This window comes from Clostridium sp. HMP27 (assembly GCF_000765165.1).
Classification (GTDB): domain Bacteria; phylum Bacillota; class Clostridia; order Clostridiales; family Clostridiaceae; genus Clostridium_AK.
The window spans coordinates 1-115,343 of record NZ_JMFY01000022.1; the positions used below are offsets into that span (position 1 = coordinate 1).

A 115,343-nucleotide genomic window follows, 5' to 3' on the forward strand; every position below is an offset into this window, starting at 1 on the left:
GGGGTTTTTCAACAATCTGAAAAATCCAAACTTGTATTTACAAGTTTGGATTTTTTTAAAATCAGCACATAACTCCTGGTCACTAGCCACACTGGTTACTCATGTTCCTAGCACATTTAGACTAATTTTCTAATACCTTGGAGAGAGCTTTAAGGCTTTCAGCGGCCTTCTCTCTTGGCCTTACTTCAACTATATAAACTATAGGTTTATCTTTCATAAGGTTAAAGTGCCAGTTAAAATCAATAAGACCTGTACCTGGAACTTGATGATCGCTTTTGCCATTATTATCATGAATATGGCAAGTACGGATTTTATCTATATTTTTAATGAAGAATTGAATTTCCTCATACTTATTTTCAAGGGAATGACCTATATCCCAAGTTAGGTATAAGTTATCACTGTCTAAAAGTTCTTGAACAGTTTCTTGAACAACCTTCTTTGGGAATCTACCAGAGTTTTCTACGCAGATTTTAATTTTGTCTTCAGCAAAATCTATAATTTCTTTTAAGTTACTTTTTAAGATCTTTTTATATTCATTTTCATAAGACTCTTCCATGTAACTTTTTCTATCTATTAGAGTAAAGCATACAGAAGGTCCTACGTGTAAAGTTAAATTCTTTGCTCCAATATCTATTCCAAATTGAATTATGGTCTTAAATCGACTTATTACTGCCTGTGTTATATCTTCTTGAAGCTGAAGCAGTGAAATATCCTCAGGAGCGTGTAATGTTAAAACTATACCTTTGTGTGAAGTATAATTTTTAATGTTAAGTCTGTCCTCTTTAGAATAATTTTCAGGAAAGAACATTGGAACATTCATGTTTATTTCTACTGCATTAAAGCCACTTGAAATTGCAAAATCAATGGTATCATATATGCTTTTTTCTCCTAAGCAAGCTGCGTAACCTATAGGGTTCAACAAGTTATATCACCTCTCTAAAAAATATGAAGGAGCTTTGTTTATTCAAAACTCCAACAAAATTATTAACTAATATTATAGATTTATGTTTTTGGCCCATATTATATCAGGAATGTTTTCAAGTTCCGTTAAGGCATCTTTAGCTATTCTTTCATCTATTGTAAGTATCATAAGGGCCTTGTCGCCTTTAAGCTTTCTTCCTACCTGCATAGTAGCTACATTTATATCTTGATCTCCAATAAAGGTTCCAACTTGGCCGATTACTCCTGGTACATCCTTATTTTGTATAAACAACATATGTTCTGTAGGTTTTACATCTACTTCATAACCAGCAATTTCAACTAACTTGCCCTCTCCCTTAGTTGAAATTGTACCTGCAAGGGTAAAAGTGAATCCTCTATTGCTTCTAATTTCTACAGTAATTAAATTTGAATATCCATCATAAGCTTCAGATGTATTATTAACATTAACTGCAATTCCACTATCATTAGCTTTTACTCTTGAATTTATATAGTTAACCTTATCCTTCATAACAGGCTCTAAAAGTCCCTTTAAAAAGGCTATAGTTACAATTTCAGTATCTTGAACTCCTATTTCTCCACGATAGTTTATTTCCACTAGTTCAATAGGAGCTTTATGAAGCTGATAGTATATTTTACCTAGGTTTTCCATTAAATCTATATAAGGAGTTATTTCCTTTAACTCATCTCTGTGTATAACAGGAAGATTTACTGCGTTAGGAACAATTCCGCCCTTAAGTCCGTTGATAACCTGCTCAGCTATAGTCATTCCAACATTTTGCTGTGCTTCTACAGTAGTTGCTCCAATATGAGGAGTTACAACTACATTATCAAATTGATAAAGAGGAGAACTGTATCTAGGTTCTTTGTCATGTACATCTAACCCAACACTTGCAATTTTGCCGCTTTCAAGTCCCATAAGAAGTGCCTTTTCATCCATGAGCTTTCCTCTAGCTGCATTTACAAGTCTAACTCCATCCTTCATTATTCCTAGTTCTCTTTCGCCAATCATACCAATAGTTTCTTCTGTACGTGGAGTATGTATTGTTACATAGTCAGATTGCATTAAAAGCTCATCTAAGGTTTCCATTCTTGTTGCATTATATCTTTTAAATCTTTCCTCAGAAATATAAGGATCATATGCAACTATATTCATGCCAAATGCATGCATACGAGTAGCAACTAAAGCTCCAATTCTTCCAAGACCTATTATACCAAGAGTTTTGCTATATAGCTCATTTCCCATAAAGCTATCTCTGTCCCAATTGCCTTCTTTTAAAAACTTATCAGCACTGCATACATTTCTGCTTTGAGCAAGTAAAAGTGCTATAGCAAGTTCACAAGCTGAGATACTATTACTATCTGGAGTGTTTGCTACAATTATTCCGCGTTTTGTAGCTTCTGGTATGTCTATATTATCAACTCCATTACCAGCTCTTCCTACAATTTTAAGGTTAATAGCTTTATCCATAAGTTCGCTATCAACTTTAGTATCACTTCTTATCATAAGAGCATGATAATTTCCAATTATATTTAAAAGATCCTCTCTTTCAATGCCGATCTTTATATCTAATTGAAAATCTTTCTCTTTCTTTAAAAGCTCAAGCCCCATTGGATCAATATTATCTACAACTAGTATCTTTTTAATGTCGTTCATTTAAATTGCCCCCTCTTCTTATATAATATTAAATAAATAATCAATAAATTCAAATGAAAGTATATTTTTAAAATTATATTATATACATTGGTAAAACACAAGTCTTTGTACTAAATAAAATTTATTAAATAAGTTAAGTTTTTTTAATTATAATAAAATAAGTTAAGCTTATATAGATTTCATAACTCAACTGATATAAAATAAAGTTATTAGTAAAAGGAGGTAAATTATGAGAGATTTTAAAAAATATCAACTAAGTTTTTGTTTGTTTATAATATTAATTGCTTTAATCTTTGGGAAAAGTACTGTACTGGCAGAGGAAAAAATAGTCATTTCTAATTGGAATGTAAATTCTAATGTGATGGAAGATGGTTCCCTAAACATGAATGAATATATTACATTTAAGTTTAATGATAAATTTAATGGCGTATATAGAAGTATAGTACTTACAGGAACAGAAGGAATAAGTAACTTGAAAATATATGAAAAAACTCCTTATAAGGATATAGAGTATAAAAAAGTTGATAAGGCATCTAAAGGAGATAAGGGTGTATATACTGTTGACATTAAGAAAGATACAGCTGAAATAAAGATATTTTCTCCTTCGAAGTCTAAGGAACAAAAAACTTTTAATTTAGTTTATATGATGTCAAAGGCTTCTACTAGATATAATGACACAGCAGAACTTTATTATAGTTTTTTGGGCAAAGAAAATGAGACTTCTATAGAAAACTTTAATGTTAACATAGGATTTTTATATAATTTTGATAAGGATAAGGTTAAGATATTTGCACATGGCCCTTTAAACGGGACTGTAAAGTTTATAAATAACAATACAGTAAATTTAAATGTTAAAGATGTGCCTAAAAAAACCTTGGTAAGTGGAAGGATTTTATTTCCAAAAGAGTTTTTAGATAAGAATTTATATCCTAAGGCTAAAAGTGAAGATAGCTTCAAGAAAATTTTACAAGAAGAATTAAAGTCTGCAGAAAATATAAAAAAGAAACTAGAAAGAAAAAGTACTTTTAAAAATACCTTTAATAATATATCAATAATACTTTCAATATCTATATTAGCTGTTTTAGCCTATATATTTAACAAATTAAAGAGAAATAAAGTAAATCTATCAGATGAATATAATATTCGTCCTAAAATTTCTACTCCAGGCATGCTTAGTATATTTTACTATAACACTTTAGACTTTAAAAGCATACTTGCAACTCTCTTAGATTTAAATAAAAAGGGGTATATAGAAGTTAATGAAATAGGAGAAGTAGATAAAGAGACAGTAGATGAAGAGACAAAGGATTATTTAATGCAAAGAATAAAAGAAAATACTGAGGAATTAGAAGAACATGAAACTTTTTTTATGAATTGGATATTTGGGGAAGTATCAGATAATAACTGCATAACCACAAAAAAGTTAAAAGAATATGCAGAGGAACATAAAAAAGAGTTTGCAGAACGATTGGAAAAATGGGAAAATATAGTAAAGGGTGAATTTGATGAAAATAACTATATAGATAAAAGAGGGAAAAAATATGGAATGCCATTAATGATTACTTCATTTATATTCTTAGGAGTAAGCATAGCTGCATTAGTAAATGAATCTATGATTGGAGTGCTTTTAATGATAATTTCAATTATTAGTTTAATAACGGGGATAACCTTATTTTATCGCAAAAGTGACATCGGATACGAAGAATATACTAAATGGCAGCGATTGTTTAAAAGAGTTAAGAAAAGGGATGAAGCAGGAGATATATATTTGTTTGAAAACTATTTACCTTATTTCATAGTAATGGGTTTAAATCATAAACATGTGGAAAACTTCAAAATTAGAACTGGAGGAACTTCATATAATACAGGATTTTTTGCATGGTATTATTTAGCTAACAGCACCTCAGGAAATAGCTTTAACAGCTCTTTAAACTCAGCACTTCAAAGCACAGTACCATCAACTGGAGCAGGAGGAGGATTTTCATCAGGAGGAGGCGGTGCTTCAGGAGGTGGAGGAGCTGGAGGGTTTTAAAAGATAGGTGTTTAATATTGAAGATTATAGAAAAAATTTATTTTATAACTAATATAAATTATTTTCATAAAAATATTAAATTTGGGGAGTTACTTTAAATGAAGAAAGTAAAAAAAGCAAAGGACACCTGGGGAAAATTAAGAAATGGATTCATGATAATAAATCTTATGTATTTTATGTGGCTTATAGGAAAAGGGAGATTTAAAGAGTTTTATATGATATGGAATATAATACTTTGCTGGATACCCTTTGAATTATCTTTATTTTTTCTTAGGAATAACTCAAGGAAAAAAGGGTCATCTAAGTTTTTACTGATTTCGTGTGCAGTACTTTGGGTATTATTTTTGCCTAATTGCTTTTATATAATTACAGACTTTATTCATATAAGTGGGAATTCCTATATGGTTATAAATCCTAACTATAAGCCCTATACAACAGCCAATGAAAGCATGTACTTTTTTAGTGATAATATAACAATATGGTATGATTTTTTATCTATATCATTAGGAGTTTTTATAGGACTAAGCCTCGGTGTATTATCTCTTTATATAATTCAAAATCTTATTGAGAAAAAATATAACAAAGTATTTTCCTGGATAACCGTTATAGCTATAAGTTTTACAAGCGGATATGCCATATATTTAGGAAGATTCTTAAGATGGAATAGTTGGGATTTAATATTAAATCCTATAAATATAATAAACATGTTTATTCATCACATAAATACTAAATCCTTAAAATTTGCAATGATTTTTGGTACATTAAACTTTGTAGTATATATTTTGGTTTATATACTTATAAGCGTTTCTAAATATATTTCTAATGAAAGTTAATATTTTTTTAAATTTTATGCACATTTTTAAAGTTAGTGAATACAATTAAACAGGTGGAAAAAAACTACCTGTTTTTTTAGTTGTTTTTTAATAAAATCAAAAAATATTATATTATAAGGAGGAAAAATTTTACATGCGTCGAATACATTATATGGAAAAGGACGCAAGAAAATTTATGGCACAAAGGGGATATGGAGAATGAGAGCAAATATTGAGATGAGTTTTAACAACGAACTAACAGTACCAATTGATTACAACTATATTTTGCACGAAATGATATTAAATTGTATGGGTAAAGAGGGATATGAAACTTTAATTCATGATAAGAGGTATGAGTATAAAAATAGGAGTTATAAGCTTTTTACCTTTTCAAAGCTTTTTGGAAAGTTTGAGATGGACAAAGAAAATAGCACTATAACATATTTTGATAGAGCAAATTTTACGGTATCTAGTCCAGATTATACATTTTTAAACTATCTTATAAATAGAGTTTTAAAAAATCCAAATTTTAAAATAGGATGGAATGATATAAAAATAAAGAAAATAGAAAACTCTCATGCTCAGCTTGGAAGTTCTGAAGTGATATATACAAAATCACCTATAGTTGCATATAAAACATTAGAGAATGACAAAAGAAGGAAAACTTTATACTATAGTCCATTTGAAGATGAATTTCAAGAAATATTAAAAGAAAATCTGGTGAATAAATATAAAGCAATTTATGGATGTAAGCCTGAGCGTAATGATTTTAAAATAAATGTATTAGATACTAAAAAACCTAAGTCTAGTTCTATTAATTATCAAGGTCACATAATAAAGGGATGGAATGGAGAATTTTTATTAGAAGGTTCTCAAGAACTCTTACAAATTGCTTACGACACAGGATTAGGATTGAAAAATTCACAAGGCTTCGGATGTATAGAAGTAAAGGAAATAATAGGTTAATAATAGAATAAAAAGTTTATGATTTAAGGTCTTACATTTTTAATTAGATGTATGACCTTAATATTTTTGGTTAATTCACCACTGTATCACGAACAATAAAATATAAAATAAATAAAATATCTAGAATAATACGAATGATTGTGTAAAAAAATAATAAAATGTATTGAAAAAAAGTTTATTAAGTGTTACTATAAATACAAGATAATTAAATATTTATTACCCATATAATCTCGATAATAAGGTTCGAGAGTTTCTACTAGAAGACCGTAAATTTTCAGGCTATGGGTAAGTCCAGATTTTTAACTGCATTTTATGTAGTGTATTTGGCATCTTTAAAAATCTATCTTGGGCTTACCTAAAGGCTTGGGGTGGATTATTTTTTTAAATAAAAATAAGGAGAAGTCAAATATGAAAAATAATGTTATAAGACTTTATGTAGAGAAAAAGCCTGGTTTTGATGTTGAGGCAAAACATTTGTTAAGTGATTTAAGAGATAATCTCGGAATCACTGGAGTTAGAGAATTAAGACTTGTAAATAGATATGATATAGATGGTATTTTAAAAAGTACGTATGAAAAAGCAAAGGATTTAATATTCTCAGAGAAAACTGTTGATAAAATTTATGAGGAAGAATTACCAGTTAAAGAAAGCAATAAGATTTTTGCAATGGAATATTTGCCTGGGCAATATGATCAAAGATCAGATTCAGCTTGTCAATGTATACAAATCTTAACGGAGGGGGAAGTAGCAGAAGTAGCTTCAGCAAAAGTCATAGTATTAGATGGAGAAATAAGTGAAGAAGACTTTATTAAGATAAAAAGCTATTGTATAAACCCTGTAGATTCTAGAGAATCCTCCCTTGAAAAACCAAAGGAGATCTACAATGAAACTAAAAATCCAGAGGATGTAATAATTTTAGAAGGTTTTATAGATTATGACGAAGAACAATTAACTGCATTTTTAAATAAGTTAAATTTAGCTATGAGCTTTGAAGATTTATGTTTTTGTAGGGATTACTTTAAAGAAACTGAAAAAAGAAATCCAACATTAACTGAACTTAAAGTTATTGATACTTATTGGTCAGATCACTGCAGACATACAACTTTTATGACATCTATAGAAGATATACAGATAGAAAAGGGAATCTTTAATGAACCTATTCTAAAATCTTATCAGGACTACTTAAAAGCTAGAGAATATGTTTATGAAGATAATAAGAGAGATGTGTGTCTTATGGATATAGCTGTTATAGCTATGAAAGAGCTTAGAAAAAAAGGCCTTTTAGAGGATTTAGATGTATCAGATGAAATCAATGCTTGCAGCATAGAAATTGATGTGGATGTGAATGGTAATGATGAAAAGTGGTTGTTGATGTTTAAAAATGAGACACACAATCACCCTACTGAAATAGAACCTTTTGGTGGAGCAGCTACTTGTCTTGGAGGAGCTATAAGAGATCCACTATCTGGAAGAGCATATGTTTATCAAGCTATGAGAGTCACAGGAAGTGGGGATCCTAGAACGAAGGTTTCTGACACTCTTTCAGGAAAAATTCCTCAAAGAAAGATAACAATAGGTGCAGCTCAAGGTTACAGCTCTTATGGAAATCAAATTGGACTTGCTACGGGACAAGTTTCTGAATTATACGATGAAGGCTTTATAGCTAAAAGAATGGAAGTAGGGGCAGTAATAGCTGCTGCACCAAAGGAAAATGTAGTAAGAGAAGAACCTAAGCGCGGGGACATAGTAGTTTTAATTGGTGGAAGAACAGGAAGAGATGGCTTAGGTGGTGCGACAGGTTCTTCAAAGGAGCATGATGAAGAATCAATTTTGAATTGCGGTGCTGAGGTACAAAAGGGAAATGCAGTAACTGAGAGAAAAATACAAAGATTATTTAGAAATCCTGAAGTAAGTAAGATGATTAAAAGATGTAATGACTTTGGAGCTGGGGGAGTTTCAGTAGCTATAGGAGAGCTTACAGACGGACTTGATATAAATTTAGATTTAGTTCCTAAAAAGTATGAGGGACTAGATGGAACAGAGCTTGCTATATCAGAATCACAGGAACGTATGGCTGTGGTTGTAGCTAAAGAAAATGTAGAAAAGCTTATAAATTTAGCCCTAGATGAAAATGTTGAAGCTACAGTTGTTGCTGAAGTAACAGATAGCAGAAGACTTAAAATGACATGGAGAGGAAAAGACATTGTAAATATAAGCAGAGACTTCTTAAATACCAATGGAGTTAAGCAAGTTATAAAGGCAGTTATAAAAGCTCCTTCCTTAGATGGAAATTATTTTGAGAAGGCAGAAGAAACTGTAAAAGAATTAAGTATTAAGCAAGCTTGGCTTTCTAATTTGCAGAAGCTTAATGTATGTTCTCAAAAGGGAATGGCCGGAAGATTTGACAGCACTATAGGAACAGGCACAGTTGTTATGCCTTTTGGTGGAAGATATCAGGCAACACCTGCAGAAGGTATGGTAGCAAAAATACCAGTGCTACATGGAGAAACAAGTACAGTTTCAATGATGACCTATGGATATAATCCTGAAATAGGAAAATGGAGCCCATATCATGGAGCTATATACTCGATTGTTGAAGCTGTAACTAAAATGGTATCTATGGGTGGAGATTACTCAAAGATAAGATTATCCCTTCAAGAATATTTTGAAAAGCTTGGTAAGGAATCAGAAAAATGGGGGAAACCTTTAGCAGCACTTTTAGGTGCATTGCATGCACAAAGAGAATTTGCAATACCTGCAATTGGAGGTAAAGACAGTATGTCTGGAACATTTAAGGATTTAAGTGTACCTCCAACAGTAGTAGCGTTTGCAGTTGCAACAAATAAGGCAGAGAATATTGTATCTTCTGAATTTAAAAGAGCAAACAGCAAGGTAGTTCTAGTATCTGCTGTAAGAGATAATGAAGAAATTCCTGACTTTGAAGTTTTAAAGAAAAACTTTAATAAAATAACAGAACTTATAAATGCTAACAGAGTTTTATCAGCCTTCTCAGTAAGGGGCGGCGGAGTAGCAGAAGCTATTAGCAAAATGTGTTTTGGGAACAAAATAGGAATGACTTTTGATAAAGATATAGAAAGAAAAGAATTATTTAGTCCAGATTACGGCTCAATTATTCTAGAATTAAATGAAGTAGATGATTTAAAAGAAACTTTTGGTGAAGTTCAATATAAATTATTAGGATGCACAAATGATAAGGATGTAATTGAAGTTTGCGGTGAAAAAATTAACTTGGAAGAAGCTTATAAGACATATGAAAAGCCACTAGAAGCAGTGTTTCCTACAAAAGCTAAAGATCATAGTCAAGTAGTAGAAAATATAAGCTTTGATAAGAAAAATATAAAGACACCTGTAATCCATACAGCTAAGCCGAGAATATTTATCCCAGCATTTCCAGGTACAAACTGTGAGTATGACTCTCAAAGAGCATTTGAGAGAGCAGGGGGAGCAGTAGATAGCTTTATATTTAGGAATTTATCATCTAAAGCCATTGAAGAATCTATAGATGAAATGGTTAAGAAAATAAATAATTCACAAATTATTATGCTTCCAGGTGGATTTAGTGCAGGAGATGAACCAGATGGTTCAGGAAAGTTCATAGCTACTGTATTTAGAAATGAAAGAATAAAGAATGCAGTTATGGAACTTTTAAATAACAGAGATGGATTAATGCTTGGTATATGTAACGGCTTCCAGGCACTTATCAAACTTGGACTAGCACCTTATGGAGAAATAAGAGATTTAGATGAAACCAGTCCAACACTTACTTACAATAGCATAGGGAGACATATATCTTCTATGGTAAGCACAAAGGTAGTGTCAAAGCTTTCACCATGGCTAAGCAATGTAGAACTTGGTGACATCCACACTATACCAATATCTCATGGAGAAGGAAGATTTGTGTGCAGTGAAGAGGAAATAAAGACATTAATTGAAAATGGACAAATAGCTACTCAATATGTAGGAGATAATCCAAATGGTTCTTTCCATAGTGTAGAAGGTATAACAAGTCCAGATGGAAGAGTATTTGGTAAAATGGCTCACAGCGAAAGAGTTGGGGAATGGTTATACAAAAATATACCAGGAGATAAAGATCAGAAGTTATTTAAAGCAGGAGTGGACTATTTTAAGTAAGAATTAAGGAGGACTTGTAATGAAAGTTGCAATTATATTTGGAAGTAAATCAGATACGGATGTTATGAAGGGAGCAGCAACAGCATTAAAGGAATTTAATATTGATTATAAAGCATTTGTGCTTTCTGCTCATAGAGTACCAGAAAAACTTTTAGAGGTTTTAGAAAAGGCTGAAAAAGATGGCTGCGAGTGTATTATAGCAGGAGCAGGACTTGCTGCTCATTTGCCTGGAGTAATAGCTTCTCATACAACATTACCAGTCATAGGAGTACCAATTAATGCTGCTATTAATGGATTAGACTCCCTTTTATCCATAGTTCAGATGCCAAAATCCATACCAGTAGCTACCGTTGGAATAAATAATAGTTATAATGCTGGAATGCTTGCGGTACAGATGTTATCTCTTAAGTATCCAGATTTAAAAGAAACTTTAATAGAGTATAGAAAAACAATGAAAGAAAAATTTATAAATGAAAATAATGAAGGAGTGGAATTATAATGGAAAAATTAGAAATGATTTATGAAGGAAAAGCAAAAAAGGTATACAGCACAGAAGAAAATGACAAGGTTGTTATATATTATAAAGATGACGCAACAGCTTTTAATGGAGAGAAAAAAGGACAAATCGAAGATAAGGGCGTATTTAACAATACAATAACTTCTACAATTTTTAGTCTTCTTGAAAGTAAGGGAGTTAAGACTCACTTTATAAAAAAATTAAGCGATAGAGAACAGCTTTGCAAAAAGGTACAGATAATACCTCTTGAAGTTATAGTTAGAAATGTAGCAGCAGGAAGTATGGCAAAAAGACTAGGACTTGAAGAAGGTCTTAAGTTAAATACTACAGTTTTCGAGCTTAGCTATAAAAATGATGAATTAGGTGATCCATTAATAAACGATTATCATGCAGTAGCAATTGGAGCTACAACATTTGAAGAACTTCAAGCTATATATGTAATGACTTCAAACATTAATAACATATTAAAAGATTTCTTTATAAAACAAAACGTTAAGCTTATAGACTTTAAGCTTGAATTCGGAAAGACTAAGGATGGAGAAATAGTTCTTGCAGATGAAATCTCTCCAGATACTTGTAGATTCTGGGATGCAGAAACAAATGAAAAGCTTGATAAGGATAGATTTAGAAGAGATTTAGGAAATGTAAAAGAAGCATATACTGAAATGTTAAAAAGAATATGTGGAGAGTAGGGATATGATGATATTTGAAGATGAGGATAAGTTCAAAGAAGAATGTGGAGTATTTGGAATTTTTGCAAATGAAGACCTTGATGTATCCTCTATAACTTACTATGGACTGTATGCTCTCCAACATAGGGGGCAAGAAAGTGCAGGGATAGCTGTTTCAAATGGAAATCAAATACACTGCTACAAGGACATGGGACTTGTAGCAGATGTATTTAATCAAGAGGATTTAAGAAATATGAAGGGATCTATTGCAATAGGTCATGTTAGATATTCAACTACAGGTTCAAGTAATGTAAATAATGCTCAACCTATAGTAAGTAAATACAAGCTTGGAACAATTGCTATAGCTCATAATGGAAATCTAGTTAATGCTGATGTTATAAGAGAGCTATTGGAAGATGGAGGATGTATATTCCAGACATCTATAGATTCTGAAGTTATTTTAAGTCTTATAGCAAGGGGTGCAAAAAGAGGAATAGAAAGAGCTGTAGTGGATGCAATCCAAGCAGTTAAGGGCTCTTATGCTATAGTTCTTTTAACAGAAGATAAGCTAATTGGTGTAAGAGATCCAGCTGGTATAAGACCTCTTTGTATAGGAAAGATAAATGAAAATTATATACTTTGTTCTGAAAGCTGTGCATTAGATGCAGTTGGAGCAGAATTTGTTAGAGATGTAGCCCCTGGCGAAATAGTCATCATTGATAAAGAAGGTTTAAAATCCATAAGTTTTGGAGAAAGAATAAAGCCAGAAACCTGTGCTTTTGAGTATATATATTTTGCAAGACCTGACAGTGTTATAGATGGAATAAATGTGTATACTTCGAGAATAGAAGCAGGAAAGCAGCTTTTTAAAGAGCATCCTGTGGAAGCAGATATAGTTATAGGAGTTCCTGACTCAGGATTACAAGCTGCTATAGGTTATGCTAAAGCATCAGGAATACCTTATGATACAGGATTTATAAAGAATAAGTATGTAGGAAGAACTTTTATTTCTCCTTCCCAAGAACTTAGGGAAAGAGCTGTTGCTGTAAAGTTAAATCCTTTAAAGGTTAATGTGGCAGGAAAGAGAGTAGTACTTATTGATGATTCTATAGTTAGAGGAACTACTAGTAGAAAACTTGTAGATTCCTTGAAAAAGGCAGGGGCCACAGAGGTTCATTTTATAGCTGCTTCACCTGTAGTAAAGTATCCTTGCTATTTTGGAATAGATACACCTTATAGAAATGGATTAATTGGTGCTTGTAAAGAAATTGATAGTATAAGGGAAGAAATTGGTGCAGATAGCTTAGGATATTTAAGTATAGAAGGATTGCTTAAAGCATTGGGAGGAAAAAATAAGTTCTGTTTAGGATGCTTTAATGGAGTTTATCCAGTTGCAGCTCCAATGGAATCAGCAAAAGATCGTTTGGAAAAATAAATAGTCTTGGAGGATAGTAAATGATAACTTACAAGGATTCAGGAGTAAATATTGAAGAAGGTTACAAGTCAGTAAGTCTTATAAAGGAACATGCTAAAAAAACCTTTATTCCAGGGGTTATAAACAATATAGGAAGCTTTGCAGGAATGTTTGAGATAGGAAGTGGATACAAAAATCCTGTGCTTGTTTCAGGAACAGATGGAGTTGGCACAAAGCTTGAGATAGCCTTTAAGACAAAAAAATATGATACTGTAGGTATAGATTGTGTTGCCATGTCTGTTAATGATATTTTATGTCATGGAGCAAAACCTCTTTTCTTTTTAGATTATTTAGCTTGTGGAAAGCTTGAAGCAGAAGTTGCTGAGCAGTTTGTTAAAGGTGTTTCAGAGGGATGTATGGAAGCAGGATGTGCACTAATTGGCGGAGAAACAGCAGAAATGCCTGGCTTTTATAGAGATGGAGAATATGATATTGCAGGCTTTGGAGTAGGAATAGTTGATAAAGATAAAATTGTTGATGGAAGTAATATTAAACCAGGAGATACTCTTATAGGTATAGCATCCTCAGGAATACACAGTAATGGTTATTCTTTAGTTAGAAAACTAATAACAGATTTAAATGAGGACTTTAATGGAAAGAGTATGGGAGAAGTACTTTTAACTCCAACAAAAATATATGTAAAGCCAATTTTAAAACTTTTAGAAAGCTTTGAAATAAAAGGCATGGCTCATATTACTGGGGGAGGATTTTTTGAAAATATTCCTAGAATGTTTAAGGAAGATTTAACTGCAGTAATTGATAAAAATAGCTTTGAAGTTCCAGATATATTCAAACATTTAATGTCATTAGGTGTTAAAGAAGAGCATATGTTTAATACATTTAATATGGGGCTTGGTTTTATTCTTTGTATTAAGGAAGAAGATAAGGATAACATATTAAAGGCGTTAGAAGAACTAGGCGAAAGGGCATATCACATTGGTAATGTGGAGGCTGGAGGTGCAGGAGTTTGCTTAAAATAGCAGTACTAGTATCAGGAAGCGGAAGCAATCTTCAATCCATAATTGATAGCATTGAAGCTGAAGTATTAAAATGTACCATAGAAATGGTTATAAGTGATAGAGAAGGAATTTTTGGAATTGAAAGAGCAAAACAAAACGGTATACAAACTTGTGTACTGGATAAAAAGATATATGGAAAAGAAATTTCAAAAGAGATTCTTAGCTTAACTAAAAATAAAGTAGATTTAATTGTTTTAGCAGGATTTTTATCAATTTTAGATAGTGAATTAATATCTACTTTCAAAAATAAAATTATAAATATTCATCCTTCTCTAATACCATCTTTCTGCGGACCAAGGATGTATGGAATTAAGGTTCATGAAAGGGCAGTAGAATACGGAGTGAAATTTTCAGGATGTACAGTGCACTTTGTAGATGAAGGTACAGATACAGGAGCTATAATCCATCAGAGTGTAGTACCTGTTTATTCAGAAGATACTGCAGAGACACTTCAAAAAAGAATTTTAGTAGAAGAACATAAAGCCCTTCCGGAGGTTATTAGGCTTATAAGTGAAGGAAGAGTTAAGGTGGAAGGCAGGAAGGTAACCATAATTTAAATTTTAGGGGGGCTAAATTTATGTTAAAAAGAGCATTAATAAGCGTTTATGATAAAACCAATTTACTACCACTAGCAGAGTTTTTAATAAATAAAGATGTAGAAATATTATCTACAGGAGGAACCTATAAGTTTTTAAAGGAAAATGGAATAGCTGTTACAGAAGTCTCTGATGTAACAGGTTTTGAAGAAATTCTAGATGGAAGAGTTAAGACTCTTCACCCAATAATACATGCTGGAATACTTGCTATAAGAGATAATAATGAACATATGGAAATTATAAAAAAGAAGGAAATAACTCCTATTGACATGGTGGTGGTTAATCTTTATCCCTTCTTTAATAAAGTAGATGAGAATATATCCTTTGATGAAAAGGTTGAATTTATAGATATTGGCGGCCCTACAATGATAAGAGCAGCAGCTAAAAATTTTAAAGATGTTATTGTGCTTACAAATACAACAGATTATCAGGTAGTTATGGATGAACTTGAAGAAAATAATGAAGTAAAATTTGAAACTAGAAAGAAATTAGCTGGAAAAGTATTTAATCTTATGTCAGCTTATGATGCAGCTATTAGTAATTTCTTATTAGAAGAAGAAAGGTATCCAGAATATTTAACTGTTTCTTATAAAAAAGAAATAGATTTAAGATATGGAGAAAACCCTCATCAAAGCGCATCCTATTATACTCAAACTACAGGCAAGGGTGCTATGAAAAATTTTGTGCAGTTAAATGGAAAGGAGCTTTCCTACAATAACCTAAAGGATATGGATGTTGCTTGGAAAGTTGCTTGTGAATTTGATGAAACTGTATGCTGTGCATTAAAACATAATACTCCATGCGGCGTAGCACTAGGAAACACTGTTAAAGAAGCCTACTTAAAGGCCTATGAATGTGACGATGTGTCCATATTTGGGGGAATAGTTGCCTTCAATAAAAAAGTAGATAAAGAAACTGCAGAGGAGCTTGAAAAGATATTCTTAGAAATAGTTATAGCTCCAGATTTTGATGAAGAAGCTTTAGAGGTTCTTACTAAAAAGAAGAACTTAAGAGTTATAAAGGGAGAAGTTAAATCTGAAAATAAGTTTGAATTTGTATCTGTAGATGGAGGAATACTTGTACAGGAGAGAGATAATGACCTTATAGAAGATATACAATATGTAACAGAAAGTAAACCAAGTACAGATCAAATGACAGATTTAATCTTTGGAATGAAGGTTTGTAAATATGTAAAATCCAATGCTATTGTAGTAGTTAAAGATGGAATGGCAAAGGGAATTGCTGGAGGTCAAACTAATAGAATATGGGCAGCAGCACAAGCATTAGATAGAGCTGGTGATGGAGTAGTAATGGCTTCAGATGCATTCTTCCCATTTGGAGATGTAGTAGAAGAAGCGGCAAAATACAATATAAAAGCAATAATTCAGCCAGGTGGCTCAATAAGAGACAATGAATCTGTGGAAGCGTGTAATAAATATGGAATTTCAATGGTGTTTACAGGAATTAGACACTTTAAACACTAAAAAAGGGTTGGAGGTTAAGTGATATGAAGGTTTTACTAATAGGTTCTGGGGGCAGGGAGCATGCCATAGCTTGGAAGCTTGCGCAAAGCCCTTTGGTACATAAGATATACTGTGCTCCAGGCAATGGAGGAACTGCGTTAGAAAATAAATGTGAAAATATAAATATAACTAAAAATGAAGAACTTTTAAAGTTTTCTAAAGAAAATGATGTTAATATTACTATAGTAGGACCAGAAGCACCGCTAGTTGATGGAATAGTAGATATGTTTAAAGAAGCATCACTTAAAATTTTTGGCCCTTCAAAACATGCTGCAGCTCTTGAGGGAAGTAAAGCCTTTGCAAAGAATTTCATGAAAAAATATAACATTAAAACCGCAGCATATGAGGTTTTTGAAAATGCTTCAGACTCTATAAAGTATTTAGAAAGCTGTTCATACCCAATAGTTATAAAGGCTGATGGCTTAGCAGCAGGAAAAGGCGTTGCTATTTGTCAAAACTTTCAGGAAGCAAATGGATGTATTGAAAGCTTTATGATTGATGACGTATTTAATGGAGCGGGAAGCAAAGTTGTTATAGAAGAGTTCTTAGAAGGCGTAGAGGCTTCCATACTTGCAATAACAGATGGAGAAACCATGATTCCGTTTTTATCAGCAAAGGATCATAAGACTATTTATGAAGATAACAAAGGTCCTAATACAGGTGGTATGGGGGTAATCAGTCCTAATCCTTATTGTACAAATGAAGTTTTAGAAAGCTTTATAGAGAATATAATGAATCCAACTTTAAAAGGATTTTCAGAGGAAAATATGGATTACGTTGGAATTGTATTCTTTGGTATTATGATAACTAAAAAAGGGGTATATCTTCTAGAATACAATGTGAGAATGGGAGATCCAGAAACAGAAGCTGTACTTCCACTAATGGAAAGTGATTTTATGGAATTGATTATGTGTGCTTTAAATAAAAGCCTTAACAATTATAAAATAACATGGAAAGATAAGCATTCGTGTTGTGTAGTTGCAGCTTCAGGAGGATATCCAGGTAAATATGAAACAGGTCTTGAAATAAATGGAGTTAACGATACAGAAGATAAGGTGTTTATTGCTGGAGCAAAATTTGAAGAAAGTGCTCTTTTAACTTCTGGGGGCAGGGTATTATGTGTCACTGCTTTGGGGGATACCTTAGAAGAAGCTAGAAGCAATACCTATAATGAAATTAAAAAAGTTAATTTTGAAGGAATGTATTATAGAAAAGATATAGGAAAAATTTAGAGTGCCACCCACATGGCAAGTGGCAAGTTTAAATGAATAATATATTTTATAAAGCCCAACTAGATAATATTTAGTTGGGTTTTATTTTTGCTTATTTTAAAATAAATGGAATTAATATAAAACTTTTTCCATAAATAATCGTAATAATAAACAGGAGGGAGATAGGTATGAAAAAAATAACAGCTATATGTAGTGCCTTATTATTAAGCTTATCTATGATAGGATGCACAGCCAAGGAGCAGGTTGGATTGAGTTCAGGCGTATCCAAAGACACATCAGACATATCTCAAAAGACAAAAGAAACTGAAAAAGAAGAAAAAAATACTGTTGACAAGTATACAAAACTAATTGGTTTAACTAGGGATGAAATTCTTAAAAAACTAGGTGAAAAGCCAAATCTTGTTGATGAAGGTGGATTGGAATTTCCAAGTGCCGGCATCAGAGTTTGGTTTGGAGAAAATGGAAAAATCGTAAATCAAGTTTTTATGAACAGCAAGGATATTGATTTTAACGGAACAAGGGTTGGAGAAAATGTAGAGAAGTTTAAAAGTATCTTTGGAAAACCAGTATTAGAGGATAAGGAATCGGGATACATTAACTTTGACTATAAAGGATTAGTTTTACATGTGCCGTATGATTCTAAAACACAAAAGGTTATTGCTGTATACTTGGTAAAAGAATGGGAATAATGGACATCAATGTAGCAAGTGACAAGTTTGTATTATATAAAACTTATTGAATATATAAATCGTAATAATAAACAGGAGGGAGATAAGTATGAAAAAATTAATATCTATTATATGCTCTGTTTTATTATTAGGTTTATCCATGATAGGTTGCACAACCAAGCAGAAGATTGGGTTAGGTACAAAAATATCTCAAGAGACTAAAGTAGATGACAAGAAAAATGATTATGATACTAAAACAGAGGAAGCTATTGCTGAAGAAAAGAAAAGAGCCGAATTATATACTGCAGTTATGCAGGCAGCTTTTAAGGAGGAAAATGGCGGGGATAGGTTTGTTGCAGTAAAGCTAGATACATTGAAAGATTTAAGTAACCAAGCAAAAGAGGAATTAATGAAGAAGCTTACTAACCTATCAACTAACGTATATAACTTTGAGGAAATAAAAAATGATAGTTCAAAGTTTAAACTTGATGATAAGGGAAGATTGGTACAGTCTCTAAATGGAACATTATTGTGGGTAGAAGTAGAAGAGTATAATGAAAATAAAGCTATAATTACTGGAGTTTCATGGTTTGGCAATCTAGGGGCTGTTTTCCCAAAGTATGAAGCCACTTTTGAAAATGGACAGTGGAAGCTCAAAAAGATTAGCATGGCTATATCTTAGTAGAAAATGTATAATAAAAAACTACTTTAGTGAATAATACATCCGCTTAAGTAGTTTTTGTATTTATATATATCTATAAAAATAACTCGGGTTCTCTTCTATAAGCATAATCAATTTCTAATTCCTCTTTATGTCTTAGATAATCTTTATCATCATAATATTTTGCATTAGTAGGACACTTCTTAATACAAGCACCACATTTAATGCAAATTCCATTTAATTTAGATACATCGTTATTATCAATAGAACCCATAGGGCATATGCTCGCACAAAGTTTACAATTAATACAATTGCTATTTGTTTTTGGAATAACCTTCCTAATATCCACAGGTATGCCTTCTTTATTTTTAGGCATATAATATTTTTTATAGGGTTTATTTCCATTTACATATATAGATTCAAATTTGTCTTCAGTTATCATTTTTGTATATATTTTATCAGCAAAGTCATTTGCTATGGACATATCTTTTTGATCCGGTCTATCCTTGGCAAGGATTTTAGAAAATGAATGCTCTCCTATGAATGCAGCGGCTCCAATAACCTTAAAATCATTCAACTCAAGGATATCTATTAACTCTATCAAAGCATCATCATAATTTCTATTTCCATAAACAACTATAGCAACTGCTAACGCGGCATTACCTTTGGCAGAATTCAAATATTTTAAGAGTACATTAGGAACCCTTCCGGCATATACTGGAACCCCTACAATCACAACATCATCCTTTGTAAAAGCTACTGATTCTTCTCTAGCTGCTGTTAATGTAAAGTCAATAGTATTTATAGTCAATGTCTTATTAGTATTGTCTAAAATTTTACTTGCAATTCCGCATACTACTTTCTTAGTTGTACCAGTAGCACTAAAATACATTGTATTAATTTTTTTATTCATAATAAATCCCCCCATAATATCCTCATTAGCCTAATTATAGCATAAAGGTGCCATCCACATGGCAAGTAGAAAGTTTGATAATATAAAAAATCTCAGGAGATATTTATGCAGGATTTGCCTGGTAAAGAAATAAATATTTTCAACGATTATATAAAACAAGGTGAATTTAATTATAGATATAATAACATTAAAAAAATGCTAATATTTTTAAGCACCCCCTTAAATAAAAAGGAAAATACGTATAAATGTGTATAATATGGATTATGAGGGATAATTTATGAAAAGGCAAATTATTGCAATGACATTAGCGGCATATTTAACAGGGATATCTGGTACTGTATATGCTAGTGGAGAGGGAATTGTAGGTACAAACCAGGTAACAACTGAAACAGCAAGTGAAACTATGAATGAAGAAACAGCTAAAACAACAACCGAAGTAACACCTGAAACTCCTGCAACAGGAGAGGAAAATGAAGAGAAAAACCAAGAGGAAGTAAAAGTAGATGAAGGGGAAGTTGAAGATTCAGCAGGTGTTTTACCTAATTCACTTTTTTATAGCATTGAACGAGGAATAGAAGAACTTCAGATTGCAATTACACAAAGCGAAGAGAAGCTAGCTGAACTTAAGGCAAAATTTGCTGAGGAAAGAGTTGCAGAAGCAGCTATTATGACAAGCGAAGGAGAAGAAGAACTTGCAAGTAAAGTAACAGATGAATATATTAATATGCTAGCCTCAGCTACAGAACATATAAATAAGGCAATTGAAGCCAAGGATGAAGCAGTAGAAAATCTTGCAGTTCTTAATGAATATTATGAAAAAAGCCAAGAAATATTAAAGACTATGCTTGAAAAGCTTCCAGAGGATACTAGATTAGCTATTGAAAATGAGTTAAAAGAGCAGGATAAAACAATAACTGCTGTTAATAGTTTCTATGCAGCAAAAAAAGCGTTTTTTGCAGCTAAGGAAGAGTTTAAGAAAGCAAAGGCAGAACTTGAAGTTGCAAAGCAGAGCGGTGATGCAGAGGCAATCAAAATTGCTGAAGAAAAGGTAAAGGCAGCAGAAGCTTTAAAAGATGAACTTGAAGGATTAAAAGATGCAGCTGAGGCATCGAAGGAAGAAGTAAAAGAACTTGTTAAGCAAACAGAAAAAGCAATTAGCTCAGCAATTAAAGAAACAGAAAAAGCAAATGAAAAGATAACAAAGGTAGAAGAAAAAGCCTTAGATGCTGAAAAAACAGTACAAGAGAAAGCAGATAAAACAGAACAGAAAGCTATAGAAAAAGCTAAAAAGCAAGAAGCAAAGGTGCAGGCATTAGAGAATAAGACTCAAGAGAAAACTGAAGAAAAAGCTAAGAAGGTAGAAGAAAAGCTAAATGAATCACAAAAGAAGGCGGCTGAAAAAGCTAAAGAAGAATCTAAGAAGGCAGAAGAAAAGCTAAAGGAAGCAGAAGAGAGAGCTAAGGAAGCTGCTAAAAAAGCAGAACAAAAATTAAAAGAATCACAAGAGAAAGAAGCTGAAAAAGCAGTAGAAAAAGTAAAGCAAACAGAGAATACTGAAAAAAATAAATAATAAAAATAGGATGCTGATAGGCATCCTATTTTTATTAAAATATACAATATATAAGTTCAATAATAAATTGCTGTTTTAATTTTAAATAACGTATAAAAAAAATGTTAAGATATACATTATATCATATAAGAGGTGATTAAATGAAAGTAGCTATTATGGGAGCTGGAATGGCTGGGCTTTCTTGTGCTATAACTTTAGAGAAGCATGGAATTACGCCAACTATTTTTGAAAAAAGAAATAAAGCGGGGGATAGATTTATTAATGCGGAATCTATGTTTAGTATTCTCGACAGACCTATTAAAGACAATTTATCTTACATATCAGAGAACTATAATATAAATTTAAAACCTATAGATGAAATTAATAAGTTATCAATACACTCTAAAAATGAGATTGGAAATATTGAAGAGAAAATTGGATATACAAATATAAGAGGCAGACATGAGAATTCCTATGAAAATCAATTAGCGAAGCAGGTAAAATGTAATATTAATTTTAACTCAAACTACGAATATGAAGAACTATGTAAAAATTTCGATTATGTAGTATTAGCTACCGGAGATGGAGAATATGCATCTCATTTAGGTAATTATAGGTGCGATTTAACTTGTACTATAAGAGGAGTAACTGTCGAAGGGGAGTTTATAACAAGTAACCCTCATATATGGTTTAATTATGATATAATACCAAAGGGGTATGCGTGGTTGATACCTTTTTCTGAAAAAGAAGCAAACTTATCTATTGCTTATCCTGATTATCCTGACAATATAAAGTTAAATATAAATGATATGTGGGAGAGATTTTATAGTTTAGCTTGCAAGGATTTTGACCAAAATTTTGAAATAACTGATAAATTTGAGATTACAAGATATATGATGGGAATATGCGATAAGCCAAAAATTGATAATACATATTTCGTTGGAAATTGTTTTGGTACTATTTCTCCAGGTCTTGGATTTGGGCAATTTTCATCAATTTTAACAGGAATATATGCAGCATATGATATTTGCAAAATAGGATCTTATCAAGAACTTACTAAACCTTTATTTGAAAACTATAATAACTCCCTTGTGTTAAGAAAATTTTTAGAAAACTTAACAAATGATCAAATAGATTTTCATATTAAAAATTTAGATAGAAAAATTATAAGTAAATTAGTTGATAAATTATGTGAAACTAATAATAGCAGTATTGATATACTTAAGTTATCAACTCCTGTTATGAAGCTTTGGAATGAATACAAGGAATTTAAAGGACAAAAAATACAATGAGATTTTTCTTAATAACATGTTTTCGCAATATAATATAAAAATAGAAGTTTACTAGCATTTTAGAAATTAAGTAACTTTTATCATAGAATAAATTACTCTTACCCTGGGGAAAATTTTAGTGAAGGGAGAGTGATTTAAATGGGAAAAAGCAAAAATATTAAAGCACAAAATCAGAGTATGATAGATAATAGTAATGACAGCAGAAATGCAAATAATGGATATATGCAAAATGGGAATGCTAGCAAGTATGCTGCACAGCAGGGAACAAGAAACAAGAACTAGATAAAAAAAGAGGATGGAACTAAATGGAACCTATTTCAAGGACATTTTAAGTTTCATCCTCTTTCTTATTATCGTAGTACCACTAATAATAAAAAATACCTATTAAGTGGAGCTTTATATAAAAATTAAATTATATATAATATAAGTAAGGATGTTTAAATATATAGATAAAAATTACCAAATGGTGTTATTAATTCTTCGGAGGAGAAAAATTATGCATGTAGGCGTTATAATGGGTGGAGTTTCTGATGAAAGAGAAATATCAATACTCACAGGAAATGAAATAATAGAAAATCTTGATAAAGAAAAGTATGAGGTGCTTCCTGTACCTATAAATACAGAATACGAACTTATAGACAGAGCAAAATCTTTAGAATTTGCATTTATTGCTCTTCATGGGAAGTTTGGGGAGGATGGTAAAATTCAAGCAATTCTTGAAAGTCTTAAAGTACCATATTCAGGATGTGGAGTTCTAGAAAGTGCATTGTGCATGGATAAAAATATATGTAAAAAAATATTTTTAGGAGAAAATATACCTACACCTAAGTGGATTATGGTAAAACATGAAGATGATATAAATTATGAGAAAGTAGATGAAATGAAATATCCCATAGTGGTTAAACCAAACAGTGGTGGATCAAGTATAGGAATATTTATAGTTAAAAATAAAGAAAACTTAAAAGAAGCTGTAAAAGAAGCCCTAAAGCATGATAAAGAAGTAATGATTGAAGAATATATAAAGGGCGAAGAGATAACTTGTTGTATGCTTGATGGAGAAATATTACCTATATTATCTATAAAGCCTAAGAGAGATGAGTTTTTCGATTACAAATCGAAATATGAGGACGAGGGTGCAGAAGAAATTGTAGTAAATTTACCTGATCATATTGATAAGAAAGTTAAAGATATTTGTAAAAAATGCTGGAAAGGTTTAAACTTAAGAGTATATGCACGTATCGATATAATGATAAAAGGGGAAGAGGTATATGTACTTGAGGTAAACACTCTATCTGGTATGACTAAAAATAGCTTATTTCCTAAAAGTGCTAAGGCAGCAGGTATGAGTTTTAAAAGCCTTTTGGATAAAATAATAGAGTTATCAGGAAAACAATTTTAGCAGATTCATATAATTAAGTTGGTATATAAGGAGCTAATATGTTTAGAAATATAAATTTTAATAGAAAAGAGCCTATATATGAACAGCTTTATAATTATATAAAAAATATGTTAGAGGATGGAATGCTTTCATCCTCTAGTAAACTTCCTTCTACAAGAGAAATAAGCGAAAACCTAAATATAAGCAGAAATACAGTGGTAAGGGCATATGAAATTTTAGAGGCTGAAGGATACATATATACTATAAAAGGTAAGGGAAGCTTTGTAAGTGAAATAAAAAAGATAAAGACTAAAGATTGGAATGTAAGCTGGGAACAAGCTGTGAATTCTTTTGCTAAAAAGGCAGAGGAGTTAGATATTATGAAAAATGAGGCTATTTTTAAAAAAGGTATGATATCTTTTAAAAGTATAGCTCCTGATGAAAGCTTATTTGACATAGAAGAATTTAAAAAGGCTTTTTTAGATAGAATGTCCTTAGAGGGAGAAAAACTTTTAAATTATGGATATGCTCAGGGATACAAGCCTTTAATAAATTATCTTATGGACTATATGAATAAAAAGGGAGTTAGTACAAGAGATAGGGATATACTTATAACTAATGGCTTTACTGAGGGATTTGATATAGTCTTAAGTACCCTAACAAATAAGGGAGACTGTATACTTTGTGAAGATCCTACTCATAATACAGCTATAAAAATAATGAAGCTTCAAGGAATCGATATTCACGGAATAGCTTTAAACAAAGAAGGAATTGACGAAAATAAGCTTAAAGAAGAACTTAATACACATAAGTTTAAGTTTGCTTTTTTCATCCCATCATATCATAATCCTACAGGTATGGTCATGTCTTATAAAAAAAGAGAAAATGTATATAATATACTTAGGGAATATAATGTTCCTATAATTGAGGATGGATTTAATGAAGAATTGCAGCATTCAGGATCTCACATTGCACCTATAGCCAGTATAGGTGGCGAGGGAAACGGAGTAATTTATATAGGAAGTCTATCAAAAATACTTTTTCCAGGTCTCAGAATTGGATGGATATTTGGAGATAAAAGACTTATAGATATCCTTCAAAGTGTTAAAAGAAGCAGAAATATACATACTTCGTTTCTAGATCAAGCACTTTTGTATCAATATATGAAGAATGGAAGCTTTGAAAAGTATTTAAAAAAGGCTAGAAGTATATATAAATCAAAATATAATTTTACAAAAGAACTTATTGAGAAATACATCCCTCATGAATATATATTAGGGGATGGAGGCTTATATGTATATATAAAGCTCAAAGGTATAAGTTCAAGAGAACTTTTGAAAAACTGCTTTAATAGAGACGTAATATTTACTCCAGCAGATATGTTTTATGTAAACAAAGGAGGATATAATGAATTACGACTCAGCTTCTCCAGGGTTTCATTTGACGAGATAGAAAAAGGCATAAAAATAATTGGAGAAGAGGTCAAAAAACTTAAAAATAATGTTGACAAATTAAGTGGAAATTAATATAATTAATATAACATATAAAACTTATTTGTTTAGTAGGAGTTGTTGAAGTGAAGATATCTACAAAAGGAATATATGGGTTAAAAGCAATACTAGATTTAGCTACAAATTCATTTAATGATGTGGTTACGCTAAAAAGTATATCGGAAAGACAGCACATATCTGAAGGGTATTTAGAACAAATTTTTTCTCTCTTAAGAAAAAGAGAATTGGTAAAGGGAAGAAAAGGCTCTCAAGGAGGATATACTTTAGTAAAGGAACCTAAAGAGATTACGGTAGGAGAAATACTAAGGGCGTTAGAAGGGGAACTTTTTCAAGTAGATGTTCCTGAAGAAGAAAAAAACTCTAAGATAGAAAGATGTATAGAAGATAGAGTTTGGGGTAATTTAAGAGAAAATATAAATAAAGTTGTAGACTCTATAACTTTAGAACAACTTGTAGAAGATTATAAGAAATATAATAATGAAGTAACCATGTATTATATATAGAAATTAAAAATTATTTATAAAGTTTAATTTCTATTTTGGTTATAGATAATTTATAAAATAAATATTATTCAGTTGGGATGCGCGGTTTATAGGGAAATTAAGATTTCTGCAAAATATATCCCAACTAAAATTTTAAATAAAAGCATAGTAAACAAATATGTATAATAGAGGAGAGATGTTATATGAAAAAGGTATATAATAATTTAACAGAATTAATAGGAAATACACCACTTGTAAGAGTTGATAAATTTAAGGAAAAATACAATTTAAAGGGGAATATAATTGCAAAGGTAGAATATTTTAACCCAGCAGGAAGTGTAAAGGATAGAATTGCATTTGCAATGCTTGAAGAAGCTGAAAAACAAGGACTTTTAAATAAGGACTCTATAATTATAGAACCAACTAGTGGAAATACTGGTGTAGGGCTTGCTTTTGCAGCTACAGTAAAAGGATATAAATTAATACTAACTATGCCTGATACAATGAGTGTTGAAAGAAGAAATTTACTAAAGGCTTATGGAGCAGAGCTTATATTAACACCTGGAGCAGAAGGTATGAAGGGTGCAATTAAAAAAGCAGAAGAAATAGCAGCTGAAAATAATAATTCTTTTATACCTCAGCAGTTTGAGAATAAAGCAAATCCTAAAATTCATAAACTAACTACAGCAAAAGAAATATGGGAAGATACTGAAGGCCAGGTAGATATATTTATAGCAGGGGTAGGAACTGGCGGAACTATAACTGGAGTTTCCGAATACCTAAAAGAAAAAAATCCAAATGTTAAAATAGTGGCAGTAGAACCAGAAGCTTCAGCAGTACTTTCAGGAGAAAAACCAGGCCCTCATAAAATTCAGGGGATAGGTGCAGGATTTATTCCAAGTATATTAAATACAGAAGTAATTGATGAAATAGTAAGAGTTACAAATGAAGATGCACTTAAAACTACAAAAGAAGCAGCTCATTTAGAAGGAATGCTTGTTGGAATATCTTCTGGAGCGGCACTATATGCAGCAAAGATAATAGCGGAAAGAGAAGAAAACAAAGATAAAAATATAGTTGTACTTCTTCCTGATACAGGAGCAAGATATTTATCCATGGGAATATTTGATTAGTAACCAGTAGTTAGTAACCAGTAGCCAGTAAAATGTAGTTTTGCTTTGCAAAACATCCATAGCTGGGTATTGGTTACTTTTTTACTGGTTATTAGTTTTGGATAGTTCACAAAAAGGTGTAAAATTTAATAATTCCTTATACTAGAACTTAGTGCTTTGTGTTATACTATATTGTTGTACGGAGGTGAATAATTTGGATAAAATATATATGGATTATAGCGCTACAACTTATATAAAACCAGAAGTAGTAGAAGCAATGGAACCTTACATAAAAGAATATTTTGCAAATCCTTCTTCTGCATATTCTCTTTCCAATAGGGCAAAAATGATTATAGATGAAAGCAGAGAAGCGTTAGCAAATTTAATAAATGCTAAGAGTAGTGAAATATATTTTACTTCAGGAGGAACTGAAAGTGACAACTGGGCAATAAAAGGAGTGGCCTTTGCCAATATGAATAAGGGACGCCATATAATCACTTCTTCTATTGAACATCATGCAGTCTTAAATGCCTGTGAGTATTTAAAAAAGTTTGGTTTTGAAATAACTTATCTTCCTGTAGATGAATATGGAATGGTAAATTTACAAGAATTAAAAAGTAGCATAAGAAAAGATACTATTTTAGTTTCAATAATGATTGCAAATAATGAAATAGGAACTATAGAGCCTATAAGTGAAATAGGAAAGGTTTGTAAGGAAAAAAATGTAGTTTTCCACACAGATGCAGTGCAGGCAGTGGGAAATATACATTTAGATGTAGAAAATATGAATATAGATTTATTAAGCTTTGCTTCTCATAAAATATATGGTCCAAAGGGAATTGGTGCATTATATATAAGAAAAGGTACTAAAATAGATAATTTAATTCATGGAGGAGAGCAGGAAAAAGGAAAACGAGGAGGCACAGAAAATTTAGCTTCTATTGTTGGATTTGGAAAGGCTTCGGAAATTGCTTTAAATAATCTAAATGAGCATAGAGAAAGATTAACTTATTTAAGAGATATACTTATAAATGAACTTTTACAAATACCTGGGACTAAGCTAAATGGTGCTAAAGGTGAGAAAAGACTTCCTGGAAGTGTAAATATAACATTTAATGATGCTCAAGCAGAATTAATGCTTATGATGATGGATAGGGAAGGGATTTTTGTATCCTCAGGTAGTGCATGCCAAGCTGGGGCTGTAGAGCCTTCGCATGTACTTAAAGCTATAGGGCTTTCAAATAAAGAAGCCAAGGAAACTATAAGATTTAGTTTAGGATATAAAACTACGAAGGAACATGTAGACAAGGTTATTAATGTGGTTAGGGATTGTGTACAAAAGTTAAGAGGTTGTTAGTTAGTAATATCGAACTCATAAAATGCAGGGAACTATTAGGTGTTAGGATTAAATTTAATAGGAGGTATTAATTAAGTTGAAGAAGAAAGTTTTACTCGGTATGAGCGGAGGAGTGGATAGCTCTGTTGCAGCTTATCTTTTAAAAGAGCAGGGGTATGATGTAATTGGGGTCACAATGCAAATATGGCAGGATGATGAGGAATTCGAGGAAAGAGAGGGAGGATGCTGCTCACTAAGTGCTGTAGCAGATGCTAGAAGAGTTGCACAAGCACTAGATATTCCTTTTCATGTAATGAATTTTAAAGAGGATTTTAAAGAAAAGGTAATAGATTATTTTGTGGATGAATATCTTGTAGGTCGAACTCCAAACCCATGTATAGCATGTAATAAACACATAAAATTTGACTTGTTTCTAAAAAAAGCAATGGCAATGGGAATAGATTATGTAGCTACAGGCCATTATGCAATAATAGGTCAAAATGGCTATAGATATACCCTTAGAAAGTCTGATGACTCAAGAAAGGATCAAACTTATGCACTTTATAATCTTACCCAATTTCAATTAAGCAGAACCCTTATGCCTTGTGGAGAATATACAAAGGATCAAATAAGGGAAATAGCTAAAAAGATAGGTCTTAGAGTACATAATAAAAAGGATAGTGAAGAGATATGCTTTGTATATGATAATGATCATGGCGGATACATAAATAGAAACTATCCTGGAAAAGTTAAAGAAGGAAATTTTGTCGATAAGAGTGGTAAAATACTTGGAAAGCATAAGGGAATAGTGTATTATACAATAGGTCAAAGAAAGGGACTTGGAATAGCGCTAGGTAAACCTATGTATGTTACAGATATAAAGCCTAAAACTAATGAAGTAGTTTTAGGAGACGAAGAAGATATATTTACAAGAGTACTTGTAGCAAAGGATATAAATTTAATTTCCATGGATATTTTAGAAGCTCCAATGGAAGTTGAAGCTAAAATTAGATATTCTGCACAACCTCAAAAGGCATTAATAGAGCCAATTGATGGTGGACATAAAATAAAGGTTACTTTTAAGGAAAATCAAAGAGCTATAACTAAAGGTCAATCTGTAGTGTTTTATGATGGAGACATGGTTCTTGGTGGAGGAGTTATTGAATAACTAATGTTTGATTTAAATGATTAATAATTAATTTAAAATAAAAAAGCTTGCAATGATGCAAGCTTTTTTTAAATATCCATTTTGTTTACATGAACTCCTTCAACGGATGTTAACTCATTTTCTAGCGCTTCTACATCAGATTTTTCAGCAAATATTTGAAGAAGTATAAGTCCCTTTGGAGAACAAGAATCCTCTTCAGTTTCATGTAATCCTATTCGTGTTTTAATTATACAGCCATGCTCAGTTAAAATTTGTTGTACCCTTGGGGCATGTTCATCTCTTCCGTCGATGGTAACAGCCATTATGATAGTTTTTTTCATAAGTGGAAAACTCCTTCCTTGTAAATTTAAATTTGGTTTATGATTTTTCATTATACATACAATAGCATACAAATATTATCTTATCCAAATTTAGGAAAAATATATACTAAACTATAATATTTTTCTAAATAAATCAAAAATAATATAAAATAAGGAGTTATAGTAGAGTAAAATATAAGAATTTTATCTTGCATGTTATTAAAATTATGAATCAATAATGTAAATGTTAATAAAATAAGTGATAGAAAATCATACCATAAGTTCTTATAATTTTATAGTGTTTAGTATAAGTGAATTAATATATTTCAGTAGTCGTTTTCAAAGAAGGTGCTTGTTTTGCAAGCAATTATTCATAAAAAAGTAATTGTAAAATATTCAAACTTTTTACAAGAATGCCGTTGACACCCCTTTTTATAGATGATAAGATAAATAACAATAACCCCAAATAACATTTGGGTAAAAGGTAAATAAATGTAAATAGTTATGATGGGAAAAAGCTATATAAATTTAGTTACAGAGAGCCAATGGTTGCTGAGAATTGGTGCTAATGATATAGGCAATACTCACCCCTGAACATAAAAACTGAAACCTAAGTAAGTTTTTACGGTAACATCCGTTATAATGTAAGAGTTTTATAGGAACTTTCAAAGGCCATAAATACATTTAGTTTGTGGTGAAGTAGAGTGGTACAGCGTTAGTATACGCCTCTATATATCTAAAGGATATATAGAGTTTTTTTTATATACTAATATAAATATTACAAAATGGTTACTAGTTACTGATTACTAGCAACTGAGCACTAAATATACGGGGGGTTTAGATATGAAAACTTTAGATTTTGCAAAAGGAAATTATGAATGGATGGTAGATTTAAGAAGGCATTTTCACAGACATCCAGAGGCATCCTTTGAGGAGTTTAGAACTACTGATAAAATCGAAGAAGAATTAAAGAAAATGGGAATAGAAACTTTAAGGGTAACAAAAACGGGTGTTGTGGGGCTATTAAAAGGAGGAAAAGAAGGAAAGGTTGTAGCTTTACGTGCTGACATAGATGCATTATCTGTAAATGAGCAAACTGGGCTTTCATTTAGCTCAGAAACACCTGGATTAATGCATGCTTGTGGACATGACTGCCATGCTGCAACATTACTTGGAGCAGCAAAAATTTTATCAGGAATGAAAGAAGAACTACAAGGAACAGTGAAATTTATATTTCAGCCTGCAGAAGAAGTAGCGGGTGGGGCAAAGGCTATGATAGAAGGTGGAGTACTAGAAAATCCTAAAGTAGATATGATATTTGGAATGCATATTTGGTCAGATGTACCTACAGGACAAGTAGCACTTCAGCCAGGACCTGTAATGGCATCAGCAGATTGTTTTGATTTAACTATAACAGGAAAGTCAGCACATGGTTCTTCACCATGGCAAGGGGTTGACGCATTAACTTGTGCAACAGCAGTAGTTCAAGGACTACATACTATTGCAACAAAAGTAAATGATGCAAGACAACCTATAGTTATAAATGTAGGAACCTTTCATGCTGGAGAAAGATTTAACGTAGTACCTGGAAAAGCAACAATACAAGGAATGAATAGAGCATTTACTGAACACTCTAGAAAAATGCTTCCTGAATGGATTGAAAAAATGGTTAAAAATACTTGTGAAGCTCATGGTTGTGAGTATGAGTATAAGTATGAATTTATGTGCAGTCCCACTATAAATGAAGAAAAGTCTACAAAGCTTGCTCGAGAATCTGTAGCAAAAGTAGTAGGACAGGAAAACATAATTGCAATAGATAAGGCAATGGGATCAGAAGACTTCTCAGAATATGCACAAAGAGTACCAGGAGCATTTATGTTCTTAGGGGGAAGAAATGAAGAAAAAGGATGTAAGTATTCCCATCATTCAAACTTCTTCAATGTAGATGAAGACGCACTTCCACTTGGAGCTGCAAGTTATGCACAAGTGGCAATAGATTTCTTGAATAAAAATAAGTAATAACAAAACACCTAAAGAATAAAAAAATATTCTTTAGGTGTTTTTCTATAAATAAAGATTGTAAAAGTGTCTATAGATAAATCTTTATAACTTTTAGTTCGTATTGGTAGTAATTTTTACTGGCTAAATTACATCAAAAAAGCTCAGTTGATCACTTTCTGGAAGACCTATTAAACAGCCAAATTTTCTAAGTGAATCTATAGCAGAATTTCCAATCTTAGCACGTTTCTTTAGATCTTCTACAGAGCTAATAGGTTGTTCTTCTTGGAGTGCATTATATATTCCTTCTGCAGCTACCGTTCCCATACCCGATATACTGTTTATAGGAGGTCTTAAGCCATCCTCTTCAACTAGAAATCTAGAGGCATGGGATTTATATAAATCAATAGGAAGGAATTTAATATTTCTTTCGTACATTTCTAAAACTATCTCTAAGTCATCATACATATCCTTATCCTTAGGAGCTGCTTGATTACCCATCATATCAATTTCCTTCATCTTTTCTTTAACTTTCTCTTTTCCAAATATCATAAATTCTGCATCGAAGGCCTTTGCTCTAATGCTAAAGTATGCTGCATAATAGGCCTTAGGTATATGCACTTTAAACCAAGCTATTCTGAAGGCCATCATAACATAAGCTGCAGCATGGGCCTTAGGGAACATATATTTTATTTTCCTGCAGGAATCTATATACCATTCCGGAACATCATGTTCTCTCATCATTGCTTCATACTCAGCCCATTTTTCAGGGTCTTTTAATGCCTTTCCTTTACGAACTAGCTCCATTATTTTAAAGGCAGTATTAGGTGGCAAACCTTTTTTGATTAGATAAACCATTATATCATCTCTAGTACATACAGCCTCACTTATGCTGGTAACTATTTTTGAATCAATTAAATCCTTAGCATTTCCCAGCCACACATCGGTACCATGGGAAAGTCCTGATATACATATTAAGTCCATAAAGGTTTTTGGCATTGTATCTAAAAGCATTCCCCTTACGAATTTGGTGCCAAACTCAGGAACTCCAAAGGTTCCTACCTTAGAATTTATTTGCTGGGGAGTTACTCCCAGAGCTTGTGTAGATGAGAATATAGACATGGTCTCCTTATCATCCATAGGTATCGTCTTAGGATCTACTCCTGTAATATCCTGAAGCATTCTTATAACTGTTGGATCATCATGCCCTAGTATATCAAGCTTCAATAAATTCTGGTCAATGGAGTGATAATCAAAATGTGTTGTAATAATATCTGAGTTCGAATCATCTGCAGGATGCTGTACTGGGCAAAACTCAAATATTTCTCTTCCCTTGGGAACAACTATTATACCCCCAGGATGCTGTCCAGAGGTTCTCTTTATACCTGTACAGCCTCTTGAGATTCTGAGAATTTCTGCCTTATTTACTGTGATACCTTTTTCATCGAAGTACTTTTTTACATATCCAAAAGCTGTTTTTTCTGCTATGGTACCTATAGTTCCTGCTTTAAAGGTTGTGCCTTTCCCAAAGATAACCTCTGTATATCTGTGCGCCTTTCCCTGGTACTCTCCTGAAAAGTTTAAGTCTATATCCGGTTCCTTATCTCCATTGAAACCTAAGAATGTTTCAAAAGGGATATCTATGCCATCCTTAACCAAAGCTTCTCCGCAAACAGGGCAAACTTTATCTGGTAAGTCAAAACCGATTTTATAGCCATAGTCAGCAAAATCTGAATGCTTACAGCTAGGGCACCTGTAATGAGGCGGCAGGGCATTTACTTCAGTTATACCAGTCATATATGCCACAACAGAGGAACCAACAGAGCCCCTAGAGCCTACCAAATAGCCGTCTTCGTTTGACTTCCATACAAGCTTTTGAGCAATTATATACATTACGGAGAATCCATTTTTTATAATGGAATCCAGCTCTCTATCAAGCCTTTGTTGAATAATTTCAGGAAGAGGGTCTCCATAAAGCTCATGAGCCTTACCATAGGTAATATCTTTAATGGTCTGCTCACATCCATCTATGTGTGGTGTGGCCTTTTGTGGTGAAATAGGGCTAATCTGTTCACACATGTCAGATATTATATTGGTGTTTGTAACTACCACCTCATAGGACTTTTTGCTTCCTAAATAGGAAAACTCTTCAAGCATTTCCTCAGTGGTTTTTAAATATAAAGGAGCCTGATTGTCTGCATCCTTAAATCCCTGTCCTGCTTCTAATATACGCCTGTATATCTCATCCTCAGGGTCCATAAAGTGAACATCTCCTGTTGCCACTACAGGTTTATTTAATTTTTCACCAAGAGCAACAATTTTTCTATTGATTTCCTTTAGATATTCTCTATTAGGTACCTGCTCTGTCCTTACTAAATAATCATTATTTTTTAGGGGTTGAATTTCTAAATAATCATATTCCTCTGCAATAGTTTTAATTTCCTCATCTGATTTTCCAAGTAAAATTGCCTGGTAAAGCTCTCCTTCACTGCAGGCACTACCAAGTATTAAACCTTCAGAGTATTTTTTATAAAGACTTCTTAATATACGAGGTTTCTTATAAAAATAATCTAAATGGGAATAGGATACCAGCTTATATAAATTCTTTAATCCTACATAATCCTTTGCCAGTATTATTGCATGATAGGTCTTAAGTTTTTTATATTCTTCCCTTTTAGATTCTTCATCGGAGCCATATATATCTATATCCTGAAGAGTTTCTGCGCCTCTCTTCTTTAGCTTTTCAAGCATTATATTAAAGACCTTAACTGTGGTAGCCACGTCATCTAAGGCTCTATGAGCAACCTCAACCTTTATGCCAAGATTCTTAGCAATTCTCCCTAATTTATAGGTTTTAAAATCAGGAAAGAGCTCTTTTGCTAATGATAAGGTATCTAAGTATGTAAAATCGAAGTTATACCCTAAGACCTTAGCGTTATGCTTTAAGAAGCCTACATCGAATTCAGCATTATGGGCAACCAAAACGCTTCCCTGTATAAACTGTAACATTTTAGGAAATACATTTTCTATGGTATCTGCATCTTTTACCATATCATCGGTTATATTAGTAACCTCAATAACTCTTGCAGGAATAGGTTTTTCGGGATTCACAAAGCAGCTAAATTCCTCTATTACCTTTCCATCTTTAAGTTTCATAATTCCTATCTCAGTAATTTTTTCTGTTACTGGTGAAAAGCCCGTGGTTTCCAAATCCAGCACACAATAGGTGGTATCAATACTCTGTCCCTTAAGGTTTGTTACAGAAGGTTTTTTATCCGGTGCTAAATAGGCCTCTACTCCATATATGACCTTCATATCAGGATTATCTCTACCTAAAAGCTTATGGGCCTCGGGAAAGGATTGAACCACTCCATGATCCGTTATAGCAATAGATTTCATGCCCCAGCTCATTGCTCTTTTAATCAAATCAGTGGCACTGGTCATGGCATCCATCTGACTCATTTGTGTATGCATATGCAGCTCTACTCTCTTTACCTGAGATCTATCCTGTCTCTTAACTTTTCTCATACCTTCTATTTCTATTATAGTATTGGCAATAAGCTCAACTTCTCCAGAAAACTTACTATAGCCTGCATTTCCAGAAAGCCTAACTCTCTTAGCCTTTTTAAGTTTAGATAATACCTCACCGTCTTCGCCAGGCTTAATAAAGGATTTACAAGTCATAGAACTTGAGCCATCATACAAGTCAAAAGAAATTAATGTTTTTCCGCTTTTTAATTCCTTTGCCTCTATATTGGATATTTCCCCTTGTATAGCTATCTTTCCCTCATCTGGTGTAATATCAGTAATTTTTATTATGGTATCCTTAATTTTAGAGCTTCTGCCTAATATCAAGAAAGGATCACCTTTTTTTCCATCAGTTTCGGCTTTTATTTCCTGTTTTTTTTCTAAAACTTCATTAGGTGAGTTAGGGACAACATTACTTAAAGTTGCCTCAACTTGCTTTTGAATAAACAGCATTTCCTTTTCACGTATATCCTCTTGCATCCTTATTAAATCTTCGCTGCTTACTTTATCAATAAAATTTATTTTATATGCTGTACCATATAGGTTTTTAATGGCATTATGGAGTCTTTTATCATAATCCATGGATTTTAAAAAGTCTGATACTGCAAGTTTAAAATTAAAATTTATTGTATCATTATCCACTTCATATTCACTATTATTTATCACTGCCTTTAATGCAGGGTATTTATCTGCGAGTGAAAGTACAATACTTTCTAATTCATCTTTTATGGGTTTTTTTTCTGTTCCATCAACATATGTTACAGTGATTTTAGAATCTTTCAATTCAAATCTTTCTCTTATAAACTTATTTAGGAATTCAAATTCTCTTATCTCAATATATTTATCTGAGCTGATTTTCATCTCTAGGGTTTTAGTATTTTTCTTTAAGACCACTGCTTCTACAAGTGCAGTATTTATGTTACCCCCTGATTCATAATCACTAAAAATTTCATTTATTCTTCTCATGTTAATTCCTAACCTTCTCCCACAAATTTTTAGTATGTTACTATTATATAGGATAGACTTATGATTTGTCATGTAGCGAAAAAAAGTATAGCGATATTCATATCTATGATAGCAATTTTAACATTGGTTTTCTACTAGTTTTAAATGTAAATAATGTACAAAGTTATATATATCTTATTTTGTGTTAAAATATAAACATAGTAAAATCTAATAACGTGATAAATATTAAGTATTAAGCATTAGCTACAAAAGAGGAGGGTATAAGGTGGGGGAAACTAAGTGGACCAAGGAACAAGAAAGTGCTATATACACCAAGGGTTGTAATCTTTTAGTTGCAGCAGCAGCGGGTTCTGGTAAAACTGCGGTACTGGTGGAAAGAATAATAAAGAAAATAACGGATAAAGAAAATCCTATGGATATAGATAAATTATTAGTTGTTACATTCACAAATGCAGCAGCGGCTGAAATGAAGGAAAGAATAGGGGAGGCCATTACAAGGGAACTGGATAAAAATCCAGATTCCAAGGTGCTTCAAAGACAGTTAACGCTTTTAAGTAAGGCTAATATAACTACAATACATTCTTTTTGTTTAAATGTAATAAGAAATAACTTTCATATTTTAGATGTAGACCCGTCCTTTAGAGTTGCAGATGAAACGGAAACAATTTTATTAAAACAGGAAGCCTTAGATGAAATATTTGATGAAAGTTATGAAGAAGATAAGGTAACTTCTGAATTTTTAAGTCTTGTGGAATCTTATGGGGGAAGAGACGATAAAAAGGTTATCGAAATGGTAGAAAACATTTATCATTTTTCTCAAAGTATGCCTTGGCCTGAAAGCTGGCTTGAAGAGGCAATTGAAGTTTTTAATGTAAAAGAAGATTTCAATTTTGAAAACACTACTTGGGCAGAGATCTTAGTAGAAAATATAAAAATAGAGCTTGAGGGATTTAAAAACAGACTAAAAAAGGCAGTAAATATGCTAGAAGAAGATGAACTCTTAAATCCTTATAAAGAAATTATTAACGAAGATTTAAATTTTATAGAAGATCTTATAATGGAAGAAAGTTTTGGAAGTATGGCCGAAAAGATATTTTTATATTCACATTCAGTGCTGCCTCGTAAAAAGCTAGATGAATATTTAAAAGAAATAAAAGAAAAGGCTGTTAAAGTAAGAAATGATGTAAAAGACAAGCTAAAAGGCATAAGGGAGAGTTATTTCCAGGGACATGAGGATATAAAAAGTCAACTTCAAGGTTTATACCCAAGAATGAAAGTTTTGAAGGATTTAGTAATAAACTTTAGTATGAGGTATGCTGAAAAAAAGAGAGAAAAAAATATAATAGATTTCAATGATATAGAACATTTTTGTCTTTATATACTTACACAATTTACAGAAAAAGATGAGATTATTCCTTCATCTATAGCCGTTGAGTATAGAAGGAAATTTGAAGAAGTACTAGTTGATGAATATCAAGATAGTAACTTGGTTCAAGAGGTTATATTAAATTCAGTATCACGCCAGCCTAATATAGAGCTACAAGATTCTAAATTGACTGTGCCAAATTTATTTATGGTAGGCGATGTAAAACAAAGTATCTACCGTTTTAGGCAAGCAAAACCAGAGCTTTTTTTAGAAAAGTATAATACCTATGAAGAAGGCCAAGGAGAAAATAGAAAGATAAAGTTATTTAAAAATTTTAGAAGTAGAGAAAATGTTATACACGGGGTAAATTTTATATTTAAGCAAATAATGTCTAAAAATCTAGGAGAGCTTGACTATACTGATGAGGAAGCTTTAAATCCAGGAGCATATTATCCAGAGCCTGAGGAAGGCATAAATTACGCAGGAGCTGTAGAACTTCACCTTATGGAAAAAAACTCTCTTAAAAATCAAAGTACACTAGAAGGAGAAGATGTAGAAGAAGAAATAGAAGAGGATGCTCCAGATAATATTAAGCTTGAAGCAAATATGGTATGCAAAATAATAAAAAATCTTATGAGCTCAAGTGAAAATCCCTATATGGTATGGGATAAAAATATAAATAGTTATAGAAGACTTCAATATAGAGATATAGTAATACTTATGAGAGCTACTAAAAGCTATGCTCCGACATTTACAGAAGAAATGAATAATACAGGTATACCAGTGTTTGCGGATTCCACCTCAGGATATTTTGAAACAGCAGAGGTAAAAACAATACTTGCTCTTCTTCAAGTTATAGATAATCCAAGGCAAGATATTCCTTTATTAGCGGTTTTGAGAAGTCCTATATTTTCTTTTTCAGCAGAGGAGATAATAGACGTAAGGCTTATAAATAAGGAATTAAGTTTTTATGAAATAATAAACAACATAGTTAGCATGGATGATATAGAAGCAATAGAGGAAAAAGATAACATTAGGGCTTTAAACAAAGACTTTATTAAAAAAATAGAATATTTCCATAAAAAACTTGAAAAATGGAGAGATAGAGTTGTAAATTATCCTCTAGATCAATTTATATGGTCCTTATACACAGAAACTGGTTACTATGGTTATGTAGGAGCAATGCCTGGAGGAATTCAAAGACAAGCAAATTTAAGAGTATTGTTTGAAAGAGCAAAGCAATATGAAAGCACAAGTTATAGAGGATTATTTAATTTTATAAATTTCATGAATAAACTTCGCTACAGCAGTGGAGATATGGGAAGTGCAAAGATAATTGGAGAAAATGAAGACGTAGTAAGAATTATGAGTATTCATAAGAGTAAGGGATTGGAATTTCCTGTGGTAATACTTGCGGGCTCTGGCAAGCAATTTAATCTTCAAGATACTAAAAAAAGTGTACTTTTTCATCATAAGCTTGGATTTGGACCAGAATATGTGGATTTAGAAAAAAGAGTATCCTATGATACTATAATGAAAGAAGTTATAAAAAAGAAAATTAATTTAGAAACACTTTCTGAAGAACTAAGGATTTTATATGTTGCATTTACAAGGGCTAAGGAGAAATTAATCATCACTGGAATGGTTAAGGATTTAGATAAAACTCTTGAAAAATGGTGCGATAAAGCTCAAGAAGAGGGAGAAAAGATACCTACTTATGCAGTAATGGAGGGTAAAAGTTATTTGGATTGGATAGTGCCACCATTAACTCGTCATAGTGATTGCAGGTGTTTATTAGAAAGAATAGGACTTGATATTTCTTCAAGTCATTGGTCTATGGATAATTCTCATTGGAAAATAAATTTATGGAGTAAGGAAGATTTTAAAGAGGAAATAATAGAAAGGGAAGAAAGAGACATATTAAAGGAACTTGAAATTTTTTCAGGAACTGAAGAAATAAGCAAGTTCAAAGCTGAAATAGAACGAAGACTCCAGTTTTTGTATCCTTATAAAGAGGCTTCTATTATACCTGCAAAATTTTCAGTATCAGAAATTAAAAGAAGATTTTCGCCTTTAGATGAGGAAAATTCTCAGGATATGTTTAAATCAGTTATACTTAAAAAACCGCTGTTCCTAGAAAAGATAAAAAAGTTTACGGCAGCGGAAAAGGGAACTTTTATGCACCTTGTAATGCAACATCTAGATATAGCTAATACTGAAGGTATAGAAGATATAAGAAGGCAAATAAATATAATGATAATGGAGGAATTTTTAACTGAGGAGCAGGCGGAATCTATAAATATTTATAAAATACTTAAATTTTTAAAAAGTGATTTAGGACAGAGAATAAAGAAGTCTACCAAAGTAAAAAGAGAACTTCCTTTTTATATAGAAATACCAAGTAGTGAGCTTTATAAAGAACTCCCTTCTAATATATATAAGGATGAAAAGATACTTATACAAGGAGTGATAGATGCATTCTTTGAGGAAGAAGATGAATTAGTACTTTTGGACTATAAGACAGATTATGTAGAAGAAGTAGAAGAATTTAAGAAAAAATATTCTCTTCAGTTAAAATATTATAAAAGAGCTTTGGAGAAAATAACAGAAAAGAAAGTTAAAGAAGTCTATATTTATTCATTTCATAAGGAAGAAAATTATAAATTGTAACAAATGTTACTGGATAATAATTATCAACATGTTATGATATACCTAAGTTAGAAATAAAATATAAACTAGAGGTGAATATTATGAAGAAAAATACTATAAAAGTTTCTATAATAGGTGCAGGTTTTGTGGGTTCTACTACTGCATATGCATTGATGATGGAAGGATTAGCTTCAGAAATAGTAATTGTTGATATAAATAAACAAAAGGCCGTAGGGGAAGTTATGGATTTAGCTCATGGAATTCCCTTTGTAAAACCTGTAGATATACGTGCAGGAGATTATAAGGATACAAAGGATTCAGATATTGTAATTATAACTGCAGGAGCAGGACCAAAGCTAGGAGAAACAAGACTTGATTTGATAGATAAGAATTATAAAATATTTAAATCAATGGTACCTGAAATAGCAAAATATAGTCCTAACTCAATATTACTTGTGGTTTCAAATCCTGTGGATGTACTTACATATGTAACTTATAAGCTTTCGGGATTTCCTGCTGAAAGAGTAATTGGTTCAGGTACTGTACTCGATAGTTCAAGATTTAGATATCTCTTAAGTAAGCATTTTAATGTAGATGTAAGAGATGTCCACTCTTATATATTAGGCGAACATGGTGATTCTGAAATAGCTGCCTGGAGTTTGACTAACATAGCAGGGATAGATGTAGATAACTATTGCAAGTGCATATGCAAAAATTGTGACGGAAACTTTAAGATTGGCATTCTTGATCAAGTAAGAAATGCAGCATATGAAATACTAGATAGAAAAGGATATACTTCTTATGCAGTAGCACTAGCGGTTGTAAGAATAGTAGAAGCAATACTTAGAGATGAAAACTCAATACTTACAGTATCCACCCTACTCAAGGGGGAATATGGCATTGAAGATGTATATATGGGAGTACCTACAGTAGTAGGAGATACTGGTGCGAAAAGAATACTTGAAGTAAACTTAAATGAGGGAGAAAAAAGAAATCTAAAAGAATCTTCATCAGTATTAAAGGAAAGTCTTACTGAAATAAAATTTCAGTAGAGCAAAGGTGATAGGTACTAGGGCTGAGTTACCAGTAAGCTAGTAACCAGTCCCTAGTACCTAAGAATTTTTCGTTTCAAGGAATTCTTGAGCGCTTCTATAGCCTGACCGATAAAGGTTTAGGCTTTTTTCTTTGCTAATATCAAATTCTTTGGAGTCTACATCCTCTATAGGAATTAAAATGGAACGTTTAAGATTTTCCTCCTTTACCCAGTCATCTTCTATGTTTTGACTTCTGATGGTGTCAGCCATATCAAATAAGAGAGAAAGAGGATCGGTTTTACCTAGAGCAGTATAACTTACCTTAGATATTTTGAATTTAAATCCTAATGTAGGATTGGTAGTATTCATATTATCAAATATAGTTATTGGGTAATTACAACAAAGTGAGCCATCTACTATGAAACTTACTCCATCTTTGTGGTTCAGTTCAACAGGTTTAAAATAAAAAGGTATGCTGCAGCTCATTCTAACAGCTTTAGCAATAGGAAAACTGTCTGGATCTATGCCGTATTCGGGCAAATCATCAGGTAAAATCATCATCTTTTTTTTAGTTATATCGGAAGCTATTATTTTTAAAATGTATCCATTTTTACTTTTTAAATCCCCAAATGTAGTTATTCCTTTTTCTTTAAGTAATTTATCAATCCATTCTTCTAAATAATCTCCTGAATATATACCCTTGTCTTTAAAAAAACTTATAGCTTTAGTCACCATAGTTTTTTTTATAAGCGTGTCACTATCTATAAATTTAAGAAAGTTTACATTTATAAGTAAATCTTTTAATTCTTTAGAAGTATAGCCTGAGCAAACTAAAGAGGCTATTAGAGAACCTGCAGAGGTACCCGCGGCATTCTCACATATATGTCCATGTTTTTCTAAACATGACAGTGCACCTACAAAGGCAATAGCTCGAAGTCCTCCTCCTTCAAAAACACCGTTAAACTTCATTTGATCACTTCCTCTTAAAAATGTTATCAATATATTTATATGCTTATTAAATTGTTAAGTTTCAATTATAAATTATTAATCTACAAATTTATTTTAGGATTCTTTGATTTTATTTGGGCAAATTGGTAAAATAGGTTTATGATAACTAGAAATTATAAATTAGGAGCGTGAATATAAATGCAAGAAGTAGTAGAAAGATTTTTAAAATATGTAAAGTTTGATACAAAATCAGATGAAGAATCAGGAGTTACTCCAAGTTCAGAAGGCCAAAAGGTTTTTGCAAAGGAACTTGGAAAAGAGCTTGAAAATTTAGGGTTTACAAATGTAACAGTGGATGAAAATTTTTATGTAATGGCTGAAATTCCTTCAAATATAGATAAAGAGGTTCCAGTAGTAGGATTTATAGCTCACATGGATACAAGTCCAGATATGAGTGGAAAAGATGTAAACCCTAAGTTTGTAGAAAACTATGATGGGGGAGATATAGTTTTAAACAAGGAAAACAATATAGTGCTAATGCCAAGTGAATTTCCAGATCTTAAAAACTATATAGGTAAAACATTAATTACAACTGATGGAACAACGCTTTTAGGAGCAGATGATAAGGCAGGAATTGCGGAAATAGTTACTGCTATGAGATATTTAATAGATAATCCTCAAATTCCACATGGTACTATAAAAGTGGCTTTTACTCCAGATGAGGAAATTGGAGAGGGTGCAAATCATTTTGATGTGGAAAAATTCAATGCACATTTTGCATACACTGTGGATGGAGGAGCTATAGGGGAGTTAGAATATGAAAACTTTAACGCTGCTTCAGCAAAGGTAACTATACAAGGAAGAAATGTTCATCCAGGCACTGCTAAAAATGCCATGATAAATTCTGCCCTTATAGCTGTAGAATTTATGAGAGGTCTTCCTGAAAATGAAGTTCCAGAAAACACAGAAGGATATGAAGGATTTTATCATTTAACTTCTATAAAGGGAGACGTAGAACTTACTGAACTTAGCTATATAATAAGGGATTTTGATAAGGAAAGTTTTGAAAATAGAAAAAATATAATGCAACAAATAGCAAATAAAATAAATGAAAAGTATGGAAAAGAATTAGTATCTTTAAAAGTAAGGGATCAGTATTATAATATGAAGGAAAAAGTTGAGCCTTCCAAATATATAGTAGATATTGCTCATGAAGCCATGATAGAGGCAGGAGTTATTCCAAAGGTGACTCCTATAAGGGGAGGAACTGATGGGGCTAGATTATCCTTTATGGGATTACCTACTCCAAACTTTTTTACAGGCGGACATAACTTTCATGGGAAATATGAATTTATACCTGTAGAATCTATGGAAAAGGCAGTAGAAGTAATACTTAAGGTAGTAGAAAGAACAACTAAACTCTAACATATAATATTTTAATAAAATTATATTTCTAGAAAAACATTAATCCTAGAAGGGTTAATGTTTTTCTTTTTTTATATTATTTGTATTAAGTGTAAAAAATAACAATTATTTTGAAAAAATATGTTGTAATTTGTTGAAAAAGTAAAAAAACAATGTTAATATTAAACTATGAAAGCAAAAGGGAGTTGAAATCATGGAAACTTTAGAAGGCTGGCTTGCCAAGCAGGATATTTATACGGTTTTAATGTTTATAATTTTTATTTTTGCAATAATTATGCTTATAATTAACATATATAAAAGAAAAAAAGCTGAAGAAATGCTTATAAAAACTCAACAGCTTTTAGATGAAGTTAGATTACAGGATGAGATTACAACGGAGTTTTTTACAAATGTATCACATGAACTTAGAACTCCTTTAAATGTAATGCTTAGTAGTATACAACTCATAGAACTTTACATACAAAAGGGAATGATAAAAGAAGAAGGCGTAAGTTTACATAAAAAGATAGATGTAATTAAGCAAAATTCATTAAGACTCTTAAAACTTATAAATAACTTAATAGATATAACGAAAATGAATTCGGGGTTTTATGAATTACAGCTTAAGAATTGTAATATAGTATCTGTAGTAGAAGAAAGTGTATTATCCATGATAGAATATGTGGAAAGTAGAAATATAGAGTGCATTTTCGATACAGAAGTAGAGGAAATGTATATGAATTGTGACCCTGAAAAAATCGAGAGGGTAATGCTTAATTTATTATCTAATGCAGCTAAGTTTACTCCTAAGGATGGGAAAATATATGTAAATGTTTATCAAAGAAAAGATAAAGTTGAAATTAGTGTTAAAGATACGGGGATAGGTATCGCAAAGGATAAACAAAAAATAATATTTGATAGATTTAAGCAAATAGAAGGAGCGGCAAGAGATAGTAAAGATAAAGGCAGCGGTTTAGGGCTTTATTTAGTGAAATCTATGGTAGAACTTCATAATGGAAATATTAAATTAAAAAGCGAAATAGGAAAAGGAAGCGAATTTATAGTAACATTTCCTATAGAAAATATTAATGAAACTCATAGTGAAATTAATAGAGAACCTGATAAAGAAGTGGAGCGCCAGTGGGCAAATTATGAAAAAAATGAATTATCAGGGCTCGAACTTTCAGATTTATTGAGTGGAAATGTCAAATAAGAAAGAACAGGTAACCCCTGTTCTTTCTTATTTGACAATATTTTTGGATGTTTTTAATATTTACAAAATGTTTTGTAATGAACTGTAATACGAAATATCTTGCAAAATAATACAAACGTGATATACTAATATATGTACTAAAACAGGTTAACATAATATTAGGAGGAGGTGACAATGAATGAAAGACGAAAAGATATTTAACTTAACACAAGACGTTATAGACGAATGTTTAGAAGAAAGCATGGAAAAGCCAGAAGAAGAAAACTCTGCTTATAAAAGAAGCGCCTAATAAAATTTTTAGGAAGGGGTAAAAGCCATAGGAGGTTAGTCTCCCATGGTTAAATATATGATAAAATATAATTTATCAAAAAATAAATAAAAAACTTCCAAGCTTAATTACTGCATGGAAGTTTTTTATTTATTTTTTGAAATTAAAAAAGGGATGCCGTAAAGGGCATCCCTGAAAAATCTATGCAAGTATTTACTATCATATTAAATATATTAAGTTAACACCATGAAAAACAACTAAATAGGCATCTTAATATTGCACAAATTATCGCAATAATTATAATCCACCATATAAAGCACCATATCCACCAGCAGCACCACATAAATTTCACCTCCTCTTTAAAAGACCGAGGCTATTATCCAAGGTTATTATATTATATGAAGATACATGCAGCTTTGATACTATAATAGTTGGCTAGAAAAAGAAATATAAGTTTAGTATAATTAGGATAAATAATAGTTTGAGAATTAAATGTGAATATAGATATGGATTAGAATCATAAAAGTACAAATAAAGGGACATTTAAATAATTAAGATTGGAAGGGATAAGATTGCGAATACTTCATACATCAGATTGGCATCTGGGAAAAAGTCTAGAAGGATATAGCCGTTTGGAAGAGCAGGAATTGTTTTTAGAGGACTTTATAGAAGTTGTAGAAAAAAATGAAGTGGATTTAGTAATAATTGCTGGAGACATATATGATAGTTCAAATCCTTCTGCTAGGGCAGAAAATTTATTTTATAAAGCACTTAATAGAATTTCTCAAGGGGGAAAAAGAGGAATTCTTATAATTTCAGGCAATCATGATAATCCGGAAAGGCTTGTTGCTGCAAATCCTTTAGCTAAGGAACAGGGAATTATAATGGTTGGACTTCCTAAAAGTGTAGTACCTGTAGGGAATTATGGGGAAATGGAAGTCATAGACTCCTGTGAGGGATGCATAGAAATTAACATAAAGGATGAAAAAGCAGTTATTATAACCCTTCCTTACCCTAGTGAAAAGAGATTAAATGAGATCATCTCTGATAATCAAGAAGATGAACTTAGAAGAAGGGATTACTCAGAAAAGGTAGGAGAAATCTTAGAAAACTTATCCTGTAAGTTCAGAGATGATACTATAAATATAATAGTTTCTCATCTGTTTATAAGAGGAGGAGAAGGAAGTGACTCTGAAAGGCCTATTGAGCTTGGTGGAACTTTAGCAGTAGACATAAATAAGTTTCCTAAAAATGCTCAATATGCAGCATTAGGACATCTTCATAAACCCCAAAGAGTTAAAGGAAGAGATTATCCTGTATATTACTCAGGTTCTCCTCTTCAATATAGCAAAAGTGAGATAAACTATGCTAAATGTCTTTATATAGTGGATGTAAAACCTAAGAAAGAAGCAAAGATAGAAGCTATTATGATAAATACATACAAGCCAATTGAAATATGGAAGTGCAGCGGAATAGAAGAAGCTATAAAGAAATGTAAGGAAAATTCCTCAAGAGAAGTCTGGGTATACTTAGAAATAACTATGGATACTTTTTTATCTCAAGAAGATATAAAAACCCTCAGAGAGTTAAAGAAGGATATTGTAGAAATAAAACCTAAAATAAAAAGTGAAGTTGAAGAGGAAATTGCATTTGAAAGCTTAAAGGAAAAATCAATGGATGAAATATTTAAGGAGTTTTATATAAACCAAAGAGGGGTAGAGCCTGAGAGTGAAGTTATGGATTTGTTTTTAAGTATAATACAGGGAGATGAAGAAGATGAAGCCTAAAAGACTTAAGATAAGAGGATTAAATAGCTTTATAGAAGAGCAGGATATTTATTTTGATCAGCTTGTGGAAAGAGGGCTTTTTGGAATATTTGGACCCACAGGAAGTGGTAAATCCACAATATTAGATGCTATAACCTTATCTTTGTATGGTTCGATTGCTAGAGGAAGTAATGAGTACATAAACAGCTTTTCAGAAGATATGTATGTATACTATGAGTTTCAGGTGCTGAATGAAGGTCAAAGAAAAACCTACAGCGTGGAGAGAATTATAAAAAGAGAGAAAAAGGATAGGAGTAAATATAAAACTTCATCTTCAAGATTGGTATGTATTAAAGATGATGAAAGGGAAATAGTAGCAGAAGGGGTTAGGAGTGTAGAGGAAAGTATAAAATCCATAATAGGTCTTACATTAGATGATTTTACTCGTTCTGTGGTTCTTCCTCAGGGTAAGTTTAGTGAATTTTTAAAGCTTACTGGAAGAGAAAGACGTGATATGCTTGAGAGAATATTTCTTCTTGAAAGTTATGGAAAAAATCTTTTGGAAAAGATAAAAAAGGTTAGAGTAAAGACATATACAAAGCTTCAGCAGCTTGAGGGTCAACTTAAAAGTTTTGAAGGAATATCAAAGGAAGAATATCTTTATTTAAAGGAAAAAATGGATTTGCTTGATGTGGAAGAAAAAAAGTTAAGTTTGGATAAATCCTCTGCTGAAAATCAGTATGAAAAGTATAAGAGAATTTGGGAACTTCAAAAGGAGCTTAACATATATTTAGAAAAGCTTCAAATTATTAAAGAAAAAGAGGAAGAAATAAACTTAAAAAAATATAAATGGGATAGGGGCATAAGGGCTTCTAAAGTAAAACCATTCCTTGAAAGTGTAATAGATACGGAAGGAAAGATAGAAAAGAATAAAGTTAATATAGAAGGCTTAAGCAAACAACTTAATTTAAAGGAAGTAATTCTAAAGAAATTAGAAAATAAATATAATTATGCACTAGAGGAAAAAAACTCTAAACTGCCGATTTTAATTAAAAAGGAAGCAGACCTTTTAATAGCTAAAGATAGGCGGGAAAAGTTAAATATTATAATAAAAGATAGAGATGCACTGCAATTAGAATGGAAAAAACGAGCAGCTGAAAAGAGTTTAAATGAAGATGAACTAAAAAAGATAAATAAATATATAGAGTTTATAAGATTAAACATTGAAACCTTGGAAAAGGACATAAGTAGCTTAAAAGTTCAAGGTGAATTTAAGGAAAAGGTACAAGAAGGAGCTTTAAAGGAACGAGAACTTAAAGACTTATCAAAAAGACTTCAAGAGGGAGAAAGTAAATTAAATTTAAAAATAGATGAGCTAAGAAACCTTGATAAAGATTATGAGAATTCAAAGAAGAAAGAAGAAGAATTGTTTCAAGCACTAAGCTTACTTCAAAAGGAAAGGCAGAAACTTCAAAGTTTAAATCCTGGAGATGAAAATACTTTATTTTCATTAAAACAAGAAGCATATTTAAAAAGTAAAAGACTTGATGAAGTATTAAAAAATCATGAGAAAAAATGTGAGTTAGAAGAAAAATTAAAGCCTTTTATAGAACAGAAAGTTTTACTAGAAAGCAAATTAAAAAAGGTTACAACAGAGCTTAGTACTAAAGAAAGTGAAGTTAAAAGTGTTAAGAAGGACATAGAGGAATATAAAAAGAAAAACATGGCGTCTATTTTGGCAAATGAAATTGAAGAGGGTGAAGCTTGCCCAGTATGCGGATCTATTCATCATCCATCCTTAGCAGAAAGTGCTTCTTTAGATAAAATAGAAGATTTAACTAAGATGGAAGAGGAACTTAAGGAAACAGCTGACTGTCTGCAAAAGGATAAAATAGAGCTTGAGGGAAAATTACTTGGACTTAAGCTTAAGGAAGATAATATAAATGAGCAGTTAAAAGACTTTATAGATAATTTAAAAGATATAAAAATAGAAGAAATGCAGCAGGAAGTAAATAAGTTTAATGATAAAGTTGAAAGCTTAGATAAAGCCATTAAGGAATATAAAAGCAAAAATGAAAAAGTAGAAAATAAAATAGATGATTTAAAGGAAGAAAAGTTAACTATTGAAAAGTCTATAATTACATTGGAGGAAAAGATTAACTCCTATAAAGTTTCTATAGATGAAATTAAATCTGAAATTAATGGATTGCAGGAAAAGCATATAAGGCTAAAAGAGCAGTGGAGCAATATTATAAAGGAACTAAATGTAGAAAGCTTAATAAAGGAATTAGAAAACATAAATAAAAAAGATAAAGAAAGAGAAAGTAAAGAAGTTTTACTTAAAGAAGAAAGAAATAAATTAGAAAACTTTCAAGCTAAAAAGAGTGAATTAGAAGTTAAGATAAACCAAATTAAAAATGCAATGGATGTTATAACTCAAAGTGGAAAAGAAAAAACAAACTTTATAGAGGATGAAGAAAAGGAAATAAGTAGGCTTTCAGATGGAAGAAATATCGGAGACTATATAAAAGAAATTAGGAATAAAACAGAGCTTATAAATAAAAATGAAAAGGAGCTTAAGGAATCCCTGGGAAAAGAAAAAACTGAAAAACAGCTTATTCAAGAAAGAAAATGGGGAGAAGAGCAGTTAAGAGAAAGTCTTAATGAATCTTTAAGAATCTATCAGTTAAAGTTAAATCAATCTCTTATAGAAAATGAATTTGTAGCACTAGGAGATGCTAAAGATTCTTTAGTGGAAGTTAATGAAATGGAAAGGCTAAAAAATGCCATTGAATCATTTGAGGAAGAGTTTAAAAATACCATAAATAATATACAGAGAGTTAATGAAAGACTAAATGGAGAAAGTATTGAAGAAGAAAAATGGCTTCAAATCATACAAGATAAAGAGGAAAAATCGAAACTTTTAACCTCGAAGATAAAGGAAATAGCAACTTTGGAAAAAGAACTTCAAGACATGGAAAAAGCGCTAAAGAGTGTTGAGGATTTATTAGAAGTTCAAAAGAAAATAAAGCATAAATTAAGTCTTATCCAAGATATAGAAAAGCTAGTGGAAGGGAATAAATTTGTGGAGTTTGTAGCAACGCACCATCTGAAGTATATAGCTTTGGAATCATCCAAGAGACTTAAGGAAATAACAGGAGATAGATATGCACTTCAGCTTGATCCAAATAGCAATTTTGTCATAAGAGATGATAGTAATGGTGGAAGCATAAGAAGCACAGCTACACTTTCAGGGGGGGAGACCTTCGTTACATCACTTGCCCTTGCGCTTGCATTATCTTCTCAGATTCAGTTAAAGGGAAGTACACCGCTTGAGTTTTTCTTCTTAGACGAGGGATTTGGAACTTTGGATAATACTCTTTTAGAAGTGGTTATGACATCTCTTGAAAGATTAAGAAGCAATAAATTAAGTGTAGGGATAATAAGCCATGTGGAAGAGCTTAAAAATAGAGTACCTGTAAAACTTATAGTAGAGCCTCCAGTATCGGGAATCGGTGGAAGTAAGGTAAGAATTGAGTACAGCTAGATTTTCAATGTTGAATTTGGAGTATGGGATTTACATGCAGGAAGTCAGTTCACTACTTTTTAAGATGTAAATCCTATACTATATCCACCATTAAAAACGTGCAATTTTTATAGAGATTAGTGATTGCAACGTAGGACCTAGGATTTAAAAGGAATTATTTTTTTCCGTGAATTTTCTCCATTATATCCTTCAACACTCCATTAAATTTTTTAGATTTAAATTCAGGGAAGGCATTGCGGATTCTTGAAGATCTCTTGATGGCTTTAGATATTATATACTCATATCTAGTTTTTAATTCAGCTATTAAATCCTCTGAGTTAGCATCAATTTGTTTGTTCCTTCTTAGTGATTTTATATGAAAGTTTAAATTTTCAAGCCTCTCTTTTAGTTCTAAGTTTATATTGTGAAGTTCTTTAAATAATGAATGCATATGAATTACCTCTATTAAAGTAGCTGTAAAATCTGCTATAAAATATGCAAGTAATGCAGAAAAAAACCAAGTCCCAATTGGGAAAGGAATCCACCTTATAATAAAGTCTACAGTTGGATGAATTATTTTTAATATAAAAATTGAAAGTAATCCCCAATATATTGAGAATTCCAAACAAATTCTACCCTTTATATTATATTTTCTATTGTTATAATCCCACCAACTACTATGAAATAAGGTTTCTAAAATATATCCGGTAAAGTATTCTAAAAGTGAAGTGAGTATAATAGAAAATATAAATAGCGTAAATACATTATTCATAAAGGGTTTTAGAAATATTATCAAAAATACAGTTCCGAAGCCATAAATAGGACAAAAGGGCCCGTTTAAGAACCCCCTATTTATAAAACAGCCATTTTTAATGGTAGCATATATAGTTTCTAAAACCCAACCTAAAAAAGCATATACAGTGAAGCATAAAAATAGATAATAAATATTATGGTTTATTAAATTTAGCTCATTCATAAATAGCTCCTTGTAGGATTATTTATATATATCTGAGAATTCTATGTTTATTCTTTCAACTAAGTTGTCACCTAAATTATTTTCATACGTGTTAATTTTTTCACTTGTGAGTATTGCAGGAAGTGTGATTATAAATTCACAGCCCTGGCCAAATGTGCTTTTAACATCTATCTTTCCACCGTGAAGCTCAACTAAAGATTTTACTAAGGAAAGGCCTATGCCACTGCCGTCTTTATTTCTTTCTAAAGTTCTATCCACTTGAGAAAATCTTTCAAATATAAGCTCTAACTTATCCTCGGGAATGCCAACTCCAGTATCTTTCACATATAACTTAACTTTATCGCCTAAATCCTTTAAGGTAACCATAATGCAGCCCCCGGGATTAGTGAATTTTAATGCATTGGATATTAAGTTTAATACTATTCTCTCGATTTTTTCAGGATCACAGGATATTATCTTTTCCTCTATATCTGTATCGAATATAAGGTCAATGGATTTATCTTCTACATAACTAGCTATGGATAGTGTTATGTTTTCAACTACACTGACGATATTATAATTGGAGCAAGATAGCTTATAATAACCAGCTTCTAATTTAGTTATATCTATTAAATTATTTATTATTTTAATAAGCCTGAATGAATTTTGCTTTATGCTATTATAATAAATTTCTTTTTTATCATGATGCATTGAAAGTTGCCCGTGCAAATCCATAGTTAAAAGTTGTGTAGCACTCAATATTACATTAATAGGAGTTCTAAGTTCGTGAGATATGTTTGCAAAAAATTCTGTTTTCATTTTATCTATTTCTTGAAGCTTTTTAAGAAGTTTATCTTCTTCCTCTATTTTTTCAGATAGTTCCTTTAAAAGTTCCTTGTCTGTTACATCTTTCACAAGTATCAAAGTCCAATTTTCATTTTTTTTCTGAGATGGACAAAATTCTATTTCAACCTTTCTAAGAATACCTTGGCTATTTGTGAATTTATGACAAAAAGAGTATAGAGGAGTGGAATCATAAGATTCAGAAGGTAAATATTTATTCATAGTTTTATTTTCAACAAACCATTCAATATCTGGAATCTTCTCCAAAAAAGGAAAAGCCTTAAAAAGGCATGAGTCTACTACATCTCTTTTATGCATCCCTGTAATTTTGCTCATGGTCTTGTTCCAAATAATTATATTAAAGTTTTCATCTATGACAGTAATGCCCACATTTGTATGTATTAGAAGTGATTCTAAAAGAGAAGCATTAAATTTATCCATTAAAAAGTTGGATGATACTACTTCTATAACATCATCATTGGAAGGCATGCTTGAATTTAAATATGTCTTATTTTTAGAATTTTGTACCTTCAACATGAATAATTAACTCCCTTCATAAATCTAAATCCGCTAAATATACTTAAGTATTCTATAAAAGTGCAAAAAATCCTTCATTTAAACTTATATAATATCAAAAAACTATGTATTTTTATAAGACATTATTTGCAATGGACTACAATAAGTGCTATATTTTTATTAGTTTGATAATATTAAATGTATTTATAAGTAATATTAGAGGTGAAAGTGTTGAATATATATCTTTTAAGGCATGGAGAAACAGAGCAAAATTCAAAAGGATTTTACTATGGTAACTTAGATGTAGATATTACGGATAAGGGAATAAATCAAATAGAGTATATAAGTAATGAAATTAAAAATATACACTTTGATAAAATATATGTAAGCAATATGAAAAGAGCAATATCTACTGCAAGTATTGTATCAAAAGATAAGGATATACTGTGTATAAAAGATAAAAGATTAAATGAAATGAATCTAGGAGTATTTGAAGGAAAGAGCTATGAGCATATACAAAGGGAATATCCTATAGAATTTCAAAAGTGGTCAGATGATTGGAAGCATTATGCGCCTCCAGATGGCGAAAGCTATGTAGAATTTTATGAAAGAGTAAAAGAATTCTTTCAAGAAATACTGAAGCTCGAAGATAAAAATGTACTTTTAGTAACTCATGGCGGGGTGATAAGATCTATACTTACTTATGTTATGGGAGAAAATTTAGATGTATTCTGGAAATTTGGTTCAAAAAATGGTGATTTAACATTAGTGAAATATGAGTATGAAAATTTATACATAGATTTTATTATTCATGCAGATATATAAAGTTTAGGAGGAAGCTAGTATGGAACAGGGAAAAATAATATTAGTTACAGGTGGAGCAAGAAGTGGGAAAAGCACCTTTGCAGAAAACTTATTAAACGATAAGGATGATGTGCTATACATTGCAACATCAGTTATAACAGATGAAGAAATGCAGGATAGAGTTATAAAGCATAAGGAAAGAAGAAATCCTAAGTGGGACACTTTAGAGGGATACAAAAATCTTGCAGAGAAAATTGAAAACTTTGATAACAAATACATGCTTTTAGATTGTGTGACAGTAATGACTACAAATACATTATTTGATCAGGAACAGGGATTACTTTCTATAGGGCTTGATAATGACTTTGATTTTATATCTATGGAGGATGTGGATAAAATAACTGCACTTTTAAAGGAAGAATTTAAAAAACTAATACAAAAGTCACGAGAGCTGAATAGAACTTTAGTATTAGTTACAAATGAAGTTGGATGGGGTTTAGTTCCAGAGTATAAGCTTGGGAGAATATTTAGAGATACTGCAGGTTTTATAAACCAATACATAGGAAGCTTAAGTGATGAGGTTTATCTTGTATGTTGTGGACAGCCGTTGAAAATTAAATAATAGATAATAGTGAATAAATATTAATTAAATTTATATTGCAGGTGAATGGGATGAAAGAATATATATATGATTTTTTATTGATGGTTCAGTTTTTAACAAGGCTTCCTGTAAAAAGAAGCCTTCCTTGTGAGGCTAAGAATTTTAGAGATGGGGCAGCTATGCTTCCTTTAGTAGGATTATTAGTTGGAGGAATACAGTGGATAGTATACTATGGCTGTATGAGGTTATTTCCTGTAGAGGTAACTACTGTTTTAACTTTAGCAGTAGGGGTACTTATAATGGGATGCCTTCACCAAGACGGATTTGGAGACATATTTGACGGTTTCTTTTCATTTAAAGGTGATAAAGATAAAATAATAGAAATAATGAAGGACAGCCGTATAGGAACCTTTGCTTCCGTAGCGCTTATGTTTGATATTTTGGCAAGGTATGCAGCACTAAATTTTATAATACTTAAGGGATGGCATTTTGTAATAATAATTGCCCCAGTTATCAGTAGATGTACATTAGTATTTTTATTTTTAATAGGTAAAAATGCTAAGAAAAACGGGACAGGTAACTTGTTTATAGGCAATGTAAGTATTTGGCATTTTATAATAAGCTTCATTGTTACTATAGCACTTTCAATAGTGTTTATAGGAGTTGAAAGTACTATTATAGTAATTCCTGTAGCATTTATAGTTACATTACTATTTTTAAAACTTTGTAATAGCAAAATAGGGGGAATTACTGGGGATTGCTTAGGCGCTAATAATGAATTTGTGGAGCTTGCAATTTTAATAGCCTTTACCGCTATTTTAAGAGTATAAAAAGGGACAATATCCAATAAGGATATTGTCCCTTTAGTTTAGGGCTTATTAATATTTTCTTGTAAGAAGTTTTTCTGCAAGTTCTTTTAAAACTATCTTATAAGGATTTTCTGGAAGGCTATTTATTAATTTAAAGGCCTTTTTTGTATATTTATCAGCAAGTTCTATTGATTTATTTACACCATTATATTTATTTACTAACATAAATATATCTCTTATATCTTGATCTGAAAAGAAGTCTTTTTTAAAATAGGGATTAAAGTCTTTTTTATTATTTAATGCAGCATAAATAAGAGGTAATGTAAATATTCCTTGTTTTATATCATTTGCTGCAGATTTTTTTATTGATTCATCTGTTCCGATATAGTCTAAAGTGTCATCTATAATTTGGAAGGCCATTCCAATATTATGTCCTATCTTCCAGAACTTCCTAGAAAGGGCGTCGCTGCAACCACTTTCAGCAGCTCCAATATATAATGATAGTGAAAATAGCTCAGCAGTTTTACCAGAAACTCTGCTTAAGTAGCTTTTTACGGAAAGCTCAGTGTCAAATCTTGAACTCAATTGATCTATTTCGCCTAAGCAAATTCTTGACATAGAATTGCTATCTATTTTTATATTTTTAAGAGATGACATTGATGCTAAAATCTTAAAGCAAATACAAAATAAAAAGTCACCGATATAAACTGCATAATCTGTACCATACTTTGATTGAATTGTTGGTTGACCTCGTCTAATTTTAGAATCATCTACAATATCATCATGAACCAAAGTAGCCATGTGCATCATTTCCATTACAGCAGCTAAGGATGTAGCTTTGTTAGAATCATAGTTACCAAAATGTGAAGAAATAAGCACAAATGCCGGACGCAGCATTTTTCCACCAGAGTGAATTAAATCTTTTATGGAAGTTTCTATCTTTTTATTTTTGCATTTAGTGTTTTTCTCCATAATTGAGATTACAGAAGCCAATTCAGTTTTTATATCTTCATATTGATTCCAGATTTTATCCATATAATCAGTCCTCTACATTAAATATCAACTTATAAATAGTTAGAAGGTAGAGTGAAACTCACTCTACCTATTGTTAGCTTTAGTTATTTATTTTATATATTATTTTATATTATTTTTGTTTATAAACAGGTACTCTTTTTCCAAGCCACCAGTTACCGACTACTTTGTTTATCCATGGAATTACCCAGTAATCTAAGCCGAAGGTTCTACCAGCTCCACCCATTAGTGCAATAGCACCAAAGAAGTACCAAAGTATATCCCACCCAGCCATTGCTGAGAGGATAAAATTAACAACCATGAATGCTGACGCAGCACTTGCTAAGAATGTAAATAATCCAGCAAGTAAGGCAAGTCCAACACCTACTTCAATAAGAACAACCATTCTTTGAAACCAAACAGCCATTTCAGGATTTGGTATCATAACCTTCATAACTGCAGCATAAAAACTTGGCATACTGCTTAATATTGGCGTTGGCATAGCCGCCGCACCACCTTCGGCAGTTGCTGAAGCTCCAGAATTAGCTGCTGTGTATAACCATTCAAAAGGCATTTTTATATTTCCTGACATAATCCAGCTGTCCGTATTTGGGCCATACATTAATGATTTAAATCCTTCTTTTGCCCAAGTATCTTCACCGATGAACTTCTTTAAGCCCTCAAGTAACCAAATGCAACCCATGAACAATCTTAGTGGAACAAGCCATAATCTATTTGCCTTTGAGGAAAGATGTCCTCTCATTATACTTCGCTTATCTTCCATGGAGAAGAATTCATGAACTAAATAATGATAGCAAGCATTAATATTATTTACTCCCCATAGATAATGAAGGTTAACTAAATGTTTCATTACCATTGCAAAGAATCCAGCTAATTTCATACCTGAAAGGTTAGCAACGCAATATCTTCCACCAATTGAAACCATAAAACCATGATATTTTCCATCGTATTTAGTCATTTCTTTCTTTTCTATTGATGCTACTATATTATTAACTACTGTACCACCAGTTTGAAGTGCTGCTTCAACTATTTGAGGATTTACACCGCAGGAACCCCCTTCGTTATAAGCAATATCTCCAACTACAAATACATTTTCTTTGTTGACTGCTTGCAAATATTCATTGGAAACCAGTCTGCCAGCACGGCCGCTTTCTAAGCCATATTCTTTTGATTCTTGATTTGCTTGTATACCACAAGTCCAAATAAGAGTTTGAGTTGGAATTTCTCTTCCATCTTTTAGCTTTATACTATTTGAACCTACTTCAACTATTGGAGAGTTCTTTAAGAGCTCAATTCCATGTTTAGCCATATACTTTTCAGCTTTATCTGCTTGCTGTCTATCAAGCATGTTTAAGATAGTAGACATCGCTTCTACAACTAATAGCTTGACTTCTCTTTCATCAACATTATGCTCTTTAGCTAGTTTAGTCTTCCATTCAAGAAGTTCTCCAGCCATTTCAATTCCAGTAAATCCAGAACCAGCTACTACAAAAGTAAGCATTTCATGCCTTTTCTTTTCGTTTCTTTCCTTTGAAGCTTTTTCAAACATTGATTGAATGTGACTTCTTATTTTTATTGCATCTTCAAATGACCAAAGCGTAAATCCATTTTCCTTTACTCCTGGCACTCCAAAGAATGCAGGTTCTGAACCAGTACCTATTACAAGATAATCATATTCATATTTGCTATAAGTAGTAGTTACAACCTTTTGATCAGTATTTACATTTTCTATATAATCTGTAACTACATTAACCTTTGTCCTACTAAAAATCTTGCTAAGTTCAATTTGAACTGATTCAGGATGAACTCTTCCTCCTGCAACTTCATGAAGTTCTGTCATTAAAGTATGAAAAGGATTTTTATCAATTAATGTTATTTCTACAGAATTATCTTTTTTATACTTTTTTGCCAGTTTTTTTGCTACATGTACACCACTATACCCAGCACCTAAAATCAGTATTTTTGTATTGGTCGACATTTAATCACCTCTTTAATATATTCATAATTAATTACCCTTATAAATAAATTTTATATCTAAATTAAGAATATGTCCACATTCTTAACTATATATATATGATACAATAATATATTATGTAATATCAAGAGTAAATATATGTTCATATGTGAATTTGTGGATGCGTAAATTTGTTTTGATAGTAAATATAAATAGAAATAGTTATAATATTGAAAAATATACTAGCAAAAACTTATATATTTGTGTATAATTTCATTGTAAAGGTTTTAATGGTAGGTTTGTTATTTAACAAACTTCATGAAGTTATTAGCTTAATTATTAAGGGGGAAGAATTGAATGAAGAGAAGATGGTTGTCAGGAGTACTTGCTTTAAGTATCGTATGTACAAGTTTATTTGTGGGATGTCAGAAGAGGGAGGAAACAAAACCTGCTTCATCAAATGAAACAACTCAAGCGGCTTTAAAGGATGGAAAATATAAGGCAGAAGCTTCAGATTTTGATGAAAGAGGATGGAAGCCATTTGTTGAAGTGGAAGTAAAGGGTGGAAAAATTGCTGTAGCTAAATTTGACTATGCTAATAAAGATGGAAAATTAAAGAGTGAAGATGCAGAATATAATAAGAACATGGAAGCTAAGGTTAAGACAGGTCCAGCTAAATACACTAAAGAATTAGCTGCTGCATTAATTGAAAAGCAAGATCCTGCTAAAGTTGATACTATAGCTGGTGCAACTCATTCCGTAGAAAACTTTAAGAAACTTTCCACAGGATTACTTGAAAACGCTAAAAAGGGTGATACTTCAGTATTAAAGGTTACTTTTGAAACTGAAGAAAAAGCAGTGGCTTTAAAGGATGGAAAGTATAAGGCAGAAGCTTCAGATTTTGATGATAAGGGATGGAAACCATTCGTTGAAATAGAAGTAAAAGACGGAAAGATTTCTGTAGCAAAATTTGACTATACTAATAAAGAAGGAAAGTTAAAGAGCGAAGATGCAGAATATAACAAGAATATGGAAGCAAAGGTTAAAATAGGTCCAGCTAAATATACTAAAGATTTAGCTGCTGCATTAGTTGAAAAACAAGATCCTGCTAAAGTTGATACTGTAGCTGGTGCAACTCACTCCGTAGAAAATTTTAAGAAGCTTTCTACAGAATTACTTGAAAATGCAAAAAAAGGTGATACAGCAGTATTAAAAGTTAATTTTGCTAAATAATAAAATGTATGAAATAATTATATATAAAGACCTTAGGTTAAAAACCTAGGGTCTTTTATTTAGAGAATATATAAGGAGGATATTATAAAATGTTTAATATAAAAAAGTTATATTTGACATTAATATCAATTATAGTTACTATAACTACCGTGGCGTGCAGTAGAGAAGGCTCCACTAAATACAGTTCACCCATAAGTAAAACTGATTTTTTTATGGGTACAGTAGTAAAAATTTCATTATACGATAAAAAAGATGAAAGTATAATTACTAAGGCATTTGACAGAATAAAAGAAATTGAGAATGAGGTAAGTATAAATAAACAAGGTACAGAACTTCAGAGGTTAAATAGTTTTGCTGGGAAATCTCCTTTAAAAGTCAAGGATGATACATATATAATAATAAAAAAGGGATTGGAATACTCCAAGTTATCACAGGGAAGCTTTGACATAACTATAGGGCCAATTGTAAAGCTTTGGAGTATTGGACTTCCAGAAGCCAAGGTGCCAACTGAATTAGAAATAAGTGATAAATTAAAACTTGTAGGGTATAAAGATGTTAAAATAAATGAAGATAAGTCTATCTTTTTAAAAAATCCAGGAATGAATATCGATTTAGGTGGCATTGCAAAGGGATATACTGCAGACGAAGTTGTAGATATACTTAAACAAAATGGAGTAAAGAGCGCGATTATAGATTTAGGGGGAAATGTATTTGCATTGGGCAGTAAGATTGACGGACAGCCATGGAAAATAGGTATTCAAAATCCATTTGAAGTAAGAGGGAAAATTATTGGTACCATTGATGTTAAAAATAAATCTATTGTCACATCGGGTATATACGAAAGATTTATAGAAAGAGATGGGAAAAGGTATCATCATATTTTAAGCCCATTTAATGGATATCCATATAATAATGAAATTGCAGGAGTAACTATAGTAAGCGATAAATCAATAGATGGAGATGCACTTTCTACCACAGTATTTTCAAAGGGGCTAAATGGTGGAATGAAGTTTGTTAATGAGACTAAAGGAATAGAAGCTATTTTTGTAACTAAAAACAAAGAAGTATATATAACTAATGGATTAAAGAATAATTTTAAACTTATAAATGAGGAGTTTAAGATGATGAACTAGCTAGGGGGAATGAAGAGTGACATTAAAAGGTTTCTTAGGATTTGTAGAGATTCAAACAAAGGCTGCAAGTGTAATACCATTTACATTAGGTACAATTTATTCTATATATAAATATGATAGTTTTAATTTGAAAAATTTTATAATTATGTTTATGTCATTAATAACCTTTGATATGGCTACCACTGCCATTAATAATTACTGTGACTATAAAAAAGCACATACAAATGAGGAATATGATTATAAAGCAAAAAATGCAATTGAAAAATACAATATAAAACAATCTACAGCAGTATCCATAATATTTACTTTATTAATAATTGCAACTGCAGCTGGAATAACATTAACCCTTAACACAAATGTTATTGTTTTACTTATAGGTATTGTTTCCTTTATAGCGGGCATTTTATATACATTTGGGCCTATTCCAATTTCCGGAATGCCTTTAGGAGAAGTTTTTTCAGGAATATTTATGGGATTTATAATTACATTTTTATCTATATATATTCATATATATAATGAGAATATTGTAACGATAATGTATCAAAATAGTATATTAAACATTAACATAAATATATTTGAAGTGGTTTATATATTTTTAGTTTGTATACCATCTATAAATGGAATTGCAAACATAATGCTTGCTAATAATATTTGTGATGTTGAAGAAGATATCATGAACAAAAGATTTACACTTCCATATTATATAGGGAAAAAATCTGCATTGAAATTATTCAAAGTTTTATATTATATCAGCTATTTAGATATAATAATATTAGTAATATTAAGTATTTTGCCAGTAACTTCTTTATTGACACTCTTTACTTTAATTCCAATAAATAAAAATATAAAATTATTTTATAACCAGCCAGTGAAAAGCAAGACATTTGTTTTAGCAGTTAAAAATTTTGTATTAATAAACTTAACTTATATTGCTTCAATATTAATAATGACTGTAGTTAATTATTTATAGCTTTATTATCTTGACATATAGTATATATAGTAGTAAGATTATATCGTCAATTGAATATTATGTATTCAGGTGCCTATTTAAAATTAGGTGAAAAGGGAATGCGGTTAAATTCCGCGGCAGCCCCCGCTACTGTAAGTGATGACGAGCCTTTCATATCCACTCTTTAATAAAGGGGAAGGGAAGGGTAAGAGTGATTCATAAGCCAGGAAACCTGCCTGTGTACTTTTAAGAGCTTTCGGCGGGAAAGATCACAAATATGTTTGATAAAATCCGGCTTTGCCCGGTTTTTTTATTTGTTGATAACAGCAGGCGAAAGTCTGCTGTTTTTCTTATTTATAAAACTCCTAGAAATTTAAAATAAATCTCCTATCAAACTATCAATGGTTAGCTTTGTCCATAAAACTAACCATTGATAATTAAAAATTAATGAAAATTAAATTAATAAATGAATTTAAAATAGATAATAGATAACTGAAGGGAAGTGTCTTTATGCCAAAGATAATGTTACAGGGGACAGGCTCCACTGTTGGAAAAAGTATACTAGTAACAGCATTATGCAGAATATTTAAACAAGATGGATATAGTGTATGTCCATACAAATCACAAAATATGGCGTTAAATTCATATATAACTCATGATGGTAAGGAAATGGGAAGAGCTCAGGTACTTCAGGCGTATGCAGCAGGATTGGAACCAGAAGTGTACATGAATCCTATACTTTTAAAACCATCTAGTGATAAAAAGTGTCAAATCGTATTCAATGGTAAGGTATATGGAAACAGCACTGCTATGGAATACCATAATATGAAACTTCAATTTGCAGAAAAGTTAAAGGAACAATTTGAAGAAATAGAAAAGAAATTTGAGATAATAGTAATTGAAGGCGCAGGAAGCCCAGCTGAAATAAATTTAAGAGAAAGAGACATAGTAAACATGGGTCTTGCAGAAATGGTAGATGCACCAGTGCTTCTGGTAGGCGATATAGATAAGGGTGGTGTATTTGCATCACTGGCAGGAACACTTCTTTTACTAAGTGATGATGAGAAGAATAGAGTGAAGGGAACAATAATAAATAAGTTCCGCGGAGATATAGATATATTAAAACCAGGAATTACAATGCTTGAAGATATAATACATAGACCTTGCATCGGAACTGTGCCATACTTTACATTAGATTTAGAGGATGAAGATGGCGCAACAACATTTAATAAGGAAAAAACTAATGACATAGATATAGCAATTATAAAACTTCCTCATATTTCAAACTTTACAGATTTTGATGCGTTAAAGCTTGAGGAAGATGTTTCAGTAAGATACATAACTTCAAAAGAAGAGTTTGGAAATCCAGACCTCTTAATAATTCCAGGAACAAAAAACACCATAGAAGATTTACTTAAATTAAGAGAAACTGGTCTTGAAGAAATTATAAAAAACTATTCTAAACAAGGAATGCTTATGGGTATTTGTGGAGGATATCAAATGCTTGGGAATATATTGGAAGATCCTTATGGAGTAGAATCTAATTGTGAAGAAACAAAGGGTATGGGACTTTTAGATGTAGACACAGTGTTTGAAAAGGAAAAGGTTACTACAAGAGTTAAGGCTAAAGGACATGAATGTGACATATATGGTTATGAAATTCACATGGGTATTTGTACTTATGGGGAAAATGCAAAACCAATGTTTAGTATATATGATTGCAATGGAGAAGCTCAAGAAAGATTAGATGGAGCAGTAAATAAAGAAAAAAATATATTTGGGACTTATATACATGGTGTATTCGATGGAGTTGAGTTTAGAGAAAAGCTTATAAATAAATTAAGAGCTAAAAAAGGAATAGAACTTAAAAAATCTAAGGACTATGAGAATATAAGAGAAAAGAACTTAGATATGCTGGCAGACATAGTAAGAAGAAGTCTTGACATGGATAAGATATATGAAATAATGGGACTTAAAAAATAGGAGTTTTTAAATGATACATTTAATAGATTTAACTTTGGCAGTAATAATTGATTGGATAATAGGAGACCCATATTGGTTTCCTCATCCGGTCATATACATAGGAAAGCTTATAAGGGCTTTAGAGAGCAAAGGAAGAAAAATATGCAAAACCAATAAAGCATTGAAGACATTTGGAGGAATTATCGTTTTAATTGTAGCTTGTATCAGTTTTATAATTCCATTTTTGATACTTTACATAGTTAGAGATAATTTTTGGGTTTATCACATTTTAAATATATTTATATTATGGACTACGATTGCTTGTAAATCCTTAGGTAATGAGGCGAAAAAGGTATATGATTCATTGAAGATGGGCGATATAAAGGATGCTAGACTAAAACTTTCCTACATAGTTGGCAGAGATACAAATGAGCTAAGTGAAGAAGAAATAATCAGAGCAGATGTGGAGACCGTAGCTGAAAATGCCTCTGATGGAATAATTGCTCCTCTTTTTTATGCAATGATAGGGGGAGCGCCATTAGCCATGATGTATAAGGGAATAAACACTATGGATTCAATGCTTGGATATATGAATGAAAGGTTTTTGCATATAGGATTTTTTCCAGCTAAGGTGGATGATTTATTTAATTTAATACCTGCAAGGATCTCAGGAATTTTAATGTGTCTTGCAGCTCCAATTGTTAATGGAAATATAATAAATAGCTTTAAAATAATGATTCGAGATAGAAAAAATCATAAAAGCCCAAATTGTGCCTATCCTGAAGCAGCTACAGCAGGAGCTTTAAGAATACAAATTGGGGGAATTAATAGGTATTTTGGAGAGATAGTATATAAGCCTACTATTGGAGATAAGATAGATGAGTTAAGTTATACTCATATATTTGGAAGCATAAAGCTTATGTATGCATCAGAAATTTTAATTATTATATTATATGCATTTATAATGCTTAATTTGAGGTGATGGAATTGCAACATGGTGGAGATATATATACAGAGGGACTTCTTAAAGGAAGAGAGCTTATAGATTTTAGCTCTAATATAAATCCTTTAGGAATACCAGAAAGTTTTATAACCCGTATTGATGAAGCGGCAAAAAATTTAAATAGATATCCAGATGCTAAATATAGAGAGCTTAGATATAACTTAAAGGAATATATAAATAAAAGTCCTATTCTCTTTAATGATAAAAAAGAGCAGGATTTTGTAAAAGAAGAGTACATAGTAGTTGGAAATGGAGCAGCGGAAGTAATTGACTTAGTAATAAGCCAATTTAAGAGCATTTTAATTATGGCTCCATCCTTTGGGGAATACGAAGAAGATGCCCTAAAATGGGGACTTAATATAAGATATTCTAAGCTTACAGAAGATATGGAATACAATTATGAAGATATAATGATAAAACTTTCTAGTGTAGATGCTTTAATAATAGGTAATCCGAATAATCCTAACGGTTCCATAATAAATAGAGAAAAGTTTAAAGCTATACTTGAGTTTTGCGAGGAAAATAATAAAAAGGTAGTAGTAGATGAAGCTTTTATAGAATTTGTAGGAGATATAAATCAAAGCTTTGTAGATGAAATTAAAAATTATAAATGTCTATTTATAGTAAGAGCTTTAACTAAGTTTTATGCAATGCCGGGAATAAGATTTGGTTTTGGATTATGCAGTGATATGGAATTTATAGAAAAAATAAAAGGAAGACAAAACCCATGGAATATAAATTCCTTTGCAGAAGTAGCTGCAAAGTATGTACTTAAGGATAAAGAGTATATACAAATGTCCCTAAATTGGATAAGAGAAGAAAGAGATTACTTGACTAACGAACTAAATGCTATTACTTTTATACAAAAGGTTTATAAAACTCATGGTAATTTTATATTATGTAAGCTAAAAGGTTTAAGTTGCCATAGGTTCTATGACGTGTGCCTACAAAAGGATATAGTTATAAGAAAATGTGATAATTATAAGGGACTTGGGAAGGAATATGTAAGATTTGCAATAAAAGATAGAAGTACCAATTATATTCTCATAGAAGCTATTAAAAATTTAAATATAGATGAGGTGTGTTAAAATGAAATTTCTCAAAAATAACTTTAAAACTATGCTATTTTTAGCGCTTGGCATAATAGTTACAATTGCTCCAAATGCATATGCTATGCACATAGCAGAAGGATTTTTGCCTCCAGCTTGGGCAGGGATTTATTTCGTACTTTCAATACCTTTTATAGTTATTGGACTTAAACACATAAGAAAGCAAACTGAAAAGAATGGAGATTTAAAAATGCTTTTAGGGCTTGTTGCAGCCTATGCCTTTATACTTTCAGCTATGAAAATTCCATCCGTTACAGGAAGCTGCTCTCATCCAACAGGAACAGGTCTTTCAGCTATAATATTTGGACCATTTATATCATCAGTGGTAGGACTTGTAGTACTTGTTTTTCAAGCACTTTTCCTAGCCCATGGAGGGATTACTACTTTAGGCGCTAATACATTTTCAATGGGAATTGTGGGACCGATAGTTGCTTATCTTTTATATACTGTATTAAAAAATAAAAATAAGAAAGTAGCAGTTTTTACGGCAGCATGCTTTGGAGATTTAGCCACTTATTTAGCAACTTCCGTACAGCTTGCATTAGCATTTCCATCTCAAACAGAAGGATTAATGCACTCATTTATAAAATTTGTATCTATATTTTCCATAACTCAAATACCTTTAGCTATAATAGAGGGAATTATTACAGTTATATTATTTGAATTCATTTCTAAATATTCTTCTAAGGAATTAGAGATATTAGGAGGGGCAAGATAATGAAAAGAAGAACTTTAGGTTTAATTACATTATGTATTGCAATAATTGGATTATCTCTTCTTATTGGAACTGCTAGAGGAGGAGAATTTGGTGGAGCAGATGGACAAATAGAGGAAGTTATAAGTGAAGTGAATCCAAATTATACTCCATGGTTTGAAAGTGTATGGACACCACCTTCAGGAGAAATAGAGAGTCTTTTATTTGCAGCACAAGCATCCATAGGAGCGGGATTTATGGGATATTACATAGGAAAGAAGAAAAATGCTAAAGCTTATAATGGCTCTTGCCAGAAGGAGTAAGCTTGTATATATACATCCTTTAGAAAAGGCATGTCTTGCAATAATTCCTATAATAATAATGGGATTTGTTAAAAATCCCATTATTATAATTATAAATATTTTGATATTTATAACATTACATATAAAAACTAATAATAACTTGGAGATAGTAAGGAAGTTTTCAATAGAAATTGCCTTATTTTCTGCGTTTTCATCCATTACTTTTGTGCTTGATTATGGATGGGGGTTTGTATTGGTAATAATTTTGAGAAGTATTTCTGCAGGATTATGTCTTTCTTTTTTTTCATTAACTACTCCCATAGATCAGATATTTTATGTTTTATCTAAAAGAAAAAGCCTAAGGGATATATGTGATATAGCTAAGTCCATGGAAAGATTTCTTGTAGTAATAAATGAAGAGTACAGCATAATGTACAACTCCATGAAATCTAGGGGAGGATTTGACAGTTTTAGTTTAAAAATAAAGAGTACGGGAAAACTAGCAGCGCTTTTATTTGTAAATACAATGGAGAGATGGAAAAATATAAAAGAAGGAATATACAGCAGAGGGTATAGAGGATACATGCCTTATATTTCTAAGGAATTTCATTTTTCAATGCCGAGATTTATGTTTGTAATGATGTACGACTTAATTTTAATTACATTAGCATTTTATTTTAAATAATTTATGGAGATGGTAGCTTAAATGTTAGGAGTCATAGGTTTAAAGTCCAATGTGAAATTGGAGATAAGAGAAAAACTTTCTATAATACCAAAGCACTATGGAAGAGCCCTAGAGGGTTTAATGGAAGTCTGTGAAGAAGTGCTAATACTCAGCACCTGCAATAGAACAGAAATATATTATAACTCAACTAAAAGTTATGAAGAAGTAATTTTTAAGATATTTGAAAAGCTTAACTGGCATGAAGATTATTTTAAGTACATATTTCATTATGAAGAAGAAAATGCAATAAATCATATAATGCAGGTTGTATGTGGATTTGATTCTTTAATACTTGGAGAAGATCAAATACTTGCACAAGTTAAAGAATCATATAAAATTGCACTAGAACATAAAAGCATAAAAAAAGATCTTCAAAAGCTTTTTCAAATGGCAATCACTTGTGGGAAGGAATTTAGATGTAAAACTGAACTCTATAAAGTGCCTGTGTCGTCAGCATCTATTTCTGTAAGTCAAGCAAGAAGAGATGGAGCTAAAAGTTTTATGGTGCTTGGCTATGGCGAAGTAGGAAGTTTAGCATGTAAATACATTATGTCAGGCAGCTTCGAAAAGCTATATATTGCAGTAAGAAATACTTCAGTTGTAAATATAGATGATTCAAGGGTAAAGGTGATAAGTTTTAATGAGAGAGCAGATTACTATAAGTACGTAGATTCTATAATAAGCTGTACTTCTGCACCTCATACAGTGGTATATAGTTCAGAATTACCACTAAAGTCTCTTAGTATATATGATTTAGCAGTGCCAAGAGATGTGGATGAAGAAGTGAATTATATGGAAAATATTAAGCTTTATGATATAGATAAAATAAGTTTTATGAACGATGAGAATTGCAAAAGAAGAGAAGAGATAATGAAATCTAATATGGATATAATTCATAAATATAAACAGGAATTTTATGAGTGGAGAAGTATTAAAGAAGTTTCAGGAGACATTTTAAAGCTTAAATCTCAAGGTGAAAAAGTATATAAAAGTAGATTGGAAACTTTTATAAACAAAAAGGATACCAAAGACAGTGAAAAGTTAGCTGAAGTCCTTTTAAAAAGCACTTCAGATGCTTATATAAATAGAGCTATTGAGGTGTTAAAAGAAGAGAAGCTGAAAGGCAGGTATGAGGAATGCTTGAAGCTAATAGAGAGAATATTTTACCAGACGGAATAAATGATGTGTTTTTATCTATTGTTTCTTGTAAGATAAATGTTTTAATAGTAGGAGGAGGAAGAGCGGGATTTATAAAAGCTAAAACTCTTACTGAAAGAGGTTGCAATGTTACGGTAGTATCTCCAGAGCTTTCCTCTGATTTTAAAACCTTAAAAGAATATAACAATATTAAATTTATTAAAGATACATATAAAAGAGAATACATACGAGATAAACATTTAATAGTTATTGCAGTTCCAGAAGAATTTGCAATTGAAGTAAAGAAACATTGTGAAGAAGAGTTTAAATTGTACATAGCTTCTTATAGTTTTAGAGAGGGAATAGCAGTACTCCCTTATCAAAGAAGTACTAAAAGTATGAGTTTTGCTTTGAAATCCATGAAGGCTAGCCCTAAAACCACTAGATTCATTGGACAAAAGCTTGAAAAAACCTTAACGGAGTATGATGGTTTTATGGAATATTCCTGTAGGCTGCGAGAAAAATTAAAAAGATATGAAAATAGAGAAGAAATACTGAACTTTATATCAAGTGATGATTTTTATTTCTCTTATACTAAAAATAAACAAGATTTAATACTTAAAATGTTTTTTGGAGATGATTTTAATGAATATAATAGTAGCTACTAGAAAGAGTGCTTTGGCACAAACTCAAACAAATCTGGTTATAAATGAGATAGAACAGAAGCATAATGTAAAATGTGAAAAGCTTTTAATAGAAACTACCGGAGATAAAATACTTGATAGAACGTTAGATAAAATAGGTGGTAAAGGGCTTTTTATAAAAGAAATTGAAATGGCACTTTTAGAGGACAGAGCTCACATTGCGGTTCATAGTATGAAAGATATGCCATACGAGCTTCCTTTAGATTTTATAATAGGAGCAATTCCTGAAAGGGAAGATGTACGCGATGTTTTAGTATCAAGGGATAATATGAGGTTTAAAGACTTGCCTAAAGGAGCAAAGATAGGAACAAGCAGCCGTAGAAGAGCTTCAGAGCTTAAGCTTTTAAGGCCAGATTTGGAAATAGTTCCTATAAGAGGAAATGTTCAAACTAGAATAGATAAAATAGAAAAGTTAGGACTTCATGGAACTATACTTGCTGCAGCAGGGCTTAAAAGACTTCAAATGGAGCATGTAATAGCAGAATATTTCAATCCACAGGATTTAGTTCCAGCAGTAGGACAGGGAGCTCTAGGGATAGAAATAAAAAGTGGAAGCCCTTATATAAAATACATAGAAAACTTAGACGATAAGCATACAAGAATATGCGTAGAAGCAGAAAGAAGCTTTATGAGAGCTTTAAAGGGAGATTGTCATTCAACAATTGGTGCTTATGCACAAATTTCTGGAAGTGACATGAATATAGTTGGAATATTTGAAGTCAATGGTGAAGTTGTGAAAAAAGATATAACAGGAAACGTAGAGGATTATATAAATTTAGGTAATAAATTAGCTGAAAAAATAATGGAATAACTTAAGGAGGAAATTATGGCAAAGGTTTATCTTATAGGAGCAGGTCCAGGAGATGAGGAGCTTATAACTCTTAAGGCAATAAGAGTTTTGAAAAAATGTACAGCTGTAATGTACGATAGATTAGCAGGCCCAGGAATATTAAAATATTTAAATGAGGATTGTGAAATATATTATTGTGGTAAGGAACCGGGATGCCACTATAAAACTCAAGAAGAAATAAATGAAATGCTAGTAGGACTCGCTAAAAAGGGCCATGTAGTTGGAAGAATAAAAGGTGGAGATCCTTATGTATTTGGAAGAGGTGGAGAAGAAGCCTTAGCATTAATTGAAGAAGGCATAGAATTTGAAACTATTCCAGGCATAACTTCTGCTATATCTGTATTAAGTTATGCAGGTATCCCTGTAACTCATAGAGCTATTGCTCAAAGCTTTCATATATTTACGGGAATGACAGCTGAAAAGGCAAATATAAACTGGAGTGGGGCAGCAAAATCAAACGGTACTCTTATATTTTTAATGGGATTTAGAAACTTTGACATAATAAAGTCGAGGCTCATGGAAAATGGAGTTAGTGAAGATACCCCTGCAGCAATTGTTATGAGAGGTACTACTTCAAAGCAAAAGAAGGTTATAGGAACTTTAAAGGATGTAAAAGAAAAGGCAATAGAGTCTGGTATAACTTCTCCTTGTATTATAGTTGTGGGAGAAGTAGTGAAATTCCATGATGAGTTTAATTGGTATGAAAAGAAGCCTTTATTTGGACAAAATATATGCATAACTCGTTCTAAGGAGCAGTCACAGGAAATAAAAGAGAAGTTAATAGATTTGGGAGCTCAGGTTACTGAAATAAATACTATTAAAATAGTAAATACAAATTCTACTTTAGATACATATAAGGATAAAATAGAAGATTATGATTATATAGCACTAACAAGCGTAAATGGAGTAAATGTATTCTTTGATTATTTAATAAAAAATGAAATTGATTTAAGAAATATAAAAGCTAAGTTCTGCGCTATAGGACCTGCAACAGCTAGAGCGCTAAAAGCAAAAGGAATACTTCCTTTTATAGTAGCGGAAGAATTTGTAGCAGAAGACTTATTTGAGAAAATGAAAGAATATATAAAACCAAATGATAAAGTACTTCTTCCACGTTCTGCAAAGTCTAGAGCTTTCTTAAAAGAAGCCTTAACAGAAAAAGGCTGCAATGTAGATGAAGCACATACTTATGATATAGAAAAGGGTGCCTCACCAGAAGAGGGAGTTTTTGAGGAAGTGGATACGGTGCTTTTCACAAGTCCTACAACTGTGAGAAACTTAATTGATATGGTTGGAAAGGAGCAGGTATCTCAAAAGAGATGCATAGCTATAGGACCAATAACAGCAAAAGAATTAGATGAAAATGGAATAAATCACGAGGTTTGTGAAGAATATACTACTGAAGGAATGGTGAAGCACTTAAGTGCTAGCAATTAGATCTAAGGTACTAGGAGTTATTTAGTAACTAGTGATGATTAAAATGAAAGAAGGGTTTTGTTTTGTTTAGAAGACATAGAAGACTTAGAAAAAATGAATCCATAAGAAGTATGGTTAGAGAAACGGTTTTAATGCCAGAAGATTTTATATATCCATTATTTGTAGTTGAGGGAGACAATATAAAAAGAGAAATAAGTTCCCTTCCAGGAAATTATCATTATTCTCTAGATAGGTTACCAGAAGCTATAAAAGAAGTTGAAGAAGCTGGAGTAAGAGGAGTAATCCTATTTGGAATACCTGATCATAAAGATGAAATAGGATCAGGGGCTTTTAACAGTGAAGGAATAATTCAAAAGGCTGTAAGAAAAATAAAGGAAATATCTAAAGATATTTATGTTATAACAGATGTATGCATGTGTGAATACACAAGTCATGGACATTGTGGAATAATTCATGATCATGATGTGGATAATGATGAAACTTTAGAATACATAGGAAAAGTTGCATTATCTCATGTTGAAGCAGGTGCTGATATGGTAGCACCATCTGATATGATGGATGGAAGAATTCAAATTATTAGAGATGTATTAGATGATGCTGGATATAAGAATGTGCCAATAATGGCTTATAGTGCAAAGTACTCATCAGCTTTCTATGGTCCTTTTAGAGAAGCAGCAGGATCAGCACCAGAATTTGGTGATAGAAAGAGCTATCAAATGGATCCAGCAAATCTAAGAGAAGCAATGCTTGAAATAGAAGATGATATAAATGAAGGAGCAGACATAATAATGGTTAAACCAGCTCTTTCATATTTAGATGTTATAAGATGGGCAAGAGATAGATATGATCATCCAATAGCAGCGTATAGTGTAAGCGGCGAATATGCTATGGTGAAGGCAGGAGCAAAGCTTGGATATATAGACGAAAAGAAAATAGCATTAGAAATGCTAACTTCTATAAAAAGAGCTGGAGCAGACATGATTATAACTTACTACGCAGTAGAAGCAAGCCGTTGGATTAAGAATAGTTAGCCAGCATTCAGTAACCAGTGACTAAAGAATGTAGAAACTTTGCTATGTAAAGTTTCATCCAAGACTGGTAACTGGTTACTTAAAAGAAAGAGGTGTAACGTAGAGTGAGAAATCTTGAGATATTTAGAGAATCAGAAAAATACATGCCTGGTGGAGTTAATAGCCCTGTTAGAGCTTTTAAAAGTGTAGGTATGAATCCTCCAATACTTAAAAGTGGTCATGGTTCAAGAGTTGTAGACGAGGAAGGTAATGAATACATAGATTTTGTAGCTTCTTGGGGACCTATGATACTTGGACATAATGATGAAGATGTAATAAAGGCAATAGAAGGTATGCTTAAAAACGCAATAAGCTTTGGAGCGCCTACAGAAATTGAACTTAAACTTGCAAAGCATATGTGTGAAACCTTAGATAATATAGATATGATAAGAATGGTAAACTCAGGAACAGAAGCTACTATGAGTGCTATAAAGCTTGCTCGTGGATACACTAAAAGAGATAAAATAATAAAATTTGCAGGATGTTATCATGGACATTTTGATGGATTTTTAGTAGAAGCAGGTTCAGGAGTTTTAACAGAAGGGATACCAGGTTCCCCTGGGGTGCCAGAAGCAAGTGTGAAAAACACTTTAATTGCACAGTATAATGATTTAGAAAGTGTTAAAATGCTCTTTGAAAAAGAGGGAAATGAAATTGCAGCAATAATTGTAGAACCTGTAGCGGGTAATATGGGAGTAGTACCTGCAAAGCTAGAATTTTTAAAAGGTATGAGACAGCTTTGTGATCAGTATGGAAGCCTTTTAATATTTGATGAGGTAATGTCAGGATTTAGAGTAGCTTACAAGGGAGCTCAAAGCTTATATGGTGTAAAACCTGATTTAACTACATTTGCAAAGATAATGGGGGGTGGACTTCCAACTGGCGCTTATGGTGGTAGAAGAGAAATTATGAGTCAGCTTTCCCCTATGGGACCTGTTTATCAAGCAGGAACCATGTCAGGAAATCCAGTGGTTATGGCAGCTGGGTTTGCAGCGCTTACAAAGCTTTATAAAAACCCTAAGTATTATGAACATATTGAAGAAATAGGAACACTTCTTAAAAAAGGTGTAGAAGAAATTGCAAAGGAAAAAGGTCTTCCTGTAGTAGTAAATAGATGTGGTGGAATGATTACCTTATTCTTTACAAAGAAAGATAAAGTTGAGTCTTATGAAGATGTTAAAACCTGCGACACAGACCTTTTCACAAGATACTTTAAGCACATGCTTGAAAATGGAATATATCTTCCACCTTCACAATTTGAAGCTATGTTTATTGGAGTTAAACATAGCAGAGAAGATATAGAAAAATTCCTAGATGCTTTAAGAAAGTTTTAACGGGTGTCTAATATGAAAGCGATAATGATATCTTCAAATAGCAGCGGTGGTGGAAAGACCACCGCTACATTAGGACTTATGAGAGCATTTATGAAAAGGGGAAATGAAGTTCAAGGCTATAAAGTTGGTCCTGACTATATAGATCCTGCTTTTCATAGTCGCATAACAGGTAAAACCTCAAGAAATTTGGATTTGTATCTTATGGGTGAGGAAGGCATTAAAGCTTCCTTTAGCAGAGGAAAAGGAAATTTAGGAATAGTAGAAGGAGTTATGGGACTTTACGATGGTAAGGGAATAGACTCTAAATATTCCACTGCTCATGTGGCAAAAGTCTTAAACCTTCCTATAGTGCTTATAATTTCTCCAAAAGCACAAAGTGCTACTTTATGTGCAGAAATAAATGGACTTATAAATTTTGAAAATGCAAATATAAAAGGTGTTATATTAAATAATATTTCTGAAAGTTACTTTAAGCTTTTAAAGGCTGCTATAGAATACAACTGTAATATCAAGGTATTTGGATACATTCCAAAAGAAGAAAGCTTAAAGCTTGGAAGCAGACACTTAGGACTTATACAAAGTAGTGAAATAGATGATTTAGAAGAAAAGATTGAGTTATGTAGTGAGCTTATAGAAAGATATGTAAATCTCGATGAGCTTTTACAAGAATTTAGTGAAGTGGAAAGTTATGAAGATAAGTTTCATATAGAAAATAAAAACTTAAATATAGCTGTAGCGTATGATAAAGCATTTAGTTTTTATTATAAGGAAAACCTAGAGCTATTAGAAGAAGCAGGGCAAATAACTTATTTTAGTCCTCTAAAAGATAAGAAACTTCCTGAAAATGCAGATTTTGTTTACATAGGTGGAGGATACCCTGAAGTATTTATAGAGGAATTAAGTAAAAATAAGGAGCTGCTTGGAGATATTAAAAATAAGCTTCAAAATGGTATAAGATGCTATGCGGAATGTGGTGGGCTTATGTATCTTACAGAAGCAATAGAAACTAAAGAAAACAATTTAAATACCGTAGAATTTTTTAATGGAAAATCAGTTATGACAACAAAACTGCAAAACTTTGGCTATGCTGAAATAGCTATAGATAAAGAAAACAGTATTTTACCTAAAGGAACAAAAATAAACTGCCATGAATTTCATAAATCATATATAGATAGCAGTGAAGAAAAGATATATAAACTGACGAAAACTATGTATGATGGTACTGAAAAGAATTGGACATGCGGTTATATAAAAAATAATACACTAGGCGGTTATGCACATGTACATTTCTTTGGGAACTTAGAGTTTTTAGAATATCTGCTAAAAAATTAAAGGGTGGTGTTTTTATCAATGGATTACATAAAAAAACCAATGGACATTGAAGTAAAGAGTTTTGAAATAATTGGAGAGGAAATGGGACCTCACAATTTTGATGATAGAGAGCTTAAAATAATAAAAAGACTTATACATACTACAGCAGATTTTGAATTTAAGAACATTACATATATTAGAGAGGGAGCTATAGACGCAGCTCTTGATATTTTAAAAAAGGGAGTAACTATATATACTGATACCAATATGGCAAAGTCAGGTATAAATAAGGCTGCCTTAAAGAAGTTAAATTGTAAAGTTGAGTGCTTTGTAGATAGAGAAGATGTAGCAGAAGTTGCAAAGGAAAGAGGAATAACTCGTTCTATGGCAGCAGTTGAAAAAGCAGTGGAAGAAGGAGTAGAGTTCTTTGTATTTGGGAATGCTCCAACAGCTTTATTTAAATTAAAAGAGCTTACACTAGAAGGAAAAGCTAATCCAAAGTTTATAATAGGAAGTCCAGTTGGATTTGTAGGAGCTAGTGAATCCAAAGAAGAGATCGAAAAAATGGATACTCCTATGATAACTGTAAGAGGAAGAAAGGGAGGCAGTAATGTAGCTGCAGCCATTGTAAATGCTCTTATGTATATGATTGTAGAAAGATAAATTTTAGGTGATTAAAATGCTTGATATGTATGTAAATTGCGATGGAAAGAGACTGAGATGTGGATATACTACAGGTTCTTGTGCAGCAGCAGCGGCAAAAGCAGCTACATTATGTCTTTGTGAGAATAAGGATATTAATGAAATAAGTATAGATACTCCTAAGGGAATTAGGCTTACAATTCCAGTAGAAAAGCTCATAAGAGGAGAAAACTATGTGGAATGCTGCGTCATAAAGGATGGCGGAGATGATATTGATGCAACTCATGGAGCAGAAATATGGGCAAGAGCAGAGAAAAAGCCCTCTGGATATAGTTTAAAAGGTGGAAAAGGCGTAGGAGTAGTTATGGGAGAAGGCCTTTATGTAAAAAAAGGAGAACCTGCCATAAACCCTGTACCGCGACAAATGATAAATAAAGAAGTTACAGAAGTACTTCCAAAAGACTTAGGTGTGGAAATAACCATATTTGTGCCTAAGGGGGAAGAAATTGCAAAGAAGACTTTCAACCCTAGACTTAACATAATAGGAGGTATATCGATCCTAGGTACATCAGGGATTGTTATGCCTATGTCAGAAGATGCACTAATAGCATCAGTTGAGTTAGAAATAAATCAAAAGGTTGCAAAAGGAGCTAAGGAACTTATATTAGTATTTGGCAACATGGGAGAAACTAGAGGAAAGTCATTAGGACTTGATGAAAACAAGATGGTTGTAATTTCAAATTATGTAGGAAAAGCCTTAAATTCATGTATTGAGAATGAAGTATATGATATTACAATAATAGGCCATATAGGGAAGCTTTGTAAAATTGCAGCAGGATGCTTTAACACTCATAGCAGAGTATGTGATGTAAGAATGGAAGTAATAGCGTTAGAACTAGCTTTAATGGGATATCCTAAAGAAGTTGTTGAAAAGGTATATAATGAAAAGACTACAGAAGGAGCAATTAAATTAATAGAACAAACTCCTTCAATTACAAAGGAAGATGAATATAAGCTTTATAAGATTATAGCTGAAAAAGTAAAAAGCAGAATTGAAATATTTACCTATGGCAAGGTTAAGCCAAAAGTAGTTATGTACAGTATGGAAAAACAACTTAGTATCATAGATTAAAAAGATATATAAAACAGTAAAAGGAAGTGTTTGTGTGGTTTACATAGTAGGTATAGGACCAGGAAGCAAAGAATACATACTTCCTCAGGCTATAAAAGTCTTAGAAAGCTCAGATGAAATAATAGGCTTTGGAAGAGCAATAAATTCTCTAGATTTTATAGATAGTAAAAAGGTTAAGGTAAATAAAATAAGCGATGTTATTGAGTATTTAGAGGTAAATAAACATAAAAATATTGCAGTGGCAGCTTCAGGAGATCCATTATTTTATGGAATAACTAATTACCTAAAATCTAATTATGATGGGGAAATAAACATAGTGCCAGGAATTACTTCCTTTCAGTATTTAGCCGCTAAACTTAATAAGCCTTGGCAAAATGCTTTTTTAGGAAGCCTTCATGGTAGAGAGCAAAGCTTTTTAAAGGGAGTTTTAGAAAATAACTTAAGTATTTGGCTTACAGATAGCAAAAACTCTCCACAAGCTTTAGCAAAGATACTTTTAGAAAATGGATTAAACCCATATATCTATGTAGGAGAAAACTTATCCTATGAAGATGAAAGAATAGAATGTGGAACAGCAGAAGATATTAGAAGTAAAGAATTTAAGGGACTTTCTATAATGATTGTAGAAAGAGAAGAAGTGGATATAAAAGATAAAGAGCTTCATTTTATAAAGGATGATGAACTCATAAGAGGAAATTGTCCAATGACTAAGGAAGAAATAAGAATACTTAGCATAGCAAAACTCAATTTGAGAGAAGATTCCTATGTTCTAGATGTAGGAGCAGGTACAGGATCTATAAGTGTTCAAGCTGCAAAGTTTTGTCCAGTTGGAAAAGTTGTTGCTATAGAAAAAGATGAAGATGCAATAGATACTATAAAGAAAAATGTAACTAAATTTAAGCTGAATAACTTAGAACTTATCGAAGGAGAAGCAATGGAAGTAATAAACAGTATAAATTACTCATTCGATAGTATATTTATAGGCGGCAGCGGTGGAAATATTGAAGACATCATAAAAGAATATGGCAAAAAACTACTGCCTGGTGGAAAGATGATTTTAAACTTTATAACCATAAATAATTTATATAAAGCAATGGATGCATTAAAGAAATTAGGATATAAAGTTAGCTGTACTCAAGTTTCTATAAGTAAAACTAAAGGCGAAAGTTATATGTTATTTGGAAATAATCCAATATTTATAATAGAAGGAGAAAAATAATGGCTAAGTTATATGGAGTTGGCGTAGGCCCAGGAAGCGAAGAATTAATTACACTTAAAGCGTTAAAGGTTATAGAAAATGCAAAAGTTATAGTAGCACCATCCCCTAAAGAAAATGGACAAAGTGCTGCTTTAAATATAGTAAAAAACTTTGTAAAAGAAGATACAGAGGTAATAGTAAAGCAATTCCCTATGGGTGGAGAAGATCAAGAAGATAAGATTTATGAAGCCTTCAAAACTATAGAAGAAAGACTTCATGATGGACTAGATGTAGTATTTATAACTATAGGAGACCCGTTTGTATACAGCACTTATATATATCTTTTAAAGTATATAAATGAAAAGGGATACGAAACAGAAACAGTACCTGGAATAACATCCTTTTGTGCATCTGCAAGTCTTGCAGGTGAAGCTTTGGTTATAGGAGATGAGCCACTTCTTATATTACCATCTACAAGACTAGATACAGTAAAAGAAGAACATAAGTATTTAGTAATAATGAAGGTATATAATAATGAAGAAAGCGTAATTAACTTCTTAGAAGACAAAGGTTATGAATATGTATATGTAAAAAGAGCTTACAGAGAAGGACAGGAAGTAATAAAAGATAGAGAAGAGATACTTAAAAATAAAGATTATATGTCACTTATAATTGCACACAAGAACTAGTTAGCTATTAACTTAATAGAGCGGGGGTAAATAAAATTGGATAATAACATAAATGTTTATTTTATAGGAGCAGGTCCTGGAGATGTGGATCTTATAACTGTTAAAGGAAGAAAGATACTTGAAAAAGCTGATGTAGTAATATATGCAGGATCACTAGTTAGCAAAGAACACTTAGATTTTTGTAAAGAATCAGTAGAAATGCACAATTCAGCTTCCATGACACTAGAAGATGTTATAGATGTTATGAAAAAGGCTGCTGGCCAAAATAAAATGGTAGTAAGACTTCATACGGGAGATCCTTCCATGTACGGAGCTATAAAAGAGCAAATGGATGAGCTTAATAAATTTGATATTAAATATGAAGTTGTACCAGGAGTTAGCTCTTGTTTTGCAGCAGCTGCAGCTATAAAAAGAGAATTTACACTTCCAGGAGTTACTCAAACACTAATACTTACAAGAGTAGAGGGTAGAACACCAGTACCAGCAGGAGAAGATTTAGAAAAGTTAGCAGGAACTGGAGCTTCCATGGCAATATTCCTATCCATAAGTATGATAGAAAAAGTAGTAGAAAAGTTAAGACGCGGATATGGAAAAAATGTTCCTATAGCTATAGTTGAAAGAGCTACTTGGGAGGATGAGAGAGTTATACTAGGAACCTTAGATGATATAGCAGAAAAGGTTAAAGAAGCTAATATAACAAAATGTGCACAAATACTTGTAGGTGATTTTATAGATACTGAGTATGATAAGAGTCTTTTATATGATAAAACTTTTACTCATATGTTTAGAGAAGGTGTATCTAAGTAACCTAGGGCCGTCTTAATAATTTGAGAGGTGCTGATTTACTATGAATATAGCAGTGATTTCCATAACTAAAAATGGGGATAACTTAGCAAAAAAAATAAGAGAAAAGTTTAATATAGATTTATTCTCTAAAAATCTTTCTAAAGACTTTAATTTTAAAGAAGTAGTAAGAAATTCTTTTGAAAACTATGAGGCAGTGGTATTTATAACTTCAACTGGCATAGCAGTAAGATCTATAGCTCCTTACATAACTACTAAGGATAAAGATCCTGCAGTGATTGTTATAGACAATTTAGGTAAGTTTGCAATAAGCCTTTTGAGCGGACACTTAGGAGGAGCTAACAAACTTACGGAAGATATAGCCTTAGCACTTAAAGCGGAGCCTATAATAACTACTGCTACAGATAATTTAGGGATTACAGCTCCAGATATGATAGCTAAGGAAAGTAATCTTATTATAGATAGCTTAAAAGATGCTAAGGATATAGCAGCTCTTTTAGTTGATGGAAAGGAAGTTGGATTTCTTGATGAAGAGAAACTAATTTCCTGCCCATCAGGTTATGTTTCCAAACTAAGTGAGTGCAGTGGAGTAGTTTATGTAACAAATAAAAATGCATTGGAATGCATAGAGGAAAAGAAAATTCCTAAGAGGTTAAAGCTTATAAGAAGAAATATAATACTCGGCATCGGATGCAGGAAAGATTATCATATAGGCTCTATGAAAGAAAAAGTTTTAGAAGTTTTAAAGGAGAAAAACATAGATGCAAGAGCAATAAAATGTATTGCTACAGTAGAGGTTAAAAAGGATGAAATAGCTATAATAGAACTTTCAAAATACTTAAATTGTGATATGAAAATATTCACTATAGAAGAAATAAAAAAGGTACAACACAAATATGAAGGAAGTGCCTTTGTAGAAAAAACATTAGGAATTACATCCGTATGTGAGCCATCAATTGAGCTTGCAGGAGGAACTGTTGAAATTTCAAAGATGAAACTTGATGGAATGACACTAGCAATAGGAAAGGAAGTGTAGTTTTGGGAAAACTATATGTAATAGGAATTGGTCCAGGAGGCTTAGAACACATGACATTAAAAGCTAAGCAGGCCATTGAAGAAAGTAATATGATTGTAGGATATACAAAATACATAGAATTTATAAAGCCATTATTAGAGGGAAAAGAATTAGTATCAACTGGTATGAAGGGTGAAGTGGAAAGATGCAAAAAGGCTTTAGAGCTTGCAGCAGATAACACAGTAGCAATTATAAGTACTGGAGATGCAGGAATATATGGAATGGCAGGACTTATATTAGAACTTAAAGAAAATGAAGACGTAGAAATAATACCAGGGGTTACAGCTTCTTCTTCAGCAGCTTCTGTAGTAGGATCTCCACTTATGCATGATAACTGTAATATAAGCTTAAGTGATCTTATGACACCTTATGAACTTATAAAGAAGAGAGTAAAACTAGCAGCAGAAGCAGATTTTATAATATCACTTTATAATCCGAGAAGTAATGGAAGACCTCATTACTTAAGAGAAGCTATTGATATAATAAGTGAGTTTAGAAACGGTACTACTCCTATAGCAGTAGTTAAAAATGCATTAAGAGATGGACAGGAAATACACTTATTTACACTAGAAAACTTCAATGAAGAAGTAGTAGATATGTTTTCTATAGTAATTATAGGAAATAGTCAGAGCTATATAAAAGATGGAAAATTTATAACTCCAAGAGGATACAAAGTTGGTTAATAGTCAATAATTAATAGTTGTAGAAATTCCGTTTAGGCGGGATTTCTTCGATTAAATAAGGTGGTGTTATTATGATTTGTGTTATAGCTGGAACCACTGAAGGTAGGGAAATGATTAAGGAATTAAATAAATACACCGATGATATTTTGGTGTCTACAGCAACATCTTATGGTGGAGAGCTTTTAAAGGAATATAGATATAAGTTATTAAATGATAAACCTCTTAATAGTCAGGATATGCAGAAGATGTTTGAGGAAAATAAAGTTAATGTTGTCATTGATACATCACATCCATATGCAGTAGAAGTTAGTGAAAATTTGATGAATGTATGTAGATTAACTTCTATAAAATACATAAGATTGGAAAGAAAAGGTGTAGCTTATAAATTTATAAATGAGGATAAGGTTATAATAGTAGAAAGTTATGAGGAACTTTATTCTCATTTGAAAAATATTACAGGCAATATATTAAACACTACAGGAAGCAGAAATTTAAATAAAATTTTAGGATTAGAATTACCTAATAGGATAATACATAGAGTACTTCCTTCCTTAAAAGTACTTGAAGAATGTTTAGAATTAGGAGTTAGTGTAGAAAATATAATTGCTATAAAGGGACCTATAAGCTATGATTTAAATAGAGCTTTTATAAAAGAATATGATGCAAAGGCAATACTGCTTAAAGATAGCGGGCCTGAAGGTGGAACGGAAGAAAAAATAAGAGCAGCAGTAGATGAAGATATATATACTTTTATTATTGGAAGAAAAACTTTAAAGTATGATAATATATTTTATGATGTTAAGGATGTAGTGAAGAAATTGGAAGGTATAGCTTAAATAAAGGGACTTATTATATTAGAATTTGAGCTATAATAGCGGAGGTATTATAATGAAAACAAAAAAATTAGTATTAACAGCACTATTTGTAGCGCTTTGTTTTATAGGAGCCAATATTAAGGTCATGGGATCAATAGCCTTTGATTCAATGCCAGCATTTTTAGCTGCAATTATGCTAGGTCCAGTATATGGAGCAATAGCAGGAGCATTAGGTCACTTTTTAACCGCATTAACTAGTGGATTTCCACTTACACTGCCAGTACATTTAATAACTATGGCAGCGATGGCCTTAACCATGGCGGCATTTGCTGTAGTGTATAAAACTTTTTCAAATAAGAATAAGTTTTTTGCAATTATATTTTCTATAATAATTGCAGTTATTATAAATGGACCTTTAGCACTTTTAGCCTTGACACCACTCTTAGTGCCTATGATGGGCAAGGCTGGGATTATGGGTCTTGTACCTATACTATCTGGAGTAGCGGCGATAAATGCACTTATAGCAATACTTGTGTATAATTTTTTCCCAAGGAGTTTGAAGGAATATGAAAATAACTAAGGTAAGGGATCTAACTTTAATAACTTTAGATGAAAATAAAACTATGGTGGTAGCTTGTGATAGCTGTGGGAGTATAGGAATGAAAGAGGGAGATACCTTAAAGGTACCTTCCTTTTATGTAGGAAAGTTAATTGCGAGAGGTCCAATATTGGAAGTAATGTGTGCTGGAGCAGAGGTTATTACTATTACAGATGCAGTATGTAATGAGATGGAACCTACAGGAAGTGAAATAATAAAGGGAATAAAGGAAGAGTTAAAATTAGCAGGTATAGCTGATATAGTTTTGACAGGAAGTACAGAAGAGAATTTTAAATCTATATCTACAGGCCTTGGAATTACCGTTATAGGAATAGTTGAAAATAAAAATTTAAGGGTCAATGCTATAAGAGAAAATTGTAAAATTATTTCCCTGGGAATTCCTAAGGTAGGAGCAGAAATAGGGTTAGATGAAGATTTAGATATAGCAAACTATAATGATTTAAGAAAGCTTTTAAGCTTAGATGGAGTGTATGAAATAGTACCAGTAGGTTCTAAAGGTATACTTTACGAAGTATTGCAGCTTGCAGAAAATAATAATATGAAATTTGTGTTAAATGAAGAAGTAAAAGTAGATATACATAAAACTGCAGGACCTTCTAGTGTTATAATAGCTGCAGTAAAAGATGAAGTATTAAATGAAATACAAAATGATAAAAAAATAAGTATAATAGGTAAATTAAATAAAGTTTAGATTTGTTTAATATAGGAGGATAAAATGAAAAAGGGAATATTAGTAGTAAGTTTTGGAACAAGTTATATGGAGACTTTAAAGCTTAATATAGAAGCTTGTGAAAGTAAAATAAAAGAATCCTTTGAAGGCTATGAAATAAGAAGAGCATTTACATCAGGAATGATTATGAGAAAGCTTAAACAAAGAGATAATATACATATTGATACTGTAGAAGAAGCACTAACTAAAATGGTTAATGACGGATTTGAAGAAATCGTTGTGCAGCCTCTTCATATAATGCCAGGAGAAGAATACGATGATATAAAAAGAGATGTGCATAAATTTAGTCGTATAAATAAATTTGAAAACATAGTTTTAGGAAGACCAGTGCTTTATAGTGAGGAAGATTATAGAATTGCAGTAGAAGCATTAAAAGAGCAGCTTCCTGAATATGATGATAAAAAGGCAGTTGTTTTCATGGGACATGGATCTACACATTATGCTAATGCTTGCTATTCCATGCTTCAATACATACTTGATGATATGGGAGTTAAAAATGTATATATTGCAACAGTAGAGGGATTCCCAGAACTTAGACATGTAATGCCAAAGCTGAAGGAAAAGAAAATAGAAGAAGTAACTTTAATGCCATATATGCTTGTGGCAGGAGACCATGCGCAAAATGACATGGCAGGGGATGAAGAAGATTCATGGAAGGTTATATTAGAAAATGAAGGCTTCAAGGTTGACATATACCTTCATGGCTTAGGAGAAAATTCTGCTTACAGAGATATTTATGTGCAGCATGTAAGAGATTGTATTTAGTGCCACCCACGTGACAAGTGGCAAGTGAGAAGTAAATAATGATTAATTAGTATTTATAAAAGGGGATATTTCAAAAGAAATTTTCAATTTCTTTGAGATATCCCCTTTTAATAGAGTTTTTATGAATTTATAATGGTTTTTAGGTAAGTTCTTGTACAAGGGAAGCTTTATCAGATTCTTGGGGGGGGAAAGAACTTTCTTTTTTCTTAGAATTCAGCCGTTTTAATTCCACCCAAAGCCATATTCCAGTTATAACTGAAGACAGTAAATCAGATAGTGGAGCAGCGTATAGTACTCCATTTAGCCCAAAAGTTTTAGGTAAAATCATTACAGCTGGTATAAGAATAATCAATTGTCTCATTAAAGTAAGGAATGTAGATGCTTTTGCCTTACCAACTGCTTGGAAATAGCTAGCACCAACTACTTGAAATCCAACTACAGGTAAGCAAAGAAACCATATTTTAAGAGCATTAGTTCCAAAGAAAATTAATTCCTTATCGCTATTAAACATCTTAATTAAAGCTTCAGGGAAAATTCTTGTTATAAGCCAGCCTATTATTGTGATAGCAGTCGCAGCAGCAATAGCCCATTTTAAGGTTTCTTTTACTCTATGTGTTTTTTTAGCTCCAAAGTTATATCCGATGATTGGCTGAGCACCTTGATTTATACCAAAAATAGGCATGAGCATAAATGTTTGTATGCTATTGATTATTCCCATACCTGAAATTGCTATATCTCCACCGTATAAAATAAGACTTTTATTTAATATAACATTTAATATACCATTACAAAACTGCCTTAAAAAGGAGGGGATACCCGTTTGTACAATTCTTTTCATAACATGAAGTTCCGGCTTCATATTATCTAACTTTAACTTAATGGAACACTTTTTTCCCGTAAAATATGAAAGAATCCATATAGTTGTTAAAAGCTGCCCGCCTACAGTTGCTAGTGCTGCTCCAGTCATTCCCCACTTGAAGCCATATATAAAGATAGGGTCGAATATAATATTAAACCCAGCCCCGAAAAACATTGTTATCATTGCAATTTTAGGGTTTCCATCAGCACGTATAAAATTATTAAGTCCCATACTTAGACACTGAAGAATTGCTCCCCAAAGTACAATCATCATATATTGTTTAGCATAAGGCATTACCTCAAGGCTAGAACCAAGTAATTTTAATATAGGCTCTAAAAATATAACACTTATAATTGTATATATAATTGAAGAACCAATTATAAGTGTTACAGCATTACCTAAATATTTTTCGGACACTTCAGGTTGTCCTTCACCTAATTTAATTGAAAACATCGTTGAGCCACCTATACCAAAAAGTGATGCAAGTGCCATTATAATTAGTGTTATAGGAAAGCTTATAGTAATAGCTGCCAGTCCTAAGGAACCTAGGTCAGAAGCATTTCCAATATACATTCTATCAATAATATTATAAAGAGAATTTACAACCATACCCACCATGGCTGGAACAGAAAAGGATACAAGTAAACTAGTTATTTTCTCTTCTCCAAGCCTATTTGTTTTCTTCACAAATTTCACCCCCATTTGAAAATAATTCTGCATAGTTTGTACTTCCTGCTTTTTCGGACATGGACTTAAGAGAATCGAGTACAATATCGATAGTATTTTCATCCATACCATTAGTAATAAGCTTAGTCCATCCTCGTAGGGCTGAATAAATAGTTTCTTTATAAGACTTTCCCTTATCAGTTGTAAATACCTTATTAGCCCTTTTATCAGCTAAGTTTTTTTGGCGTATTAGTAAACCTTTTTCCTCAAGAGATTTTAACGCTCTTGCAGTAGCAGCTTTGTCAATCAAAAGTAATGATGATAATTCTTCCTGACTAATACCTTCATTATTATATAGCTCTACCATAAAAATATATTCCGAAGAGCTTATATTTAAATCTTTTAGAGCATAGTTTATATATACATGGGATTGTCTATATAGTATAGAGACCAATTTTCCAACACTTTTCTCTTTCATATCTTCCTCCACTAATTTTCTTATTAATTAAATTATAGATAAATATAGTTGACGGGTCAACTATATTTATAAGCTAAGATTTGATAATTAACTTTTGATGTAATACTTTGAAATGAGTGGGTTTAGGAAATTTAAAGATGAAGTTAAAACAAAAGGAAATTGCAAAGCAATTTCCTTAATTTTTTGGATTTTTATTGTCACTAATTTTCTTTATATCCCCTGATTTTTCATCCTTATTTTCTATGTATTTTTTTACAAGGTTCACATTTTCAGATTTAAATACAGCAACTTTCTGATCAAAGTATATCTTCATAGTAGCTATTGTAGGCGATGCTAAAAGCATTCCAATTATGCCCAAATATCCTCCACCTATAGTTAATCCAAGGATAATAAAAAAAGGTCTTACTCCAATGCTTTCTCCAATTAATTTTGGATCTAAATACCAAGCATCGAACTGTTGAAGAACAAATAGGAATAAAAACATTGTAATTGCCATCATAGGGGATACAAATAAGCCTATAAACAGTCCTATAATTTCTCCTACTAAAGGACCAAGATAAGGAACCATATTTGTTACTCCTACAATTAGAGATAATAATCCAGCGTAAGGAGCTTTCATTATTAATAGGCCGACTAAGGCAATAGTCCCAATAATTGCGGAATCTATAGCTTTAGTTCCTATATAAAGTCCTATCATTTTATTGTAAATTTTTATCCAGTTTATAAGATGAGTTCCATTTTCTTCCTTAAGCAGCATGTAAATCAAAATTTTAGTACCTCTTTTAAGTCTTTCTTTATCAAGAAGGACGTATATTGCAATCAAAAATCCCAAAACAACCTTTACTAAACTAGCAGTAGCTGAAAATATAGAGGAAACAGATCCTTCTAAAATTGTCATAAGTGTTGAGCCAAATTTTGATGATAATACAGATAAATAATCCAATAATCCTACATCTTTTATTAAATCATATAGATTTTCATTTTGTAATGCAGTATTAATCCATCTTTGTACTATTTGCATATATTTAGGCACTTCCGAAGTCATGGAAATTATACTATTTACAATATTGGGTAAAATATAAATAAATGCTAAAGTTATTAAGCTAAGCACAGTTATATAGGTTAACGTAATAGATAATCCTCTGTTGAATTCAAGTTTTTTTTCAAAAATGTTCATTAATGGATTTAAGCAATATGCAATTATTAAAGCATATACAAAAGGTAATATTATAGATAAAAATCTTGTGATAAATGTAAAAAAAACACCATAATTTTTTATAATAATATATCCTACTACTACTGTTAGCACAAAGATTAATATATCCTTAAATTTTATATTTTTATTAAAAAACAATTTAAATACTCTCCTTCTTTAGTAATTACTATAGTATATTATATCATATAACATTTTCCATAATAAATTTATTGATATTAAATTTATTAATATTAAATTTAATATGGGGTATTATGATATTATCATTATCAATAGTATAAACCCAATTTAAAAGTGTCGCATTTTCTTTACAATTGTGCTATTATGATAATAGTAAAACATGTTAAATTAGTTGAAATGTGCTGGTTTATTCTGAAATTAAAGGTTTTTTTATAAATCATGCAGAAAACGTTTCAAATGAAGGAAAGGGGAATATACATATGGAAACAAAAGGTTACGTTCAAGTGTACACAGGAAATGGTAAAGGAAAGACTACAGCAGCCCTTGGACTTTCATTAAGAGCTGTATGTGCAGGAAAAAAGGTATTTTTTGGTCAATTTACAAAGGGAATGAAATATAGCGAATTAGAAGCAGTCAACATACTTCCTAACTTTAAAATGGAGCAGTTTGGAAGAAATGCATTTATAATGGGCAATCCTACTAAAGCTGATATTGAGGAAGCTAAAAAGGGATTTAAGAGAGCAGAAGAAGTTTTAACTTCTGGAGAGTATGATGTAGTAGTTTTTGATGAAATAAATATAGCATTATTTTATGAATTATTTACAGTAGAAGAAGTTTTAGCTTTAATAGATAAGAAGCCTGAAAAAACTGAGCTTATACTTACTGGAAGATATGCAAAAGATGAGATAATAGAAAGAGCAGATTTAGTTACTGAAATGAAACAAATAAAGCACTATTATACTCAGGGAGTACCAGCACGTAAGGGTATTGAAAGTTAAATAAAATAATAAGCGATGCTTTTACTGTGTAATTGTAAGGCATCGCTTATTTAATATATAATACTTTTTTTATTTACATAAATATGATAAAATTAGCTGTATAAATTTATCATTTTGAGTATTTTAATAAGAGATATTTTTAGAGAAAATGGGAATAAATATTTTAGAATGTACTAAAGAATAAGCAAGTAAAGAACAATAAATAAGGAGAGATAGTATGAATAATAGAGAAAGATTAGAAATGCTAAATAGAAATCAAAAATTATTGAACGTATTGTTTACTCTTGTAACGCTTGCATCCATTTTTGCAAGAAATTATAGGGGAAATGCAACTATGGTTGCAGTTGTAGTAGGATTTATGGTTGCAGCATTTGGGACTTATGTATATATAACATTTAAGACAGGGTTATTAAAAAGAACAAGATTTAATATCGCTGCATTTTTAATATTAGTATTTTTAGTGGGAAATACTATATATGAATTATTCATACACTAAAGTTTATAGGAAACATTTCAATGAATTTGAGATATAATAAAATGGTATGGCTAAAAGCCATGCCATTTTACTTTTGGGGAAAGTTTGGTAAAATGTAAATATATTATTTTTTTGAAAGGAGTTTGGGATATGGAATATATGAAGAATTATGAAAACTGGCTAACTGATGAACATATTGATGAAGAAACTAAACAAGAACTTAGAGGAATAAAAGAAAACTTAGAAGAAATAAAGGATAGATTTTATACAGATTTGGAATTTGGTACTGCAGGGCTTAGGGGGAAGATTGCAGCAGGTACAAATAGGATGAATATACATATAATAAGCAGGGCAACTCAAGGGCTAGCAAATTTTATAATAGAACAAGGCAGTCAAGCAATGAAAAGAGGAGTTGCTATCGCATATGATAGCAGACATTTTTCTGATAAATTTGCTAAAACTGCAGCTCTAGTACTAGCTGGAAATGGCATAAAGGCTTATCTTTTTGAGGGATTGAGGCCAACTCCAGAGTTATCATTTACGGTTAGAAGATTAAATGCAATATCAGGCATAGTTGTAACAGCAAGCCATAATCCAAGAGAATATAATGGATATAAGGTTTACTGGGAAGATGGGGCTCAAATTATTTCTGAAGTTGCAGATCCTATAACAAAGCATATAAGTAATATAAAAAGTTTTGGTGAAATAAAAAAGATTACAGAAGAAGAAGCTCTACAAAAGGGTTTGTTGAAGATATTAGGGAAACAAATAGATGATGAATACATTGCCAATGTCAAAGCTTTGAGCCTTAGAGATGAAATAGATAAGGATATAAAAATAGTATATACTCCACTAAATGGAACTGGGAATATACCAGTTAGAAGAGTGTTAAAGGAAAGAGGATTTTCAAATATAATTGTGGTTCCCGAACAGGAAAACCCAGATCCAGACTTTACAACTGTAGGGTATCCAAATCCTGAGGATGTAAAAGCATTTAAGTATTCAGAGAAGCTAGGAAAAGAAATAGGAGCAGAGCTTTTAATAGCTACAGATCCAGATTGTGATAGACTTGCAATAATGGTGAAGGATAAAAATAATGAGTATATGGCTTTTAATGGAAATCAAACAGGAGCTATTTTAATAAGTTATATATTATCAAGTATGAAGGAAAAAAATAAGATGCCAAAGGATGGCTGTATAATTAAGTCAGTAGTTACAGGAGATTTAGGGAAAGCTATAGCAAATAAATATAACGTAAGAACTTTTGAAACTTTAACAGGATTTAAAAATATCTGTGGTAAGGAAAGAGAGTTAGAAGAAGAAGGAATATATAAATTTATATTTGGATATGAAGAAAGTATAGGGTATGTTACAGGAACTTTTGTAAGAGATAAGGATGGAGTAAGCTCCGCCATGCTTTTATGTGAAGCGGCAGCTTACTATAAAAGTATAGGAAAGTCTCTTATAGATGTATTAAATGAAATATATAAGGAATTTGGATACTATAGAGAAAAGCAGATATCTCTTGTATTAGAAGGAATAGAAGGTCAAGAACGTATAAGTAGAATGATGAAAGTTTATAGAAATGAATTTCCAAAGGTTATAGGAGAATCAAAACTTGCATCATATACTGATTTAGATGAAGGTAAGGATTATGATTTATTTACTGGAAAAGAAACTAAAAATATTATTGGGAAATCAAATGTACTCAAGTTTATGCTTGAAGATGGCTCATGGTATGCTGTAAGACCTTCAGGAACTGAACCTAAGATAAAAATATACATTTATACCAAATCAAATACTTTAGAAAAAGCAGAAGAAAAAATAAAGGTTATAGAAGAGATTGTAATGGGGAAACTTAACTCTGTGGAATAAAATGTGTTAATATTTCTATAGTAACAACTTAACACAGCAAAGTGAAGTTGAAACTTTTGAAATAAAAAGTTTCATAAATCAATCTATATTATATATACAAACCGTTGATAATTTGATAAAATAAAAAAGTAAAAAAATAAATATGCAATTTATGCAAAAAAAAATTTCAAAAAATGTTGTTGAATTGGGGGCATTTATAAAATGAACACGCAGAGTTATGTAAATGAAATCTTTGAAACAGTTAAAAAAAGAAATCCCGGCGAGTCAGAATTTCATCAAGCAGTAAAAGAAGTATTAGATTCGTTGGTACCAGTTTTAGAAAAACATCCTGAATATGTTGCAGAAGGCATAGTTGATAGAATTGTTGAGCCTGAAAGAATGATAATGTTTAGAGTTCCATGGGTAGATGACAATGGTAAGGTTCAAGTAAACAGGGGATTTAGAGTTCAGTTCAATAGTGCTATAGGACCATATAAAGGAGGACTTAGATTACATCCTTCAGTTAATGGAAGTATTATAAAATTTTTGGGATTTGAGCAGATATTTAAGAATTCCCTTACAGGTCTCCCAATAGGAGGAGGTAAAGGGGGCTCAGACTTCGATCCTAAAGGAAAATCAGATAGAGAAGTTATGAGATTTTGCCAAAGCTTTATGTCAGAACTTTATAGACATATAGGACAATTCACTGACGTACCTGCTGGGGATATAGGAGTTGGTGGAAGAGAAATAGGATACTTATTTGGACAGTATAAAAAGTTAAAAAACAGCTACGATGCTGGAGTTCTTACTGGAAAAGGACTTAACTATGGTGGAAGTTTAACAAGAACAGAAGCTACTGGTTATGGATTGATTTATTTTGTAGAAAGAATGCTAAATGAAAAAGGAAATTCTATAAAAGATAAAACTGTAGTTGTTTCAGGTTCTGGAAATGTGGCTATATATGCAATTCAAAAAGCTCAAGAACTAGGAGCTAAAGTTGTAGCTTGCAGCGATTCAGCTGGATATATTTATGATAAAAATGGTATAGATGTTGAGATCGTAAAACGCTTAAAGGAAGTAGAAAGAAAGAGAATAAAAGAGTACTTAAGTTACCATAAAGATGCAGAATATCATGAAGGATCTACTGGTGTATGGACAATAAAATGTGATGTAGCTCTTCCATGTGCAACTCAAAATGAGATAGATGGAAGTTCCGCAAAGACACTTATAGACAATGGTGTTATAGCAGTAGCTGAAGGAGCTAATATGCCTTCTACACTTGAAGCTACAGAACTTTTCTTAAAAAATAATGTGTTATTTGGACCAGCAAAGGCTGCTAATGCAGGCGGAGTTGCAGTTTCAGCATTAGAAATGTCTCAAAATAGTATTAGACTTTCTTGGACATTTGAAGAAGTAGATGAAAAGTTAAAGCAAATAATGATAAACATATATGAAAATGCAAGTGCTGCAGCTAAGGAGTATGGAAAAGAGGATAACCTAGTTGTAGGAGCAAACATAGCAGGATTTAAGAAGGTTGCAGATGCAATGGTAGCTCACGGGGTAATATAATAAATTTTTGAAAAATTATTAAAACCCCCTTGACATTATAAAAGAGAATATTTATAATTGACTCATTAATAAAAATTCACAGACTATGAAGAGAAGAGTAAGTATAAGATGTAGTTTAAGCGAGCTGGTGAAGGTGAAAGACCAGTACGAAGTTTATACCGAAGAACATCTCTGAGTTTCTAACCCAAATCTAGATTTTAGAAAGTAGGCTTAGACGGAGAACCGGACTGTTAAAACCGGAAAGTATTAATTATGATACTTTTATCAAAGTTGAGCTTATTGTAAAGCTAACTAGGGTGGTACCGCGGAATTATAACCTTTCGTCCCTTATTTTTTAGGGATGAAAGGTTTTTTGTTTTATACAAATACATATAAAACTGGCCAGTTTTATAAAGTAAAGAGCATAAATTTAAATATTAAGAAAAGTTTTATAAAATCTAAATAATTAAATTGGAGGAAATAACTATGAGTAAATATGAAGAAAGATTAATTATACCAGAAGGATATAAATCAAATTTAAATTTAAAAGAAACAGAAATAGCTATAAAGAAAATAAAGGATTTCTTTGAGCGATCATTATCAGAAAGACTTAATTTAATAAGAGTATCTGCACCGCTATTTGTAAGAAATGATAGGGGATTAAATGATAATCTAAGTGGAGTAGAAAGACCTGTAAGCTTTACAGTAAGAGATGATAATGAAGCAGGTGCTGAAATAGTTCACTCTTTAGCTAAGTGGAAAAGAATGGCTCTATATAGATATGGTTTTAAGGTTGGAGAAGGACTTTATACAGATATGAATGCTATTCGTAGAGATGAAGATTTAGATAACATTCACTCTATATATGTAGACCAATGGGATTGGGAAAAGGTTATAACTAAAGAACAGAGAAATGAAGGATTTTTAGTAGAAATTGTATCAGAAATATATAAGGCATTTACTGAAACAGAAAACTATGTTAATAGAGAGTATCCATTTATAGAAAAAATACTTCCAGAAAAAATAACCTTTATAACTTCTCAGGAGTTAGAAGATAAATTCCCAGGATTTACTCCAAAGGAAAGAGAAGATGCTATCGCAAAGGAACATGGTGCAGTGTTTATAATGAAAATAGGAAAAGTACTTGAATCTGGAGAAAAGCATGATGGAAGAGCTCCAGACTATGATGATTGGGAATTAAATGGAGATATATTATTATGGAATCCAGTGCTTGGTAGAGCGTTAGAGCTTTCTTCTATGGGTATAAGAGTGGATGAAGAATCACTTTTAAAGCAGCTTAAACTTGCAGGATGTGAAGAAAGAAAGAACTTAGAATTCCATCAAATGCTTTTGAATAAGAAACTTCCATACACCATAGGCGGAGGTCTTGGTCAATCAAGAATATGTATGTTCTTTTTAAGAAAGGCTCACATAGGAGAAGTTCAATCTTCCATATGGCCAGAAGAAATGATAACTAAATGTGCTGAATATGGAATTGATATACTATAGAAATATTACGACATTTTTAATGCTCTGGGTCGTATAGAATTTTCATCTAGGAAGGCGTTCATTTCGCCGAGAACGGCTAATATTTATAAGTTTAAAACCCCTAAGCCGCCTAAACTCGCTATCGCTCAAACAGTAGGCGGCTCTTAACGGTATTTTAAATTTATAAATAAAGCTGTTCTAAGGCTCATTCAATGCCTTCTACGATGAAAATTCTATGCTTCCAGAGCATTAAAAAGTTATTCATGTGAACTGCTGAAGGAGGAAATTCAGCTAACTGAATTTCTAAGATGTTTTAGGACGGCAGTCCTTAACGTTACAAGAACTTACACTAAATAAATGAAAAATTTACAAGTTAAAGATAAGGTAGTACAATAAAAGATTTCTGATAAAAATAGAATGCTTAATAAATTACGACCTATCGGTCTGCGAGCTTACCAGCTCTTTGGCAAGCGCCAATTTAAGGGAATTTCGTCAAAACGAAATTCCTTCCTTCAGTTAGTAAGCCTGAACGATATTTTTAATGGTGAACACAAGTATGGGATTTGCATTGTAGAAAGCATTGAGCAAGCAATTAAAAGCTCTTTATTTCTGATTTTAAGGCGCCGTATAGAGCCTTCTACTGCTTGAGCTGTAGGCGAGTTTAGAAGGCTTAGGCGCCTTAAAGGGAAGAAATATTAGAGCTTTTTTTGTGTAGCGAACGGTTGCATAATTTATAGAAATCTATGATTTCGTTATTATGCAAATTCCATACGACCCGTTCAACATTAAAAACGTCGTAATACCCTTTTAATTTAAAACAATTCTAACACCTTTTACAGCTTCTTTGAATATATTAGTTGTAGTAATAATTTTTTAAGGAAGAATTATGAGGAATAGTGATATTTCGGAAGTTCCATATCAAAGACCTAATCCTACCGATGAAGAAAGGCATATCCAACTTAAATACACCCTTAATGCTGGGGGAAGACCTGAAGATTATGAAAACATACTTGAACTTTTAAGTCCACCAAAGGATATAACAACTATAGCTCCTAAAAACAGTGGTAAAAATGTTAAGGTTGCAGTTATAGGTGCTGGAGAAGCTGGTCTTGCAGCTGCATTTGAATTAAAAAAAATAGGATGTGATATTACTATTTTTGAAGCCTCTAGCCGTATTGGAGGCAGAGTATATACTCATTACTTCGATTGTGAAGGGAAATATCCAGCTGAACTAGGTGCCATGAGAATTCCAGCTTCTCATGAAACTGTATGGCATTATATTAACTTGTTTAAGCTTAATACAGATGTATTTGTCACTAGGAATGTAAATGGATTATTTTATATTAGGAAGAGATGGGCTAGAAATGATGCTGAAGGCCTTAGTGTTATGGAAAATATATATCCTGCCTTTAATTTAACTCCTGAAGAAAGGAGAACTCCCTGGCAACAGCTTGTAGGAAGAATATTTAATAAATATGTATTGTCATTGCCGCCTGAAATTAGAAGAGAGATTATCGAAGTAAAACCAAAGTATTCGGAGGCCATAGAAGCAATGGATTGGCTGAACTATGAAATGGCATATGAAAGGTCAGGACTAAGTGAAGATGCTATTACTATGTTAAGTTATTTATCAACTTTTGATGTAGCATTCTTTAATGTTGGATTAATAGAAGTAATGCAAGAAGCTTATACCGCTGATTTTTCATTTACTTATAGAATCCCTCAAGGTAATGATAGGTTAACTTCAGCCTTTTGTGAAGCATTGATGAATAAGAGGAATGCTGCCTTTGCAGGAATTAGTTCAACTGAACTTGGAAATGTTAGCTTTCAAATGAATACTGCAATTGATGGCATATATAAAGATCCTGATAAGGAAGGAATAATTTTAGAATGTAGAAAAACTCAGGATAATAGCATAAAATATGAAGATTTTGATTATATAGTATGCGCTATACCATTTACAAGCCTTAGGAGAATGAATATCACTCCTTTATTTAGTGTAGATAAGATGCACGCAATTGCGTCTCTAAATTATGAATCTGGACAAAAGACATACTTTTTTCTTAAGGACAGATTTTGGGAAAAGGGAAACAAAAATCAAAGAATTATTGGTGGAAGTACGGGCAGTGATTTGCAAACAATAGCTACGTTTTACCCCTCAGATCACTCTATGCCTGTTCCAGGTAAGCTTAATACATGGGAATTAAAACCTGGGGCATCTCCCAATCAGCCTGGAGCTTTACAAGTATCCTATAATTGGGGAGAAGATGCAGAAAGAGTTGGGAATAAAAAGATAGACCTTCGTATTATGGATTTTATAAAACAAACTGAAATGATTCATTGTCTTCCTAGAGGATATATAGAAGAAAATATGATAGATTATGCCTCTATATACTGGCCTGATGTTCAATATATATGGTCTGGAAGCTGTCTTACAAAGCCTAAGGATAAAATTCTATTTTCTTATGTTGTTACTCAGCCTGAGATGAATAATAGGGTCTTCTTTGCAGGGGAACACATATCTCAAAAGCATGCATGGATTCAAGGAGCGCTTCAAACAGGAATGCTCGCGGCCAATGGAATTGCAGAGCAAATAAAGGCAAGAAAATAGCAAGAAAAAGCTCCCTGTCTTAGGGAGTTTTTTTCTTGCTAGCTGTTTGCTGCTTTATGTTGCTTAGCGATATTTTTACTTACAGGCAACACATGAGGTTTTCCTGTGATTGGATTTTTTATAAGGCACATATCCATATTATATACTTCATGTAAGTTCCTTTCTGTAAATACATCCTCAACAGTTCCATAAGCTTTGATAGTTCCATCCTTTAATAGTATTAAGGAATCGCTGTATTCTGCTGCTAAGTTAAGGTCGTGAAGTATGGCTATAACTGTGATATCTTTACTTAAAAACTTTACAGTATCAAGTATTTCAATTTGATGTTGGATATCAAGGTTTGATATGGGCTCATCTAAAAGAAGTATATCCGTATCTTGAGCTAATGCTCTAGCTATTATAACTCGCTGTCTTTCTCCTCCACTTAGCTCATTTATATTTTTATCTTTAAGATCCCAAGTGTTTGTCATTTTCATAGAATCTTCAACTATTTTAAAATCTCTTTCTTGTTCATTTTGAAATCTCTTAAGGTAAGGGGCACGTCCCATCATAACTATATCTAATGCTGTAAATTCAAAATCTATATTTGTATTTTGTGGAACAGAAGCTAAGTTTTGAGCTAAATCCTTACTTGAAAGTGAATTAATATCATTACCATCTATATATACTTTTTTATTATCTAACGGAATGGCTCTAGATATATTTTTTAAAAGCGTTGTCTTACCAGAACCATTAGGACCTAAAATAGTATAAAATTTTCCTTTAGTAAATTCTAAATTTATATTATGAAGTATATTCTTATCTCCGTATCCATAATTTAAATCTCTTACAATAAGAGAAAAACAATCTTCAGTAGGCATTAAATCACCTTCTTTTTATTTTTTATTAATAAATATATAAAGTAAGGAGCTCCAAATACAGAAGTTATGGCTCCCACAGGAATTTCAGCAGGTGGTACCAAAATCCTAGCTAAAGTATCAGCTATTATCATAAATATAGCACCACCTATAGTTGAAAAAGGAAGAAGGGTTCTATGATCCGGACCTACAAGTAGTCTTACCATATGAGGAATAATAAGACCTACAAAGCCTATTATTCCACTTACAGAAACACAAGCAGCTACAATTATAGATGATATTACAAGTAATGTTTTCTTAACTTTATCAACATCTACGCCAAGGCTTGAAGCTGTCTCATCACCTGTAAGCATTATATTCAAATCACGTGCATATATAATCATTAAAATACATCCAAGTATTATAAAAGGCAGTAATGACAATACCTGTTTCCAGTTGGCTGAAGCTATGCTTCCCATAGTCCAAAATACTATTTGTTCTACTTGCTCTCTATTAAATATCATTATGAGTGAAATTAAAGAAGATAATAAAAAGCTCACAGATACTCCAGCCAGTAGCAGTACATTTGTTGGAATCTTTGTACCAGTTTTAGCTATACTATACACTATTATAGTAGTAAGTATAGCACCGAAAAAGGCAAACACGGTTACAAGGTTCATTCCTAAAAATATAACTTGAAGACCCATAACTATTGCGACAGCGGCTCCTAATGCTGCTCCTGAGGAAATTCCAAGGACATAGGGATCTGCCATAGGATTCTTAAATATAGCTTGAAATGAAGCTCCTACCACAGATAGTCCAGCACCTATAAGTGCAGCCATAAATATTCTTGGAAGTCTTATATTTGTTATGATAAGAACCTGAGTGTTAGAAACATTACTTAAATCTATAAAGGCACCAATAAAAGGGATTTTAGATAAAAGTATTTTCATAGTTTGAATAAAAGTTATATTAGCGACACCTAAAGTGCTAGATAGTATTATTAGCACCAGTAAAATAGCTATAGTTACTAAAAGTAATGTTCTATAGTAAATCCTTTTTTTGTCAAAAGACATTAAAATCCCCCCATTAGGTAATTAAAGACTATTTAAACGCTTCAGGGTGAACAATTTTTGCCATAGCTTCAAGTCCATCAGCTAGTCTTGGTCCCTGTCTATCAAGCATGTTATTATCTATTTCAAATAAATTTCCTTTTTTAATAGCATCTAAATCTTTATAGCCTTTAGCTTCTTGAAGTCTTTTCTTGTAATCGAAATATACGGGACATATAAGCATATCTGGGTTTTTTTCTAATACTTTTTCTACACTATATTTCCAGTTAACAGCATCCTTAGCTATATTGTTACCACCAGCCATAGTTATCATTTTATCTATGAATGTATCTGATCCAGCAGTAAAATCTCCATATGGACCAAAATCTATAACGTAGTAAACTGATGGAGTTTCTTTTCCTGCAACCTTGACTTTAACATCTTCAACTTTTTTCTTCATATTACTTACCACTTCAAAAGCTTTATCATTAGCATTTAAAACTTCACCTAATTTTTCAATGGTGTTATAAGCACCTTCGAAATCTTCCTTTCCATAAAGAACCACTACTTTTACTCCTAAAGCTTCAAGCTTTTCAAGTGTTTCCTTTGGAAAATGAGTTGAGCCTATAACCAAATCAGGTTTCAAGTCTACAATTTTTTCTATATTAGGCTGCTGGAGAGTACCTATGGATTGCACAGACTTTACATCCTTAGGAAAGTCACAGAAATCCGTTCTTCCTATTAATTTATCCATTTTACCTAAATAGTATATTGTTTCAGTAATATTTGGACCTACAGATATTATCTTTTGTGGTTCTTTCTCTATAGTTACGTTTCTACCGGATGAATCTTTAATCGTTAAAGGATATTTAGTTTCTCCTTTTTTTTCTACATTAGCATTTTCTTTAGTACCCTTAGTGTTATTTTTATTGCTATTACATCCAACAAAGGAAAATGCTAAAATAAAGGTTAAAATTACTACGGACAATTTTTTGAACTTAGTGTACATTTAAAAGTTCCTCCTTAATGATATGTATAAATAAAAAACCATTATCTTATTAAGATAATGGAGTTCTTTTAAAGGACTACCATTAGCTTATCCACGTAAGCTAAATGAGCTGTGTTTACAGGCAGGTATCCTGGCTTAGATTCATTGCATATTAACGCCTTCCCCGATTGAGTGGCATAATGCTAATATACTCATCTTTACAGTGGCGGGACCGCAGAAGTATTTAACTTCTTTCCCATTTAATCCATTTGGAACCTATAAATTTTATGTATTAAATTATATCATAATATATGACTAAAAGTTATGTAAAACCTACAATTTTGACTTTGTTTTATGTAGTATTTCCATATAAATTTAATTTTATTATAACCCGAATTGAGTTTAACATTTATAATATTATATGTCAAGATAACAGAATTAAATTCATGAATATGTTTTCATAGAAAGTTTTTTGATAATTATTAATTTAAATTGAGATGTGTACTTGCATTTATTTTTTTACGTTGATAAAATTAACATTAATTAAAAACTCGCATTTTGAAGTTCTGGTAACTTAAAATTGATGACTAGTAAAAGGAGTATATATTATGGAAGCGACAACCATTTATCCAGGCAGTATTGGAGAAATAGTTCAAGGAAGATATAATGGGATAGATGTATTATGTTCATGTCCTATAAATCTTTTCACCGAAGTAAAAGTATGGGAAAGTGAATCTCCACATGTTAAAAATAGATATAGCAAATCCTCTAAGTTTTTAAATAATATACTTGTAGAATGGGGAGAGGAGCAATATATACATACTCTAGATATTCTTATTAAATCCTCTATAACAAGAGGAAAAGGATTTGCTAGCAGTACAGCAGATTTATGCGCACTTTATCACTCCCTAATTAAATTATTTAAAAAGCCTTTTAATCAGGAGGAGCTTATTAGAAATTGTATAGCCATAGAGCCTACAGATAGCATAATATTTAAAGAACTTTGTATATTTGACTATAAAAATGGAATGTATACTGAGGAGCTAGGAAAATATTTGGAGTTTGATATATTGGTATTTGAGGGAAATAAAACAATAAATACTATTGAGTTTAACAATAAAAAATTGCCTCCTCTTAGCAATATAGATGATTTAATTCCTATTTTAAAGGATGGAATTCAGTCTCGTGATATAAAAAAAATTGCTCATTGTTCTACTCAAAGCATTATAAGAAATGAAAAAAGACTGTCCTATGAGATACTTCCTACTATACTTAATATATGTGACGAATTAAATGGATATGGAATAATTGGAGCTCATAGTGGAGATGCTCTAGGAATAATATATGAAAAGGACGTAAATTTAAGTATTTTATCAAAATATAAGGATAAGCTTAAAAATTATAAAACATATTCACTTAAAACTATTAAATTATAAAGCTATTTAAATGCATATAAAATTACTGGGTGTAAAAGATTACATATGGAAGCAAGAAGAATGTAGAAAAAAGAAGAAAAGGGTAGTAAGTTTTATATAAGTAAAGGTAAACTTGTCTTAACAAAAGTTTTATATTTGCTTAATGAGTGCTTTTTCTATAAAATAATATAAATTTAGACGGTATAAACTTTATACAAGTATACAAAAGTTTCGCGGTAATAAATACCACAAAACAGGAATATGCCTTTCGTACCTTGTTTGGATGAGAGGTTTTTTTATTTCAAAACAGGGGGGCTTTTTATGAATATTAATAAAAATACTAAAAACATAATTATCACAGGTTTTGCACTGTTTTCTATGTTTTTTGGAGCAGGTAATTTAATATTTCCACCAACACTTGGATTTATATCAGGAGACAAGTGGATATTTACTATGATAGGTTTTTTACTTACTTGTATAAGTTTGCCGCTATTAGGAATAATAGCAGTGGCTTTATGTGGGGGAAGTACAGAAAAATTTACAAATAAAGTAGGAAATAAATTTGGCAAGTTTCTTTGCTCAATAATAATGCTGTCTATTGGACCATTATTTTGTATTCCAAGAACAGGAGCATCCACTTTTGAATTAGGAGTTCAACCTATGTTTCCAAATGCAAATCCTATAGTAGTATCCATAGTTTTCTTTGCAATAACACTTATTTTAACATTAAATGAAAGTAATGTAGTGGACAGAGTAGGATCGATACTAACACCAGTTTTACTTATATCACTTTTAATTATAATAATAAAAGGTATTTTCTTTCCGATGGGTGAAGCAGTGAGTAATGATATAGTAATGCCTTTTTCAAGAGGATTTACTGAAGGATATCAAACTATGGATGCGCTAGGATCTATAATAATGGCCCAAATGGTAGTAGGAGATTTAATAGTTAAAGGGTATAAAAATAAAAAAGAGCAAGTTTCTATAACAATAAAATCAGGTATAGTTTCAGCAGTATGTTTAGCCATTGTATATGGTGGGCTTTTATATATTGGAGCTACTGCAAGTGGGATATTTGATAAGGATATTTCAAGAACAGCTCTTCTTATAGGAGTAACATCTAACATACTTGGACCTTCAAGTAAAATAATTTTTGGAGCGGCAATTTCCATAGCATGTTTAACAACTGCAATAGGACTTACTGCAACAGCTGGGAATTATTTTAGTAATCTTACTAACGGCAAATTAAGCTATAAACTAGTGGTTACTTTAATATGCATATTTAGCGCATTTATTTCAAATTATGGAGTAGAAACTATAATTAATTTTGCTGTACCAGTACTAGTTACTGCATATCCTGTAGTAATAGTTTTAATAATTATGAACTTATTTAATAATTACATTGAAGATACATACATTTATAAAGGTGCAGTTTATACAACTTTAATTATAAGTCTTGTAAATTCGCTTAATACTTTAAATATAAATATACCTTACGTTACTGATTACATAAATAAATTACCAATGTCTACTCAAGGATTTGGGTGGATAATACCATGTGCGTTAGGGGCTATACTAGGAAGTTTATATAGTAGAAGTAAAAAGGCATCATCCTTGTTAAAAGAAATCGGTCAAGAATCCTGATTTTAAACTTAATTAATATTATAACGAAATTTTAAAGGGATTTGAATTTTTGTCAAGTGGTCAAGACATCACCCTCTCAAGGTGGAGTCGTGGACTCAATTCCTCTAGGAGCTGTAATTAAAAACCCACGGAATATTCCGTGGGTTTTTAATTTTAATAATGTTTAAGGAAATTATTACATTCCTCTTGCATATTATGTATTAATAAGTAATGGGAGGAATGCTTTTTGAAAAAAACCTATGTGTTGGACACCAATGTAATATTGTATTCTCCTGGAGCAATATTTTCCTTTGGCGAGAATGATGTAGTTATACCAGAAGTGGTTCTTGAAGAGTTAGATGCATTTAAAAAAGATAAAAATGACTTAGGTGCAAATGCTCGTCATGCTTCGAGAATTTTAGATAAACTTAGAATAGAGGGGAATTTAAATAAGGGAGTAGTACTTCCCGGAGGAGGAAACCTTAGGGTGGAAATGAATCACCAGGATGCTATAATTCCTCCAACCTGGGATAAAACTAAGCCAGATAATAGAATATTACAGGTGTGTAAGGGATTACAGGAAGCTGGAGAAGATGTATGTTTAATTACAAAAGATATATTTGAAAGAATAAAGGCAGACTCTGCCAATATAGATGTAGAAGATTTTCACGAAAAGGTAGTTCCAGAAAATGACAACCAATACACAGGAAGAATAGAGTTATATGCATCTTCATTAAAAATAGATGATTTTTATGCAAAAAAAATCCTAGATATAAAGGATGTTTTTTATTATAGAAAGGAAACAAATGAGTATGTTGAACCTTGTCTTTATAATAATCAGTTTATACTGATACATTCACTAGAAAATCCAAGACAATCTGCGGTAGGAAGATATAATGGAAAATCTATAGTTCCGTTATATTATAAAGATAAAACACCTCTTGGAATAGTCCCAAGAAATTTAGGTCAAAGATTTATGTTAGAAGCATTATACACTGATGCAGATAAGGCTCCACTAGTTATAGTGAAGGGACCTGCAGGTACAGCAAAGACACTATTTTCTTTAGCTGTAGGACTTGATAAGGTAATTGAGGAACAAACAAAGCAATATAGGAGAGTACTAGTTTGTAGGCCTAATGTTACCATGGATGAAGAAATTGGATTCTTACCGGGGACAGAACAGGAAAAAATATCACCTTTCATGAGACCTATATTTGACAATTTAGAGATATTAGTGGATTCAAATGAAAAGGAAAGATATAAAAATGAAAGTGAGCTTACTGATAAAATAAGAGAGCTATTTGATAGAAGAATAATTACAACAGAAGCTGTTGCATATTTAAGAGGTAGATCTATAGTTAAGAATTGGATGATCATTGATGAGGCGCAAAACCTAACCCCTAAACAGGTAAAATCTATTATAACTCGTGTTGGAGAAGGCACGAAGCTTATATTAATAGGAGATCCTGAACAAATAGACCAACCATTCTTAGACTCAAGATCAAATGGATTATGCTATGCTTCAGAAAATATGAAAGGAAGCGAACTTTGTTATCAAGTTACTTTAAAGCATGATGAATGTGAAAGGTCACCACTCGCATATGAGGCAGCTAAGAGGCTTTAGTTATAACTAACATCCTATTTAGGTTGTTTAAAAAGGCTGTATATTGCAGCCTTTTTAAAATTATATAATTTAAACGTCTTATTTAAGTAGCTTAAAAACTGCTTTTACCATTAAATAATAAATAAATGCATTAATTTCTATTTAAAAATATCAAAATTTATTGTACAATAAAAACTGTATGTATTTATTAAGAAAGGAACGATAAGCGTATGGGAAAAAAGAAAAAGGTTAAGAAGAAAAAAAGACTTTCACTTAAGGTGTTTTTCTTGTTCTTAATTTTTGAATTTGCATTTTCAGCAGCAACAGGACCTTTTATAGTGTTTTATGGACCCTTTAAGAATGTAAAAAAGACTATAGTAGGGGCAGCTATGAGTACATTAAGTCATCAATATATAGCTACCACTTTTCTATCAGATCAAAAAATTAAGGATATATTAAAAGATGATGTAATAGAAGAAATAAATCAAAATGAGGATGTAGAAGATTTAGATTTTGAAAATAGCCATGATTCAAATATAGAAAGATATAATATAGAGGGTAAAAAATTTAAAGGATCTATGCTTGTAGTTCATGATCCTACTAGAGTAAAGGTTGGATACAGTAGTAGAATTCCTAAATCAGGAGAGCTTACTAGCCAAATAGCAAAGGCTAACAATGCAGTTGCTGCTGTAAACGGTGGAGGCTTTGTGGATCAAAGTAATGATGGAAATTGGACAGGAACTGGTGGACAACCTGTAGGGATATTAATGAGCAATGGAAAAATGATTCATAACGATATTACTAATCGTGAAGCGAAAAATGATACAGTAGCTATTACTTCTAGGGGAGTGCTATTAGTTGGGAAATATACTTTAAATGAATTAGAACAGTTAAAAACAACTGAAGCAATGACCTTTGGACCAGCATTAGTAGTAAATGGACAACCTACTATTAAAAATGGTGATGGAGGACAAGGAATTGCTCCAAGAACAGCAATTGGACAAAGAAAAGATGGAGCAATACTGCTTTTGGTAATTGATGGAAGGCAAGTTTCTAGTATAGGGGCGACTTTAAGAGATGTACAAGATATCATGTTAGAATATGAAGCTTATAATGCTACTAATTTAGATGGAGGCTCTTCTTCTACTATGTATTATGATGAAGAAGTCATAAATAATCCTTGTGATCCATTAGGAGAAAGATCCGTTCCTTCTATCATATATGTTACACCTTAGAAAGGAAGATGTTATGAGCGCTTTGAAAAGAATAATAGGTTGGATAATGATTTCGCTTATAGTTCAATTTGCAGGATTGTTTTATATAGATAATATCTATTTAGCTAACAATGCACCTGTAAAAGTGAAGAAAATAGAAGATAAATCAAGTAATAAGGCAAAGGATGCAGAGGTAGCTATACCAGAAAATGCACAAAATATTAGCATGTCTTTTGATGGTAAGTACGCAGCTTACTATGATGAAGATATCTTAAAAGTTGTAAGTACTAAAACCGGTGAAAAAAAAGATATATATTTTCAAGAAGGAGTTAAGGTATCCTATTATAAATGGATTTCTGATAGAAATAGAATGCTTATAGCAGAAAAACATTCTACTAAAAATGGAATGGCACTTAGGCTTTCATATTATGATATAGACAAGGATACTAAAGAAGAAATAAAGGATCTTACCTGGGCAGATACCGAATCAGAGGTGGAATCCATTGAAATTTCTACTCTTACTAATGTAATATATGTTAAAGTATCAAGAGGAAGCGGAAGAAGCAGTCTTTATTGGATAAATATAATGAAAGATATGAAGAAACCATATACTAATGATTATTTTATAGGGGATATTCGTATATTAAATTATGAAGATAAACTTCTATATGAAGGAAAAACATATAATAGAATATATGCTACAAATGTAAATAATTCCATTAAAGTTGACGGAGTACAGGTACCGAAGCTTTTAGGGGTGGATGAAGAAGATAATATATATATAGGCTCAGAGGAAAATGGAAATATAGTTAAGGTGTACTATGGAAACATAGAGAAACCTACATCTGAATGGAAAACTGTTGAGCTTACTGAAACGATTGACAAAGATGATATATATATATCTAAAAAAGGACAAATATTTTTAAATGACAATTTGAAGGGTATAATAAAAGAAGCATCTACAGGAAAACAAACGGCCTATAAAGGTACATTTCTTCAAATATATGATGACGGAGTTGCATCAATTAGTGAAGGAAAGCTTCAAAAAACTGAGTTAAAATAAAATTTTTTCTAGTCATTAATGAACATTAATTATCTAATAAATAAATTCCGGATCTTTCCGGAATTTATTTATTTATTCAGATAGGTTTCTTTATGATATAATATAAAATTAAGACAATAAATATATAAATTGAAATGTGGTAATTTATAAGGAGAACATAGATTTTTATAAATTATAAAGGAAAGGATGACGACTTTGGGCATAGATTTAATGGGTAAAATATTAATGATACCAGCTATACTTATAGCATTTACATTTCATGAATACGCTCATGCATATGTAGCAGATAAATTGGGGGACAAAACCCCTAAGTTTCAAGGAAGACTTACTTTAAACCCAATAGCGCATATAGATCCTATAGGATTTATAGCCATACTTATAGCAGGTATTGGGTGGGCAAAACCTGTAGAAGTGAACCCAAGGGCTTTTAAGAATTATTATAATGATGATTTAAAAGTTTCTATAGCAGGCCCTTTAGCAAATATTTTAGCAGCAGTTATATCAGCAGCGGCAATGTTCTTAATTTACAAGATTGGGGATGTATTTCCCATAAGTAGTAGAGATGTGTTATATATATTGATTAGAATATTTAATACATCTGTATATATAAATTGCATATTGGCAATATTTAATTTAATACCAATACCAGGACTAGATGGTTTTCATGTTATAAGGGATATTTGGCCATCAGTATTTTATAAATATTCAGATGTATTGTATAGATATCAGTTTGTAATATTCCTATTATTTATAATGACTCCTATTTCAAGAATATTGGTTTCAGGGCCAGCAGGTATGATATATGGGCTTATAATGACTATGTTTAATTTGTAAAATATAAATGTATTATGATTTATAGTTTGGAGGTAACAGTATGAGACTTAGAAAAAAGTGGTGGGCACGTCCAGAAATGGAAGCATCACCTTTAGTAATAACAAATCCACGTGAGTATAAGGGAAAGTGGAAAGAAGAATTTAAAAATGATAATCCTGTGCATTTGGAATTGGGCTGCGGTAGAGGAGGATTTATTGCTCAAAAGGCAGTACAAAACCCAGATGTAAATTATATTGCTGTAGATTTAAAGGATGAAGTACTTATATATGTTTTAAAGAAAATTGAAGAACTGGAGATCACAAACGTAAGAATAGTTCCACTAAATATAATGTTTATAAGTGAGGTATTTGATAAGGATGAAATTGAAAAGATATATATAAACTTTTGTAATCCATGGCCTAAGGAAAGACATAATAAAAGAAGACTTACTCATACTAGGTTTTTGGCGGAATATAAAAATTTCCTTAAAGCAGGAAGTGAGATTTGGTTTAAAACTGATGACACAGATCTATTTAATGCTTCACAGGAGTACTTTAAGGAAAGCGGATTTGCAATTAATTATTTAACTTATGATTTACATGAATCTGACTTTGATAAAAATATAATGACTGAATATGAAAAGAAATTCACTCAGCTTGGCATGAAGACTATGTTTTTAATTGGAAGGCTATAGATTTATATAAAAATTTATAAAATGATAACCCCAGAGCTTTTGCCTTGGGGTTTATCTTTATGTTGTATATAGTAAAAGTTCCTTAAATAAAGCACTAACAACGTTAGACCAATTTTGGCTTTGAGCATATTTTTTATTTACCCAATAAAAAGCATCTGTGTTTGCTGGCTTATTTTTACACAAATTCAAAACTGTTCTAGCAGCAATTCTTGAAGTATCTTTTATGTTTGTATTATAATGTTGCCAACTATAAAATACATTATATGGGTTGTTAGCTATTGTATATGCCTGCTTATTAGTTTTAGGTACAAAGGATTGCTCTACACCTGTTATAGCGAACAGTATCAACGGGTTTAAATTAAACTCTTCTGCAGTAGATAATATGGTAGAAAAATAAGGTTCCTCTGCAAGTAATGAGTTTCTACCTACTAAGTATTTACGTAATCTAGCTGTGTTTACATCATGATAAGCAAAGTACGTAGGAATTCCTGAAGCTTGATTTTGAGCATTGAGATATGAGCTCACTGATTGATTTCCCCTTGATAGTTGTTTTGATGAAGTTTTTTTTACATCATTTTTTGATGGGGTCACTACACAATTATAACTATCAGAAACTCTTTTGTAGGCACCTAATGATAGCCATGTCACATTTTGATTTTTAATATTTAATGATAATTTACTTTTAATAAAAAGTTCATTTAAATTTTCTAAGTTGAAGCCTGATGCAAAGAAAATAGATACAATAAGCGCTGAAATAATATAAGTCTTTAAAATGCTCTTAATGTACTTACTCGGTTTACATTTCATATAATCACCTATACCTTATAATAATTTATTTGTATGATTTAAGGAAATTTATAAATTTAACAATTTGCAAAAATCTTTGATTTTGCTACAAATCATTTACCTCAATTTCTTTGGAGCATTTCCTTAAAAATCAATACGGACTAATTTACTTTAGATGGATACAGGTGAAATTATACCCACTTTTTATTTTTATAAACATAAAACTTAAAAAAATTAATAAACTTTGAAATCAGTAGCTTGTAGAATGGATTCTTAAATAATTTTAGGAAGGCAGGAAATACTATAAAAAGGAGGTGGTAAGTTATGAATAAAGATAATAATCAAGCTAATAGCATAGTAGCAGTAGGAAAAGATGACGATAATGAAATAGTAAGCTATAAATTAGACAATGGAGAAATTCTTTCAAGAGAACAAGCTATATCAATGGCAAAGGAAGGGGGAATAAAAGGTGTGTCTGTTTCGACATCAAGAAAGGGAGAAGAATATTTAAGAAGTCTTCCAGATGATGATGAAAGTAATAATTTAAAGAATTTGCCAAGTATAGAATAATAAATAAAGCCATTCTAGAGCTTATTTAATGACTTCTACTATGAAAAGCTTATACAGTTCATCATTAAAAAGCCCTTCATGTGAGCTGCTAAAGGAAGGGCTTTCGATTTGGCCAAAACTCTTAAAAATATCAAGTAGTTGTAGATGATATTTTAATGTTAAACATAAAGTATGGGTTCTGCATTGTAGAAAGTATTGAATAGGCCTTAGAGCTTCTTTGCACAGCAACCAGCTTCCTTAAATGCAGAACTCATGCAGAGTTTTAACATAAAAGATGTCCTAATATTTTTACTTAGCGTTCTTAGCAGCTTCTAATATCTTATCGTGGTTTGGTTGTTCAGTTATTTCCTCAACATATTCAGCATAAACTACTTTGTTATTGCTATCGATGACAAAAGCAGCTCTTGTAAGAAGCCCTAATTCTACAACATAAGTACCATAGTTCTCGCCAACCATTCTATCTTTATAATCGGATAATGTAATTACATTTTCAATTCCATGAGCTGCACACCATCTAGCCTGAGCAAAAGGTAAATCCATAGAAATTGTGTATATAGTTACATTAGGAATAGAGGTTGCCTTGTTATTAAAAGTTCGTGTTTCAAGGTCACAAGTAGGAGTATCTATAGAAGGTACTGTAAGGAGTATTCTAACTCCCTTTGTATCTTTTAATGATATAGGAGTTAAGTTATTATCAATAGCTGTAAAATCAGGAGCAGAATCACCAACTTTTACTTCGGATCCCTTAAGAGTAACAGGTTTATTTTGAAATTTAATGTTCATTTAAATACCTCCTAGTTAATTAATATTATGTAATAATTGCTATTATTAAATATATAATAGCACTAAGTTTGAAAAAAATCAAATGTTTATGGGTAAATGTTTTAATAAATTTATAAGCACAACGTTAATAGTTTATTACTTTTTTATCAAAGTATTCTCTTTAAGAAAATAACTTATATTAGTTTAACTTTAAAATTGAACTTTCATACTTTATAATAAAAATAAGTAATGGATTTTTAAATAATAGATAATAATTTAACTCGTGAGATTTCTTGGGATAAGTAAATCTTATTAAGTGAGACTAATTATTATTTTAAAGGATTGGTGAACAAGGTGGATTTAAATTTAAATGGAAAAGTAGTTTTGATTACTGGAGGAACAAGAGGAATAGGAAAAGGAATAGCTTTAGAATTTGCTAAGGCAGGAGCAATTCTTGCTTTGAATTATAGAAGTAATCATAAAGAAGCTAAAGCCACATTGGAGGAAATAAAGGCTTTAGGATGTTATGCAAGGATATTTAATTGGGATGTTGGATCTTATAAAGATAGTGAGGAAAATATAAATAAAATAATAAAGGAATATGGTAAAATTGATGTACTTATAAACAATGCTGGTATTTCAAAAGTTAACTTATTTATGGATAGCAGTGAAGATGATTGGGATGATATAATGAATACTAATTTAAAGGGAATATTTAATTGTTGTCGTCAAGTAGTGCCGCATATGGTTAGTAATCAAATAGGTTCTATTATAAACATATCTTCTATGTGGGGAAATGTAGGGGCATCTTGTGAGGTTATATATTCTGCATCAAAGGGTGGAATTAATGCATTTACAAAAGCACTTGCAAAGGAACTAGGACCCAGCGGTATAAGAGTAAATGCCATATCTCCTGGGGTTATAAATACCTGTATGAATAATTGGCTTTCAGATGAGGAAAAAGAAGGGTTAGTAGAAGAAATACCCTTATGTAAATTTGGGGAATGTGAAGATATAGGAAATACTGCAGTATTTTTAGCAAGTGATTACTCAAAATATATAACAGGGCAAATAATTACTGTAGATGGGGGAATGTTATAATATCAATATAAATTATAATATTCTAACAATAAAAACAATTGCACTAAAAATATAAAAATACTTAATGATATAGTGTATAGTGTGTTTTGTATAGTATATTTCATACAACATATCTTGTGCGTTATATATTATATAGTATATATTATATAGTATATATTATATAGTATATATTATATAAGGTATAAGATATGTTTTTAACAAACAATAGCAACATTTTATATTGACATTCAAAAAAATATTGATATAATATTATTGAAGCAATCGTTTACTATAAAATTTACATATTACATATAATAAAATAACCGTAGAACGAAAAAATGTATTACATAATCTATTAAAATTTACCTAAAAACCAATGCTAAAGGCATTTTTAGAAAGAATTTATATTGATACGGTAATCGTTTTCTAATAGAAACAGGTTAGGAGGTACAAATATGTTAAAAACTAAGTGTTTAAATCCACAATTAATAAATGCTTTAGCTCATTGCGGACATGGTGATAAGATTTTAATATGCGATGGGAATTATCCAGTAGATTCTTGCACTAATGGGATAACAGAAAAGGTTTATTTACAACTTACACATGGTATTCCAACAGTTACTGATGTGCTAAAGGTGTTAGCTGATACCATAAATATTGAGAAGGCACAGGTAATGACACCAGGCGAAGGGGACGAACCATCTATATTCAGTGAATTTAGAGGAATATTAAATAATGAAATTGAACTAGATAAATTGGGAAGATTTGAGTTTTATGATGAATCAAAGAAGCCTAACATAAGACTTGCAATAGCAACTGGAGAGCAAAGGGTATTTGCTAATATACTATTAACAGTTGGAGTTGTATAATTAAAATTTTTAATTATATGGAGGGTATCGTGAGTAAAATAACTATTAAAGAAGTTGCAGAAAGAGCAAATGTTTCCACAGCCACTGTATCTAGGGTTTTAAATAATAATTATCCTGTAAGCGATGAGGTAAGGGATAAAGTTTTAAAAGTAGTTTCAGAGTTGAACTATCAGCCCAATGGTATAGCAAGAAGCCTTAAAAATAATAAGACAAACCTTATTGGTATTATCGTTGCAGATATATCAAACCCATTCTTTATGAAGGTGGGAAGAGGAATTGAAAGTATAGTTTCTAAAGAGGGATATAATCTTATTTTCTGTAGTACAGATGAATCTCCAGATAAAGAAAAGAAACTGTTAAATATGATGGCTGAAAAAATGGTAGATGGAATAATAATATCACCATGTAGTATTGATACAGTAACAGTAAAAAATATAATGGCAACAGGAGTTAAGGTAGTACTAGTTGATAGAAAGTTTGATGATGTCACTGTGGACTATATTGCCACAGATAACTTTAATGGGTCATTTTTACTTACAGAAAGTTTAATTAAAAAAGGACACAAGGATATTGCTATAATAAATGGTCACTTAGATGTAAGTACTGCAGAGGAAAGATTTAATGGGTATAAAGCTGCTATGGATAGGTATGGCCTTGAAATAGATAAGGACTTTATATTATCAGGTAACTACAGTACTGACATTGCATTTGATGAAACTATGAAGTTAATTAAAAGAGGGAAGCTTCCAACTGCGATGCTTGCAGCTAATAATAGTATGGCAGAGGGAGTAATGAAAGTCTTCAAAAGTGAAAAAATAAGAATTCCAGAAGATATATCACTGGTGTCCTTTGGAGAAATAACTAATCAGGAATTTATAGAGCCAAAGATCACATGTATAAAACAAAACCCTATTTTAATGGGCCAAAAATCAGGAGAAGTAATTTTAGATAAGCTAAAAGGCAAAAGCAGTCATAATAATTTTAAGGAAATAGTGTTAGTTAATGAATTTTGTGAAGGAAATTCTATTAAATCCCTAATATAAATTAATTTATTTAAACTGTTAGCATATGATTTATCCTATTTTAATAGGATAAGCATTCATTTATAGTAATGGTTTACTATACTTTAAAGAGGTGAGTTTATGGATTCAAATGTAGTGCTTTTAATGGAAAACATAGATAAAAGTTTTCCAGGAGTAAAGGCTTTAAAAAATGCAAGCTTGGAACTAAGAAAAGGGGAAGTACACGTTCTTCTAGGAGAAAATGGTGCTGGTAAATCTACATTAATGAAGATTTTAGGTGGAGTTTACACAAAGGATTCAGGAAAGATATATTTAGAGGGCAAAGAAACAGAAATAAGTGGAGTTAAAGATGCTAAGGCAAAAGGAATATCAATAATATTTCAGGAGTTAAATTTAATAGATCACTTAACAGTAGCTGAAAATATTTTTATTGGAAATGAATACTTACAAAGTAAACAGCTTAAAGTTGTGGATTATAAGACAATGAATAAGAAAACTCAAGAAATATTAAAAGAACTTGATATAGATGTAAAACCAAATGAATTAGTAAAGAACTTAAGTATTGGACAAAAGCAGATGATTGAAATTGCAAAATCAGTTTCCTTTGATGCAAAGATAATAGTTATGGATGAACCTACTTCATCTTTAACTGATAAAGAGTGTGAAAAGCTATTTCAAATTGTAAATAAGTTAAAGAAACAAGGAGTTGCAATAGTTTATATTTCTCATAAGCTTGAAGAGTTTAAGTATATTGTTGATAGAATTACAATAATGAGAGATGGAGAATACGTAAAGACTGTAGATTTTAAAACTACAACAGAAGATGAATTAGTAAAACTAATGATAGGAAGAGATCTTGGAGATAGATTCAGTAATGAATATGTTGAAAAGGGAGAGGTTGCATTTAAAATCGAAAATATAACTTCTGATAAGGTTAGAGATGTTTCATTTGAAGTTAGAGCAGGAGAAATAGTTGGATTATATGGTCTTATGGGTAGCGGAAGAACTGAAACTGCAATGGCTGTAGTTGGATATGACAAGATAAAATCCGGTAAGGTATACATTGAAAACAAAGAAGTAAAAATTAAGCAGCCAAAGGATGCAGTTAATGCAGGAATAGCTTATGTAAGTGAGGACAGAAGAAATCTTGGAGTGGTAGTTGGATTTAGTGTAGCTCAAAATATTAATTTATCAAGTATGGACAAGGTTTCTAGCAGTGGAATAATTAATGAAAATGAAGAAAAAGAAGCGGCTAATAGATTTGTAAAAAGCTTATCAATAAAGACTCCAAATGTTTTTCAAAAGGTAAAAAATTTAAGTGGTGGAAACCAACAGAAGGTTGCAATAGCTAAATGGCTTCAAAGAGATAGTAAAGTTTATATATTTGATGAACCAACAAGAGGTATAGATATTGGTTCTAAAGCTGAGATATATAAATTAATAAAGGATTTGGCGAAAAATGGACATGCAATAATTGTTATATCTTCGGAAATGCCTGAAATCATAGGACTTTCAGATAGAGTAGTTGTTATGAATAATGGAAGGGTTACAGGCACAGTTGAAAAAGATGTTCAAGACAAAAAAGGCGTAGAAGAAAAAATAATGAAATATGCAATAGCAAAGTAGTAGGAGGGGAAAACATGGCAGAATTAACCGCGCAGAAAAATAACAAGTCTAAAAAAAGCGAATTTATACAAAAATTCAGTACAATTTTAATTTTAGTAGTACTTATGATAGCTATATCAATAATGAAACCTGTATTTATGACAACAAATAATCTTATGACAATACTTTTACAGACAGCTGTTATTGCAGTTATAGCTATAGGTGAAACTTTAGTAATAATAACATCTGGTATAGACCTTTCAGTAGGATCCTTAGTTGCAATAGCAGGGGTTGCTGCTGCTACATTTATGACAGGTGGTATGAGTGTACTTTTAGCTTGTATACTTGGGGTGCTAATAAGTACAGCTTGTGGTGTTATAAGTGGATTTGTAATTACTAAAGGACATATTCCAGAGTTTATAGTAACACTTGGTATGATGAGTATTGTTAGAGGTGCAGCATTAGTTATTACAGAAGGACTTCCTGTTTCAGGACTACCAAACTCATTTCAGACTATAGGTGCTGGAAAGGTTTTTGGAGTTATTCCAGTTCCAGCAATAATAATGATTGTGCTTGCAGTAATTTTTGCTTTCATACTAAGAAAAACACTTTTAGGAAGATATACCTATGCTATAGGAAGCAATGAAGAAGCTACAAAGCTTTCAGGTATAAACACAGATAGAATTAAAATAACAATTTATGGACTTAGCGGATTACTTTCAGGAATTGCAGGAATACTGCTTACATCAAGACTTATATCAGCTCAGCCAACAGCAGGTACTGGTTATGAACTAGATGCTATAGCTGCAACCGTTATTGGGGGAGCAAGTCTTGCAGGTGGAGAAGGAAGCATATCTGGTGCTATAATAGGTGCTTTAATAATGGGAGTACTTAGAAACGGACTTAATCTTTTAAATGTTTCAGCATTTTGGCAGCAAATAATCATAGGAGCTA

At 31.5% G+C, this 115,343-nt stretch carries 95 protein-coding genes, 2 pseudogenes, 3 riboswitches and 2 other annotated features (1 of these 102 running past the window's edge); of the genes and pseudogenes, 79 read left to right on the forward strand and 18 right to left on the reverse strand.

The features are described from left to right. Window positions 1-121: 121 nt before the first annotated feature. A complete protein-coding gene (locus DP68_RS11815; protein WP_291548854.1) occupies window positions 122-922 on the reverse strand; it encodes a sugar phosphate isomerase/epimerase family protein in 801 nt (266 codons plus the stop codon). Between the two features lie 72 nt (window positions 923-994). Further along, the gene (serA, locus tag DP68_RS11820) at window positions 995-2,596 is read right to left on the reverse strand and encodes a phosphoglycerate dehydrogenase (protein WP_035309758.1); all 1,602 of its coding nucleotides are present in this window, start codon (window positions 2,594-2,596) and stop codon (window positions 995-997) included. Window positions 2,597-2,825: 229 nt separating this feature from the next. On the opposite strand from serA, the gene DP68_RS11825 reads away from it, so the two are divergent. The 13 genes from DP68_RS11825 (at window position 2,826) to DP68_RS11885 (ending at window position 18,940) form a co-directional block, all read left to right on the forward strand. After that, a complete protein-coding gene (locus DP68_RS11825; RefSeq protein ID WP_035309760.1) occupies window positions 2,826-4,628 on the forward strand; it encodes a DUF2207 domain-containing protein in 1,803 nt (600 codons plus the stop codon). Between the two features lie 98 nt (window positions 4,629-4,726). Further along, the gene (locus DP68_RS11830; RefSeq protein WP_035309762.1) at window positions 4,727-5,461 is read left to right on the forward strand and encodes a DUF1361 domain-containing protein; all 735 of its coding nucleotides are present in this window, start codon (window positions 4,727-4,729) and stop codon (window positions 5,459-5,461) included. A 198-nt stretch (window positions 5,462-5,659) separates the two neighbouring features. Continuing rightward, on the forward strand, window positions 5,660-6,406 hold the full coding sequence (gene cas6, locus DP68_RS11835; protein WP_035309763.1) for a CRISPR-associated endoribonuclease Cas6: 747 nt from the start codon (window positions 5,660-5,662) through the stop codon (window positions 6,404-6,406). A gap of 200 nt (window positions 6,407-6,606) precedes the next feature. Further along, window positions 6,607-6,708, forward strand: a riboswitch (purine riboswitch). A 106-nt stretch (window positions 6,709-6,814) separates the two neighbouring features. Next, the gene (locus DP68_RS11840) at window positions 6,815-10,558 is read left to right on the forward strand and encodes a phosphoribosylformylglycinamidine synthase (protein WP_035309764.1); all 3,744 of its coding nucleotides are present in this window, start codon (window positions 6,815-6,817) and stop codon (window positions 10,556-10,558) included. A gap of 19 nt (window positions 10,559-10,577) precedes the next feature. Further along, window positions 10,578-11,057 carry a 5-(carboxyamino)imidazole ribonucleotide mutase gene (gene purE, locus DP68_RS11845; RefSeq protein ID WP_035309767.1) on the forward strand — a complete coding sequence of 160 codons (480 nt, stop codon included), beginning with the start codon at window positions 10,578-10,580 and terminating at the stop codon, window positions 11,055-11,057. After that, window positions 11,057-11,767: a phosphoribosylaminoimidazolesuccinocarboxamide synthase gene (purC, locus tag DP68_RS11850; protein ID WP_035309770.1), complete on the forward strand. Its 711-nt coding sequence runs from the start codon at window positions 11,057-11,059 to the stop codon at window positions 11,765-11,767. The genes purE and purC overlap by 1 nt, the downstream gene beginning before the upstream one ends. Window positions 11,768-11,774: 7 nt before the next feature. Further along, the gene (gene purF, locus DP68_RS11855) at window positions 11,775-13,181 is read left to right on the forward strand and encodes an amidophosphoribosyltransferase (RefSeq protein WP_035310006.1); all 1,407 of its coding nucleotides are present in this window, start codon (window positions 11,775-11,777) and stop codon (window positions 13,179-13,181) included. A gap of 20 nt (window positions 13,182-13,201) precedes the next feature. Then, on the forward strand, window positions 13,202-14,200 hold the full coding sequence (gene purM / locus DP68_RS11860; protein WP_035309771.1) for a phosphoribosylformylglycinamidine cyclo-ligase: 999 nt from the start codon (window positions 13,202-13,204) through the stop codon (window positions 14,198-14,200). Beyond that, complete coding sequence (purN, locus tag DP68_RS11865) at window positions 14,188-14,796, forward strand: phosphoribosylglycinamide formyltransferase (RefSeq protein ID WP_035309772.1); 609 nt, start codon at window positions 14,188-14,190, stop codon at window positions 14,794-14,796. Before purM ends, purN begins: the two co-directional genes overlap by 13 nt. 20 nt (window positions 14,797-14,816) lie before the next feature. Further along, the gene (purH, locus tag DP68_RS11870) at window positions 14,817-16,319 is read left to right on the forward strand and encodes a bifunctional phosphoribosylaminoimidazolecarboxamide formyltransferase/IMP cyclohydrolase (RefSeq protein ID WP_035309774.1); all 1,503 of its coding nucleotides are present in this window, start codon (window positions 14,817-14,819) and stop codon (window positions 16,317-16,319) included. A gap of 23 nt (window positions 16,320-16,342) precedes the next feature. Beyond that, window positions 16,343-17,590: a phosphoribosylamine--glycine ligase gene (gene purD, locus DP68_RS11875; RefSeq protein ID WP_035309776.1), complete on the forward strand. Its 1,248-nt coding sequence runs from the start codon at window positions 16,343-16,345 to the stop codon at window positions 17,588-17,590. A gap of 167 nt (window positions 17,591-17,757) precedes the next feature. Further along, window positions 17,758-18,279, forward strand: a complete 522-nt coding sequence (locus DP68_RS11880; protein WP_052085774.1) for a hypothetical protein — start codon at window positions 17,758-17,760, stop codon at window positions 18,277-18,279. Between the two features lie 88 nt (window positions 18,280-18,367). After that, window positions 18,368-18,940, forward strand: coding sequence for a hypothetical protein (locus tag DP68_RS11885; RefSeq protein WP_035309778.1), 573 nt, complete (start codon window positions 18,368-18,370; stop codon window positions 18,938-18,940). Window positions 18,941-19,013: 73 nt separating this feature from the next. Here the strand turns inward: DP68_RS11885 and DP68_RS11890 are convergent, their stop codons facing one another. Next, window positions 19,014-19,832 (reverse strand): EFR1 family ferrodoxin, encoded by an 819-nt coding sequence (locus tag DP68_RS11890; RefSeq protein WP_035309780.1) that lies wholly within the window; start codon window positions 19,830-19,832, stop codon window positions 19,014-19,016. A 277-nt stretch (window positions 19,833-20,109) separates the two neighbouring features. Here DP68_RS11890 and DP68_RS11895 point away from each other — a divergent pair, with 277 nt between their 5' ends. The 9 genes from DP68_RS11895 to mnmA all read left to right on the forward strand — a co-directional run bounded on the left by DP68_RS11895 (window position 20,110) and on the right by mnmA (window position 29,660). Next, window positions 20,110-21,402 (forward strand): DUF5667 domain-containing protein, encoded by a 1,293-nt coding sequence (locus tag DP68_RS11895; protein WP_035309783.1) that lies wholly within the window; start codon window positions 20,110-20,112, stop codon window positions 21,400-21,402. Between the two features lie 140 nt (window positions 21,403-21,542). Further along, entirely contained in the window at window positions 21,543-22,673 is a 1,131-nt protein-coding gene (locus DP68_RS11900) for an NAD(P)/FAD-dependent oxidoreductase (protein WP_035309786.1), read from the forward strand. Between the two features lie 138 nt (window positions 22,674-22,811). Further along, window positions 22,812-22,955: a hypothetical protein gene (locus DP68_RS19630; RefSeq protein WP_186429202.1), complete on the forward strand. Its 144-nt coding sequence runs from the start codon at window positions 22,812-22,814 to the stop codon at window positions 22,953-22,955. Window positions 22,956-23,169: 214 nt separating this feature from the next. Then, complete coding sequence (locus DP68_RS11905) at window positions 23,170-24,072, forward strand: D-alanine--D-alanine ligase (RefSeq protein WP_035309790.1); 903 nt, start codon at window positions 23,170-23,172, stop codon at window positions 24,070-24,072. Between the two features lie 38 nt (window positions 24,073-24,110). After that, a complete protein-coding gene (locus DP68_RS11910) occupies window positions 24,111-25,577 on the forward strand; it encodes a PLP-dependent aminotransferase family protein (RefSeq protein WP_035309792.1) in 1,467 nt (488 codons plus the stop codon). A gap of 50 nt (window positions 25,578-25,627) precedes the next feature. Beyond that, entirely contained in the window at window positions 25,628-26,065 is a 438-nt protein-coding gene (locus DP68_RS11915) for an Rrf2 family transcriptional regulator (RefSeq protein ID WP_035309795.1), read from the forward strand. A 182-nt stretch (window positions 26,066-26,247) separates the two neighbouring features. Then, window positions 26,248-27,177 carry a cysteine synthase A gene (gene cysK / locus DP68_RS11920; RefSeq protein ID WP_035309797.1) on the forward strand — a complete coding sequence of 310 codons (930 nt, stop codon included), beginning with the start codon at window positions 26,248-26,250 and terminating at the stop codon, window positions 27,175-27,177. Between the two features lie 193 nt (window positions 27,178-27,370). Beyond that, window positions 27,371-28,513 carry a cysteine desulfurase NifS gene (gene nifS / locus DP68_RS11925; protein ID WP_291548880.1) on the forward strand — a complete coding sequence of 381 codons (1,143 nt, stop codon included), beginning with the start codon at window positions 27,371-27,373 and terminating at the stop codon, window positions 28,511-28,513. A 76-nt stretch (window positions 28,514-28,589) separates the two neighbouring features. After that, window positions 28,590-29,660 carry a tRNA 2-thiouridine(34) synthase MnmA gene (mnmA, locus tag DP68_RS11930; protein ID WP_035309799.1) on the forward strand — a complete coding sequence of 357 codons (1,071 nt, stop codon included), beginning with the start codon at window positions 28,590-28,592 and terminating at the stop codon, window positions 29,658-29,660. A gap of 68 nt (window positions 29,661-29,728) precedes the next feature. Here the strand turns inward: mnmA and DP68_RS11935 are convergent, their stop codons facing one another. Continuing rightward, window positions 29,729-29,980 (reverse strand): hypothetical protein, encoded by a 252-nt coding sequence (locus DP68_RS11935; protein WP_035309801.1) that lies wholly within the window; start codon window positions 29,978-29,980, stop codon window positions 29,729-29,731. Between the two features lie 474 nt (window positions 29,981-30,454). Then, window positions 30,455-30,692 (forward strand) — a binding site (T-box leader). A gap of 110 nt (window positions 30,693-30,802) precedes the next feature. Between DP68_RS11935 and DP68_RS11940 the strand changes: the two genes are divergently transcribed. Then, window positions 30,803-31,978 carry an amidohydrolase gene (locus tag DP68_RS11940; RefSeq protein ID WP_081957198.1) on the forward strand — a complete coding sequence of 392 codons (1,176 nt, stop codon included), beginning with the start codon at window positions 30,803-30,805 and terminating at the stop codon, window positions 31,976-31,978. A 123-nt stretch (window positions 31,979-32,101) separates the two neighbouring features. On the opposite strand, the gene polC is transcribed toward DP68_RS11940, so the two are convergent. Next, entirely contained in the window at window positions 32,102-36,451 is a 4,350-nt protein-coding gene (polC, locus tag DP68_RS11945) for a DNA polymerase III subunit alpha (RefSeq protein ID WP_035309802.1), read from the reverse strand. Between the two features lie 265 nt (window positions 36,452-36,716). On the opposite strand from polC, the gene addA reads away from it, so the two are divergent. Then, the gene (gene addA, locus DP68_RS11950; RefSeq protein WP_035309803.1) at window positions 36,717-40,487 is read left to right on the forward strand and encodes a helicase-exonuclease AddAB subunit AddA; all 3,771 of its coding nucleotides are present in this window, start codon (window positions 36,717-36,719) and stop codon (window positions 40,485-40,487) included. 80 nt (window positions 40,488-40,567) lie between these two features. After that, window positions 40,568-41,518, forward strand: a complete 951-nt coding sequence (locus DP68_RS11955; RefSeq protein ID WP_035309804.1) for an L-lactate dehydrogenase — start codon at window positions 40,568-40,570, stop codon at window positions 41,516-41,518. A gap of 60 nt (window positions 41,519-41,578) precedes the next feature. Here the strand turns inward: DP68_RS11955 and DP68_RS11960 are convergent, their stop codons facing one another. Further along, window positions 41,579-42,469 carry a patatin-like phospholipase family protein gene (locus DP68_RS11960; RefSeq protein ID WP_035309806.1) on the reverse strand — a complete coding sequence of 297 codons (891 nt, stop codon included), beginning with the start codon at window positions 42,467-42,469 and terminating at the stop codon, window positions 41,579-41,581. Between the two features lie 177 nt (window positions 42,470-42,646). Between DP68_RS11960 and pepT the strand changes: the two genes are divergently transcribed. From pepT to DP68_RS11980, 4 genes are all read left to right on the forward strand, one after another. After that, window positions 42,647-43,873 (forward strand): peptidase T, encoded by a 1,227-nt coding sequence (gene pepT, locus DP68_RS11965; RefSeq protein WP_035309808.1) that lies wholly within the window; start codon window positions 42,647-42,649, stop codon window positions 43,871-43,873. Window positions 43,874-44,066: 193 nt separating this feature from the next. Further along, window positions 44,067-45,065 carry a HAMP domain-containing sensor histidine kinase gene (locus DP68_RS11970; RefSeq protein ID WP_052085775.1) on the forward strand — a complete coding sequence of 333 codons (999 nt, stop codon included), beginning with the start codon at window positions 44,067-44,069 and terminating at the stop codon, window positions 45,063-45,065. An 840-nt stretch (window positions 45,066-45,905) separates the two neighbouring features. Next, window positions 45,906-47,120 (forward strand): exonuclease SbcCD subunit D, encoded by a 1,215-nt coding sequence (locus tag DP68_RS11975; RefSeq protein WP_035309810.1) that lies wholly within the window; start codon window positions 45,906-45,908, stop codon window positions 47,118-47,120. Next, window positions 47,110-50,646, forward strand: coding sequence for an SbcC/MukB-like Walker B domain-containing protein (locus DP68_RS11980; RefSeq protein ID WP_035309812.1), 3,537 nt, complete (start codon window positions 47,110-47,112; stop codon window positions 50,644-50,646). The genes DP68_RS11975 and DP68_RS11980 overlap by 11 nt, the downstream gene beginning before the upstream one ends. Window positions 50,647-50,800: 154 nt before the next feature. On the opposite strand, the gene DP68_RS11985 is transcribed toward DP68_RS11980, so the two are convergent. Both DP68_RS11985 and DP68_RS19255 read right to left on the reverse strand, forming a co-directional pair. After that, the gene (locus DP68_RS11985; RefSeq protein ID WP_035309815.1) at window positions 50,801-51,601 is read right to left on the reverse strand and encodes a putative ABC transporter permease; all 801 of its coding nucleotides are present in this window, start codon (window positions 51,599-51,601) and stop codon (window positions 50,801-50,803) included. A gap of 18 nt (window positions 51,602-51,619) precedes the next feature. Further along, entirely contained in the window at window positions 51,620-52,960 is a 1,341-nt protein-coding gene (locus DP68_RS19255; protein WP_081957203.1) for a PAS domain-containing sensor histidine kinase, read from the reverse strand. A gap of 210 nt (window positions 52,961-53,170) precedes the next feature. On the opposite strand from DP68_RS19255, the gene cobC reads away from it, so the two are divergent. From cobC to cobS, 3 genes are read left to right on the forward strand one after another with little or no spacing between them, the layout of a single operon-like run. Then, on the forward strand, window positions 53,171-53,764 hold the full coding sequence (gene cobC / locus DP68_RS11995) for an alpha-ribazole phosphatase (protein ID WP_035309817.1): 594 nt from the start codon (window positions 53,171-53,173) through the stop codon (window positions 53,762-53,764). Window positions 53,765-53,783: 19 nt separating this feature from the next. Next, window positions 53,784-54,365 (forward strand): bifunctional adenosylcobinamide kinase/adenosylcobinamide-phosphate guanylyltransferase, encoded by a 582-nt coding sequence (gene cobU, locus DP68_RS12000; RefSeq protein ID WP_035309819.1) that lies wholly within the window; start codon window positions 53,784-53,786, stop codon window positions 54,363-54,365. Window positions 54,366-54,415: 50 nt separating this feature from the next. Next, on the forward strand, window positions 54,416-55,174 hold the full coding sequence (gene cobS, locus DP68_RS12005) for an adenosylcobinamide-GDP ribazoletransferase (RefSeq protein ID WP_035309821.1): 759 nt from the start codon (window positions 54,416-54,418) through the stop codon (window positions 55,172-55,174). A gap of 48 nt (window positions 55,175-55,222) precedes the next feature. On the opposite strand, the gene DP68_RS12010 is transcribed toward cobS, so the two are convergent. Together DP68_RS12010 and DP68_RS12015 are read right to left on the reverse strand one after the other, a co-directional pair. Beyond that, window positions 55,223-56,188 (reverse strand): polyprenyl synthetase family protein, encoded by a 966-nt coding sequence (locus tag DP68_RS12010; protein WP_035309823.1) that lies wholly within the window; start codon window positions 56,186-56,188, stop codon window positions 55,223-55,225. Between the two features lie 109 nt (window positions 56,189-56,297). Next, window positions 56,298-58,163, reverse strand: coding sequence for an FAD-dependent oxidoreductase (locus tag DP68_RS12015; protein ID WP_035309825.1), 1,866 nt, complete (start codon window positions 58,161-58,163; stop codon window positions 56,298-56,300). A 333-nt stretch (window positions 58,164-58,496) separates the two neighbouring features. Between DP68_RS12015 and DP68_RS12020 the strand changes: the two genes are divergently transcribed. The 28 genes and pseudogenes from DP68_RS12020 to DP68_RS12155 all read left to right on the forward strand — a co-directional run bounded on the left by DP68_RS12020 (window position 58,497) and on the right by DP68_RS12155 (window position 84,243). Next, window positions 58,497-59,372, forward strand: a complete 876-nt coding sequence (locus DP68_RS12020) for an FMN-binding protein (RefSeq protein WP_035309826.1) — start codon at window positions 58,497-58,499, stop codon at window positions 59,370-59,372. Window positions 59,373-59,461: 89 nt separating this feature from the next. After that, window positions 59,462-60,505: an FAD:protein FMN transferase gene (locus tag DP68_RS12025; protein ID WP_035309827.1), complete on the forward strand. Its 1,044-nt coding sequence runs from the start codon at window positions 59,462-59,464 to the stop codon at window positions 60,503-60,505. A gap of 16 nt (window positions 60,506-60,521) precedes the next feature. Further along, window positions 60,522-61,475, forward strand: a complete 954-nt coding sequence (gene menA / locus DP68_RS12030) for a 1,4-dihydroxy-2-naphthoate polyprenyltransferase (protein WP_035309829.1) — start codon at window positions 60,522-60,524, stop codon at window positions 61,473-61,475. 50 nt (window positions 61,476-61,525) lie between these two features. Next, window positions 61,526-61,709, forward strand: a riboswitch (cobalamin riboswitch). Between the two features lie 255 nt (window positions 61,710-61,964). Continuing rightward, window positions 61,965-63,437: a cobyric acid synthase gene (locus tag DP68_RS12035; protein ID WP_035309831.1), complete on the forward strand. Its 1,473-nt coding sequence runs from the start codon at window positions 61,965-61,967 to the stop codon at window positions 63,435-63,437. 10 nt (window positions 63,438-63,447) lie between these two features. Further along, window positions 63,448-64,398 (forward strand): adenosylcobinamide-phosphate synthase CbiB, encoded by a 951-nt coding sequence (gene cbiB, locus DP68_RS12040; RefSeq protein WP_035309835.1) that lies wholly within the window; start codon window positions 63,448-63,450, stop codon window positions 64,396-64,398. Then, a complete protein-coding gene (locus tag DP68_RS12045) occupies window positions 64,398-65,507 on the forward strand; it encodes a histidinol-phosphate transaminase (protein WP_035309837.1) in 1,110 nt (369 codons plus the stop codon). Before cbiB ends, DP68_RS12045 begins: the two co-directional genes overlap by 1 nt. Window positions 65,508-65,538: 31 nt before the next feature. After that, window positions 65,539-66,246 carry an energy-coupling factor ABC transporter permease gene (locus tag DP68_RS12050; RefSeq protein ID WP_035310020.1) on the forward strand — a complete coding sequence of 236 codons (708 nt, stop codon included), beginning with the start codon at window positions 65,539-65,541 and terminating at the stop codon, window positions 66,244-66,246. Continuing rightward, window positions 66,246-66,545, forward strand: coding sequence for an energy-coupling factor ABC transporter substrate-binding protein (locus tag DP68_RS12055; RefSeq protein ID WP_035309839.1), 300 nt, complete (start codon window positions 66,246-66,248; stop codon window positions 66,543-66,545). Before DP68_RS12050 ends, DP68_RS12055 begins: the two co-directional genes overlap by 1 nt. Continuing rightward, a complete protein-coding gene (gene cbiQ, locus DP68_RS12060) occupies window positions 66,508-67,209 on the forward strand; it encodes a cobalt ECF transporter T component CbiQ (RefSeq protein ID WP_291548910.1) in 702 nt (233 codons plus the stop codon). Before DP68_RS12055 ends, cbiQ begins: the two co-directional genes overlap by 38 nt. A gap of 21 nt (window positions 67,210-67,230) precedes the next feature. Continuing rightward, window positions 67,231-68,427 carry a glutamyl-tRNA reductase gene (gene hemA / locus DP68_RS12065; protein ID WP_035309843.1) on the forward strand — a complete coding sequence of 399 codons (1,197 nt, stop codon included), beginning with the start codon at window positions 67,231-67,233 and terminating at the stop codon, window positions 68,425-68,427. After that, window positions 68,385-69,053: an NAD(P)-dependent oxidoreductase gene (locus DP68_RS12070; protein ID WP_052085777.1), complete on the forward strand. Its 669-nt coding sequence runs from the start codon at window positions 68,385-68,387 to the stop codon at window positions 69,051-69,053. Before hemA ends, DP68_RS12070 begins: the two co-directional genes overlap by 43 nt. After that, window positions 69,031-69,900, forward strand: a complete 870-nt coding sequence (gene hemC / locus DP68_RS12075; protein ID WP_035309844.1) for a hydroxymethylbilane synthase — start codon at window positions 69,031-69,033, stop codon at window positions 69,898-69,900. The genes DP68_RS12070 and hemC overlap by 23 nt, the downstream gene beginning before the upstream one ends. Before the next feature lie 15 nt (window positions 69,901-69,915). Then, entirely contained in the window at window positions 69,916-71,376 is a 1,461-nt protein-coding gene (cobA, locus tag DP68_RS12080) for a uroporphyrinogen-III C-methyltransferase (RefSeq protein WP_035309846.1), read from the forward strand. Window positions 71,377-71,438: 62 nt separating this feature from the next. Beyond that, window positions 71,439-72,407 (forward strand): porphobilinogen synthase, encoded by a 969-nt coding sequence (gene hemB, locus DP68_RS12085; RefSeq protein WP_035309848.1) that lies wholly within the window; start codon window positions 71,439-71,441, stop codon window positions 72,405-72,407. Between the two features lie 104 nt (window positions 72,408-72,511). Beyond that, the gene (gene hemL / locus DP68_RS12090) at window positions 72,512-73,780 is read left to right on the forward strand and encodes a glutamate-1-semialdehyde 2,1-aminomutase (RefSeq protein WP_035309850.1); all 1,269 of its coding nucleotides are present in this window, start codon (window positions 72,512-72,514) and stop codon (window positions 73,778-73,780) included. 12 nt (window positions 73,781-73,792) lie between these two features. Beyond that, a complete protein-coding gene (locus DP68_RS12095; protein ID WP_035309852.1) occupies window positions 73,793-75,112 on the forward strand; it encodes a cobyrinate a,c-diamide synthase in 1,320 nt (439 codons plus the stop codon). An 18-nt stretch (window positions 75,113-75,130) separates the two neighbouring features. Then, window positions 75,131-75,754 carry a precorrin-8X methylmutase gene (locus DP68_RS12100; protein WP_035309853.1) on the forward strand — a complete coding sequence of 208 codons (624 nt, stop codon included), beginning with the start codon at window positions 75,131-75,133 and terminating at the stop codon, window positions 75,752-75,754. Between the two features lie 16 nt (window positions 75,755-75,770). After that, window positions 75,771-76,865: a cobalt-precorrin-5B (C(1))-methyltransferase CbiD gene (cbiD, locus tag DP68_RS12105; RefSeq protein WP_035309854.1), complete on the forward strand. Its 1,095-nt coding sequence runs from the start codon at window positions 75,771-75,773 to the stop codon at window positions 76,863-76,865. A 34-nt stretch (window positions 76,866-76,899) separates the two neighbouring features. Further along, a pseudogene (gene cbiE, locus DP68_RS19635) lies at window positions 76,900-77,496 on the forward strand (precorrin-6y C5,15-methyltransferase (decarboxylating) subunit CbiE); the annotation flags it as partial. Then, on the forward strand, window positions 77,482-78,084 hold the full coding sequence (gene cbiT, locus DP68_RS12115) for a precorrin-6Y C5,15-methyltransferase (decarboxylating) subunit CbiT (RefSeq protein WP_052085791.1): 603 nt from the start codon (window positions 77,482-77,484) through the stop codon (window positions 78,082-78,084). The pseudogene cbiE and the gene cbiT, both read left to right, overlap by 15 nt. Next, window positions 78,084-78,752 (forward strand): cobalt-factor II C(20)-methyltransferase, encoded by a 669-nt coding sequence (locus DP68_RS12120; protein ID WP_035309855.1) that lies wholly within the window; start codon window positions 78,084-78,086, stop codon window positions 78,750-78,752. The genes cbiT and DP68_RS12120 overlap by 1 nt, the downstream gene beginning before the upstream one ends. 36 nt (window positions 78,753-78,788) lie before the next feature. Beyond that, window positions 78,789-79,559 carry a precorrin-4 C(11)-methyltransferase gene (gene cobM / locus DP68_RS12125; protein ID WP_052085778.1) on the forward strand — a complete coding sequence of 257 codons (771 nt, stop codon included), beginning with the start codon at window positions 78,789-78,791 and terminating at the stop codon, window positions 79,557-79,559. A gap of 40 nt (window positions 79,560-79,599) precedes the next feature. Further along, a complete protein-coding gene (cbiG, locus tag DP68_RS12130) occupies window positions 79,600-80,592 on the forward strand; it encodes a cobalt-precorrin 5A hydrolase (protein ID WP_035309858.1) in 993 nt (330 codons plus the stop codon). Between the two features lie 2 nt (window positions 80,593-80,594). Continuing rightward, the gene (gene cobJ / locus DP68_RS12135) at window positions 80,595-81,314 is read left to right on the forward strand and encodes a precorrin-3B C(17)-methyltransferase (RefSeq protein WP_035309859.1); all 720 of its coding nucleotides are present in this window, start codon (window positions 80,595-80,597) and stop codon (window positions 81,312-81,314) included. A gap of 71 nt (window positions 81,315-81,385) precedes the next feature. Continuing rightward, a complete protein-coding gene (locus DP68_RS12140; RefSeq protein ID WP_035309861.1) occupies window positions 81,386-82,150 on the forward strand; it encodes a cobalt-precorrin-6A reductase in 765 nt (254 codons plus the stop codon). Window positions 82,151-82,202: 52 nt separating this feature from the next. Beyond that, window positions 82,203-82,709, forward strand: a complete 507-nt coding sequence (locus DP68_RS12145) for an ECF transporter S component (RefSeq protein WP_035309863.1) — start codon at window positions 82,203-82,205, stop codon at window positions 82,707-82,709. Further along, on the forward strand, window positions 82,696-83,439 hold the full coding sequence (locus tag DP68_RS12150) for an AIR synthase related protein (RefSeq protein WP_035309865.1): 744 nt from the start codon (window positions 82,696-82,698) through the stop codon (window positions 83,437-83,439). Before DP68_RS12145 ends, DP68_RS12150 begins: the two co-directional genes overlap by 14 nt. A 24-nt stretch (window positions 83,440-83,463) precedes the next feature. Then, entirely contained in the window at window positions 83,464-84,243 is a 780-nt protein-coding gene (locus DP68_RS12155; RefSeq protein ID WP_035309867.1) for a sirohydrochlorin cobaltochelatase, read from the forward strand. Between the two features lie 139 nt (window positions 84,244-84,382). Here the strand turns inward: DP68_RS12155 and DP68_RS12160 are convergent, their stop codons facing one another. From DP68_RS12160 to DP68_RS12170, 3 genes are all read right to left on the reverse strand, one after another. Continuing rightward, window positions 84,383-85,789 (reverse strand): MATE family efflux transporter, encoded by a 1,407-nt coding sequence (locus DP68_RS12160; RefSeq protein WP_035309869.1) that lies wholly within the window; start codon window positions 85,787-85,789, stop codon window positions 84,383-84,385. Further along, window positions 85,773-86,246, reverse strand: a complete 474-nt coding sequence (locus DP68_RS12165) for a MarR family transcriptional regulator (protein WP_035309871.1) — start codon at window positions 86,244-86,246, stop codon at window positions 85,773-85,775. The genes DP68_RS12160 and DP68_RS12165 overlap by 17 nt, the downstream gene beginning before the upstream one ends. A 175-nt stretch (window positions 86,247-86,421) precedes the next feature. Beyond that, entirely contained in the window at window positions 86,422-87,600 is a 1,179-nt protein-coding gene (locus DP68_RS12170; RefSeq protein WP_052085779.1) for an AI-2E family transporter, read from the reverse strand. Between the two features lie 251 nt (window positions 87,601-87,851). On the opposite strand from DP68_RS12170, the gene cobO reads away from it, so the two are divergent. The 6 genes from cobO to DP68_RS12200 all read left to right on the forward strand — a co-directional run bounded on the left by cobO (window position 87,852) and on the right by DP68_RS12200 (window position 96,394). Further along, window positions 87,852-88,418 (forward strand): cob(I)yrinic acid a,c-diamide adenosyltransferase, encoded by a 567-nt coding sequence (cobO, locus tag DP68_RS12175; RefSeq protein ID WP_278281153.1) that lies wholly within the window; start codon window positions 87,852-87,854, stop codon window positions 88,416-88,418. Window positions 88,419-88,635: 217 nt separating this feature from the next. Continuing rightward, window positions 88,636-88,914 (forward strand): hypothetical protein, encoded by a 279-nt coding sequence (locus DP68_RS12180; RefSeq protein ID WP_035309874.1) that lies wholly within the window; start codon window positions 88,636-88,638, stop codon window positions 88,912-88,914. Window positions 88,915-89,043: 129 nt separating this feature from the next. Beyond that, window positions 89,044-90,768: a phospho-sugar mutase gene (locus DP68_RS12185; protein ID WP_035309875.1), complete on the forward strand. Its 1,725-nt coding sequence runs from the start codon at window positions 89,044-89,046 to the stop codon at window positions 90,766-90,768. Between the two features lie 201 nt (window positions 90,769-90,969). Then, window positions 90,970-92,316 (forward strand): NADP-specific glutamate dehydrogenase, encoded by a 1,347-nt coding sequence (gdhA, locus tag DP68_RS12190; protein WP_035309876.1) that lies wholly within the window; start codon window positions 90,970-90,972, stop codon window positions 92,314-92,316. Window positions 92,317-92,392: 76 nt separating this feature from the next. Further along, window positions 92,393-92,647, forward strand: a binding site (T-box leader). Window positions 92,648-92,781: 134 nt separating this feature from the next. Next, window positions 92,782-93,804 (forward strand): aspartate--ammonia ligase, encoded by a 1,023-nt coding sequence (asnA, locus tag DP68_RS12195; RefSeq protein WP_035309878.1) that lies wholly within the window; start codon window positions 92,782-92,784, stop codon window positions 93,802-93,804. Between the two features lie 865 nt (window positions 93,805-94,669). Further along, the gene (locus DP68_RS12200) at window positions 94,670-96,394 is read left to right on the forward strand and encodes an NAD(P)/FAD-dependent oxidoreductase (RefSeq protein ID WP_035309880.1); all 1,725 of its coding nucleotides are present in this window, start codon (window positions 94,670-94,672) and stop codon (window positions 96,392-96,394) included. A gap of 38 nt (window positions 96,395-96,432) precedes the next feature. Here the strand turns inward: DP68_RS12200 and DP68_RS12205 are convergent, their stop codons facing one another. Genes DP68_RS12205 through DP68_RS12215 form a run of 3 tightly spaced genes read right to left on the reverse strand, consistent with a single transcriptional unit; the run spans window position 96,433 to window position 99,291 of the window. After that, the gene (locus tag DP68_RS12205) at window positions 96,433-97,254 is read right to left on the reverse strand and encodes an ABC transporter ATP-binding protein (protein WP_052085780.1); all 822 of its coding nucleotides are present in this window, start codon (window positions 97,252-97,254) and stop codon (window positions 96,433-96,435) included. After that, a complete protein-coding gene (locus DP68_RS12210; RefSeq protein ID WP_035309882.1) occupies window positions 97,254-98,306 on the reverse strand; it encodes an iron chelate uptake ABC transporter family permease subunit in 1,053 nt (350 codons plus the stop codon). Before DP68_RS12210 ends, DP68_RS12205 begins: the two co-directional genes overlap by 1 nt. A gap of 28 nt (window positions 98,307-98,334) precedes the next feature. Continuing rightward, window positions 98,335-99,291, reverse strand: coding sequence for an ABC transporter substrate-binding protein (locus DP68_RS12215; protein WP_035309884.1), 957 nt, complete (start codon window positions 99,289-99,291; stop codon window positions 98,335-98,337). Between the two features lie 102 nt (window positions 99,292-99,393). Next, window positions 99,394-99,565: riboswitch (cobalamin riboswitch) on the reverse strand. A 313-nt stretch (window positions 99,566-99,878) separates the two neighbouring features. Here DP68_RS12215 and DP68_RS12220 point away from each other — a divergent pair. The 7 genes from DP68_RS12220 (at window position 99,879) to trmB (ending at window position 107,695) form a co-directional block, all read left to right on the forward strand. Then, window positions 99,879-100,706: a kinase gene (locus DP68_RS12220; protein ID WP_035309885.1), complete on the forward strand. Its 828-nt coding sequence runs from the start codon at window positions 99,879-99,881 to the stop codon at window positions 100,704-100,706. A 300-nt stretch (window positions 100,707-101,006) separates the two neighbouring features. Beyond that, on the forward strand, window positions 101,007-102,329 hold the full coding sequence (gene brnQ / locus DP68_RS12225; RefSeq protein WP_291548941.1) for a branched-chain amino acid transport system II carrier protein: 1,323 nt from the start codon (window positions 101,007-101,009) through the stop codon (window positions 102,327-102,329). 226 nt (window positions 102,330-102,555) lie between these two features. Continuing rightward, window positions 102,556-103,932: a PhoH family protein gene (locus DP68_RS12230; RefSeq protein WP_035309887.1), complete on the forward strand. Its 1,377-nt coding sequence runs from the start codon at window positions 102,556-102,558 to the stop codon at window positions 103,930-103,932. A gap of 209 nt (window positions 103,933-104,141) precedes the next feature. Continuing rightward, complete coding sequence (locus DP68_RS12235) at window positions 104,142-105,146, forward strand: phosphodiester glycosidase family protein (protein ID WP_035309889.1); 1,005 nt, start codon at window positions 104,142-104,144, stop codon at window positions 105,144-105,146. 13 nt (window positions 105,147-105,159) lie between these two features. Continuing rightward, the gene (locus DP68_RS12240) at window positions 105,160-106,188 is read left to right on the forward strand and encodes a hypothetical protein (protein WP_035310034.1); all 1,029 of its coding nucleotides are present in this window, start codon (window positions 105,160-105,162) and stop codon (window positions 106,186-106,188) included. Between the two features lie 186 nt (window positions 106,189-106,374). Further along, window positions 106,375-107,022 (forward strand): site-2 protease family protein, encoded by a 648-nt coding sequence (locus DP68_RS12245; RefSeq protein WP_035309891.1) that lies wholly within the window; start codon window positions 106,375-106,377, stop codon window positions 107,020-107,022. A 40-nt stretch (window positions 107,023-107,062) separates the two neighbouring features. After that, complete coding sequence (gene trmB / locus DP68_RS12250) at window positions 107,063-107,695, forward strand: tRNA (guanosine(46)-N7)-methyltransferase TrmB (RefSeq protein WP_035309893.1); 633 nt, start codon at window positions 107,063-107,065, stop codon at window positions 107,693-107,695. Window positions 107,696-107,752: 57 nt separating this feature from the next. On the opposite strand, the pseudogene DP68_RS19640 reads toward trmB, so the two are convergent. Beyond that, window positions 107,753-108,142, reverse strand: a pseudogene (locus tag DP68_RS19640) (hypothetical protein); the annotation flags it as partial. Window positions 108,143-108,805: 663 nt separating this feature from the next. Here DP68_RS19640 and DP68_RS12260 point away from each other — a divergent pair. Beyond that, window positions 108,806-109,051, forward strand: a complete 246-nt coding sequence (locus DP68_RS12260; RefSeq protein ID WP_052085782.1) for a DUF3892 domain-containing protein — start codon at window positions 108,806-108,808, stop codon at window positions 109,049-109,051. A gap of 288 nt (window positions 109,052-109,339) precedes the next feature. On the opposite strand, the gene tpx is transcribed toward DP68_RS12260, so the two are convergent. Beyond that, on the reverse strand, window positions 109,340-109,834 hold the full coding sequence (gene tpx, locus DP68_RS12265) for a thiol peroxidase (protein ID WP_035309894.1): 495 nt from the start codon (window positions 109,832-109,834) through the stop codon (window positions 109,340-109,342). A gap of 333 nt (window positions 109,835-110,167) precedes the next feature. Between tpx and DP68_RS12270 the strand changes: the two genes are divergently transcribed. The 5 genes from DP68_RS12270 to DP68_RS12290 all read left to right on the forward strand — a co-directional run. Next, window positions 110,168-110,914 (forward strand): SDR family oxidoreductase, encoded by a 747-nt coding sequence (locus DP68_RS12270; protein ID WP_035309896.1) that lies wholly within the window; start codon window positions 110,168-110,170, stop codon window positions 110,912-110,914. A 434-nt stretch (window positions 110,915-111,348) separates the two neighbouring features. After that, complete coding sequence (locus DP68_RS12275; protein ID WP_035309899.1) at window positions 111,349-111,762, forward strand: RbsD/FucU family protein; 414 nt, start codon at window positions 111,349-111,351, stop codon at window positions 111,760-111,762. Between the two features lie 29 nt (window positions 111,763-111,791). Further along, window positions 111,792-112,805, forward strand: coding sequence for a LacI family DNA-binding transcriptional regulator (locus DP68_RS12280; protein WP_035309902.1), 1,014 nt, complete (start codon window positions 111,792-111,794; stop codon window positions 112,803-112,805). Window positions 112,806-112,904: 99 nt separating this feature from the next. Next, entirely contained in the window at window positions 112,905-114,410 is a 1,506-nt protein-coding gene (locus DP68_RS12285) for a sugar ABC transporter ATP-binding protein (protein ID WP_035309904.1), read from the forward strand. A 14-nt stretch (window positions 114,411-114,424) separates the two neighbouring features. Further along, window positions 114,425-115,343, forward strand: partial view of a ribose ABC transporter permease gene (locus DP68_RS12290; RefSeq protein WP_035309905.1) — the 5' portion only. It continues 53 nt past the right edge of the window; the window shows 919 of its 972 coding nt (coding positions 1-919); its start codon is at window positions 114,425-114,427; its stop codon lies off the right edge, out of view.

What these genes read in the sequence shown, in the direction of transcription:
- serA (WP_035309758.1), bottom strand. Translation starts at nt 2,596, where the DNA reads ATGAACGACATTAAAAAGATACTAGTTGTAGATAATATTGATCCAATG.
- DP68_RS11825 (WP_035309760.1), top strand. Translation starts at nt 2,826, where the DNA reads ATGAGAGATTTTAAAAAATATCAACTAAGTTTTTGTTTGTTTATAATA.
- DP68_RS11830 (WP_035309762.1), top strand. Translation starts at nt 4,727, where the DNA reads ATGAAGAAAGTAAAAAAAGCAAAGGACACCTGGGGAAAATTAAGAAAT.
- cas6 (WP_035309763.1), top strand. Translation starts at nt 5,660, where the DNA reads ATGAGAGCAAATATTGAGATGAGTTTTAACAACGAACTAACAGTACCA.
- DP68_RS11840 (WP_035309764.1), top strand. Translation starts at nt 6,815, where the DNA reads ATGAAAAATAATGTTATAAGACTTTATGTAGAGAAAAAGCCTGGTTTT.
- purE (WP_035309767.1), top strand. Translation starts at nt 10,578, where the DNA reads ATGAAAGTTGCAATTATATTTGGAAGTAAATCAGATACGGATGTTATG.
- purC (WP_035309770.1), top strand. Translation starts at nt 11,057, where the DNA reads ATGGAAAAATTAGAAATGATTTATGAAGGAAAAGCAAAAAAGGTATAC.
- purF (WP_035310006.1), top strand. Translation starts at nt 11,775, where the DNA reads ATGATATTTGAAGATGAGGATAAGTTCAAAGAAGAATGTGGAGTATTT.
- purM (WP_035309771.1), top strand. Translation starts at nt 13,202, where the DNA reads ATGATAACTTACAAGGATTCAGGAGTAAATATTGAAGAAGGTTACAAG.
- purH (WP_035309774.1), top strand. Translation starts at nt 14,817, where the DNA reads ATGTTAAAAAGAGCATTAATAAGCGTTTATGATAAAACCAATTTACTA.
- purD (WP_035309776.1), top strand. Translation starts at nt 16,343, where the DNA reads ATGAAGGTTTTACTAATAGGTTCTGGGGGCAGGGAGCATGCCATAGCT.
- DP68_RS11880 (WP_052085774.1), top strand. Translation starts at nt 17,758, where the DNA reads ATGAAAAAAATAACAGCTATATGTAGTGCCTTATTATTAAGCTTATCT.
- DP68_RS11885 (WP_035309778.1), top strand. Translation starts at nt 18,368, where the DNA reads ATGAAAAAATTAATATCTATTATATGCTCTGTTTTATTATTAGGTTTA.
- DP68_RS11890 (WP_035309780.1), bottom strand. Translation starts at nt 19,832, where the DNA reads ATGAATAAAAAAATTAATACAATGTATTTTAGTGCTACTGGTACAACT.
- DP68_RS11895 (WP_035309783.1), top strand. Translation starts at nt 20,110, where the DNA reads ATGAAAAGGCAAATTATTGCAATGACATTAGCGGCATATTTAACAGGG.
- DP68_RS11900 (WP_035309786.1), top strand. Translation starts at nt 21,543, where the DNA reads ATGAAAGTAGCTATTATGGGAGCTGGAATGGCTGGGCTTTCTTGTGCT.
- DP68_RS19630 (WP_186429202.1), top strand. Translation starts at nt 22,812, where the DNA reads ATGGGAAAAAGCAAAAATATTAAAGCACAAAATCAGAGTATGATAGAT.
- DP68_RS11905 (WP_035309790.1), top strand. Translation starts at nt 23,170, where the DNA reads ATGCATGTAGGCGTTATAATGGGTGGAGTTTCTGATGAAAGAGAAATA.
- DP68_RS11910 (WP_035309792.1), top strand. Translation starts at nt 24,111, where the DNA reads ATGTTTAGAAATATAAATTTTAATAGAAAAGAGCCTATATATGAACAG.
- cysK (WP_035309797.1), top strand. Translation starts at nt 26,248, where the DNA reads ATGAAAAAGGTATATAATAATTTAACAGAATTAATAGGAAATACACCA.
- DP68_RS11935 (WP_035309801.1), bottom strand. Translation starts at nt 29,980, where the DNA reads ATGAAAAAAACTATCATAATGGCTGTTACCATCGACGGAAGAGATGAA.
- DP68_RS11940 (WP_081957198.1), top strand. Translation starts at nt 30,803, where the DNA reads ATGAAAACTTTAGATTTTGCAAAAGGAAATTATGAATGGATGGTAGAT.
- polC (WP_035309802.1), bottom strand. Translation starts at nt 36,451, where the DNA reads ATGAGAAGAATAAATGAAATTTTTAGTGATTATGAATCAGGGGGTAAC.
- DP68_RS11955 (WP_035309804.1), top strand. Translation starts at nt 40,568, where the DNA reads ATGAAGAAAAATACTATAAAAGTTTCTATAATAGGTGCAGGTTTTGTG.
- DP68_RS11960 (WP_035309806.1), bottom strand. Translation starts at nt 42,469, where the DNA reads ATGAAGTTTAACGGTGTTTTTGAAGGAGGAGGACTTCGAGCTATTGCC.
- pepT (WP_035309808.1), top strand. Translation starts at nt 42,647, where the DNA reads ATGCAAGAAGTAGTAGAAAGATTTTTAAAATATGTAAAGTTTGATACA.
- DP68_RS11970 (WP_052085775.1), top strand. Translation starts at nt 44,067, where the DNA reads ATGGAAACTTTAGAAGGCTGGCTTGCCAAGCAGGATATTTATACGGTT.
- DP68_RS11980 (WP_035309812.1), top strand. Translation starts at nt 47,110, where the DNA reads ATGAAGCCTAAAAGACTTAAGATAAGAGGATTAAATAGCTTTATAGAA.
- DP68_RS11985 (WP_035309815.1), bottom strand. Translation starts at nt 51,601, where the DNA reads ATGAATGAGCTAAATTTAATAAACCATAATATTTATTATCTATTTTTA.
- DP68_RS19255 (WP_081957203.1), bottom strand. Translation starts at nt 52,960, where the DNA reads ATGTTGAAGGTACAAAATTCTAAAAATAAGACATATTTAAATTCAAGC.
- cobU (WP_035309819.1), top strand. Translation starts at nt 53,784, where the DNA reads ATGGAACAGGGAAAAATAATATTAGTTACAGGTGGAGCAAGAAGTGGG.
- cobS (WP_035309821.1), top strand. Translation starts at nt 54,416, where the DNA reads ATGAAAGAATATATATATGATTTTTTATTGATGGTTCAGTTTTTAACA.
- DP68_RS12010 (WP_035309823.1), bottom strand. Translation starts at nt 56,188, where the DNA reads ATGGATAAAATCTGGAATCAATATGAAGATATAAAAACTGAATTGGCT.
- DP68_RS12015 (WP_035309825.1), bottom strand. Translation starts at nt 58,163, where the DNA reads ATGTCGACCAATACAAAAATACTGATTTTAGGTGCTGGGTATAGTGGT.
- DP68_RS12020 (WP_035309826.1), top strand. Translation starts at nt 58,497, where the DNA reads ATGAAGAGAAGATGGTTGTCAGGAGTACTTGCTTTAAGTATCGTATGT.
- DP68_RS12025 (WP_035309827.1), top strand. Translation starts at nt 59,462, where the DNA reads ATGTTTAATATAAAAAAGTTATATTTGACATTAATATCAATTATAGTT.
- DP68_RS12035 (WP_035309831.1), top strand. Translation starts at nt 61,965, where the DNA reads ATGCCAAAGATAATGTTACAGGGGACAGGCTCCACTGTTGGAAAAAGT.
- cbiB (WP_035309835.1), top strand. Translation starts at nt 63,448, where the DNA reads ATGATACATTTAATAGATTTAACTTTGGCAGTAATAATTGATTGGATA.
- DP68_RS12045 (WP_035309837.1), top strand. Translation starts at nt 64,398, where the DNA reads ATGGAATTGCAACATGGTGGAGATATATATACAGAGGGACTTCTTAAA.
- DP68_RS12050 (WP_035310020.1), top strand. Translation starts at nt 65,539, where the DNA reads ATGCTATTTTTAGCGCTTGGCATAATAGTTACAATTGCTCCAAATGCA.
- DP68_RS12055 (WP_035309839.1), top strand. Translation starts at nt 66,246, where the DNA reads ATGAAAAGAAGAACTTTAGGTTTAATTACATTATGTATTGCAATAATT.
- cbiQ (WP_291548910.1), top strand. Translation starts at nt 66,508, where the DNA reads ATGCTAAAGCTTATAATGGCTCTTGCCAGAAGGAGTAAGCTTGTATAT.
- hemA (WP_035309843.1), top strand. Translation starts at nt 67,231, where the DNA reads ATGTTAGGAGTCATAGGTTTAAAGTCCAATGTGAAATTGGAGATAAGA.
- DP68_RS12070 (WP_052085777.1), top strand. Translation starts at nt 68,385, where the DNA reads ATGCTTGAAGCTAATAGAGAGAATATTTTACCAGACGGAATAAATGAT.
- hemC (WP_035309844.1), top strand. Translation starts at nt 69,031, where the DNA reads ATGAATATAATAGTAGCTACTAGAAAGAGTGCTTTGGCACAAACTCAA.
- cobA (WP_035309846.1), top strand. Translation starts at nt 69,916, where the DNA reads ATGGCAAAGGTTTATCTTATAGGAGCAGGTCCAGGAGATGAGGAGCTT.
- DP68_RS12095 (WP_035309852.1), top strand. Translation starts at nt 73,793, where the DNA reads ATGAAAGCGATAATGATATCTTCAAATAGCAGCGGTGGTGGAAAGACC.
- DP68_RS12100 (WP_035309853.1), top strand. Translation starts at nt 75,131, where the DNA reads ATGGATTACATAAAAAAACCAATGGACATTGAAGTAAAGAGTTTTGAA.
- cbiD (WP_035309854.1), top strand. Translation starts at nt 75,771, where the DNA reads ATGCTTGATATGTATGTAAATTGCGATGGAAAGAGACTGAGATGTGGA.
- cbiT (WP_052085791.1), top strand. Translation starts at nt 77,482, where the DNA reads ATGATTGTAGAAAGAGAAGAAGTGGATATAAAAGATAAAGAGCTTCAT.
- DP68_RS12120 (WP_035309855.1), top strand. Translation starts at nt 78,084, where the DNA reads ATGGCTAAGTTATATGGAGTTGGCGTAGGCCCAGGAAGCGAAGAATTA.
- cbiG (WP_035309858.1), top strand. Translation starts at nt 79,600, where the DNA reads ATGAATATAGCAGTGATTTCCATAACTAAAAATGGGGATAACTTAGCA.
- DP68_RS12140 (WP_035309861.1), top strand. Translation starts at nt 81,386, where the DNA reads ATGATTTGTGTTATAGCTGGAACCACTGAAGGTAGGGAAATGATTAAG.
- DP68_RS12145 (WP_035309863.1), top strand. Translation starts at nt 82,203, where the DNA reads ATGAAAACAAAAAAATTAGTATTAACAGCACTATTTGTAGCGCTTTGT.
- DP68_RS12150 (WP_035309865.1), top strand. Translation starts at nt 82,696, where the DNA reads ATGAAAATAACTAAGGTAAGGGATCTAACTTTAATAACTTTAGATGAA.
- DP68_RS12155 (WP_035309867.1), top strand. Translation starts at nt 83,464, where the DNA reads ATGAAAAAGGGAATATTAGTAGTAAGTTTTGGAACAAGTTATATGGAG.
- DP68_RS12165 (WP_035309871.1), bottom strand. Translation starts at nt 86,246, where the DNA reads ATGAAAGAGAAAAGTGTTGGAAAATTGGTCTCTATACTATATAGACAA.
- DP68_RS12180 (WP_035309874.1), top strand. Translation starts at nt 88,636, where the DNA reads ATGAATAATAGAGAAAGATTAGAAATGCTAAATAGAAATCAAAAATTA.
- DP68_RS12185 (WP_035309875.1), top strand. Translation starts at nt 89,044, where the DNA reads ATGGAATATATGAAGAATTATGAAAACTGGCTAACTGATGAACATATT.
- gdhA (WP_035309876.1), top strand. Translation starts at nt 90,970, where the DNA reads ATGAACACGCAGAGTTATGTAAATGAAATCTTTGAAACAGTTAAAAAA.
- asnA (WP_035309878.1), top strand. Translation starts at nt 92,782, where the DNA reads ATGAGTAAATATGAAGAAAGATTAATTATACCAGAAGGATATAAATCA.
- DP68_RS12200 (WP_035309880.1), top strand. Translation starts at nt 94,670, where the DNA reads ATGAGGAATAGTGATATTTCGGAAGTTCCATATCAAAGACCTAATCCT.
- DP68_RS12205 (WP_052085780.1), bottom strand. Translation starts at nt 97,254, where the DNA reads ATGCCTACTGAAGATTGTTTTTCTCTTATTGTAAGAGATTTAAATTAT.
- DP68_RS12210 (WP_035309882.1), bottom strand. Translation starts at nt 98,306, where the DNA reads ATGTCTTTTGACAAAAAAAGGATTTACTATAGAACATTACTTTTAGTA.
- DP68_RS12215 (WP_035309884.1), bottom strand. Translation starts at nt 99,291, where the DNA reads ATGTACACTAAGTTCAAAAAATTGTCCGTAGTAATTTTAACCTTTATT.
- DP68_RS12220 (WP_035309885.1), top strand. Translation starts at nt 99,879, where the DNA reads ATGGAAGCGACAACCATTTATCCAGGCAGTATTGGAGAAATAGTTCAA.
- brnQ (WP_291548941.1), top strand. Translation starts at nt 101,007, where the DNA reads ATGAATATTAATAAAAATACTAAAAACATAATTATCACAGGTTTTGCA.
- DP68_RS12235 (WP_035309889.1), top strand. Translation starts at nt 104,142, where the DNA reads ATGGGAAAAAAGAAAAAGGTTAAGAAGAAAAAAAGACTTTCACTTAAG.
- DP68_RS12240 (WP_035310034.1), top strand. Translation starts at nt 105,160, where the DNA reads ATGAGCGCTTTGAAAAGAATAATAGGTTGGATAATGATTTCGCTTATA.
- DP68_RS12245 (WP_035309891.1), top strand. Translation starts at nt 106,375, where the DNA reads ATGACGACTTTGGGCATAGATTTAATGGGTAAAATATTAATGATACCA.
- trmB (WP_035309893.1), top strand. Translation starts at nt 107,063, where the DNA reads ATGAGACTTAGAAAAAAGTGGTGGGCACGTCCAGAAATGGAAGCATCA.
- DP68_RS12260 (WP_052085782.1), top strand. Translation starts at nt 108,806, where the DNA reads ATGAATAAAGATAATAATCAAGCTAATAGCATAGTAGCAGTAGGAAAA.
- tpx (WP_035309894.1), bottom strand. Translation starts at nt 109,834, where the DNA reads ATGAACATTAAATTTCAAAATAAACCTGTTACTCTTAAGGGATCCGAA.
- DP68_RS12275 (WP_035309899.1), top strand. Translation starts at nt 111,349, where the DNA reads ATGTTAAAAACTAAGTGTTTAAATCCACAATTAATAAATGCTTTAGCT.
- DP68_RS12285 (WP_035309904.1), top strand. Translation starts at nt 112,905, where the DNA reads ATGGATTCAAATGTAGTGCTTTTAATGGAAAACATAGATAAAAGTTTT.